Source organism: Synergistaceae bacterium (genome assembly GCA_017450125.1).
Lineage (GTDB): Bacteria > Synergistota > Synergistia > Synergistales > Aminobacteriaceae > JAFUXM01.
This window is the reverse complement of the sequence record JAFSWZ010000010.1, coordinates 114,130-208,360: the sequence shown is the minus strand read 5'-3', so window position 1 is coordinate 208,360 and position 94,231 is coordinate 114,130. Positions and strand designations below refer to the sequence as shown.

At 54.6% G+C, this 94,231-nt stretch carries 84 protein-coding genes, 1 tRNA gene and 1 CRISPR repeat array (1 of these 86 cut by a window edge); of the genes, 48 read left to right on the top strand and 37 right to left on the bottom strand.

The features are described from left to right. From IJT02_01835 to IJT02_01825, 3 genes are all read right to left on the bottom strand, one after another. Positions 1-2,019, bottom strand: a 2,019-nt coding sequence (locus IJT02_01835; GenBank protein MBQ7543665.1) for a flagellin, incomplete at its 3' end; no start/stop codon positions are given. 880 nt (positions 2,020-2,899) lie between these two features. Continuing rightward, the gene (locus IJT02_01830; protein ID MBQ7543664.1) at positions 2,900-5,194 is read right to left on the bottom strand and encodes a response regulator; all 2,295 of its coding nucleotides are present in this window, start codon (positions 5,192-5,194) and stop codon (positions 2,900-2,902) included. Further along, positions 5,187-6,176 (bottom strand): response regulator, encoded by a 990-nt coding sequence (locus IJT02_01825; protein ID MBQ7543663.1) that lies wholly within the window; start codon positions 6,174-6,176, stop codon positions 5,187-5,189. Before IJT02_01825 ends, IJT02_01830 begins: the two co-directional genes overlap by 8 nt. 116 nt (positions 6,177-6,292) lie before the next feature. On the opposite strand from IJT02_01825, the gene IJT02_01820 reads away from it, so the two are divergent. Genes IJT02_01820 through nagA form a run of 3 tightly spaced genes read left to right on the top strand, consistent with a single transcriptional unit; the run spans position 6,293 to position 9,572 of the window. Further along, positions 6,293-7,744 (top strand): PTS transporter subunit EIIC, encoded by a 1,452-nt coding sequence (locus IJT02_01820; GenBank protein MBQ7543662.1) that lies wholly within the window; start codon positions 6,293-6,295, stop codon positions 7,742-7,744. Further along, a complete protein-coding gene (gene nagB, locus IJT02_01815; GenBank protein MBQ7543661.1) occupies positions 7,741-8,475 on the top strand; it encodes a glucosamine-6-phosphate deaminase in 735 nt (244 codons plus the stop codon). The genes IJT02_01820 and nagB overlap by 4 nt, the downstream gene beginning before the upstream one ends. After that, a complete protein-coding gene (gene nagA / locus IJT02_01810; GenBank protein MBQ7543660.1) occupies positions 8,460-9,572 on the top strand; it encodes an N-acetylglucosamine-6-phosphate deacetylase in 1,113 nt (370 codons plus the stop codon). Before nagB ends, nagA begins: the two co-directional genes overlap by 16 nt. 32 nt (positions 9,573-9,604) lie before the next feature. Here nagA and ggt read toward each other — a convergent pair whose 3' ends face one another. The 13 genes from ggt to folK all read right to left on the bottom strand — a co-directional run bounded on the left by ggt (position 9,605) and on the right by folK (position 20,904). After that, positions 9,605-11,296: a gamma-glutamyltransferase gene (gene ggt / locus IJT02_01805; protein ID MBQ7543659.1), complete on the bottom strand. Its 1,692-nt coding sequence runs from the start codon at positions 11,294-11,296 to the stop codon at positions 9,605-9,607. Positions 11,297-11,314: 18 nt separating this feature from the next. Continuing rightward, positions 11,315-12,445 carry a succinylglutamate desuccinylase/aspartoacylase family protein gene (locus tag IJT02_01800; protein ID MBQ7543658.1) on the bottom strand — a complete coding sequence of 377 codons (1,131 nt, stop codon included), beginning with the start codon at positions 12,443-12,445 and terminating at the stop codon, positions 11,315-11,317. Between the two features lie 8 nt (positions 12,446-12,453). Beyond that, a complete protein-coding gene (locus IJT02_01795; protein ID MBQ7543657.1) occupies positions 12,454-12,603 on the bottom strand; it encodes a hypothetical protein in 150 nt (49 codons plus the stop codon). Between the two features lie 11 nt (positions 12,604-12,614). After that, entirely contained in the window at positions 12,615-13,907 is a 1,293-nt protein-coding gene (locus IJT02_01790; protein MBQ7543656.1) for a TRAP transporter large permease subunit, read from the bottom strand. Positions 13,908-13,909: 2 nt separating this feature from the next. Then, positions 13,910-14,455 carry a hypothetical protein gene (locus IJT02_01785; protein MBQ7543655.1) on the bottom strand — a complete coding sequence of 182 codons (546 nt, stop codon included), beginning with the start codon at positions 14,453-14,455 and terminating at the stop codon, positions 13,910-13,912. Positions 14,456-14,510: 55 nt separating this feature from the next. Next, complete coding sequence (pgsW, locus tag IJT02_01780) at positions 14,511-15,482, bottom strand: poly-gamma-glutamate system protein (GenBank protein ID MBQ7543654.1); 972 nt, start codon at positions 15,480-15,482, stop codon at positions 14,511-14,513. Continuing rightward, complete coding sequence (locus IJT02_01775; GenBank protein MBQ7543653.1) at positions 15,479-15,862, bottom strand: capsule biosynthesis protein CapC; 384 nt, start codon at positions 15,860-15,862, stop codon at positions 15,479-15,481. Before IJT02_01775 ends, pgsW begins: the two co-directional genes overlap by 4 nt. Continuing rightward, a complete protein-coding gene (locus IJT02_01770) occupies positions 15,841-16,704 on the bottom strand; it encodes a capsule biosynthesis protein CapB (GenBank protein ID MBQ7543652.1) in 864 nt (287 codons plus the stop codon). The genes IJT02_01775 and IJT02_01770 overlap by 22 nt, the downstream gene beginning before the upstream one ends. 342 nt (positions 16,705-17,046) lie before the next feature. After that, a complete protein-coding gene (gene tatC, locus IJT02_01765) occupies positions 17,047-17,754 on the bottom strand; it encodes a twin-arginine translocase subunit TatC (GenBank protein ID MBQ7543651.1) in 708 nt (235 codons plus the stop codon). A 1-nt stretch (position 17,755) separates the two neighbouring features. Next, the gene (locus IJT02_01760) at positions 17,756-17,920 is read right to left on the bottom strand and encodes a twin-arginine translocase TatA/TatE family subunit (GenBank protein ID MBQ7543650.1); all 165 of its coding nucleotides are present in this window, start codon (positions 17,918-17,920) and stop codon (positions 17,756-17,758) included. 8 nt (positions 17,921-17,928) lie between these two features. After that, on the bottom strand, positions 17,929-18,207 hold the full coding sequence (locus tag IJT02_01755; GenBank protein ID MBQ7543649.1) for a twin-arginine translocase TatA/TatE family subunit: 279 nt from the start codon (positions 18,205-18,207) through the stop codon (positions 17,929-17,931). A gap of 49 nt (positions 18,208-18,256) precedes the next feature. Further along, complete coding sequence (locus IJT02_01750) at positions 18,257-20,383, bottom strand: FAD-binding protein (GenBank protein ID MBQ7543648.1); 2,127 nt, start codon at positions 20,381-20,383, stop codon at positions 18,257-18,259. Between the two features lie 32 nt (positions 20,384-20,415). Next, on the bottom strand, positions 20,416-20,904 hold the full coding sequence (gene folK, locus IJT02_01745) for a 2-amino-4-hydroxy-6-hydroxymethyldihydropteridine diphosphokinase (protein ID MBQ7543647.1): 489 nt from the start codon (positions 20,902-20,904) through the stop codon (positions 20,416-20,418). 68 nt (positions 20,905-20,972) lie between these two features. Here folK and treP point away from each other — a divergent pair, with 68 nt between their 5' ends. Together treP and IJT02_01735 are read left to right on the top strand one after the other, a co-directional pair. Then, positions 20,973-22,892, top strand: a complete 1,920-nt coding sequence (treP, locus tag IJT02_01740; GenBank protein MBQ7543646.1) for a PTS system trehalose-specific EIIBC component — start codon at positions 20,973-20,975, stop codon at positions 22,890-22,892. 106 nt (positions 22,893-22,998) lie between these two features. Beyond that, positions 22,999-24,627 (top strand): alpha,alpha-phosphotrehalase, encoded by a 1,629-nt coding sequence (locus IJT02_01735; protein ID MBQ7543645.1) that lies wholly within the window; start codon positions 22,999-23,001, stop codon positions 24,625-24,627. Between the two features lie 15 nt (positions 24,628-24,642). Here the strand turns inward: IJT02_01735 and IJT02_01730 are convergent, their stop codons facing one another. Next, positions 24,643-25,266, bottom strand: a complete 624-nt coding sequence (locus tag IJT02_01730; GenBank protein MBQ7543644.1) for a sugar transferase — start codon at positions 25,264-25,266, stop codon at positions 24,643-24,645. Continuing rightward, entirely contained in the window at positions 25,259-26,203 is a 945-nt protein-coding gene (locus IJT02_01725; GenBank protein ID MBQ7543643.1) for an SDR family oxidoreductase, read from the bottom strand. Before IJT02_01725 ends, IJT02_01730 begins: the two co-directional genes overlap by 8 nt. Before the next feature lie 108 nt (positions 26,204-26,311). Between IJT02_01725 and IJT02_01720 the strand changes: the two genes are divergently transcribed. Both IJT02_01720 and IJT02_01715 read left to right on the top strand, forming a co-directional pair. Next, a tRNA-Gln gene (locus IJT02_01720) sits at positions 26,312-26,385 on the top strand. Between the two features lie 91 nt (positions 26,386-26,476). Continuing rightward, positions 26,477-27,868 carry a sodium:solute symporter family protein gene (locus IJT02_01715; GenBank protein ID MBQ7543642.1) on the top strand — a complete coding sequence of 464 codons (1,392 nt, stop codon included), beginning with the start codon at positions 26,477-26,479 and terminating at the stop codon, positions 27,866-27,868. A 17-nt stretch (positions 27,869-27,885) separates the two neighbouring features. Here the strand turns inward: IJT02_01715 and IJT02_01710 are convergent, their stop codons facing one another. Then, positions 27,886-30,081 carry an FAD-dependent oxidoreductase gene (locus tag IJT02_01710; GenBank protein ID MBQ7543641.1) on the bottom strand — a complete coding sequence of 732 codons (2,196 nt, stop codon included), beginning with the start codon at positions 30,079-30,081 and terminating at the stop codon, positions 27,886-27,888. A gap of 259 nt (positions 30,082-30,340) precedes the next feature. Between IJT02_01710 and IJT02_01705 the strand changes: the two genes are divergently transcribed. After that, positions 30,341-31,258 carry a DUF1792 domain-containing protein gene (locus IJT02_01705; protein ID MBQ7543640.1) on the top strand — a complete coding sequence of 306 codons (918 nt, stop codon included), beginning with the start codon at positions 30,341-30,343 and terminating at the stop codon, positions 31,256-31,258. On the opposite strand, the gene mtnA is transcribed toward IJT02_01705, so the two are convergent. Continuing rightward, positions 31,255-32,307, bottom strand: a complete 1,053-nt coding sequence (gene mtnA / locus IJT02_01700) for an S-methyl-5-thioribose-1-phosphate isomerase (GenBank protein ID MBQ7543639.1) — start codon at positions 32,305-32,307, stop codon at positions 31,255-31,257. The two genes, IJT02_01705 and mtnA, sit on opposite strands and share 4 nt — an antisense overlap. A gap of 263 nt (positions 32,308-32,570) precedes the next feature. Here mtnA and ribH point away from each other — a divergent pair, with 263 nt between their 5' ends. Genes ribH through IJT02_01685 form a run of 3 tightly spaced genes read left to right on the top strand, consistent with a single transcriptional unit; the run spans position 32,571 to position 35,986 of the window. Further along, the gene (ribH, locus tag IJT02_01695) at positions 32,571-33,047 is read left to right on the top strand and encodes a 6,7-dimethyl-8-ribityllumazine synthase (protein MBQ7543638.1); all 477 of its coding nucleotides are present in this window, start codon (positions 32,571-32,573) and stop codon (positions 33,045-33,047) included. Beyond that, positions 33,040-34,320: a serine--tRNA ligase gene (serS, locus tag IJT02_01690; protein ID MBQ7543637.1), complete on the top strand. Its 1,281-nt coding sequence runs from the start codon at positions 33,040-33,042 to the stop codon at positions 34,318-34,320. The genes ribH and serS overlap by 8 nt, the downstream gene beginning before the upstream one ends. Continuing rightward, entirely contained in the window at positions 34,292-35,986 is a 1,695-nt protein-coding gene (locus tag IJT02_01685; GenBank protein ID MBQ7543636.1) for a WecB/TagA/CpsF family glycosyltransferase, read from the top strand. Before serS ends, IJT02_01685 begins: the two co-directional genes overlap by 29 nt. Positions 35,987-36,023: 37 nt before the next feature. On the opposite strand, the gene IJT02_01680 is transcribed toward IJT02_01685, so the two are convergent. Then, positions 36,024-38,132, bottom strand: a complete 2,109-nt coding sequence (locus tag IJT02_01680) for a putative Ig domain-containing protein (protein MBQ7543635.1) — start codon at positions 38,130-38,132, stop codon at positions 36,024-36,026. Between the two features lie 212 nt (positions 38,133-38,344). Beyond that, on the bottom strand, positions 38,345-39,151 hold the full coding sequence (locus IJT02_01675; protein MBQ7543634.1) for a hypothetical protein: 807 nt from the start codon (positions 39,149-39,151) through the stop codon (positions 38,345-38,347). A gap of 70 nt (positions 39,152-39,221) precedes the next feature. Here IJT02_01675 and hemC point away from each other — a divergent pair, with 70 nt between their 5' ends. From hemC to IJT02_01660, 3 genes are read left to right on the top strand one after another with little or no spacing between them, the layout of a single operon-like run. Continuing rightward, positions 39,222-40,067, top strand: a complete 846-nt coding sequence (hemC, locus tag IJT02_01670; GenBank protein ID MBQ7543633.1) for a hydroxymethylbilane synthase — start codon at positions 39,222-39,224, stop codon at positions 40,065-40,067. Further along, a complete protein-coding gene (gene cobA, locus IJT02_01665; GenBank protein ID MBQ7543632.1) occupies positions 40,064-41,473 on the top strand; it encodes a uroporphyrinogen-III C-methyltransferase in 1,410 nt (469 codons plus the stop codon). Before hemC ends, cobA begins: the two co-directional genes overlap by 4 nt. Positions 41,474-41,500: 27 nt before the next feature. Continuing rightward, positions 41,501-42,469 (top strand): alpha/beta hydrolase, encoded by a 969-nt coding sequence (locus IJT02_01660; protein MBQ7543631.1) that lies wholly within the window; start codon positions 41,501-41,503, stop codon positions 42,467-42,469. 100 nt (positions 42,470-42,569) lie between these two features. Further along, positions 42,570-42,988: a CRISPR direct-repeat array (repeat unit 31 nt; unit sequence GTTTCAATTCCTCTAAGGAAGGTTCGGTAAC). A 253-nt stretch (positions 42,989-43,241) separates the two neighbouring features. Here IJT02_01660 and IJT02_01655 read toward each other — a convergent pair. Genes IJT02_01655 through IJT02_01645 form a run of 3 tightly spaced genes read right to left on the bottom strand, consistent with a single transcriptional unit; the run spans position 43,242 to position 46,388 of the window. Next, the gene (locus tag IJT02_01655; GenBank protein ID MBQ7543630.1) at positions 43,242-44,183 is read right to left on the bottom strand and encodes a hypothetical protein; all 942 of its coding nucleotides are present in this window, start codon (positions 44,181-44,183) and stop codon (positions 43,242-43,244) included. After that, the gene (locus tag IJT02_01650; protein MBQ7543629.1) at positions 44,143-45,420 is read right to left on the bottom strand and encodes a MiaB/RimO family radical SAM methylthiotransferase; all 1,278 of its coding nucleotides are present in this window, start codon (positions 45,418-45,420) and stop codon (positions 44,143-44,145) included. Before IJT02_01650 ends, IJT02_01655 begins: the two co-directional genes overlap by 41 nt. Before the next feature lie 53 nt (positions 45,421-45,473). Next, a complete protein-coding gene (locus IJT02_01645; protein MBQ7543628.1) occupies positions 45,474-46,388 on the bottom strand; it encodes a 50S ribosomal protein L11 methyltransferase in 915 nt (304 codons plus the stop codon). Between the two features lie 59 nt (positions 46,389-46,447). On the opposite strand from IJT02_01645, the gene IJT02_01640 reads away from it, so the two are divergent. From IJT02_01640 to IJT02_01560, 17 genes are all read left to right on the top strand, one after another. Next, positions 46,448-47,608, top strand: coding sequence for a CapA family protein (locus IJT02_01640; protein ID MBQ7543627.1), 1,161 nt, complete (start codon positions 46,448-46,450; stop codon positions 47,606-47,608). 8 nt (positions 47,609-47,616) lie between these two features. Further along, the gene (mazG, locus tag IJT02_01635) at positions 47,617-48,447 is read left to right on the top strand and encodes a nucleoside triphosphate pyrophosphohydrolase (GenBank protein MBQ7543626.1); all 831 of its coding nucleotides are present in this window, start codon (positions 47,617-47,619) and stop codon (positions 48,445-48,447) included. A gap of 49 nt (positions 48,448-48,496) precedes the next feature. Further along, entirely contained in the window at positions 48,497-49,894 is a 1,398-nt protein-coding gene (locus IJT02_01630) for a pyruvate carboxylase subunit B (GenBank protein MBQ7543625.1), read from the top strand. Beyond that, positions 49,895-50,848, top strand: a complete 954-nt coding sequence (locus IJT02_01625) for a PhoH family protein (protein MBQ7543624.1) — start codon at positions 49,895-49,897, stop codon at positions 50,846-50,848. Then, the gene (locus tag IJT02_01620) at positions 50,845-52,956 is read left to right on the top strand and encodes an HDIG domain-containing protein (GenBank protein MBQ7543623.1); all 2,112 of its coding nucleotides are present in this window, start codon (positions 50,845-50,847) and stop codon (positions 52,954-52,956) included. Before IJT02_01625 ends, IJT02_01620 begins: the two co-directional genes overlap by 4 nt. Before the next feature lie 22 nt (positions 52,957-52,978). Continuing rightward, complete coding sequence (ybeY, locus tag IJT02_01615) at positions 52,979-53,479, top strand: rRNA maturation RNase YbeY (GenBank protein MBQ7543622.1); 501 nt, start codon at positions 52,979-52,981, stop codon at positions 53,477-53,479. Beyond that, positions 53,476-54,756: an HlyC/CorC family transporter gene (locus IJT02_01610; protein MBQ7543621.1), complete on the top strand. Its 1,281-nt coding sequence runs from the start codon at positions 53,476-53,478 to the stop codon at positions 54,754-54,756. The genes ybeY and IJT02_01610 overlap by 4 nt, the downstream gene beginning before the upstream one ends. 22 nt (positions 54,757-54,778) lie before the next feature. Then, positions 54,779-55,093, top strand: a complete 315-nt coding sequence (locus IJT02_01605) for an STAS domain-containing protein (GenBank protein ID MBQ7543620.1) — start codon at positions 54,779-54,781, stop codon at positions 55,091-55,093. Continuing rightward, a complete protein-coding gene (locus IJT02_01600) occupies positions 55,090-57,531 on the top strand; it encodes a SpoIIE family protein phosphatase (protein ID MBQ7543619.1) in 2,442 nt (813 codons plus the stop codon). The genes IJT02_01605 and IJT02_01600 overlap by 4 nt, the downstream gene beginning before the upstream one ends. Positions 57,532-57,546: 15 nt before the next feature. After that, positions 57,547-58,614, top strand: coding sequence for a cyclic nucleotide-binding domain-containing protein (locus tag IJT02_01595; GenBank protein ID MBQ7543618.1), 1,068 nt, complete (start codon positions 57,547-57,549; stop codon positions 58,612-58,614). A 319-nt stretch (positions 58,615-58,933) separates the two neighbouring features. Next, positions 58,934-59,998, top strand: coding sequence for a hypothetical protein (locus IJT02_01590; protein MBQ7543617.1), 1,065 nt, complete (start codon positions 58,934-58,936; stop codon positions 59,996-59,998). Continuing rightward, on the top strand, positions 59,995-61,032 hold the full coding sequence (locus tag IJT02_01585) for an NAD-dependent epimerase/dehydratase family protein (GenBank protein MBQ7543616.1): 1,038 nt from the start codon (positions 59,995-59,997) through the stop codon (positions 61,030-61,032). Before IJT02_01590 ends, IJT02_01585 begins: the two co-directional genes overlap by 4 nt. Next, the gene (locus IJT02_01580; GenBank protein ID MBQ7543615.1) at positions 61,029-61,742 is read left to right on the top strand and encodes an NTP transferase domain-containing protein; all 714 of its coding nucleotides are present in this window, start codon (positions 61,029-61,031) and stop codon (positions 61,740-61,742) included. Before IJT02_01585 ends, IJT02_01580 begins: the two co-directional genes overlap by 4 nt. Positions 61,743-61,747: 5 nt before the next feature. Next, entirely contained in the window at positions 61,748-62,617 is an 870-nt protein-coding gene (locus IJT02_01575) for a phosphotransferase (protein MBQ7543614.1), read from the top strand. Beyond that, the gene (locus IJT02_01570) at positions 62,583-63,908 is read left to right on the top strand and encodes an HAD-IA family hydrolase (protein ID MBQ7543613.1); all 1,326 of its coding nucleotides are present in this window, start codon (positions 62,583-62,585) and stop codon (positions 63,906-63,908) included. Before IJT02_01575 ends, IJT02_01570 begins: the two co-directional genes overlap by 35 nt. Positions 63,909-63,936: 28 nt before the next feature. Next, positions 63,937-65,571: a hypothetical protein gene (locus IJT02_01565; GenBank protein MBQ7543612.1), complete on the top strand. Its 1,635-nt coding sequence runs from the start codon at positions 63,937-63,939 to the stop codon at positions 65,569-65,571. 2 nt (positions 65,572-65,573) lie between these two features. Further along, entirely contained in the window at positions 65,574-65,966 is a 393-nt protein-coding gene (locus tag IJT02_01560; protein ID MBQ7543611.1) for a capsular biosynthesis protein, read from the top strand. A 48-nt stretch (positions 65,967-66,014) separates the two neighbouring features. Here IJT02_01560 and dnaK read toward each other — a convergent pair whose 3' ends face one another. From dnaK to hrcA, 3 genes are read right to left on the bottom strand one after another with little or no spacing between them, the layout of a single operon-like run. Continuing rightward, positions 66,015-67,841, bottom strand: a complete 1,827-nt coding sequence (dnaK, locus tag IJT02_01555) for a molecular chaperone DnaK (GenBank protein ID MBQ7543610.1) — start codon at positions 67,839-67,841, stop codon at positions 66,015-66,017. 5 nt (positions 67,842-67,846) lie between these two features. Beyond that, positions 67,847-68,347: a nucleotide exchange factor GrpE gene (locus IJT02_01550; GenBank protein ID MBQ7543609.1), complete on the bottom strand. Its 501-nt coding sequence runs from the start codon at positions 68,345-68,347 to the stop codon at positions 67,847-67,849. Further along, complete coding sequence (gene hrcA, locus IJT02_01545) at positions 68,344-69,378, bottom strand: heat-inducible transcription repressor HrcA (GenBank protein ID MBQ7543608.1); 1,035 nt, start codon at positions 69,376-69,378, stop codon at positions 68,344-68,346. The genes IJT02_01550 and hrcA overlap by 4 nt, the downstream gene beginning before the upstream one ends. 155 nt (positions 69,379-69,533) lie before the next feature. On the opposite strand from hrcA, the gene IJT02_01540 reads away from it, so the two are divergent. After that, a complete protein-coding gene (locus IJT02_01540; protein ID MBQ7543607.1) occupies positions 69,534-70,274 on the top strand; it encodes a glycosyltransferase in 741 nt (246 codons plus the stop codon). 34 nt (positions 70,275-70,308) lie between these two features. Here the strand turns inward: IJT02_01540 and recA are convergent, their stop codons facing one another. Genes recA through IJT02_01515 form a run of 5 tightly spaced genes read right to left on the bottom strand, consistent with a single transcriptional unit; the run spans position 70,309 to position 76,268 of the window. Continuing rightward, on the bottom strand, positions 70,309-71,448 hold the full coding sequence (recA, locus tag IJT02_01535; GenBank protein ID MBQ7543606.1) for a recombinase RecA: 1,140 nt from the start codon (positions 71,446-71,448) through the stop codon (positions 70,309-70,311). 48 nt (positions 71,449-71,496) lie between these two features. Further along, positions 71,497-72,714: a nicotinamide-nucleotide amidohydrolase family protein gene (locus IJT02_01530; GenBank protein MBQ7543605.1), complete on the bottom strand. Its 1,218-nt coding sequence runs from the start codon at positions 72,712-72,714 to the stop codon at positions 71,497-71,499. Continuing rightward, positions 72,714-73,202 (bottom strand): phosphatidylglycerophosphatase A, encoded by a 489-nt coding sequence (locus tag IJT02_01525; GenBank protein ID MBQ7543604.1) that lies wholly within the window; start codon positions 73,200-73,202, stop codon positions 72,714-72,716. Before IJT02_01525 ends, IJT02_01530 begins: the two co-directional genes overlap by 1 nt. Further along, on the bottom strand, positions 73,186-74,484 hold the full coding sequence (gene rimO, locus IJT02_01520; protein ID MBQ7543603.1) for a 30S ribosomal protein S12 methylthiotransferase RimO: 1,299 nt from the start codon (positions 74,482-74,484) through the stop codon (positions 73,186-73,188). The genes IJT02_01525 and rimO overlap by 17 nt, the downstream gene beginning before the upstream one ends. Then, positions 74,481-76,268 (bottom strand): restriction endonuclease, encoded by a 1,788-nt coding sequence (locus tag IJT02_01515; GenBank protein ID MBQ7543602.1) that lies wholly within the window; start codon positions 76,266-76,268, stop codon positions 74,481-74,483. The genes rimO and IJT02_01515 overlap by 4 nt, the downstream gene beginning before the upstream one ends. Positions 76,269-76,384: 116 nt before the next feature. Between IJT02_01515 and IJT02_01510 the strand changes: the two genes are divergently transcribed. The 13 genes from IJT02_01510 (at position 76,385) to IJT02_01450 (ending at position 89,491) form a co-directional block, all read left to right on the top strand. Beyond that, positions 76,385-77,323: a polysaccharide deacetylase family protein gene (locus IJT02_01510; protein ID MBQ7543601.1), complete on the top strand. Its 939-nt coding sequence runs from the start codon at positions 76,385-76,387 to the stop codon at positions 77,321-77,323. 145 nt (positions 77,324-77,468) lie between these two features. Then, the gene (gene rny / locus IJT02_01505) at positions 77,469-78,998 is read left to right on the top strand and encodes a ribonuclease Y (protein ID MBQ7543600.1); all 1,530 of its coding nucleotides are present in this window, start codon (positions 77,469-77,471) and stop codon (positions 78,996-78,998) included. After that, complete coding sequence (locus IJT02_01500) at positions 78,995-79,780, top strand: TIGR00282 family metallophosphoesterase (protein ID MBQ7543599.1); 786 nt, start codon at positions 78,995-78,997, stop codon at positions 79,778-79,780. The genes rny and IJT02_01500 overlap by 4 nt, the downstream gene beginning before the upstream one ends. 108 nt (positions 79,781-79,888) lie before the next feature. Continuing rightward, positions 79,889-80,443: a peptidylprolyl isomerase gene (locus IJT02_01495; protein MBQ7543598.1), complete on the top strand. Its 555-nt coding sequence runs from the start codon at positions 79,889-79,891 to the stop codon at positions 80,441-80,443. A gap of 3 nt (positions 80,444-80,446) precedes the next feature. After that, positions 80,447-81,406, top strand: a complete 960-nt coding sequence (locus IJT02_01490) for a D-glycerate dehydrogenase (protein ID MBQ7543597.1) — start codon at positions 80,447-80,449, stop codon at positions 81,404-81,406. Between the two features lies 1 nt (position 81,407). Continuing rightward, a complete protein-coding gene (locus IJT02_01485; GenBank protein MBQ7543596.1) occupies positions 81,408-82,244 on the top strand; it encodes an NAD(P)H-hydrate dehydratase in 837 nt (278 codons plus the stop codon). Then, positions 82,231-82,485: a hypothetical protein gene (locus tag IJT02_01480; protein MBQ7543595.1), complete on the top strand. Its 255-nt coding sequence runs from the start codon at positions 82,231-82,233 to the stop codon at positions 82,483-82,485. The genes IJT02_01485 and IJT02_01480 overlap by 14 nt, the downstream gene beginning before the upstream one ends. Beyond that, positions 82,475-82,918, top strand: a complete 444-nt coding sequence (tsaE, locus tag IJT02_01475; GenBank protein ID MBQ7543594.1) for a tRNA (adenosine(37)-N6)-threonylcarbamoyltransferase complex ATPase subunit type 1 TsaE — start codon at positions 82,475-82,477, stop codon at positions 82,916-82,918. Before IJT02_01480 ends, tsaE begins: the two co-directional genes overlap by 11 nt. Further along, positions 82,915-83,508, top strand: a complete 594-nt coding sequence (gene tsaB / locus IJT02_01470; GenBank protein ID MBQ7543593.1) for a tRNA (adenosine(37)-N6)-threonylcarbamoyltransferase complex dimerization subunit type 1 TsaB — start codon at positions 82,915-82,917, stop codon at positions 83,506-83,508. The genes tsaE and tsaB overlap by 4 nt, the downstream gene beginning before the upstream one ends. A 15-nt stretch (positions 83,509-83,523) precedes the next feature. Next, on the top strand, positions 83,524-84,066 hold the full coding sequence (locus IJT02_01465; protein ID MBQ7543592.1) for a CvpA family protein: 543 nt from the start codon (positions 83,524-83,526) through the stop codon (positions 84,064-84,066). Continuing rightward, the gene (locus tag IJT02_01460) at positions 84,067-86,424 is read left to right on the top strand and encodes a Smr/MutS family protein (protein ID MBQ7543591.1); all 2,358 of its coding nucleotides are present in this window, start codon (positions 84,067-84,069) and stop codon (positions 86,422-86,424) included. It begins immediately after the preceding gene. A 104-nt stretch (positions 86,425-86,528) separates the two neighbouring features. After that, positions 86,529-87,728, top strand: coding sequence for an RICIN domain-containing protein (locus IJT02_01455; protein ID MBQ7543590.1), 1,200 nt, complete (start codon positions 86,529-86,531; stop codon positions 87,726-87,728). A 233-nt stretch (positions 87,729-87,961) separates the two neighbouring features. Then, positions 87,962-89,491 carry a 2-isopropylmalate synthase gene (locus IJT02_01450; GenBank protein MBQ7543589.1) on the top strand — a complete coding sequence of 510 codons (1,530 nt, stop codon included), beginning with the start codon at positions 87,962-87,964 and terminating at the stop codon, positions 89,489-89,491. Between the two features lie 36 nt (positions 89,492-89,527). On the opposite strand, the gene IJT02_01445 is transcribed toward IJT02_01450, so the two are convergent. Beyond that, complete coding sequence (locus tag IJT02_01445) at positions 89,528-89,938, bottom strand: Rrf2 family transcriptional regulator (protein MBQ7543588.1); 411 nt, start codon at positions 89,936-89,938, stop codon at positions 89,528-89,530. A 2-nt stretch (positions 89,939-89,940) separates the two neighbouring features. After that, positions 89,941-90,570, bottom strand: coding sequence for an NAD(P)-dependent oxidoreductase (locus IJT02_01440; GenBank protein ID MBQ7543587.1), 630 nt, complete (start codon positions 90,568-90,570; stop codon positions 89,941-89,943). 129 nt (positions 90,571-90,699) lie between these two features. Here IJT02_01440 and leuC point away from each other — a divergent pair, with 129 nt between their 5' ends. Next, positions 90,700-91,962, top strand: a complete 1,263-nt coding sequence (gene leuC / locus IJT02_01435) for a 3-isopropylmalate dehydratase large subunit (GenBank protein ID MBQ7543586.1) — start codon at positions 90,700-90,702, stop codon at positions 91,960-91,962. 1 nt (position 91,963) lies between these two features. Continuing rightward, complete coding sequence (leuD, locus tag IJT02_01430) at positions 91,964-92,446, top strand: 3-isopropylmalate dehydratase small subunit (protein MBQ7543585.1); 483 nt, start codon at positions 91,964-91,966, stop codon at positions 92,444-92,446. Positions 92,447-92,476: 30 nt separating this feature from the next. Here the strand turns inward: leuD and IJT02_01425 are convergent, their stop codons facing one another. After that, positions 92,477-93,679: a radical SAM protein gene (locus IJT02_01425; GenBank protein ID MBQ7543584.1), complete on the bottom strand. Its 1,203-nt coding sequence runs from the start codon at positions 93,677-93,679 to the stop codon at positions 92,477-92,479. A gap of 113 nt (positions 93,680-93,792) precedes the next feature. Then, the gene (locus IJT02_01420; protein ID MBQ7543583.1) at positions 93,793-93,939 is read right to left on the bottom strand and encodes a hypothetical protein; all 147 of its coding nucleotides are present in this window, start codon (positions 93,937-93,939) and stop codon (positions 93,793-93,795) included. A gap of 232 nt (positions 93,940-94,171) precedes the next feature. Here IJT02_01420 and leuB point away from each other — a divergent pair, with 232 nt between their 5' ends. After that, positions 94,172-94,231: the start of a 3-isopropylmalate dehydrogenase gene (gene leuB, locus IJT02_01415; protein MBQ7543582.1), read on the top strand. It continues 1,002 nt past the right edge of the window; only the first 60 of its 1,062 coding nucleotides appear in the window; it begins with the start codon at positions 94,172-94,174; its stop codon lies off the right edge, out of view.

Sequence of the window (94,231 nt, the reverse complement as noted above, 5' to 3'; positions counted from 1 at the left end):
GTTGGCGTAGAGCGTTACGCTTGCTTTATTGCCATTGCCCTGATTGAGGGTGATGGTCTTCGGGTCATCGAGCATGAACACGCCCTCAGAGTTCCAGAACTTGTCGAGGTCGCGGAGCTTGGTGTCGCCGGTTGCTACCTTGCCGATGTAGGCCGCGTCGAACTTGGCGAGAGTCTGAGCACCGTCAAGGTCTGCCAGTGCGCCGCCTCTGTCGCTGTTGTTGTTGAACCTCTCGTTGGTCGACATGGTGATGTCGCCCTCAGTTACTGTTCCGGTCTTCTCGTTCAGGTAGAAGTTCTTGAAGTGGACATCCGTGTTGGCGAGCGATTCACCGTTGAGGACGTAGCCGAGAGTGTTGCCGTTGTAGGGGCTGTCGTCCCACTTGTCATCCCACGAGCTGTCAAGATAGCCGGAGACGTTGACCTGAATATCATCCTGATCTGCTCCGTCATCATTTGCGGTAACGAAGTACACGAACTTTGCGCCTTCGGAGATAGTCGAAAGCCTGAAAGGATCCAGCTGGGCATCATCACTGAAAGTGATCGTTACTGAAGGCTCGTCATCAGTGCCGCCAAACAGCTTGTCGAGGTTGACAGGGTTCTCAGGTGCTTCGTTCTTGTCATCACCGCCCAGTGCCAGAACAATGTTGTCCTGCGTAGCGGTTGAGTTCACGCCGTCCTGCGAGAGCTTCGTTGCTGTGGCCTTGAGGGTCAGAGTCTGGTTCACAGAGTCGATATTCGTAACCTCGAACAGAATGCTCGCGTTCTCCAGAAGGTTGTCCCCTATCTCAAGCTGGAACACCTGATCTGCGCCGATCGGCACGGGGTCTTCTGAGGCAGTCTCAGTTGTGGGGTCTACGCCGGAGTCTGTGGTCTCGTAGGTAATCTTGATCCCGGGGGCTGTGCCGTTCTTGGTGATCGTAGTCAGCTCGAGAGAGCCGGTATTTCCGTCCACTTCACCAAAGCCGGTAAGGTTGATACCCTTAGCTGATGCTGCGGCGATGATCTCATCCTTGACTCCCACGAAGGCCGGGCCTTCATCTGCGGTTGCTGACGTGCGTCCCTCGAAGAATGATGACTGATCCGCTGCTGTTGTGCCGGAGGTAGACTCGTTGTACTTGAAGAGGTCTGAGCCGGTCGTTGACCAGATTTCGACACCGTCAGTGGTGGAGACTGTGATCTTCGTTACGGGTGCACCGATGTTGGCATCTCCGAAGGTGATAGTGCTGGTGGTCTGGTTCATCGTGCCGCCGATACCATAAGAACCTGTGAGGATCGGGCCAGTTTCGCCGCCGTTCTCTGCGCCTTCACCGGGTGCTGCTGATTCAGCGAGCTCGAGCTTGTAGCTTCCGGCGGGTACGTTGCTCACAGATACGTCGGTTACGCCGAGATCGGTGTTGGTGGTCTTGTTGATGACGACATCATCATGCTTAATCTTCATGATGTCCGACTTCTGGACTTCGCCCTGTCCAGGATCTGCCTTCACGCGGATCTTGTAGTTGCCCTCGACGGAGACTTTCTGCCCGAACTGGTCTGTCTTGCGGAGACCGCCGTTGATGATGGCCTTCGTCTCGTTGTCATCACTGCTCCACAGAGCCGCCGCGTCGCCGTTCAGGAGCTTCTTCTTGTTGAACTGCGTCGTGTCGCCGATACGGGTAATCTCGTCGTTGAGCTGGTCGATTTCGACTTGGATGTAGCTTCTGTCCTGCTGTGTCAGGGTGTCGTTGGCCGCCTGGACTGAGAGCTCGCGCATTCTCTGAAGGATTGAGTGGGTCTCCTGAAGCGCGCCTTCTGCTGTCTGGATGAGGCTGATGCCGTCCTGAGTGTTGGCTACTGCCTTGTCGAGTCCGCCGACCTGAGAACGCATTTTCTCGCTGATTGCGAGGCCTGCCGCGTCGTCTGCCGCGCTGTTGATGCGGAGTCCGCTTGACAGTTTGGCTATCGACTTCTGCAGGGCATTGCTGGTACCGTTGACGATGTTGTACGTCTGCAGTGCCGGTATGTTGTGCTGAATTACCATTGACATGATAGATAAACCTCCTTGTAGTTTTCTGTCGTGCCTCCCGCCGTCCTTGTGTGGGAGGCGTTAGGTAATGTCCTGCCCTCACGGGTTCTGAGGGTAACTGTGCCTTTGGCCGCTTTATGCTCCGTGCCGGTTATGCCTTCACGGTCTGAACGCTCGCGCCCGTTCAGTGAAGCCCGGGACGTGGAGTTTGTGCGGTGTTCGGCTGTGCGCTTTGGTGCTGTTAGTAAACCTTCTATCCTTATCGCGAAAAGGTTTCCGTGTTCAGGCCTTTGTGAATGGATGGCCTGTATCTCGTTACATTGACATTTTCGGTGAGGGGATTCTGTAACTTTAGCATGAGGGGATATGTGATGGTAAAAAATAAAGCTCGTTAAGACCATTAGCGACCTTACCCGAGCCCTTACGGATCTAATCCGTATTTTCAAAGCGTAATCCCTCATCGTTGGGATGATTCCTGATGTGGGGAAACCAACCCCCCGCTTCAGGTAGTCCTGTTTCACCTGTTCCAGCATTATACACCATCGGCTTTATCAGAATTATCCGCCGGATTAAAGACTTGTGATAGAATACTTTGCGGGAAGCCGCCCTGTGTGCAGTTTGCGGGGCGAGGCTTGCAAGGGGACACCCCGAGTAGCCTATATCAGGTGAAAGGAGGTGGGAACGTGAGGACAATAATAAAGCTCGTAGAGGCCATCACCGACCTTGTACGAGCGATAACGGATTTAATCCGTGAGTTCAAACGTTAATCCTATCCGAAGGGCTTAATGTCTGAGGCTGGGATTCCGCCCCAACTTCAGCGAGCCCGTTTTGCTCCGTCCTCAGCTTCCCGGGACGGAATTAATTATACACCACTAATCTTGCCGGTAACAGCTATTTATGTTTCAGGGAAAAATTCCAGTATTTCATCGTCAGATTCATGCAGGGTTTCAGTGCCCGCAGCATCAGAAGAACGTATCGCGCTGACAGTCTTACCGTACAATTCCAGCATAGCCGGAGTCATCTTCTCTATCGTCTCAATATCGCTGCCGTCAGAAGCCTTCTCAAGCTGTGCACAGAGTTCGGAAAGTTCCGCCGCCCCTATCATCCTTGATGAACTCTTGAGAGCATGAACAACTATGCCGTAGCGTTCAAAGTTTTTGGACGCACTGAATCTCTTTACGGAATCAACACGCTCATCATAGCTCGCAGCATACTCACCCAGAAGAGCACGGTAGAGCGTCTTATCGTTCTGGGAATACCTTAGCCCCGCCGTAACGTTAATTCCGGCTTCCGCAAGCCCGGCAAAATCATCCGCTTCGTCCTCCGTGATTCCTTCGTCTGCTCCCGTAACCTTAATGATTTTCTCTTTAGGCAGGTACTTCAAGAGCATTTTCTCGAGCGCAATGCTGTCGATGGGCTTCGTCAGGTAGTCCGTGAAGCCGTGCGACAAATACCGCGCCCGTGCCCCGAGAATCGCGTCGGCAGTCAGGCAGATTACAGGCGTATTCTGGTCGAACTCCCGTATCTGGTGGAGTGCTTCAGTCCCGTCGATTCCAGGCATACGCTGATCCATCAGAATCAAGTCGTAGGAACGTTCTCCCGCCAGCGCAACAGCGTCCGCACCGTTCGAGGCAGTATCAATCTTGATTTCCGTCTTCTTCAGCAGCCCCATAGCCACAACAAGATTGAAATGTGTATCGTCAACTATCAGGATTCGTGCGGCGGGAGCTTTGAACAGTTCGTGGTAATGCCCCCTGTTGATGATGCTCTGCTCGAACTTTTCGCGGAAATTCCCGACAGGCTCGCACGAGATAACTTTCTGCGGAATCGTCAGCGTGAACACAGAACCTTTCCCGTATTCGCTCTCCAGCTTGATGTCGCCTCCCATTTTGCTGCAAAGAAGCTGAACTATAGCAAGGCCGAGACCTGTACCCTCTATCGTGCTGTTGTGTTCGAGATTTACACGCTCGAAACGTCTGAAGATCTTATCGAGGTCTTCCTTCCTGATGCCTACGCCGGTATCCTTCACTACAATCTTCAGGTGGATAATACTGCCGGGCTGGATGTTCGCGGAATCCGCACTGCTGACCGAGAAATCTACACTTCCGCTGTCGGTGTACTTTACGGCGTTGGTCAGGAGGTTAAGTATTATGAGCCTCATTCGCATTTCATCGCCGAAATAAACATCAGGGATGTTCTCATCAATATCAACGCGGAAATCAACATCTTTTGCTTTTGCCCTGATGGCTGCCATACTGCTTACGTCATTCAGGACAGAGCTTAATTTGTATCTGGTCTCTACGAGCTCGATTTTTCCGGCTTCAACTTTCGAGAAATCAAGAATCTGGTTGATGAGCGAAAGAAGATTGTTCCCGGCGTTCTCAATGTCTCCGGCACTGGACGTTATGCTCTCCAGAATCTTCAGAGCTTCCCAGTTTCCGCTGAGGAGTTTCCTGGCCTGCTGGCAGTCGCGCAGAATTATCGTGTTCATTCCCAGTACGGCGTTCAACGGAGTCCGAATCTCGTGGGACATGCTCGCAAGAAACTCGCTCTTTGCGTGGTTGGCGGCCCGCGCTTCGTCTCTGGCGGCTTCAAGCCTCTTCTCGTACTGCTGCTGGCTCAGGATGTTTACATGATACTCAATCATGATATATGCCGTATTCAGCGAGACAACCAGATAGAGGAAGGGAAAACGGTTCAGGAATACAGGCGGATAAACATCTTCCATTAGAACCCTCAGCGGAGTCCAGTAAATTATCATGTAGAGGAGCGTCATGTAGCTGGAGCTTAAGATTCCCAGACGTACTCCGCAGAGATAGCAGACAACGAGCGGGAAAAGAAGCGTCCAGTGTGCCGCAAAGCCGTTCCTCGCGAACAGTGCTATGTTGGTGCAGACTATGAGTGAAAGAATCGTGCCTATGCTCGCAACCAGCCTGCGGTTCTTCCTGACGGCGGCCAAGTAAAAGATTACTGCGTGGAAAACAGCATAGACCGAGCAGCTGAGCGCGAACTCCCACATAGGAGTGAAGGAGTAAAATATCACGCCGGACAGCGACGGTACTTCAAGAATTGCCGCAATACATGCGAGGGTCTTCAGGTTTCGTTTGCAGCGTTCTTCATCATCATAGATTGATACCCCGAGAAGCCGCCATACTGCCCGGACGCGCTTGATTATCTCAGGCTCACGCAAACGTTATACCTTCGTCGATGATGTCCAGCATTATTTCCGCAAAGACAGGGTCAAACTGCGTGCCTCTGCCTTTCTCGATGGCTTCTCTGACTGCGTCCGGCGGAAGATGTTTTCTGCAGGTCATTGCGTCGTAACTGTCAGCAACAGCTATAATCCGTGCTTGTTCGGGAATCTTGTCGCCCGACAGCCCGCCGGGATAGCCGCTCCCGTCGTATCTCTCGTGATGGTACTTTGCACCCAGCGACAGCGATGGCATCTCGTTTATGCTCGAGAGAATATGAGCACCGATTACAGGATGTTCACGGAATTTTGCGGTTTCATCATCGGTCATGTCGCCCGGCTTCTTGAGTATTGAGTCAGGCACACCGATTTTCCCGACATCATGAAGGAGTCCCATCATGTATATATCATTCTGTTTGCGCTCGCTGCAGCCGTAACGTTTCGCTATTTCCCTCGCACATTTCGCGACGCGTTCGGAATGTCCTGCGGAAATATCCTTTGCGTCAATTGCCGCCGCCAGTACAGAGACGACGTGAAGGAAGAGCTTGTGGTTCTCTTCCGTCTTGAGTTCAACCTCATGCGCAAGATTCCTCTGAAGCCGTACCAAGTCTATAATGTGTCGTGCCCGCAGTACAAGAACTTCCGGCACAAAGGGTTTCTTGATGAAGTCCATAGCTCCGAGTGAAAGCCCTGTAGTTTCGGCCATTTGTGATTCGTCGGCGGTCAGGAAAATAACGGGAAGGTCTTTGCCTTTCTCGGTGTCCCGCAGTGCCTTCAACGTCTCAAAGCCGTTCATGTCCGGCATCTTGATGTCGAGCAGGCAAAGATCCGGCACTTCTTTAGTCTCTATGTATTCGAGCAGGGCTTTCCCGGACTTCAGAGCAGTTACGCGCATTCCGTTCTTGCTCATGACATTTCCGGCCATCATCAGGTTTGCAACATCGTCATCGACAACAACGATCCAGTACTTAATATCAGACATACCGTCATCCTCATTTCCCGCGGCAGTGTTTCGGTGGACAGTTCATTATACTCTACAAAGTGTTATATAATTGCCACATCCATAACATAACTTATCAGGAAGGAAGTTTATTCATCATGATGAAGTATCTCCAGAAAATCGGCAGATCTCTCATGCTCCCTGTGGCTTGTCTTCCCGCAGCGGGAATCCTCTACGGAATAGGCTACTGGATTGACCCCACAGGCTGGGGCGCGAACAGCATCTATTCCGCGTTCTGCATCAAGGCCGCCAGCGCAATCATCGACCAGATTCCGCTTCTGTTCGCCATCGGCGTTGCTATCGGAATGGCTGATGACACAGACGGCACTCCCGCACTTGCAGGTCTCGTGTCGTGGCTGATGATTACGACTCTGCTGTCGCCCGGTGCTGTGGCAATGTACTCGCAGGTTGACGTGTCGCAGGTTCCTGCGGCGTTCGGCAAGATACAGAATGCGTTTATCGGAATCTTGGCCGGACTCATCGGAGCAAGCTGCTACAACAGGTGCAAAGACTACATGCCCCCCGACTGGCTGGCGTTCTTCGCGGGAAGGCGATGCGTCGCAATAGTTACGGCGATACTCTCGGCACTCGCGGCGGTCGTGCTGTACTTTGTGTGGCCGGTGGTCTACAGTGCTCTTGTCGGCTTCGGAATCTCCATCGTCGGGCTCGGACCTATAGGCGCAGGTCTCTATGCCATGCTCAACAGAGCGTTGATTCCTCTCGGGCTTCACCACGCGCTTAATGCCGTCTTCTGGTTTGACACGGCTGGCATCAACGATCTCGGGCTGTTCTGGTCGGGCGGAGAAGGTGCGGTCAAGGGAGTAACCGGAATGTACATGACCGGCTTCTTCCCGGTGATGATGTTCGGTCTCGTTGCAGGAGCGTTCGCGATGTATAGAGCCGCCAGCGACAAGCGCAAGAAGAGTGCCGCAAGCCTTCTTTTGGCCGGAGCAATCGCCTCGTTCTTTACGGGCATCACTGAGCCTATAGAGTTCTCGTTCATGTTCCTCGCGCCGGGACTGTACCTTCTTCACGCACTGCTCACGGGAATTTCCGCCGTCGTGTGCGCGTATCTCCCTGTACGGTGCGGCTTCAACTTCAGCGCAGGAATGGTTGACTGGATACTCAGCTTCAATGCTCCGATGGCCGTAAATCCGTGGATGATTATCCCGATAGGCCTCGTGTTCGCGGTTGTGTACTATGTCGTGTTCAGCTGGGCGATAAAGACCTTCGACCTCAAGACACCCGGCAGGGAAGATGAGAGCCTGCAGGCAGGACTGATTACGCTCAAGAACAACAACTTTACGGACATGGCGCGCGTAATCCTCGAAGGTCTCGGAGGCCCGGCGAACATCAGGGAAGTAACCTACTGCGCAACGAGGCTCAGGACAGAGGTTGAAGATTATCTTCTCGTCGACGAAGCAAAGATGAAGAATGCCGGTGTACCCGGAGTGTTCAGGCCTTCAGAACACAACGTGCAGGTAGTTGTTGGCACAAAAGTACAGTTTGTGTATGACGAGCTGAAGAAGTTAATCGATGCCAGCAAATGAAGATTTACGTAACGAAGAACTACGATGAGATGAGCAGGAAGGCAGCAAACATAATTTCTGCACAGATCATCCTGAAGCCCGACTGCGTTCTCGGCCTTGCTACAGGCTCGACACCAGCCGGGCTTTACCGTCAGCTTGCGGAATGGTACAGGAAGGGAGACCTCGACTTCTCGGAGGTTGTTACGGTGAACCTCGACGAGTACAAGGGGCTGGGTGCTGATGACCCGGAAAGCTACGCGTCATACATGAGGGATAACCTCTTCAGCCTTGTGAACATAAGGCCGGAGAACACGCACCTTCCCAACGGAAAGATAACCGACAGCGCGGAAGCCTGCAGGAAGTACAACGAACTGTTAGAGCGGATAGGACGGCAGGACTTGCAGCTGTTGGGGTTAGGAAGGAACGGGCACATAGGCTTCAACGAGCCGTGCGAATACTTCGTGAAGGACGTGCACTGCGTTGAACTTTCAGGGAGCACTGTTGCGGCGAACAGAAGATTCTTCGAGGCCGGAAAGGACGTACCCAGCCATGCCTACACGATGGGTATACGCTCGATACTGCGGGCACGGAAAATTCTCGTGATTGCGTCGGGAGAAGAGAAGGCGGAAGCTGTAAGACAGGTATTTTTCGGGGAAGTTACGCCGTACGTGCCGGGAAGCATACTGCAGCTTCATAATGACGTGATTCTTGTGTGCGACGAAGGAGCGTTCTCGGAATGCAGAGCTTTGTGATTAAGGACGGGAGTATCTTCTGTGAGAACTGCAGGTTTCGCGCGGGAAGCCTCTACGTCAAAGACGGAATAATAGCCGACACAGAACCTCCTGAGGCAGAGACAATTGATGCTGAAAATCTCTATATCATTCCCGGCCTGACGGATATACACTTTCACGGGTGCGCGGGGCATGACTTCTGCGAAGGAACGCCTGAAGCCTTCAAGGCAATCACCGACTACGAGGCGCACAACGGCATCACGACGCTCTGTCCTGCGACAATGACACTCCCCGAGCACGAGCTTTCACGTATCATGAGAGCCGCAAAGTCCTTCGGGGAGTTCGCGGGGATTAACCTTGAAGGGCCGTTCATCTCTCCGGCAAAAATCGGTGCGCAGAACCCGGCGTATATTGCCCGGCCAAGCGCAGAGATGCTCAGGAGGCTTCAGGAAGAGTCCGGCGGGCTGATACGGATTGCGGTCGTCGCGCCGGAAGTCGACGGGGCTATGACGTTCATTGAGGAAGCCAGCAGGATGGTGAGGGTGTCGGTCGCTCACACTGCATGTGATTACGACACAGCACGTGAAGCGTTCGCACGGGGTGCAAGGCACGTTACGCACCTCTACAACGCAATGAACCCCATCAGCCACAGAGCACCCGGGCCGGTCATCGCGGCGGCCGAAAACGAGAATGTTACGGTTGAGCTTATCTGCGACGGAGTTCACGTTCACCCTGCTGTTGTGAGGAACACTCTGCGGATGTTCGGCGCGGACAGGGTGATATTCATCAGCGACTCAATGGAAGCTACGGGTATGCCCGACGGTGATTACGAGCTCGGAGGCCTCCCCGTCATCAAGCACGGAAACAGAGCAACCCTCGAGGATGGGAAGACGATTGCAGGGAGCGTTACGAACCTCATGGACTGCATGAGGACGGCAGTACGCGAGATGAACGTTCCGCTTGAAGTTGCGGTGAGGTGTTCTGCGGTGAACTCCGCGCGGGCGATAGGGCTTGACGGGAGCATTCACGCGGGAGGCAGGGCAAATCTTGTTGCGCTTGATGCGTCTCTCAATATTGCGTGGGTAATTAAGAACGGCAAAATAATAACCCCCTCATAGCTTCGAGGGGGCTGAACTTTTCACCTTAACGCTTAGAACCCCACAGGCACACCAAGCCTGCGGCTGTCCGCTCCTCCGTCCATGCGGTTATTAGCGTGGTCAAAGAGTATTCCCTGCGCAGTCCCGAAGTAACCCGTGAAGGGCTGTACATCTACTTCATGCCCCATCTCCTGCAGTGCCTTGATGACTTCCTCAGAGATTCCCTGCTCAATCATCAGCTTGTTGGCTTTGCCGTTCGACGCTGAGTTGAAGATACGCGGCTGCTCGATAGCTTCGTCCATCGTCATGCCGAAATCCACAACGTTCATGATTATCTGCGTTACGGCGGTGATTATCCTCATTGCTCCCGCAGCACCTACCGTCATGAACGGCCTGCCCTCCGGGTCAATCACGATTGTAGGGCTCATGCTCGACAGAGGACGTTTGCCCGGTTCGGGTGCGTTGACGCTGTCGGGGTTCTGCGCGAAGTCGTCCATCTCGTCATTCAGGACGAAGCCGTAGCCCGGAACGATTACGCCTGAGCCGAAGAAGTAATTTACGGTGTTTGTCGAAGCTACGATGTTGCCTTCTGCGTCGACGACTGAGAACGAGCTGGTAGAGATTCTCTCCTGAACGTCTCCGCCCTTGTACGAGATGAAGTCTGCAGGTTTGCCGGGCTGTACCTCGTTTGCTGACTTCTCGGTCGAGAGGTTCTCTGCGATACTCTTCGCGTAGGCTTTGCTGGTCAGTCCAGCCAGCGGCACGTCAGGAGCAAACGCTGTGTCTGCCATGTACTTCTGGCGGTCTGCGAATGCCTGCTTCATCGCCTCTGACAGAACGTGAAGGTATTTCGCTGTGTTGTGCCCGAGCTCCTTGACGCTGAAGTTCTCCATGATGTTCAGGAGCTGGACGATGTGAGTACCGCCGCTCGATGCAGGAGGCGTTGAATAGATCGTGTAGCCCCTGTACGTGCCCTTTACCGGCACTCTCTCTTCCATCTTGTAGGCCTTTAGGTCATCAAGCGTCATCTTTCCGCCCGAAGCATTGACCGCATCAACGACTGCCTGTCCGATTTCGCCGCCGTAGAACTCGTCAGGACCTTTCTCCGCAAGAAGCCGGAATGTCTTGGCCAGTTCGGGCTGTTTGAGGACTGCTCCGGCCTCGAGAGGAAGTCCGTCAACGATGAACGCACACTCCTTGTTGTACTTGGTCAGCTTGCCGTATTCGTCGGTGATTATTCCGTTCTGCATAGGCGCAAGCACGAAGCCTTCTTCCGCGAGACGGATTGCGGGCTCTGCGACTTCAGCGAAGGTCATCGTCCCGTACTTCTTGAGTGCCGTGAACATACCCATCACCGCGCCGGGAACTCCAATAGACTTTCCGCCCTCGAAGGACTCGTGTGCCTTCTTGGACTCGTCGGAAGCGTACATGTCCTTTGTTGCCGACGCAGGAGCCATCTCGCGGTAATCCAGCTCCACGACTTCACCTGTCTTGGCCGAACGTATCACCATGAACCCGCCGCCGCCTATGCCCGACGCGTTGAACTCGACGACGTTAAGCGCAAGGTAGGTAGCTATTGCCGCGTCCACAGCGTTGCCGCCCTTCTGCAGAATCTCAACCCCTGCCTTCGAGGCAAGTTCGTGCGCCGAACTCACCATACCTTTTTCCGCGTATACATCGTGAACTTCAGCAAATGCCGCCGTCGCGATGCACACCATCAATACTGCTAACAACACTTTCTTCATTGCGTTACCTCCTTAATATTACGCTTCGGGAGCTAAGTACTTGCTCAGCCCGTCAGCGATAATCTCTTCGTAGCCGGGAATGTTCCCGATCGTTACGCCCTTAGACTCGTCAAGCACCATCTCCAGCTGTTCGATGCAGACCATGACTGCCGTAACATGACGCGCTACCCTCAATTCCAGCGGCTGATCTTCCTCGTAAGGCACGAAGAGGCGGCCAAGTTTCGAGGCTCTGGCGTAGGCTTTGTCGCGTCCTGTCAGAACGAGTGCTTCATCTGTGCGTTCGCGAAGCCTGCCCTGCGAGGGGTTGCCTGCCTCCATCAGAATAGCGAGGGTGTCAGTAGTCGCGTCTCCCCATTCACGGTGGCTGAGGCCGCGAAGGTTCTTCGGCGAGGGTTCGAGCCTCATGGGTATTCCGCTGAACTCAAGCTCCATCGTCGCGGTTGCTGCAAGTTCCATTGCACGTTCATGCGCAACCATAGCATTAACGACGGGATATTCAGGTGAGGCCTCGTGAAGGTCGAACGCTAGCGTAACGTGCTCCTTCTGTATCAGCTCAAGGATAGCCAGTGATGCTGCCTGAGTTATGCCCTCGTTGAGAGTGCCGGGATAGCCTCTGTTGAGGTTGGCACGTGATGAACCGTCCAGCTTCTGCCCTGAAGGGTAGTGAATGTAGATGTCAGGTTCAGGCCACTGGTGAATCGGGTTGCTAGCGCGTGAACCGAACTTGAACGTACGCGTCCCGATGTGGAAGCGTTGAGGGGCTGCGTCCTGCGGAGAATTGTGCGTGAACGCAGAGTGATCCGCGAACGGAATAACGATTAATCTCCCCTTGCTGACCATCGCGCGCTCAAGGTACATTATCGCGGAGATGAAGCCTGCCGGTTCGTTGGGATGAGTTCCGCCGAGAATGAGGACTGTCCCGCCGGGCTCTTCTCCGTTCTGAATGAATACGGGCGTGTCTGCGGGCGTGCCCTTGATGGCGGGCTCCCACTCGGAGAGTTTGTGCTCAGTGAAGCCTTCTGCCGGGTAAACCTTGTCGTCAACCCACATCGACATGAACGACTGAGCAGTGATGTACGCTATGCCTCCTGCGATGGCGAGGAGGAGTATTGCTGTGAGGGCATTGCCCTTGAACTTGTACTCTGTCATGCTATGCCTCACTTAATCATAAGGATTCGCAGTATCATCGGAATCAGCACCATCGCCGCGCCTGCCTGCTTCCAGAAGGATTTTTCGCGGAACATGCAGATAACGATAAGCACCGCCATGAACACCAGTATTCCCCTGTAAATCAACGTCAGCAACATTCATCACCCCTTCAGAACAGCCAGCCCGCGATTGTCGGGCTCATGAAGATTACAGCCAGCCCCCAGAGTGCCAAGCACAGTCCGGGCAACAGGCACAGCTTCAGCACCTTAAAGTAATTCTCTTCACCGACAACCTGAGCCGCGAAGATGCCCGCAAGTGCAGTCGGAGGCATGAGGTCTCCCAGCGACGCAATCAGGCTCAGAGCGGACGCAACAATCACCGAGTTGTAGTTCAGGAGAGCAAGCAGGAACGGTACGCCCAAGACCGAAGCAGACCCGAACGACGAAACTGCTCCGAAGAGCGGCATTGTTACGGCGATTCCGACAAAGAGCGTCCATGACGGCAAACTCAACGCCGACACGACGATAAACCCCTGAACGCCAATCAGCGTCATTATCTGGATGAACATTCCTACTCCCATGAGGATTCCCATTACGGGCAGGGCATCATTGACGGCCTCAATGACTGTGTCATAGACGTTCCAGCTCGTGCCCGAGAGAAGTCCTGAGAGCGCGGAGATGAGGAAGATCAGCGGCATTCCCAGCGACACCTTTCCCGGGAAAAACTGCTCGGCGCAAAGCAGACCCACAAGCACAATCACCGGGAGGAACAGCCGAAGCGTGAGGGAGTTGCGCTCCATCTCGAACAGATGCTTCTCAAGGGCAGCGAGGTCATGGTTTCCTCCTGCTATGCCCGGATAAATCATCGTCAAGGCAAACACAACAGCCAGCGGGAACGTGCAGATTAAGAGGGGAACTGCGAAGCCGACGTAAGGGATGTCCACACCGGCACAGATTATCATCGCGGGGATGCTGACTGGAGGGGCAATCATTCCGAGCAGCGCACCCATCGAGACAACTGCTGCGGCACGAACCTTCGACAGCCCTAACGTAACCAGCACCGGCGACACTAACGCACCTGTCGTGAGCACTGCGGCGGTGGACGAGCCGGTAATCATTCCGGGAAGCATGATGATTATCATTATGCCGACGGAGAGCACTGCGGGGGCATGACGGAACTTCCTTATCACCCACGCCGACAGAGCATCAAGGAGTCCTGTCCTCTGCACAACCTTCATGAAGATCATTGCTGTGCAGATAACCATTATGGTATTGAGGTAGCCGAACTCGCCCTCAACTAGATGACGAAGCGGGAAGCCCGCACCTCCGACAGCCGCGCCGACGATTGCCGCAAAAGCCATAGCAACCGCAATAGGCAGCTTGAACGCGAAAGCTCCGAAGGCGAACACGAAAATCATCACGATCGTGTAGAAGCCTTCAGGCCAGAACCAGTCCCACGACATCGCTAGATGACTCCCCACTCGGCGAGAAATTCTTTCAGCGGAGTGCCTGTGCCCTTGACGTTGGGAGCAGTCTTGACCTGTGCGCCGGAGATTTCCGCAATTTTCGTGAAGATGCCGTCCTGATTCCCGCCGTCAACAACAATCATTCCATCAGCGTAAGGAGCTGCTTCCGTGATGAAGAGGTCAGAGAGCGTGCCCCTCCTGCCTTCTCCTCCGACGTGCATAACCAGAATCTTCTTGCCGGTGTCCTTTGCGGCCTGAAGGAGTGCTTTCGCGCGTGCGGCTTCGTCGTCCTGATTGATGCCTGCCGCTCCGAGCCCCTTCGAGCTTCCGCCGACAACCGCGATGACTACCTTAGCGTCTCCCAGTTCTGCGGGGGACATCAGCGCGTTGAAGAGCGGGTCAATCTTGAGGACATTGCGGAGAACGACGCGAACCATCATTCCGTCGGGGCTCTGGCCTACGGATGTTAGGGCAACGTCGGCAGCGAACACCGAACTTGCGGCCAAAAGTACGATAAACAGCGACAACATGAACTTTCTCGACATGGTATACGCCTCCTGTGTAAGTTTATTGGGAACAAGGGCATTATATCATTGCGGGTTATTCGTACACCCAGCGTTTGTGTGTAATCATGAAGAACGCGAACACTCCGCCAGCCAGCAATCCGCCGAGAATGCTCCTGCCTCTCCTGAAGCCAGAACGCCGGGCCGCGAAGTCTATGCCGCACTTCTCCGATAAACCTTTGAGGTTGAGGACGTGAAGGACAGGGACTCCTGCGCGCAAGGCATTTCCCGCGAGACCGTTTCCGCCGTCGAGATTGTCTGAGGGGTAGACGATGCCAGCCGGAAGATTCAGGCTCATGCTGTCCGTGCCCATGCTAGAAGCGTTGCCGCCGATGTTCACAACGAGCTTGCTGCCGGCAATATAGCCTGACTTCAGCGCAACAAGTTCGTCGAGCGTGAGGCCTTTCACCATCACATCATCACTGACACTGCCCTGAAGAATTCGCTTCGTTTCTTCGTCCATGCCGACAGCGTTCTCGTTTGTGCCGCCTAACGTGCAGAAGACGGGACGTGTCTTGAGGAAACCTCCGCGACGCAAGATGTCCAGCATCGCCGCGAGATTCAGCCCTTCGCGGTTAGCCCCCCACGACGAAGAACCCAGAGACAGCATGAACGTAACCTCAAGCCCCAGCTCCTCGCACGCCGCCAGACACGAATACACCATCGCGGGGAAACTTGACGACGCGGACACGAGCACTTTGTCTCCGCGCGTTAAATTAAGTTCCCTGAACCACCGCGTGAACTGCACTGCCCAGAGCGGGTCTGTACTGCACTGCTTTGCGGGAAGGCTGCCCAGTGTCGTGGTGATTTCGCTGAACTCAACACCGATGAACCCGGAACGGTACGGGTCATGCTCCGTATCAACGCCGACAGAGTTCCAGAGGAATTGCTGTGCGGAAAGTATCTTGCGGAAGAGGCGGGTCTCCTTGCTGCTCAGCGTGCTGTGAAAAAGCAGAAAGATGATGAGGATTATAACTGTAAGGACTATCAGGCGCGTGTAATTGGTCATGGCATCAACCCCGTGAGCATTATTGTCGTGAGAGTACATGATACAGCACCGCACAAGGTCATAACGATGCCCTGACGGTTTATGTCGCAGGCAACAAGTCCCGGCACGACGAACCCTGCAGACGGCAGAACCTCACGCAGCAGTACCGCGAGAATCATTGCACAGCCCGTGCGTTCAGTGCCCCAGAGGTCAAGCCGTCGGGAGAGTGCCTCAATGGCAGGAGCAAGCACAGCCCCTGCAACAAGGCAGAGCGCGATTCGTTCGGGAGGGTACAGCGCGAGTAGGCCGGGAGTGATTATTCCGCCCACACCCCAGCCGGTGCGACGCTTCCAGACCAGACCAAGCAATATTCCGGTGATTAACGTGATTGTTGTGTGCATAGCAGGTAGTCGAGAGGCCAGCCCGCGACGTTTCCGCAGGCGAAGACTTTGCCTCTTCCGCGCCTCCATTCCTCAAAGCTGAAAGACTGTCTGCTGTCCGTGATAACTATATCCCTCCACTTTCTGCCGTCAATCCATCTCCTGAACACCTTGAGCCGCGCTGTCCTGTCGGGCCTGTGGTGGTAGAGCAGAGTAACTTCACGACTCGCCCAGCCCGTGAGCGTGAAGAGCATCTCTGTGCTCTCTGTGTCGTTGGCGGAGAACGCGCAGGCCAGCAAGTCATCACCTTCACCGAGAATCCTGAAGTCAGCGACATCCGGCGGGACAGCCTCGAGGACTTCACGCGCAACGTTCACGCCTGAGAGCCTCAGTGCCTCCAGCGCAAGATTTATGTTGCCGGTGCGGAAGTCTGCGGTGTCTTGGCCAAGAAGAACGGGCGCGTTATAGGGAACTCCCTTCATGATGGCGCGGTACGCGGAGTCTTCTCCGTAGCCCCACGCGTCCTGATGGTCGGGGCGGGTGTTGGTGATGACGGTCAGTGTCGGGCTGAGCCAGTGCGCGGCGGCGGGCTGAAGTTCGGGTGAAACTGCGCTGTTCTCGAGGACGATTGCTTCTGCGTCAGAAGGAAGGCTGCGAAGCCACCAGAGCATTTCGCGGATGTTGACGGGGGAGTCGCGGCGGATGATTCTTTCGCCGGAAGGTGTGAGCGAGCGGGGCAGGACTCCTGTTATGCGGGCGTAGGCGTTGAGGCCGTAAGAGAGCAGGCCTGCGTGAATCAGGCGGACGAGGGAGGATTTGCCCCGTGTGCCGGTTACTAGGATGCGAATAGGACTGTTCAGCAATGTGCCGCCTTCTCTGCGTTATGGTATAATCAAATGCAGGGTCGGAGAAGAGGAATCCGCCCTGCGTTGAAAGAGAAGAATTTTCTCGGTTTGGTTAGCCTACAAATCTATCCCACAGAAGGATAGCGAGGCGAATTACCCAATAAAGAGTTGCGGCGAGGATATCGATACGGAATGGACTCCTCGCCGTTCTCTTTTTCCGAGATTTCGTCTTAGAGGACATATGATGCACCTCCTGACTGCACGGCAAGATTCCCCGTAAGGATGAGGCGTGCCGAGAACCCAAGACTTCAGGCTCTCCTCACCCGAGACCTCTTCGAAGTGAGAGTATTATAGCAGACTTTACCGCCCCACTAACCTGCTGACCTGCACCCCCACTTCATACAGCACCAGCATAGGCATTCCCAGCGCAACCTGCGACAAGACATCCGGCGGAGTAAGTATCGCCGCAACCGTAAATATCGCCAGAATCACATACTTACGCGCTGACGTGAGGCTCTCGTAACTCGTCCATCCCATCCTCGTCGTCAGGTACAGCACCACAGGAAGCTGGAACGCCGCTCCGAACGGCAGAATGAACCCGAACAGAAACCCCACGTACTTATCGAGCGACAACATAGGCACAGCCAGATTGTCCCCAGCAACAAGGAAGAAGTCCACCGCCAGCATATACACCGCCCCGTAACAGAACGTTACCCCCAGCAGAAACAGCGTCAGTGCAATGCCGAACATCAGCTTGAACATTCTTTTCTCGCGCGGGTAAAGGGCAGGCCTGATGAAGCTCCACAGCTCCCAGATTATTATGGGACTGGAGAGTATTACTGCGGCAACAAACGATACCTTGAGCTTGGTGATAAGGGCTTCGGACATCGCGGTGTAGATTATCTCGATGCCTTTGGCCTTTATGGGATTGATGATCCATGCCATCAAGTAATCCACTGCCAGAAGGTACACCAGCACAAATGCAGCCAGCACTGACACGACAGACACGACTACTGCCCTGCGCAGTGCCATAAGGTGGGACAGAAGCGTCCCCTGTTCACCGTCCACGTTATGCCTTCGCGTCCTCTCCTTCGGCGGGCTTGTCCTTGAGCTCGTCCCGGAACTCCTTGATGCTCCGGCCTAAGGCTTTGCCCACTCCTCCCAGCTTGCTGCCTCCGAACAGAACAAGCGCAAGAAAAATCAACAACAATATTTCTGAGATTCCAAGATGCATGATTACGTCTACTCCTCCTGACTTTTTATGGAACTGTCGAGCTGAGCTATTCCCTCGCGGATTTCTGCTGTGCTGTCCTCGAGGGAGAGATCAGACTTCAGCCGGCCAAGTTCCTGATTGATGCTTCCTTCTGTGGTGCTGAGTTCACGTTCAAGGTCATCGAGCTGAAGCTCAGCGCGTACTTCCTTCGCGAGGGAACGGAAACGCCTGACCAGCCTTGCCAGCCATCGCGCGACTTTGGGCAGGTCTTTCGGGCCGACAACAACGAAAGCTATCAGCAGTATCACCAGCAGTTCCGAGAATCCTACACTGAACAGGCGCGTTCCCTCCCCCGAACTATATTCCCTTGACGGCGTTCTCGCCCGCAACCTTGCCGTAGTAGAGTGCCATTGCGTGGCTCAAGCCTTTGAGGCCGATCGGGTACTGAAGCCCGAAGCGTCCTCCCTGCATGTTCCCGGCGACGTACAAGCCCCTGATTATGTCTCCGCAGACCTGACGGCCTTCATCGTCGGTTATCTCTCTGAACGTGTGGCAGTCCTCGTCTGACTCGAGGCCTCCTATGCACGTAAGCATAAGTGCTGTGCTGAACATGTCCGCGTAGAACGGAGCTTTTACGACGGGCACGAGGCGCGATGGTACTTTGTTGAAGTCCTCGTCTAGACCCTGAGTGCACATCTCGTTGTAGCGTTTGATGGAGGCTAAGGCGGTCTGCTGGGCCTTCGGGTCGTTGGGGTACATCTTGGCCACGAGTTCCTCGAGAGTATCGGCCTTGATGCAGCGTCCGTCAGCGACTGCGGCTTCAAGCTGGTAGGGGCTCTTCCAGTTGCGGTAGGTACGGTTGTTCTTGGGTGCCTGCTCAATCGACGTGTAGGGCTCGTAGTAGCATGCTCCTCCGTGTGCGGCGGGCATGTGCGTAACCTGTTCCGGCCAGTCAGAGTCGAAGATCTGCCACGACTTCATGAGACGTACCGCCTCAATCTGGTTCTCCAGCTGCTGTCCCGGCAAATCCTCACACATGAAGCGTCTTCCGTCAACGTCAAGGTTCAGGAAGCCCGCATTCCCCATCACGCCAACGCCCGACAAGTCCGCTCCGCCGCCCATGTGGTGAATCATCGGCGACACAAAACCGCTGACCTTCGCGCCGATCCATGCTCCGAGATGGAGGCCGTCGCCCTGATTCGTGCGCTGTCCGTTCACGTCGATCGAGGTGAATAGCCTGTTGTTCTTATGGGTCTTCATGATGTCGGGCGCGAAGTGGTACATTGCCGCATCGTTTGAGCCGAAATCTCCCGTCGAGAGAATCACTCCCTTAGACGCGGTAACCTTGAGGTACTTGCCCTTTGTCGGCGAGCCCGGCATGTCGTCGAGAGCGTAGACTCCCACGCACCTGCCGTCCGACATGATTAACTTCTTGCCGAAGTGCCCGAAGTATCCTTTGACCTTGCCGGTGTCTAATGCCCTCTGCCAGTTCGCAATAAACGTTTTCTGCTGGCTCGGCAAAAACTCTACGGAGGTCGGGAAGCACGGGAAACGTTCTTCCTTCCAGTTGTAGACGTGCTCCACTCCGTACTTGTCCTTGTAGGATGGAAGAGGCCTGTAGATCGGCACGAGGAAGTCATCAGCGTTTTCGTCCTCGATGGGCTGTCTGGTCTCGTCGGCAATAAACAGATGCTCGTCGCCCTTCATGAACCAGTCGAAGGCTTCTCCGATGTTGTGCGCCCACTTGGCCATGATTGTGCGTTTCGCGCGGTAACCTGACTCGTTGAGGTGCGAGTCTATGATAGTGTTGACCTCCTCAGCATTTAGTGCTCTTTCCGGCCAGCGTGCGTTGAGCGTCGGGCTGTTGATGACCGCGAACTCTCCCGAGCGGCAGTTAGGTGCAGCTCCGCACTCTATGCCTATGACGCTTGCCCCGAGTTCTGCGGCGGCACGAGCGGCACAGACTCCTGCCAGCCCGAGACCCACAACCACGACATCAGCCGTAACTTCCGCGTAAACGTCAGCGTCGTTGATTTCGGGTTCTTTGCCCAGCCAGTCAGTGTTTGGCCCGGCGGCGGCTTCCTCTGCTCCTTCGACGGAGAGACCCATTGCCTGAGCTACACAGTCTGCGGCGGCTTTCTTGGCGGCGTTGGTGGTTACTGTCGCGCCCGAAACTCCGTCAATCTCCGCACCCTGCGCGTTCTTGAGCTGCTCGGCGAGTACTGCTCCGGCAGGCTGTCCGATACCAGGAGTCTCGTCGCTGGTGTCAACGACAACGTCAAGTATGCTCGTCTCGTCGAACGTCATCGTTACCTTCACGTTGCTTTCAAGGCCGCGTGCACTCGCGGTGTAAGTTCCGGGCGTGTAGATCTTCTTGGCTTCCTGTGCTGAAGCTGTACTGCCCAGCATTGCCGACACTGCGACGCTTGCTGCTCCGGCGGCGGAAACTTTCAGGAAGTCGCGGCGTGATACTAATCTGCTCATAGACTTTCCTCCTTAATGTTGTGATTGGGAATTTACAGATTATACTCTATCGCAGAAAGAGATTCTTCATGCGGCAGAGCGTTAAGCATTTCGCTGATGGTCTTTCCGTTCACGGGATGCCTCCAGCCTTCCGGCACAACATCACCCAGAGGCACAAGCACGAACATTCGCTCAGGGATTCTTATGTGCGGAATGTCCAGCTCCTCCGAGTGGTACACCGCATCATCAATCAGCAGTATATCAATGTCAATCTTCCTTTCGCCCCACCGCACGGACGGCACCCGGCCAAGTTCCACCTCGAAGGCTTTGACCCTGTGAAGAAGCTCCAGCGGCGCAAACTCACCTTCAATCTTCACACACGCGTTCAGGTAGTCGGGCTGGGACACTCCTCCCCACGCAGAAGTCTCGTACACTCCGCTGACAGCCTCAAGTTTCCCGAGCGTCCCGAGTTTTGCGAGCGCGTCCCGCAAGTTCTGTAACCTGTCGCCCAAGTTTGAGCCTAAGCCGAAATATATATGCATCGAATAACTATCTCCCTGTATAATTCTCTCACTTCACATTACCCCAAATTTTACAGGAGGCGAATTTCATGGGCAAATTTGCATCAGAAGCAAAGGAACTCCTCGCCGCAATCGGGGGCAAGGAAAACATCGTAGCAGTGTCGCACTGCATCACACGAATGCGCTTCGTTCTCGGCGACCCCAAGAACGCGGACATTAAGCGCATCGAGGCCATCAAGTGCGTAAAGGGAACGTTCACGCAGGCCGGACAGTTTCAGGTGATAATCGGGAATGAGGTTGCTGACTTCTACAACGACTTCACAGAGGTTTCGGGGGTCTCCGGCGTGTCGAAGTCTGAGGTTAAGAGCATGTCGAAGCAGAACCAGAATATCCTTCAGCGGCTGATGACCTCGATTGCCGAGATTTTCGCTCCCCTTATCCCCGCAATCGTCGTCGGCGGTCTTATTCTGGGCTTCAGGAACGTCATCGACAGCATGGAGATTTTCGGCGGACAGACTCTCGTCGCTCAGAGCCAGTTCTGGGCAGGAGTTGACCACTTCCTGTGGCTGTTGGGCGAGGCGGTGTTCCACGTAGGAATCCCAGTCGGAATCTGCTGGACAATCATGAAGAAGATGGGTGGCACTGAAATGCTCGGCATCATTCTGGGTTTGACGCTCGTATCAGGCCAGCTCACGAATGCTTACGCGGTTGCTTCTGCTCTCGCGAACGGGACAATCAACCAGTGGAATTTCGGCTTCATCAAGGTGAACATGATAGGCTATCAGGCTCAGGTTCTCCCCGCAATGCTGGCGGCCTTCACCCTCGCTTACCTCGAGAGGTTCTTCAAGAAGGTAATTCCGCAGATTGTACAAATGATTCTTGTGCCGTTCTGCAGTCTCCTCCTCGCGATAATGGCGGCTCACTTCATACTTGGCCCCATCGGCTGGAAGATAGGCTCGTGGATTTCTGCGGCTGTCTATGCGGGCATCAGCGGCTCGTACCGTGTTGTGTTCGGAGCAGTCTTCGGGTTCTTCTACGCTCCGTTAGTCATCACGGGACTTCACCACATGAGCAACGCAATCGACCTCCAGCTTATCGCTGATTTCGGCGGGACTATGCTCTGGCCGATGATAGCACTCTCCAACATCGCACAGGGAAGCGCAGTTCTCGGAATGATATTTCTGCAGAGGAAGAGCGCAAAGGCTAAGGAGCTCAACATTCCGTCGTGCATCTCCTGCTATCTCGGCGTAACTGAACCCGCAATGTTCGGCGTGAACCTTAAGTACGTTTTCCCGTTCATCTGCGGAATGGCGGGCTCGTGCTGTGCGGCAATAATCAGCACAATGAACGGAGTAGCTGCCTCCGCAATCGGAGTCGGCGGCCTTCCCGGCGTTCTGTCAATCCAGCCCGCACACATCGCAACGTTCACGCTGTGCATGGCGGTAGCAGTTGTTGTGCCGTTCGTGCTGACTTATGCGGCGGGAAAGCGCAAGGGCATCGACAAGGAAGCTGACGAGGAAGCGGCGGCACTTGAGGCGGCAAACGGGCCTGTAGAGTTCCGTGCGTTCCTGTCGGGGAAGACGATACCCATCACCGAAGTACCTGATGCAACGTTTGCGGAGAAAGTTCTCGGCGACGGAATAGCCATCGAGCCGACTGACTATATACTTGTTGCGCCGGTTGATGCTGTAGTTGAGCAGACAATGGAGGGCAGCAACCACGCAATAGGCCTCGTTATGGCGAACGGGCTGGAGATTCTGCTGCACATCGGGCTTGACACTGTAGCAATGAACGGCGACGGGTTCACGATTCACGTTGCGGAAGGCGACAGGGTGAAGGCAGGGCAGGAGCTCATAACGTTTGACCCCGAGAAGATAAAGGCGGCGGGTCATCCCCTGACAACAATAATGGTAATCACGAACGATGCGGATTACGGCCTGACGTTCAACGCGGGGCTTGATGTCAAAGCGGCTGACCACGTCATAGCCAACGGCAAGAAAGCAGAGTAAATTTGCTGGGAAGGGTTAGGGTGCCGGTTGAAGTGTTAAATGTTCGGCAGGCCTTCACATTTAACAACCCGCCCACCCGCCCCCCAAAAACACAGGAGGAATAATCATGCTTGATAAGTATAAGAGCAGTGTTGTCTACCAAATATATATCAAGTCATTCTGCGACTCCAACGGCGACGGAATAGGAGACCTCAACGGCATTTGCTCGAAGCTGAACTACATCGCGAGCTTGGGCGTGAAATACATCTGGATTACACCGTTCTTCCTCTCGCCGATGGTCGACAACGGTTACGATGTCGCGGACTACAGAGCTGTTAATCCCATGTTCGGGACAATGGCTGACTGCGAGGCGTTAATCCGTGAGGCTGACGCTCTGGGTATCGGCTTAATGTTCGACATGGTGTTTAACCACACCTCGAGCCATCACGAGTGGTTCAAGCGCGCATTGGCCGGTGAGAAGGAGTACATGGACTACTACATCTTCCGGGACGGCGACAAGGACACTCCGCCTTCTGAATGGACGGCGGCTTTCGGGACTCCTGCGTGGGATTACGTGCCCTCGCTCGGCAAGTGGTATCTTCACCTTTTCGCGCCTGAACAGCCCGACCTCAACTGGGAGAACCCCAAAGTACGCGAAGAGCTGAAGAACGTTATACGCTTCTGGAAGGATAAAGGCGTAAAGGGCTTCAGGTTCGACGTGCTGAACCTCATCTCCAAGCCCGCAAGCCTCACAGAACCCAGAGACGGAAGCGGCCCGCGTTTCTGCAAGGACGGTCCTCATGTTCACGAATTCATCAGGGAACTGGTAGAGGACACCGGCATTGAGGACATGATTACCGTAGGCGAGATGTCATCGACGACGCTCGAGAACTGCATAAAGTATTCATCGCCCGCAAGCCACGAGCTGTCAATGTGCTTCAACTTCCACCACCTCAAGGTAGATTACAGGGACGGCGACAAGTTCTCGCTGATGCCCCCAGACCTGAAGCTCCTGCGGAATTACTTTGCGGAGTGGCAGGAAGGCATGGCGGCAACTGACGGGTGGAGCGCGGTATTCTGGTGCAACCACGACCAGCCGAGAATCGTCTCTCGCTTCGGCGACGAAGGGCGGTACTGGAAGGAGTCGGCAAAGATGCTGGGGACGTTCGTTCACTTCCTGCGCGGAACGCCGTACATCTATCAGGGAGAGGAACTCGGGATGACCAACGCGCACTACACGGACATTTCGCAGTACGACGATGTCGAGGCCATCAACTACTACAAGATACTTCTTGCGCGCGGAATGAGCGAGGCTGAAGCTCTCAACGTCCTTGCACAGCGTGCCCGCGACAACTCCCGCACACCGATGCAGTGGGATGCTTCACAGAACGCGGGCTTCACGTCGGGGACTTCGTGGCTGGGCATTCCCGAGAACTACACCAGCATAAACGCCGAAGCTGAGGAGTCAGACCCCGACTCAATCCTGAACTACTACCGCGAGCTCGTAAGGTTGAGGCAGGAACACCCCGTAATTGCCGAAGGAAGCATCAAGTTTTTGGAGACAGGCTGTGATGACGTTCTGGCCTATGAGCGCGAAGGCAGAGGCGAACACCTCGTCGTTATCTGCAATTTCAGCGGCGAGGACAGGACGGTGAAGGGCTTGGAGTTTCATGGCGAAATGCTGCTCGGGAACTACAAGGGCTCACACAAGATGCTGAAGCCTTATGAAGCAATGGTGCTGTCGGTCAAGCAGTAAACAGCGCAGAGCCTCTCAGTCTTTGGGGGGCTCTGTATTCTTTGAGAGTTCGCCTGTTCCACCCTCAACGACTCCTTCATGACGCGCCGCACTGAACACCGTACGCCACACGCACATTGCGTCGAACGCAAAACCTTCGCGCTGTACGTATTCCCCGTCAAGCCGTGCCTTCTCGGGAATCTCCAGCTCGTCCCTACCGTTGATCTGCGCCCAGCCCGTTAAGCCCGGACGTATGGCGTTCGCCCCGTACTTGTCGCGTTCGGCGAGAAGGTCATACTGATTCCACAGCGCAGGACGAGGCCCGACTATCGACATGTCGCCCTTGAGGATGTTGATTATCTGCGGGAGCTCGTCAATGCTGTACCTCCGCATCCATTTTCCGCACCTCAGAAGGTACTGCTCGGGGTCAGCTAGCATGTGCGTCGGCACGTCGTGTGGAGTGTCATTCCTCATCGAGCGGAACTTGTACATCATGAAGTGCCTCTTGTCCTTCCCGACTCTCTTCTGCGTGAAAAACGCGCTTCCTTTGTCCTCACGCTTAATCATCACGGCAAAAATCATCATCGGTACGGCCAAGACAACAAGAGCCGCCAGACTTAACACTACATCCAGCAGCCTCTTTCCGAACAGCTTATACATCCAGCGTACTTTTGAAGTACTCTATTGTTTCCTTAAGGCCGTCCTCAAGTTTGATTGTCGGTGTCCAGTCAAGCTCCTTCTTGGCCAGCTCAATCACGGGCTTGCGCTGTGTCGGGTCATCCGCAGGAAGGGGCATGTACACAATCTTTGACTTCGAGCCCGTCAGCCTCAGCACCATTTCCGCAAGCTCGAGCATCGTGAACTCTCCTGGATTGCCCAAGTTCACAGGCCCGGTGAAACCGTCGCGGCTGTTCATCATGCGTATCATTCCCTCGACGAGGTCGCTCACGAAACAGAAGCTCCGTGTCTGCGTTCCGTCGCCGTAAATCGTAATGTCCTCTCCCCTCAGTGCCTGAACGATGAAGTTGCTTACGACTCGGCCGTCATCACTGCGCATACGGGGGCCGTAAGTGTTGAAGATTCTCACGACCTTAATATCTACGTGGTGCTGTCTGTGGTAGTCGAAGAACAGCGTCTCCGCGATTCTTTTGCCCTCGTCGTAGCATGAACGTATGCCGATCGTGTTCACGCATCCCCTATAGCTCTCGGGCTGGGGGTGGACTTCAGGGTCTCCGTAGACTTCGGAGGTAGAAGCCTGCAGGATTCGCGCGTGGCATCTTTTCGCGAGTCCCAGAGTGTTAAGCGCGCCCATGAAACACGCCTTGCTGGTTTTTATCGGGTCGTACTGGTAATGAATAGGCGACGCAGGACACGCGAGGTTGTAGATCTGGTCGCACTCAACGTAAATATTCTCGATTATGTCGTGCCGTATGAACTCGAAATAATCATTGCCCATCAAGTGCCTGATGTTCCGCTTCTGGCCGGTGAACATGTTGTCGACGCATATAACGTCGTTGCCTTGCTCGAGCAGCTTTTCGCAGAGGTGTGAGCCGATGAAGCCCGCTCCTCCTGTAACTAGTATCCGTTTTCCTGACATAGTATCGTCCTTTCTAGGTGATAGCGAGATTATAGCAGTGATTGACTTTTTCGGGGAAACTGATAAAATTTCTCACTGTTCACGAAGAACTAACACAACTAATCACGCTGGGAATTGGTGCAACGGCAGCACACCTGACTCTGGATCAGGCAATTGGGGTTCGAATCCCTGATTCCCAGCCAATTGATTCAAAGACGACGGAAGAAATTACTCCCTGTTTAGAGAATATCTAGGCAGGGAGTTTTTCTATACCCATTCAAGGGGGAAAAGTTCATGTTATCGTTCATCATTCTCTATGCAGTGATTCTTGTTGCGCTCGGAGCATTCATCGGCCGCAGGGCAAAATCCGCATCAGACTTCTTCGTGGCGGGACGCAATTTCGGGAGCGGACTTCTCTTCACGACGTTAATCGCCGCGAATCTCGGAGCAGGTTCGACCGTCGGAGTAACGGCCTTAGCGTACCAGTGGGGGCTGTCGGCGTGGTGGTGGATAGGCAGCGCGGGAATAGGCTCAATGATTCTTGCGTTCCTTGTCGGGCCGAGAATCTGGAGGCTTGCGCGCGAAAAGAATTACTACACGCTGAGCGACTATCTCGACGCACGTTACAGCAAAATGTTTTCAGGGTTAATCTCGGTGATGATGTCCGTCGGAACTCTCGCACTCTTCGCCGGTCAGTTATTGGGCATAGCGTGGATTCTGGAGGTTGTTGCTGACGTGCCCAAAACTCAGGGAGTCATAGCCGGTGCTCTGGTAACTACGCTGTACTTTGCGGCGGGAGGCCTTCTCTCGAGCGCAATCGTCAACATCGTTGAAGTTGCTGTGATTCTGGCGGGTTTCGTCATCGCAGTGCCGTACGTGTGGCAGTTCTCGGGCGGGCTTGAAGGAATACGCGGAGCTGTCAGCAGTGCTACATACTTTGACGCGTTCGGGATGGGAGCAGGTGCTATTGTAGGGTATCTCGTAATGCTCGTTCCGTCGTTCTTCATCTCGCCGGGCTTAATCGGGAAAGTTTTTGCGGCTCGCGACGAGAGGGCTATTCGCTGGGGTACGGCAATGAACGGCCTCGTTCAGCTCGTGTTCGCGGTTATTCCAGTGATAATCGGCATGGCGTGCTTTGCGGTCTTCCCGAACCTCTCCCGCAATGACCTTGCACTTCCGACAGCCATGAAGGAGATGATGCCCTTCGGTGCGGCGTGCCTTGCGCTTGCGGGAATTTTCGCGGCGGAGGTCAGTACTGCGGACACGGTGCTATACATGCTGGCTGGTTCTCTGGTCAATGACCTCTACAGACGCTTCATCAATCCCGAAATCTCTGACCGCAAATTACTTCTATCATCGCGTGTAACATCGCTTGTATGCGGGGTTATCGGCGTGGTTCTTGCGCTGAGGCTCGAGAGCATAATCTCTGCGCTGACTATCTTCTACTCGCTCATGAGCGTGTCTCTGGCCGCCCCGCTGGTTTTCGGGCTGTTCACGCGCAGAGCCTCGAACGCCGGAGCTGTACTGTCCGCCGTGCTGGGAATCGCCCTCACTGTATACATGACGTTTTCGGGAGCGGCACTCACTGTGTGGGGAGTAAGACTGAACGCTTCGACCTGCGGAATAATCCTGTCGTTCGCGGTTATGTGCGTGTCGGTGATGGTTCTTCCCGCCCCCAGAGACTGAGAGCGGGAGATTTTCTGCTACATTCCTGAGGCAGCTACGCAGGCTCTCACCACAACATCAGCTGCCTCGCCTTTAGTTACAGGGCGGCCGTAATAGAACTCGCTCTCTATTCCGTACACATCCAGAACCCCCAGCTTCCCGAGAACTTCCACGTACTCCGAGTTCCTGTGCTTGCCGACCTTGAAGGGTATGTGCGCGTTTCTTGCAGGCTTTATGTCCCTCAGTGCCGGAAAAGCGTCGTACACCGCCTTAGCGAGGTCTCCGCGAGAAAGCAGGTTGTGTCCCTTGCCCTCCAGAACATCACCCTTCGCCGGAATCTTCATCGCTTCCTGCGCCCGCCGAAGAATGCCGTTCATGTCGTAGCGGGTGATTATGTCGTTCACGCCAAAGACTCCTTTGTCCGCTCCCTTGATGAGTGCCATTGCGATGACGGGGTCGTCTATGTCGTCGATCTTGTAGGACGGCGCATGAGGGTATTCGTTGGCAGGAATTAGCCCCCACATGTTGGAGACCTGTACGCTCTTGTTGATGCTGTGTTCCGGCGGAACGTCAGAGTACTTGCACAGCGACAGAGACACTCCAGCCTTCAGAAGCTCCCACTGAACGCGCATCGGGTGAACCTCGCGGGGCTGCTTTCCGTCCTTCACGCATAATGCCGCGAGTGCTCCTGCGGCCTGCCCCGTCATCATTGTTATGGGCTGAAGCCTCAGTGCTCCGGAAGCAAGGCGGGTCATCGACAAGTTCTTCTCTGCCGCAATTAGCCCGTCAACCTTCGCCGGAACAAGAATGTCCATCGGCACCTGAAACGGTCCGCGAGGCCTGTTTATCATCGCAGACTGAGCACGTTCCTCAAGATCCCACTCCATGTCTGCGTCCGTGTTTGCTCCGTGAAGATCGAGAATGTATCCGCCGATTGCTATTGCGTTGTTGAACTCGTGGCTTGTCTGTCCGTCCCTGTAGCTCAAGGAGTTCTGCAGGAGCTCGTGTGATGTCAGAGTGTGCCTGCCGATTACGCGCCTTGATTCTCTGACGTAGGGGATGACGGGTATCCGGCGGACTATCTCCTGCCAGTCCTGAGGAAGGCCGCGTGCTGCTTCGGGAAGGATTCTGTTCTTGTACTCGTCATCAGCAACTGACCATTCTTCGCCGAGTTCGTTTTGTACGTACCAGATGAAGTGCAGTGTCTTGATGAGTGCCTCGCGCTCGACCTGAAGCCGCAAATTCCTGTCCTCAAGGTAGCTTACGGGAAGTCCTCTGCGTCCGTCCGTCCAGCCGTATGTTCCCGGGTAATCGTTGCCCCAGTTCACGCTGGTCTTGGTGATGTAGGGGCGGTTCTCTTTGTCCGCGTCGTAGCTGTAGGGGTTGGAGCTGTCGGGAAGTCCTCTGTAGGCGTTGTGCGTCATGAAGTTTACTGGTGTTGCGACGGGGTACGTGTTCCTGAAGTTGAAGCCGTCGGCACTGACGAAGCTCTCATAGTTGCGTTTCGCCAGCTCGTAGCCCGGAAGAGGCCGCGAAGGCCGCAGGTGCGAGGGAACTCCGCTCGCGTACTTGTGGAGCACTACTGTCCATGTGATGTTCTGAATCATTGCGTCATGGTTGAGGAACTTCGAGACAGAGTTTCCCGCCCTGTACTCAGCTCCTGCGAGAGGCAGAACGTCCCCGTATTCCGTCGCGTCAATAAGAACCTTGCAGGTATAACGCCGCGTAGAGTTGTCGCCGGTTCTGACCGTTACGCCGGTAACAGTGTTCTTGTCCTTCTGCACGCTGATAATCTCCGAGTGCATCAGGAACTCCAGCGTCCCGTGCCTGCGTGCCTCGTTAATCATGCCCACTAATGCTTCCTGCCCGACGTGGGGCTCAAAGGCTGTACTCCGTGAGTCCCAGTAGCATGTACCCATAGACTTGCCCCGCGAGTCGTAATAACTCTTTATGCGGCTGATGAACTCAGCGTATATTCCGCTCTTCTGCCGGCTCATGTCGTCCATGTTGGAGACTCCTGCGGCGGTTGCTTGGCCTCCGATCCACGTGCTGGGCTCGACGACGAGAACGTTTGCTCCCATTCTTGCGGCCTGGATTGCGGCGGAGATTCCTCCTGTGCCTCCTCCGGCAATGATGATCTCGTAGGAACTTCTGGGCTGGCGGGAAGCAGAGAGAGAAGGCGAGGCAGAGGCCAGCAGCATCAATGAGACAGCAAAAACTTTCAAGACATTCAAGATGTGATACTTCCTCCTGAGCAAAATAATCTGTATATGATACACTCAAACAATTTCAGGAGGCACAAAAAATTTTCGCCCGCGCCATGTTACAATGTAGCAGTTCGAAGCTGCGGCAATAGTATTAGTGAAAGGATTGACACTCAATGAAAGGTCGTGTAAAATTCGGCGTTCGGCGTTCGGCGTTGACTCTTTTGCTCTAAAATCACCCTGTCAGGCTCGTGTCCTGTCTGCTTCCGTGAAAGGCAGGGACTGACAGATGGGAATACTCAGCAAGGTACGTACACTTTTCCGCGTCTGGGACACAGAAAGATTCCTCAACAACATTAAGTTTCTCATCAAGAATGACATTCAAGTAACCCTGAAAGACGAGATACTTGAAGACTGCCTGTTTCAGCTGGACGAACTGCGCGAACTGGTTATGCCGCACGTTCCCGAGATTCTGGACATGCACCACAGCTTGAGCCGCCTCGAAGAACAGCCCAAGAGCTTCGCACGGTTCGGAGACGGTGAAGTTGCCATAATGCAGGGTCGTGATATACGGTTCCAGAAGTATGACCCAGCGCTTTCGGAGAAAATGTACCGGGTTCTGCAGGACAAGCGTGATGATATGTACGTGGGAATTAACGGGCTTTATTTCCATTCCGTACGGCTTCAGAACATCACGGAAGAAGGAGTAGCGTTCCATTACAAGATGGATACGCAGCTGCGAAGATTCTTCATGGAGCACGCCAATCCCGAAACAACTTATCTTGATGCTACATGTCTGTGCGGCTTCTTCCGTTTTGCGGATAACGATGCGTATGCTGACTTTGTACGCAGGAAGAAGAAGCTCTTTGAGGGCAGGAAGATAGCCCTTGTTACAGGAAAAAGCGTCCTCGCCAAACTGGATTATGACATCTTCGAGCACGCCGCCAGCAAAGTCATCATCGACGCTCCGTCAAAACATGCATTCGGCGCATACGACTCGATACTGCGGGACATCTCCAGCAACGTCAGCAAGGACACGCTTATATGCCTGATACTCGGACCTACAGCAACTGCAATGGCCGCAGACCTGACCGACATGGGATATATGGCTTGGGACATAGGGCACATAGCGAAAGACTATGATGCCTACATGAAGAATCTCGACAGGACACCCCGAGCTCAGCGCGAATTTTTTGCGCCGGACTAGTTCGCGAAGAGCTCTTTCAGGCTCTCAGTATACGGCGGCCAAGCAATCCCGTGCTCCGTAACGATTCCCGTAATCAGTGCATGGTCTGTTACGTCGAACGCAGGGTTGTAGACCTTCACGCCCTCAGGTGCCATCCTCCGGCTGTACCACATCTCCGTAACCTCTTCAGCCGGACGCTCTTCTATCACGATGTCTGCTCCCGTCGAAATGCTCATGTCGATTGTCGATGTCGGCCCGAGAACGTAGAACGGTATCCCGTAATGTTTCGCGAGAATTGCCACGCCTGACGTGCCGATTTTGTTGCACGCGTCCCCGTTCGCCGCTACTCTGTCGCACCCCACAAACACAGCATCAATCCAGCCGTTCTTCATGACCTGCGAAGCCATGTTGTCGCAGATTAATGTGGTGTCCACGCCGTCAGCCAGAAGCTCGAACGTCGAGAGCCGCGCGCCCTGAAGCAGAGGCCTCGTCTCGTCGCAGTACACACGGAAATTCATTCCTCTTTCACGGCCGAGATGTATCGGGGCTAAAGCTGTCCCGTATTTCGAGGTCGCTAACTGCCCGGCGTTGCAGTGGGTCAGTATTCCGTCGCCGTCGTGAATGAGTGTCAGCCCCCATTCGCCGATCTTCCTGCACATCTCCGTGTCCTCTGCCTTGATTGCGATGGCTTCCCTCCGCAGAAGTTCAACTATCCCTTCAATGCTCCTGCCTTCGTTGTCCGTAACAACCTTCTCCATTCGGTTAAGTGCCCACGAGAGATTTACTGCCGTCGGACGCGCGGAGTTCAGGTACTCCTTTGCCTCGTGGAACTGCACGAAGAACGACATGTAGTCCTCCGCGTGAATGTCCCTCGCCGCAAGGTACACGCCGAATGCCGCCGCTATTCCGATGGCCGGTGCTCCTCTGACCTGGAGGGTACGGATTGCCCGCCAGATTTCCGGCTGTGTCGTGAGGTGAAGTATCTCGATGCTGTTAGGGAGCTTTGTCTGGTCGAGGATAACAAGTGCGTCGTCGTCAAGCGATACTGTTTCGACTGATAATATGTGCATGATTGCCGCCTTCGTTTTTGGGATTCCTTGCCCGCTGATTATAGCATGTGCATTTTGACGGGAGGCCTACATGGAGCGCGGGCTTCTTCCTGTCTGCGTCGGGGGATGTCCTAGAGAGGCATTTTGCAAAGTCCCTAAAGTATCGGTGCAAAGGCCGGTACTTTTTTTGTGTGCTAATATACTCCGCGAAAGGCGGTGTTCTTGGTTTCAATGATTCTTAGGATTGGCAGGTACGTTAATTATTCAGAGAAGGAGGATATATCGTGAGAGTTACAGAAGGCAAGCTGACCGGCACAGGGCTGAACATCGCCGTAATTGCCTCGCGTTCCGGCGAACCCGTCGCCTCAAAGCTCCTTGACGGCGCAAGAGATTCCCTTATGCGTCATGATGTCTCCGGCAGCTCAATAGACATCTTCCGCGTTCCCGGAGTCTTCGAGCTTCCGTTAGTCGCTAAGGAGCTGGCGTTGACCGGCAAGTACGACGCAATCATCGCGTTGGGCGCGGTAATTCCGTGCGACGACATCTTGGCCGCAGAGGTCGCGAGGGGTCTGGCGGGCGTGAGCCTCGAACAGAGAGTACCCGTAGCTTTCGGAGTACTGGTTACGGAAACGCTCGAGCAGGCACTCGCGCAGGCGTACAATAAAGGCGCAGGCTGTGCAGTTACAGCAATAGAGACGGCGAACCTTTTACGGAACATCTGCCGCCAAAACACTACAGAGGAGAGGACACTTAATGCTTGACATCAAATACATTCTAGCCAACACAGACGAATATGCCGCAATGCTCAGGGCTCGTCATCACGACTTTGACCTAAGCATCCTTGCAGGGCTCGACGCACGCAGGCGCAAGATCATCGGCGAGACCGAAGACCTAAAAGCTCGCCGCAACGAAGGTTCCAAGCGCATAGGCCAGGCCAAGAACAACCCTGAACTTGACGTTGAAGCCCTGAAGGCGGAAATCAAGGCGATGGGCGCGAAAATCAGCGAGCTTGACGCGGAACTTGCGCAGGTTGAGGAGGAGCTCACCGGCTACCTTATGACCCTGCCCAACACCTTAAGCCCGACGACTCCAATCGGCAACGACGAGAATGATAACCCCGTCGTACGCACATGGGGAGAGCCCAAGAAGTTCACGTTCGAGCCCAAACCTCACTGGGATGTAGCGGAAGCACTTGGCATCATGGACTTCGAGAAGGGAGTCATGTTAGCGCAGAGCAGGTTCACGGTTCTTCAGGGAATGGGCGCAAGGATGGAGAGGGCATTAGTGAACTTCATGCTTGACCTCCACACGAAGAAGCACGGGTACTTAGAGGTTGAGCCCCCCTTCATGGTGCGTTCGGCAATCCTCGAAGGAACAGGACAGCTCCCGAAGTTCGCGGAAGACCTGTACCGTCTGCAGAACGATGACCTGTGGCTCATTCCGACGGCAGAAGTCCCCCTCACGAACCTTAACCGCGAGAGCATCCTCGAGGAGAGAGACCTCCCCAAGTACTACACGGCCTACACACCGTGCTTCAGGAGAGAGGCTGGAAGCGCAGGAAGGGATGTCAGGGGATTGATGAGACAGCATCAGTTCGACAAGGTAGAGATGGTGAAGGTCTGCACGCCGGAAACCAGCTACGACGAACTCGAGAAGCTCACCGCCGACGCAGAAGATGTCCTGAAAATCTTAGAGCTCCCCTATCACGTCGTGAACCTCTGCTCCGGCGATATAGGCTTCGGCTCATGCAAGACCTACGACCTCGAGGTCTGGCTTCCCTCGCAGAACAAGTACCGCGAGATCAGCTCATGCTCCAACTGCGGGGACTTCCAGGCGCGGAGAATGGGACTGCGTTACCGCCCCGCAGACGGAGGACGGCCGCGTTTCGCGCACACCCTCAACGGTTCGGGAATAGCGGTCGGCAGGACGTTAATCGCGATCATCGAGAACTACCAGAACGAAGACGGGAGCATAACCGTTCCGACTGCTCTCGTGCCTTACATGGATGGCCTTGCTGCAATCACTGCCCGCTAAGCTGCCGCTGATAACCGGCTGTGTCTTGATGTCGGCGTTCTGCATCGGGGTTCAGCGTTTCATCAAGAGACTGCTTGCGCCCCGACAGTACGGCTACTTCAGGGATATAGTTCTGGCTGGTTCGTGGCTTGTACTGTCGCTGTGGTTCGGGAGCGCGGAGGCAAGAATAGTTGTCTGCGGGTCAATGCTCGCATGTTTCGCGGGGCTTGCCGAATACGTTTACGACGACACGCGCTGGCGGCTGCTCTATCCAGTAATAGGGGCGTTGTGCGCGTACTTCGGGCCTGCGGTGCACTTCATACGTTTTCCCGACAACGAATACATCTACCTGTCGCCGATGTTCTCATTCATCGCAGGTACAGCATGGTTTACGTTTTTCCCGTTCATATTCAGGTATCTTGACGAGATTCCCGGACTTGTCGGGCACGTCTTGGCCGTAACTTTCGTGCTGATGCTCTCTGCGTGTGTCGTAACGAGAGCAGGAGACTTCTTCATGGCATGGGCGGGGTTAATGATGGTCGCGGGTTTCTGGTCGCGTTTCGGGAACATGTACCGTCAGGCCGGAAGCGCAATGTCCTCAATGTGGGGCGTTCTTGTTGCGGGGACGGCGATAATCGGACGGAGCAAGGGCATCGTGCTGAGTACTGTGCTGTTCCTGTCGCTGGGACTGTTCGCTATTCCTGCGCTGGAGATATTCTTCTCGTTCGTGCGGAGCATTCTCATCGACAACCCGCCGGAAAAATATTCAGGCGGAAGAATCTACCGGCACATGCTGGACGGCGGAGTCGAGCACCCTGAAGCAGTGCAGAGCGTCGCAGGACTTTGCGCGATAACCAGCATTGCTACGGCGTGGGAACTCTGGGGCATCGCGTTGGTGCTTGCTGTCGTGCTCCTGCTGTTCCGTCCCTCCAAGAAGAAGATGATCCCTCACCCGTCCTTGTGGGGAATAACGTTCGACAACGTTTCGATGAATTATGCTGTGTCGAAGGCGCGCGGCCTCATCCTCAACCCCGAGAGCAATTCCGCGAACCTCATCGTAACCCTCAACGCCATAGGCATGGAGACAGTCATAGATGACCCTGAATTTGCGGAAATCGTTAAGGACTCGGCGATGGTTCTTGCGGACGGTTCGGGCTTGTGCTTGGGCATGAAGATTCTCGGTACGCCGGTTCAGGAACGTGTTGCGGGAATAGATTTCGCCGAGCAGCTTTGCAGGACAGCCAGCGCGGAGAAGTGGCCCGTGTTCTTCTTGGGGGCTGCGGGGGACACGGCGAGGACTTGCGCAGAAGCAATGTCGGCCAAGTTCCCGGGACTGATTGTCGCGGGGGCAAGAGATGGGTACTTCGACGTGAAAGATACGCGTATACCCGACGCGATTGCACGGACGGGCGCGAAGATTCTTCTCGTCGCGATGGGACAGCCCAGACAGGAGAAGTGGGCTGCTCTTCACCGTGAACGTTTGGGCTCGATGCTGTGCGTTGGTGTCGGCGGAGCGTTCGACGTGTTCTCTGGCAAGCTGGAACGTGCTCCGCTGTGGGTGCAGAAGATAGGCTTTGAGTGGCTGTACAGGATGCTTCAGGAGCCGTCGAGGTGGCGGAAGAACCTGCGGCTGATTACGTTCATGCTCAGGATTTTTGCGACGAAGCTCGGCATTCACAAACGGTAAACAAATAACCCCTCCTTCATCGGGAGGGGCTTTTCTTTCAGCGTTTTACGGCAATTGCGGGCTTGTAGGTTACTCCTTTCCGAAGCCACACACTGACGGTTACCTTGCGGTTCTCGGGAACGGCCGCTATCTCTTCTCCGTCCTCGTCCGCGAACTCCGCGATTGTGTCATCCTCCGACGGCTCGGAGCTGCCAGCGAGATACACTAACTCTTCTCCGGGCTGTGCATCGTCGCTCAGGGTTACAGCGAAGTCGTACATTCCAGGCACGTCAGCCGACACTTCCGGCAGGACAGCAACAACAGCGAGGACATCCGCAGTACTTCCTGCCGTTCCTGTGTCCGTGATGGTGGGTGCTTCATGTATAACCAGCTTCATGGTCTTCTTTACGCTCTTGGCATAGTTCGCGGCCGTGATTTTCACGCTGAACCTCCCGTTCTCTCTGGGAACTCCCAAAATCTGCCCGTCCGCAGTTATGCCCAGTCCAGCAGGGAGATTCACCGCGCTCCATGTTATGTCGGGCGTGCCTTCTGCATAGAGTGCCGTGCTGTACTCCGAACCGGCAGTGCCTTCGGGGAGAGCGGTTGTCGTAATCTTCGGGGCAACGGCTTTTATCGTCAGCAGAAAGTCTTTATGCACAGTACTAGACCATCCGTTGTCGGCAGTCAGCGTTATCGTGCGTTTTGTGCAGACTTCGAGCGGAGTACCCTCGATAGTGCCCGTCTCGGAGTTCAGGTACAGTCCTTCAGGCAGATTCTCAGCAGTCAGCGTTATCGGGCCTGAGCCCTTAGTCTTGATTGCTGCTTTGTAGGGTTTCCCGTAAGTCCCGGTCTTGAGGCTCTTTGTCGTGAACGAAGGAGTTACTGCATCAACGTCAAGCGTGAAGGTTTTTGTGGCTTTACCGACGGGGTTCAGCAGGGTAAAGGTCAGAGTGTACGTTCCGCACGCGTCGATAGTTTTCGGCTTGCCTGTGATTTTGGCGTTCTTCGGGTTGAACTTCATTCCTTCCGGCAGACTGCCTTCAAGGGACAGCACTAGCGGAGATGTTCCCCTTTTCTTGATTACTGCGTTATAAGTCTTGCCCACAGTAGCATTCTTGAGGGTGTCTGTGATAATCTGCGGAAGTTCATAGACGGTTATGCTGAGAGTTTTCTTGTCTGAACCGTTTGCGTTCGAGACCGTTACAGTGAATCGCTTCTTGCCCTTCTTTGTGGAAATGCCGCTGATGAGTCCTTCAGTGCTCATTACGAGACCGTCAGGAAGGTTGCCTTTGACCTTCCACGTCATTGGTGAAGCTCCTGAAGCTGAGAGCTGGCAGGAGTACTGCGAGCCTACTGTTGCGCTGTCGAGTGCGTCTGTCCTGATTAACGGAATCTCTCCGCTGTCTGAATCACTTCCTCCGCCGCCTGACGACGCAACAGAAGGGTACACAAATACAGTAAGGTGAGAGTTGGAGGGACGGTAATAGATGTGGTCGAGCGTGTTTGTCGTCTTGGGGAAGAGCAGGACATATCCGCTCGAAGAGGTGTTAAGCGAACTAATGGAATATTTGTTGTAATAGATGGCAGAATAGGTGCTGTAGTACATGTAAACATCGTCATAGTAATTGGGAGTGCCGAGAATGTCGCTGATGCGGTATGCTTCCATGAAGTCCGTCAGCTTGAACTCGTAAGAGCCGTTCACCATGCCTATATTGAAGCCGCAGTACAGATACTTCAAGACGATGTTCTTGCTCAGGTCAACACCGGCCAGATAGTTCCCCGAGCAGTACAGCGTGGTCAAGTTTATGCACATGCCAACGTTCAGCGAGGTCAAACGGTTGCTTGTGCAGTTCAGCGTCGTCAAGGCCGTGTTCCTGCTCAAGTCAAGGGCTGTCAGCTGGTTGTAACTGCAATCGAGCTGCGTCAAGGCCGTGAAGTACTCTATCCCCTTCAGGCTGGTTATAGAGCTGTTCACCACTATGATATTTCTTACCTGCCTTATCTCGTCGTCGTCAAGCACGTTGTTATTGTTGTCGTCAAAGTTCTTGACGTACTGCCTGAAGTTCGCATCGGGGAAGTTCGCCGCGTTGATGGTTACGCTCCCCCAAGCTGTCCCGCACATCGCCAGCAACATTACCGCCAGCACAATCAACCTGAATCTTCTCATGTTCTGCCTCCTGTAAAAGCACAAAAATTTACCCCGCCGTCCGCACATGGCAGACAGCAGGGCATTTATCCTCTCTGTTCAGTTCGTATACTTGGAATGTTAAGGCAAAATTACGGGTTCGTGGTTCGTGGCTCGTATTATACCCGCCTTACGCATTCTTGTACACCTTCTTTTGCTGTATTTATCACCATAAGTATCGGCCAATTATAGCATCACCTGAACAGCATCAGAACCAGAGCAAGCAGGCTCATAACAATTGATGCTCCCGACATCATCATCAACACCTTCAGCGTCTTCGTTACCTGCCCGAACTGCCCTTCACGTTCCTCGTTGAGCCTCCCCAGCATCTCCGCCCCGTACCTGCTGAGCTCCGCCGAAACATTCCCGCTGACCTCGTGCACCAATGCTTTGCCGCTCTGCTCGTGCAACGCCGAAATCTCCCGCGAAAAGTCCTCCAGCTCCTGGCTCTGCGATTTTGCGTTTGCCCTCACGAATCCTTCAAGGCCCGGCAATGACTGGGTGATGAGCTTCTCGAGCTGTGCTTCATTGTACGAGTACGCAGGAGCCTGCGGAACTTCTGAGGCTGTCTGTTCCATCCGTCCGGCGTAGGCTTCCGCAAAACTCTTCAGGCCGTGAATTACCTCCTCAAGCTGCGACGATATGCCATCCAGCTTCTTCATGACTTCCCGAACGCCGGAGTCATCGTTCTTCTGCTGCGGAACTGTCAGGCTCGTCGGCAATTTCTCCGTCGTCCGCTTCAAGGCCGCAATGTCCTCAAGGACGCTGCTGATTGACTGCATGATTATGCTCCGCCCCGCCCTGTTCTCCTCAATGTCCGCGCGTATGACCTTCTCGAGCTGTGCCTTCATGTCCTGCGAGGCTCTGTTTGTGCGCTCGATTACGCCGGACAGGTCAGGGGCAGGAACTGCGGCGGCGAGGGATTTCGTGAGGCTGGGGAGTATTACGGCGGCAAGTTCGGACACAAGCCGTGCGGTAGTCGGGTCTAAATCTTCGGGCATGGTAAAATTCTCAGCTCCAGTTACAATTTGTGATGAAGCTAGTATAGCATTGTAGGAGGTACAAAGAGTTTTGAGGGTAATACGAATCGGTACGCGCGGAAGCATTCTTGCTGTTGCGCAGGCCGAAATAGTTGCTGAGACCGTCAGACGCACTTGGCCTGACATAATGACGGAGCTCGTGAAGATCACGACATCAGGGGACAAGAACATGACTCCTTTCAGTTCTGACCCGTCGGGCATCAAGGGAATGTTCACGCTTGAGCTTGGACGTGCGCTGATGAATCACGAGATAGATTTTGCCGTCCACAGCCTCAAGGACTTACCGGCGAACATCAGCCCGGGACTTCCGGTCGTCGCTTATTCCCGCAGAGGAGACCCGAAAGACGCGCTCGTCGGCAGTGCTGGCGTTATCGGCTCATCCTCACTTCGGAGGAGGCTTCAGCTTGCGAGGCTGTTCCCCAAGAGCAGGATTGTTCCTGTGCGCGGAAACATCACCACGAGGCTACGTCGGCTCGATGAAGGGGAATACAGTGGGTTAGCGTTGTCCGTTGCGGGACTCGAACGTCTCGGTGAAGCAAGAAGAATCGCCCGTGTGTTCAGCGTTGATGAGGTTATGCCCGCGCCGGGACAGGGAATATTGGCGTGTCAGGGCAGAGCAGGAGAGGACTACAGCTATCTTGACTGCGTGAACGACGACGACGCAAGGGACTGCGCGCTTGCTGAACGTTCCTTCTCGCGGGCAATCGGCGGGGGCTGTAATGTACCGTTAGGCGCGTACGCAGAGGCTGACGGCGGCACTCTGACGGTGAAGGGCTTGTACGTTGACGGCGGAAGATTCCGCAAGGGCATGGTTTCGGGCTCACGAAGGGACGCAGAGAGTCTCGGCGAACGTCTTGCAGAAGAGGTGATGTCATGATATGGCTTGTAGGTGCAGGGCCGGGAGACGCAGGGCTTCTCACCCTCAGAGGCCGTGAAGTTCTCGGACGGGCTGACGTTGTGATTTACGACCATCTTGTCGGAGAAGGAATACTCGCGATGATTCCCGAAAGCGCAGAACGAATCGACGCGGCCAAGTACGTAGGCAATCACACGCTCCCTCAGCGCGAGATAGAAGCTCTGATGATTGCGCGGGCACGTGAAGGGAAGAACGTCGTTCGCCTCAAGGGAGGAGACCCGTACGTTTTCGGCAGGGGCGGCGAGGAGGCGGAAGCAATAATCTGTGCGGGCTTGGCCTTCGAGGTAGTGCCGGGAGTGAGTTCGGCCCTGGCTGTTCCGGCTTGCGCGGGCATTCCGGCAACACACAGGGACTACTGCTCTGGTGTCAGCATCTTCACCGCACACGATAAAGACAACCTCCTGCCCGACTTCACCGACACAACGCAAATCTTTCTGATGGGGGTCGGCAACGCTGGGGCACTGCAAGAACGTCTATTGATGACGCTTCCTCCTGACACACCCTGCGCAGTAATTCAGGACGGCACAACCTCACGGCAGCACGTAGTCAGGACGGCTCTCAGCGGACTAGTGCGCACCATCCACGAGAACAGTATCACTCCTCCTGCGGTAATCGTCGTAGGCAGGACTGCCTCACTTAATCTCAACTGGCGGGCAAATCTCCCCCTCAACGGCAGGAGAATCCTCATCACACGCCCGGCGGGAAGAGCAGACAAACTCTCCTCAACGCTCCGGGACTTGGGGGCAGAAGTGATTCACCTTCCGACGATCGAGACGCACACTCTTCACGGCTCTCTTGAGGGAGTAGAGTTAGACGGTTACGACTGGGCAGGTTTCACGAGCGTTACGGGGGTCAATACACTCTTCGGGCTTCTGGCAGAGACCAGGCGGGACATCCGCGAGCTTGGGGGTGCGAAGATTGCGGCTATCGGCCCGGCAACTGCTGGGGCACTGCGTGAGCACGGGCTGAAGGTGAGTTACGTTCCAGAAGTCTATGACGGCGGACACTTGGCCGGAGGACTGGCTGAACTCGGAGGAAGCGTGCTGATGTTCCGTGCCCTCGAAGGCTCGCCGGAGATCGCAGACACTTTCACGAAATACGGAATCCGCAATCAACAGGTTTGTATTTACCGCACCGATTATGTAAAATTGTTTCACGTTCCAGATTTCACAGACACAATAATATTTACATCGGCTTCAACAGTCAGAGGCTTTTGCTGTAGTGTCAGCACAATGCGTGATGTCAAGGCAGTGTGTATCGGCTATCAGACGGCAGAAGAGGCGTTGAGGCAGGGTTTTGCTTGCACGGTGATTGCTGAACAGGCAACAGTTGATGCGCTTGCTGATGCTGTGCTGTCCTGTTCGTGATACATTCTTATCAATGGAGGTATAGTTATGCGCAAAGTTTTACTGGCACTCTTAGTTGTGGCACTGCTTGCGTCTCTTGCGTTTGCTGACGAAGCGGCAAAGTTCGAGAGCAAGATTCTCGACGTAGCACTCGAGAAACCTCAGGTAATGCTCTATGAGGACATCCCGTTCAACTCCGGCAAAGAGCGCGGAAGCCAGATGTTCACCCTTATGATGGACATTCTCCAGCCCGACAGCAAAGAGCCTCTGCCGTTAATCGTGTTCATCACGGGCGGCGGGTTCATGATGGCTCCGAAGAACAACTGGATTCAGCAGAGGATGAGGCTTGCGGAGTCAGGCTACGTCGTCGCAAGCATTGAGTACCGTCATGCTCCGCTGTCGAAATTCCCGCTTCCCATTGAGGACTGCAAGCTGGCCATCAGGTGGCTTCGTGCACACGCGAACCAGTACAACATTGACCCCGCGAGAGTCGGAGTTCTGGGCAACAGTGCGGGCGGTTACCTTTCGGCGTTCATGGGCGTGCTGAACGACAACAGGGAGTTCGACAAGGGAGATTTTCTCGACCAGTCGAGCAACATTCTGTGCGCGGCGGACATATTCGGGATCTCCGAGCTCATGAGCATCGGCGACGATTACCCTGAGGAACAGCGCAAGCTCCACGACTCGCCCGGCATCACTGAGGCTCTGTGGGTTAAGGGGGTTCCCGGCTTCAGCGGCCCTGACGGCGGCGTAAAGGACTTCCCTGAAGAGTCGAAGAAGGCAAGCCCGCTGTACTACGTGAGCGAGAAGACAGTACCGATGCTGTTCATGCACGGCGACAAGGACGTATCAGTTTCACCGAGCCAGACGGACAAGATGTTCCAGGCACTGAGGGCGCAGGGCATCGAGGCAGAGAGGTATGTAGTTCCCGGAGCACCGCACGGAGGGGCGTACTGGATGCAGGAGCCGGTGCTGAAGATTATGGTGGACTTCTTCGACAAGTACATGAAGAAGTAGCAACAGGAAGAGAAAAACAATCCCCTTGAGGCTTAAGGCTTCAGGGGGAATTTTTTTGCGTGTCTGCGTGAGGGCAAGAAAAAGAAGCCGTTATGGCTTCCTGCGTAATCCTCAAAGGAAGGTTCGGTAACTGATGGGGGCTGACGGCTGTGTGTACGCACAAGAGTTTCAATTCCTCTAAGGAAGGTTCGGTAACCAGCTGCTCATCATCCCCATGAAAGGGATGAAGTTTCAATTCCTCTAAGGAAGGTTCGGTAACTTTCAAGTTTCCTTCGGGATTGGAGAAATGGAAGAGTTTCAATTCCTCTAAGGAAGGTTCGGTAACACACTGACGGTAGCTATATGTACGACAAGGATGGTTTCAATTCCTCTAAGGAAGGTTCGGTAACGAATTCATCGTAAACTGGGAATACAGCGAAGCGAGTGTTTCAATTCCTCTAAGGAAGGTTCGGTAACGGGCTGAGTGATTTTATAGCCAGTGCTCTACAGTTTCAATTCCTCTAAGGAAGGTTCGGTAACTCTTCACACACCGCCCCGTTACTATGTTCGTGATTTTAGCACTCTTGCACGAATTACGCAATCTCTTCATCGCCAAATCCATAAACCAGCACCATTCCCGCAAACCTCTTCCGGCACACCGTGAGTCGCTCTCGAGAAAAACTCAATTCTTCGCTCAGCAGTTCTGCGCATTGGTCAATACGTAGTCCCCAAACACCACCTAAACCCTCACCACTTCAACACCGTAAATTTGACTTTTGAGGAGTCGACCTCCTCACGCACTCCTTATCTCGCGAATCAGCTTCTCCATCAGCGCAATAATTCCCGCATCGTTTATCCCCTCAGCCTGCCGGAACATAGCATATAGCCGGTCTTTCTGCCGCCGCGTCAGCTTGTCTTCGAGGCTGATTACCCCCGCACGAAGTTCGCGGAGACGCGATGATGTGTCGGCCTTCTGCGTCTGCCTGCCCCCCTTCTGCTGCTCACGCGCCCTGAATGCCGCCCCCTCAGCAATGACGTTCCCCCTGTACTCGGGGAGAAAGCCCAGAACCTCAGCGAGAGTCCTCATCACGCACGGAATCTTGACGCTCCCGCCAGTAACTATGACGGTGTCAGGGCTGTGAACCTTCGCCATGCGGTGCAGGATTCTTGCCGTCCTCTTCACGGGGAAGTGAATCAGCCTCTCGAGTTCCTCGCGCAGTATTCTCACCTCGTGCCACGTCGTGCCTTCTCGTTCGGAGAGTTCGTGCTTTATCCGCCGGGCTTCGCTCACGTCAACAGCCTCAACCCTGAAGCGTTCGGCCAAGTATTCCGCGAACCGGCGGTCGAACTCATTGCCGGAAACGTCGTCAACAGCATCACTCTCGATGAGTGCTCCGTCCGCCAGCATGAACATCCTGCAGCCCGACGCGCCCAAGTCGTACACGAGAGCCTTGCCCTTCACCACGAGGCACAGTGCCTCAGACGCGGTTATCGTCTCTACGTCGTTGAAGCCTGACGCACCGGCACTTACCCTTCTTCCGCCGTGAAGAGCAACGACGCACGAGAACACCGGCTCGTCGAAGAACGCTTCCGCCTCCTCGCGAAGAGCGTTCATGTCGAAGCCCGGAAGCCGCGCGATTATCCGTGTGCTTAGGCTGTCGGAATAAGCCAGCTTCGACTCGTAACTTCCTGCGTCAATCCCTGCGCACACATTCAAGCTGTCCATCTCTCTCACCTTTCACAATTGCTCTCACTATCTCGTTGTCCCTGCCCTCACACAATGCCTCGACGTAGTGCCGCGTGTGCCCTTTGCCGCCCGTCTCGATGAGGATTTCCGCGTCTTGACCGATGAACTGCCTCACGTAATCAGCGTAGAGCTCACGTCCGAGCGAGATTGCCCGAGCAGTCCTGGCTGTCTTCACATCATGAGAGACTTTGCCCTGCAGTCCGGCCGCAATCGTGCCCTGCCTCTCGGAGTACGGGAACACGTGAACCCTCCCGAACTTGGCCGCCCGCATAACGTTAAGCGTGTTCGTGAAGGCTTCCTCACTTTCGCCGGGAAATCCGACAAGAATATCACTAGAGATGTGGAGGTCAGAGCCGAGAACTTTTCTTGCGTGTTCACACACCCTCACGAAATCACCCGAAGTGTAGCCGCGACGCATCGCCGAAAGCACTTCGTCATCACCGCTCTGCAAGGGCAGGTGAAGGTGAGGGCAGAAGGCCTTGCAGTCTCCCAGCGCGTCAAGAAGTTCGCCAGTCAGGCAGAAGGGTTCGAGCGAGCCCAAGCGCAGACGTTCAAGCCCGCCAATCGCTGAGACTTCACGGATTAATGCGGCTAGCGATGTGCCGTTGTCTTGGCCGAAGATTCCGAGATGTATGCCGGTGAACACAACTTCCTTACAGCCGTTGTCGATGAGCCTGCGAATCTCATCAAGTATGCTGGGGAGCGGTCGGCTTACGGGTCTGCCTCTGAGGTAGGGGATTATGCAGTATGTGCAGAAGTGGTTGCACCCGTCCTGAATCTTCATGAATGCCCGCGAGTGCAGAAGAGGCGCGTCTACCGCGAGTTCCTCCCACTCCGAATTATCCTGCTTCCGTGCGTCGGTGAAGCTCCGGCCTTCCTTGAGCATGTTCATCACGATAGAGGGGAGAGAGCTTTTGCCCCTGCTTCCTGCGAGAATGTCTATCCCGAGCTCGCGTGCAGTGTCCTCGTCGAGTGCCTGAGACCAGCACCCGCACACAGCAAGCACGCCCTCAGAGCCGAGCACTCTGCGTACACGGCGGACTAACTGTCGGCACTTGCGGTCTGCTTCCTGCGTTACGGAACACGTTACGATTACGGCGGCGGCCAAGTCTCCGCTGAGGTCTTCGGTGATTGCCGCTCCGAGCGAGGACAGTGCTCCGGCGATGTATTCCCCCTCACAGAGGCTGGATCTGCACCCGAAAACGTGAACATACACGCGACACATGCCCGCACAACGACGCATGCCCGTGTCCAATAAACGACACATGCCCGTGTCGTTTATCCCCATGCCTTTACCGCCCGACATCCCCACCAGTCCCCGAAACGTGCTTCACGCTCGATTATCAGCCCAGAAGAGTTCAGCACGGGAATGAATGTGTAGCTCTCTATGTGCGTCATTCCCGAAAAAATCGCAAATCCCTTCGGCTTCAGCACCCTCTTCACGTCAGGAAGCATCGTGAGGTTCGGGTTCAGCAGGATGTTCGCTGTAAGGATGTTCACCTGCCCCGTAAATCCTTTCAGCAGGTCGCCTTCCGAGAGCTCGCAGACCTTCGGGTTGATGCCGTTAAGGTTCATGTTGCGGCGTGCCTCGCTCAGCGTGTTGGGGTCAATGTCCCGCGCTATGGCTTTGCCCGCCCCGAGCTTCAACGCCGTGATGAAGAGTATTCCCGTCCCAGTACCTATGTCTAGGATCGTGTCGTCCTTCCGAACTATCTCCTCCATAAGTTCGAGGGCTATTCTCGTGCTCTCGTGATAACCCGTCCCGAACGCGCTAGCCGGAAAAATGTATATCGGCATCCTGCCTTCAGGTATCTCCTCCTCCTCGTGCCACGGGGCCATCACGATTAAGCCTTTGCCCACAGGAAGCGGCGGAAATGCGTCGTAATGCTGTGTGTCCCACGCCTGATTCTCGATCTTGCTGCATCGTGAAATCTCTATGCCGCTGAATGCAGGCTTGCTCAGGTAAAAGTCCAGCGAGTAGATTACGTCGTCAATCTCACGCGAGGCCTCGTAGTCCGTCCTCAGGTAGAGCCTGTCGTTGCCGAAAAAGTCCGGCTCGGTAAAAATCTCTGAGCCTATTGAGTCCGTCAATGCTGCTATTGTGCTGAGGCGTTCTTCCTTCTCGTCCCTGTCCGCGCGCGAAACCGGCACGCTGAGTTCCACTGTCCACCAGCAGCCGTTGTTATTGTTCATGCTAATTCCTCTGTGATATAAATTTGGACTGAGTGATTATATTACAAGGAGCGGTGAGAATGAGAAAACTTTTCGTGCTGTTTATGCTGGTGATGCTGTGCGGGAATGCTTGCGCTGAGACACGGGCACGCTTTCTGTTCATCGGGGACATAATGGTTCACGACCAGCAGCTGGACGCGGCAAGGAGCGGCGACACGTACAACTTTGCGCCGTCGTTCAGGCGGATAAAGCCTCTGCTTGAGGACGCGTTCCTCGTCGGAAATCTCGAGACGGTCTTTGCGGGTACAGTCTCGCCTGCGGGCAAGAAGATGAAGTACGCAGGATTTCCGTTCTTCAACACGCCTGATGTGTTCACGGAGATTTTGAGGGAGTGGAAGATAGACCTGCTGACCCTCGCGAACAACCACATCTTCGACAGAGGAGCGGCGGGCGCGCGCAGGACAGTTCAGGTTCTCGACAGCGCGGACTTGTCGTGGGTAGGTCTCGGCCTCGACGACGTGCCCTCCAACGACGCGGTAGTCCTCGAGAACGGCGGGATACGTGCGGCGTTCATCAATCACACTTACGGGAGCAACGAGTGGCCGAAGAGCTCTGACGTTCACCTCAACGTAATATCCTCCTCCGACATCACGGCAAGCATGGCACGCGCAAAAGCCCTCAGCCCCGACGTAATCATTGCGCTGTTCCACTGGGGCAACGAGTACCACTTCACCCCGAACATTCACCAGAAGCGCGCGGCAGATACTGCGTTTGAGGAGGGGGCAACGCTGATTGTCGGGACACACCCGCACGTCCTCCAGCCCGTAGAAGTGAGGGTGAGCAGCAACGACGTTAAGGCTGTGGCGTGGTCTCTGGGTAATTTCGTGTCGTTCCAGAGGACACTACCGCGAGAACGGAGCATGATACTTTCCGCAGAGTTCGTGAAGGACGACGAGGGCAGGACGAGGCTTGCGGCACTGGGATGCGTTCCGCTGTATGTTGTCGCGCCGGGCAGCAAGAGGACGGAGGTAACTTACTCGGGCACGGACGAGGGAGTGATTGCGAGCCTGGACTTTTCCGGACTGAGCAAGAACCAGCTCGCAACGACACGGAGCACCGGCCGCAACGTTCTAGAGTTTCTCGGGGCACAAAAGACAGTGGACGCTTACGGCTTCAACGTCCTGTGGCGGGAAGAGAGCGCGGATGTCCTCCCCATTAGCCGCAGGAAGTCTCCGAAGTAATGTGTGTTATGATTACTTCATCCGCAAAGGAGGAATCACACATTAACAGCTCACATTATTTTGACGAGATAGTCAGCATCCTCGCACGTCTCCGCGCACCCGGCGGCTGTCCTTGGGACAGAAAACAGACCCTCGAGACCCTCCGCACTCCCATCACTGAGGAAGCCTACGAGCTCGCCGACGCAATCACCAAGAACGACATTGCCGCAATCCGCGAAGAAGCCGGAGACCTTCTGCTTCAGGTTGTGTTCGTGGCACAGATAGCCAGCGAGTCAGGAGCATTCGACATGAAGGACGTTGTCCGCACAATCTGCGACAAGCTCATCCGCAGACATCCTCACGTTTTCGGCGACGCTTCTGCGAAAGACAGCGACGAAGTCCTCCGCAACTGGGAGCGAATCAAGGCAGAAGAACGCGCAGAGAAGCATGAGAGCACCTCAATACTCGCAGGAGTCCCCGACGGCCTTCCTCCTCTCCTCAAGGCGAACAGGATTCAGGCGAAGGCAAAACACGTCGGTTTCGACTGGCCAGCTGGAGACCCCGCACCCCTCTTCGCGAAACTCGACGAGGAAGTCTCAGAGCTCAAGGAAGCCGCCCGTGAGAATGACCCCGCACACATGGCGGATGAGTTAGGGGATGTGCTGTTCATGACCGTCAACATCGCACGGAGGCTCGGCGTTGACCCTGATGCCGCACTGAACGGAGTTTGCGAGAAGTTCAGGAGACGCTTCCAGTTCATGGAGGAATGCGCACGCAGCGAGGGCAGAAACATCGCTGACTATACATTACAGGAACTTGACACATTCTGGGACAAAGCTAAGGCAGCTTTGGAGAATTAAAGTATAATACTCTGCAAATCCCAATCACATTACAGGAGGAATATATTTTATGGCAGGAGAAAAGAGAGTACGCATTACCGAAACCGGCCTGCGTGATGCTCATCAGTCATTGATTGCAACGCGCATGAGAACCGACGACATGCTTCCCGTCCTCGAGTACATGGACAATGCAGGTTACTGGGCGTTAGAGATGTGGGGCGGAGCAACGTTCGACTCCGCAATGCGCTTCCTCGATGAAGACCCTTGGGAGAGACTGCGCCTTATCCGTGCGCGCGTAAAGAACGCCAAGCTGCAGATGCTCCTTCGCGGACAGAACCTCGTGGGCTACAGGCATTACGCAGATGATGTTGTGCGTGAGTTCGTCAAACGTGCAGTCGGCAACGGAATAGACATCGTGCGCTGCTTCGACGCACTTAACGACCTCCGCAACGTCGAGGTTGCCGCCGACCAGGTCAAGAAGGAAGGCGCGCACCTTCAGCTGTGCATGAGCTTCACGCTGTCGCCCGTACACACGCTGGATTCTTTCGCTGGAATGGCCAAGAGAATGCAGGAGATGGGCGCGGACTCGATCGCCATCAAGGACATGGCAGGGTTAATCGGCCCTAAAGACTGCACAGACCTCGTCAAGGCCATCAAAGCGAAGGTAGACATCCCTATAGAGCTTCACAGCCACTACACGACGGGACTCGCGAGCATGGCATACTTGGCCGGCATCGAGGCAGGAGCAGAAATCGTTGACACGGCAATTTCACCCTTCGCGCTCGGCACAAGCCAGCCCCCGACTGAATCAATCGTCGCCGCACTTGAGGGCACAGAGTACGACACGGGCATAAAGATTGCTGACCTGCTCCCGATAACAATGCACTTCAAGAAGCTCCGCGAGAAGTACAAGGACCTTCTTCCCGAGATTGCGGGAGTTGATATCAACATTCTGCGCTACCAGATTCCCGGCGGAATGTACTCGAACATGGTCAACCAGCTCCGCGAGATGGGAGCTCTCGACAAGCTCGAGGCAGTGCTTAATGAAGTACCTGTCGTGCGCAAGGCAATGGGCTATCCTCCGCTCGTAACTCCTTCAAGCCAGATGGTCGGAACTCAGGCGACAGTGAACGTTCTGCGCGGACGCTGGAAGAGTTTCCCGAAAGAAATCAAGCAGTACTTCTTGGGGTATTACGGCCAGCCTCCAGCACCGATGGACCCTGAAGTCCAGAAGATGGCAATCGGCAGCGAAGAGCCCATCACGTGCCGCCCGGGCGAGAAGATAGCTCCCGAAATGGAGCAGGCGCGCAAGGACTGCCAGCCTTGGGCAACACAGCCGGAAGACGCTCTGACGTGGATAATGTTCCCGCAGGTCGCAAAAGACTTCCTGCCCAAAAAGTACGCGAAGCTCCACAAGCGCGACACCGGCCTTCAGGCTCAGGCTTCACCGGAGGCATATCCGGCATAAATGGACATTCCGTTATCGGGGGACGGGTTCACTCAGGCGCGCCTTCTCGGCCCTAACGACGAGAACTTCAAGGCCATCGAAGCCCGTTACCCTGTTACGCTGTCGGTCAAGGACGGGGCTGTTCGCGTGAGCGGCCCTGACCCTGAACCCGTGAGGCTTGCGGCACACATTATCCGTGAACTCGCAGAAGTCGCGGAGAAGGGGCACGAGATTCACGAGGCGGACGTTCGCTCTGCAATGGATGCCCTCGCGGAAGGACGTGAACTCAACCTCTCTTCGCTGTACTCGGAGATTATCTGCACGACGGCACGCGGCAAGCCCATTCGCGCGAAGACTCCCGGGCAGAGAGAGTATATCCGCGCGATAAGGGACAACTTCATTCTTTTTGCGACGGGCCCGGCAGGAACAGGCAAGACGTACCTTGCTGTGTGTGAAGCCGTCTCGATGCTCAAAGCCGGAAAGGTGAACAGAGTCGTTCTCGTGCGTCCTGCTGTTGAGGCGGGAGAAAGTCTCGGGTATCTGCCCGGAGATCTGCGCGAGAAGGTAGAGCCGTACGTCAGGCCTCTCTATGATGCATTCTACGACCTTCTGTCGCCGGAAAGATTCCTGCGTTACGCCGACAAAGGAGTCATTGAGATTGTCCCGCTCGCCTACATGAGAGGAAGAACCCTCAACGAGAGCTTCATCATCCTTGATGAGGCACAGAACACTACCCCGAAGCAGATGAAAATGTTTCTTACGCGTCTGGGCTTCGGCTCGAAAGCTGTTGTTACGGGGGATATCACGCAGGTAGACCTTCCGGGACATTCGCAGTCGGGCTTGAGGAGCGTGCGCGAGATTCTTGGCGGCATAAAGGGCATAGGGTTCATTGACCTCAGTGATGCTGACGTTGTGAGGCACGAGATAGTGCAGAAGATCGTGCAGGCCTACGCAAAATACGAGCAATCATCATGAAGTACAAACCGAAGATACTAATCTCCGCAGAACTCAGCTTCTGGCAGCGCATAAATTTCCGTTTCCTCAAAGCATACGCAGCACCTGTAGCCTTCCTGCTCGTCGCGGGAGTGCTTATCGTCCTCGCACAATGGGCAGTCCTCAGCCGCAGGGGAGACAGTTTCGCTGTGGGAGAGCCTTCGCCGGAAACCTACAGGGTCATCACGCACATGCGCTACGACGACCAGGCTTCCGCGAACTCACTGCGCAACATGATAAGCGAAAGTGTCGTGGGCGTAACTGTCCGCGACGTTTCGGCCAAGTCAAGGCTTCAGAGGAGGCTTGAGGCGGTAAGAGACTCCGACGCGCCCGAATCCAAGTCCTATCTCGCGTACATGCCAGCACCTCTCATCAAGGCTATATCCTCACTAGCGGCTGCCGACAAAGCACGGATACTCTCCGCCTCGTACACAATCGGTAGCGCGTACATTGACCGCCTCGAGTCCGAGAAAGTTTACCGCGAGAACACGACGCTGATGACCTCGATACTCTGGGAGGAGATAAGCAAAGCAGGAGTCTCGCAGACTGATGCGAACTTCATCTACCAGATACTTGCGGGCTTGGGCAATCTCAATTTCAGCGTTGACGACGACCTTACGGCACTTGCACGGCGTGCGGCGGCTGATGATGTCCCTGTCCTCGACAGAAGGCTTGAGCCCGGAGACGTTATTGTTGCGCGCGGAGACGTTGTTACGAGCCAGATAGCTTTTCTGCTCAGGATGCAGGGTTACACGGAAGATGTTTTCCCGTTCGTACAGCTCTGGGCGGTAGTGCTCGCAGTGTTTGCCCTGCCGCTGTGGCTCGACATTCTCGGAAGGGGCGCGGGCAACAGCAAACCTACGTGGTGGTGTGTGGTGTTCGTGGTTCTGACGGCGTGGATCTGCGAGACAGTCGCGGCACGTCTGGGCATCACCGGCGCGGGGGTTCTCCCTGCCGTAACAGTCGCTTACTTGGCCGTCCCGGACTATCTCGGGTTCTGCATCTCGTTCGTCGCGTCAGTGTCTGGAGTGTTCGTCATCACGGGACAGTCTGTGTCCGGGTTCGTAATGCTGTCGATGATGGGGGTAACTGCCTCAACGCTAGGCTTCTACCTGTTCCGCAATCTCGAATCAAGAATGCAGGTCTACAGGAGAATCTTAATCATGACTGCTGTTCTGGCAGCTGCGCGGACGGCGATGCACTACCTTCAAGGCATCCCGATGACACGCGACGACTTCCGGCTGTTCATTCCGCTCGGTAGCTTCTGGGCAGATACGGGGCTGTACTTCTTCTTTGAGCTGGTAATCTCGCACATCATGACGTTCGTTCTGCAGTACGTGGAAGAAGCGTTAGGCATCCTCTCGGTTCTGACGCTGAGGGAGATAAGCCACCCTTCAAGCCCGCTGCTGAGAGACCTTCAGCGCACAGCTCCCGGAACATACCAGCACTGCCTCACGATAGCGACGCTGATTGAGGCTGTGGGAATAGAGCTCGGAATGGACACGAACCTTCTGCGTGCCGGAGCGTACTATCACGACATCGGCAAGATCCGCAGGCCTCATTACTTCGTGGAGAATCAGGGCGGAGGCCTCAACAAAAACGACAACATCTCCCCGATGCTGAGTTCCATCACGATACGTGCGCACGTAAAAGACGGCCTCGAGCTCGCGTGGGAGGCCAAGCTCCCAAAACGTATCCGCGACTTCATAGCCGAACATCACGGCACAACCTGCACGTTCTACTTCTACAGGAAGGCTCTTGCTATGGGAGAGCAGGTCAGCAGGGACGACTTCACTTATCCCGGCCCGAAGCCCCAGACACGTGAAACCGCACTGCTCATGATTGTGGATTCCGTTGAAGCGGCAGTCAGGGCAGCAGATGTCGGCCGCGCAGGCGACAAAGACCAGACAGCCGAAGCCGTCGAGAAGATAATCACTCAGGTAGTGCAGAGCAAGCTGAATGAGAACCAGTTTGACGAAGTAGACCTCACACAGAAGGATTTAGCCACCATAAAGCAGACGCTTATCTCTGTCCTGACCTCAATGTACCACACCCGCAAGGTCAAGAAGATAGAGAGCAGGAAATCATAACAACGAAAGAGGTAATCTATTCTTGAAGTTATCATTATGCATTAATACCCCCGAAGATTCATCGGGTACTAATGACAGCGATACCGCACCCGAACACCCAGACACACAGCGAATCATCAATGAGGCAGACAGCATATCAGCGATTCTCGAAGAAGAGTTAGCTGTGTTGTGCCCTGCCTCAGCAAGTTACGACGAAGCGGAGATCTCCCTGTCGTTCGTTTCGCCGGAGGAAATACGCGAGCTCAACAGGGATTATCGCGACACGGACGAGGCTACTGACGTGCTGTCGTTCCCGATGATGGATGACGAGCCCGAAGGCCTGCCGGTTCTCGAGCTGGGAGACATCGTTATCTGCCCGGAAGAAACCGCGCGGCTTCACCCGGAACTTGGCCTGCACGACGCATTGTGCCTGATGATTGCGCACTCGTTCCTGCACCTGCTGGGCTACGACCACGACACAGAGGAGAAGCAGGCTGAAATGTGGGCACTGCAGGACAGGATAGCAGGGAGGCTGGCTGTATGAGCGGGGTAATTATGGGGTTCGTTGTGCTGTTCCTGCTGTCGGCGTTCTTCAGCGGTGCGGAAACCTCAATCACTGCGACAGGCACGGGGAAGCTCCGCACACTTCAGGAGCAGGGAAAGTACAAGTTCTTGAACTCAACGTTTCAGTGGCTGATTGACGACACGCAGGAGGCTTTGACGGTGTGCCTCATCTCCAACAACGTGGTGAACATTTCCGCGAGCGCACTGGCTTCGAGCGTCGCACTCGGACTGTTCGGGCCGGGAGCTCTGGTGTTCGTAGTGCCGGTAATGACGGTGCTGATTGTGATTCTCGGAGAAATTCTGCCCAAGAGCGCGGCTATGGTCTACTCGGAAAACGTGCTCATCTTTGCTGCGCCTATCCTGCGTGTGCTTGCGTTCCTGATTTCGCCGGTTGCGTGGGCAATGAAGAAGTGTGTTACGGCTATAGGCTTCCTGCTTCATATCGATTTGGGGACACAGCAGGTTTTCGTAACGCGCGACGAGATTGAACAGGTCGTGAAGATAGGCGAGGAGTCAGGTGCTCTTGAGGCATCAGAACGCAGGATGATTGACGGGATAATAGACTTCGACGAGACGAGAGTCCACGAGATTATGATTCCGCGCACGGACATGATAGCCCTCGAAGCCAGCGATACTCTAGCTGAGGCCGTAAAGCTGTTCATCGACGAGGGGCATTCGCGCATCCCCGTCTACGAGGAGAGCCCTGATAACATCGTCGGCATCCTCTACGTCAAGGACACGCTGAAGAACTTAATGGAGAGCAATTTATCCTGCGAGGTCAGAACGTTGTTGCGGAAGCCCATTTTTGTGCCGGAGACGATAAAGACCGCTGAAGTCCTCGAGGCGATGAGGCATGAGCACATTCACATAGCGATAATCGTTGACGAGTACGGCGGAGTTGCCGGCATCGTAACGATGGAGGACATTCTGGAGCAGATTGTGGGAGAGATTCAGGACGAGTACGACGAGGAATCGCCCGAAGTCCAGAAGCAGGAGGACGGTTCATACCTTGTACAGGGGAGCATCAGCCTCGAGAATCTCAGCGAGGCTCTGGGGAGTGAGTTCACGAGCGACGACGCAGAGACGCTGGGCGGACTTGTGCTCACGATGTCGGGCGGCTTCCCGGAGGAGGGCGAGACGTTCAACTACGGAGGCTGGCGCATAAAGGTAATGGAGCTCGAGGAACACAGAATCACCTTGCTGAACCTGTCGAAGATTCCCGACGACGAACAGGGCAGTTACAGCGAGGACGAATAACAGTCTAAGGAGGCTTATAGTTATGAACGCAACAACACTGAACATCAGCAAGGTTTCTGACGGAGATTCGCTCACGGTTTCGCTTGAAGGAAGGCTGGACACGACTTCAGCACCCCAGCTTGAAGCGGAAGTGAAGGGCTGGCTTGCAGGAGTGAAGTCGCTGGTGTTCGATATGTCGGCACTGGAATTTGTGTCTTCAGCAGGCCTCCGCGTTTTTCTGCTGGCACAGAAAGCTATGAGCAAGCAGGGCACTATGACTATCAGGAATCTCAGGCCCGACGTTCTCAAAGTGTTTGAGGTAACAGGTTTCAGCCGTATCCTGAAAATCGAGAAATGACAGGCAGGAAGCCCATCGACAAGAAGATTAGAAGCCTTGTCGTAAACGTAGCCTTTGCTGCCCTGTTGGTTACTGCTCTAATCTCGGCTGTGAGCATATTCGGCATCAGGGAGAAGAACAAGGAAGTTCTCATAACCCAGATGGAGACGAACCTCTACAACACCATCAAGGACAAAGCCAGATTCGCGGACTCCGAGCTGGGCAAGTACGTGAATTATGCGAATACGCTTGCGGATTACATTAATGTTCTTTACCGCAATCCGTCAAAGTTCCTGCCTAATGAGGTTCTCCCTCCGAAGGCAGAGAACGCCGGACGCTTCGTGATGCTCAGGACACTCATCAACGAAGAGACGACCTATGAGTCCATCAAAGAGGAGTGCGGCCTTCTGGGGAATGTTGAGCAGTTGTGGGCACCGTTCGTGAAGGAAAACAGCAAGGTGTTGCTGTACCTTGCGACAAAGTCAGGCGTATTGATGACGTACGATGCGCATTCCGACCTGTTAGCCCCGCGCGAAGGACAAACTGAAGTGTATTACGACTTCAGGGGCTCTGCATGGTACTCGCAGTGCGCAAAGATTCAGCGTGCAGGCTTCACTGATGTCTACAACGACCATTGGGGACGCGGACAGATGATAACGCTCTATGCTCCATTCTACGATGGAGAGGGCGAATTTGCCGGCGTTCTGGGAATGGACATACTCATAGATGACATGCACCGCGAGATTGTCTCCATCGACATGGGGCGCGGAGCACATGCCTTCATCGTTGACCGAACAGGAAAAGTCATCAGCAACGGCAATCCCAACGCAGAAGCAGCGATGCTCTCCGACGACCCGGATATAACCCAGCACATCGTCAGGGAGATACTTGCGGGGCGGACGGGAGTTGCCCTCTCGGACAAAGAGATGTATTACGCGTACACTCCCATAAGGTCAACGAACTGGAAGCTGTGCATAAAGATACCCAGAAGCCTCGTGCTTTCTCCGTTGTCGTTCATCTATGAGAACATGGATTGGGCTATGGTTCTTCTCCTGATGTCGTTCGTGATAATTCAGGTAATCGTCAGGATGGCGGGGCACAAGTTCTCAGAAAGACTCGTCGCACCGATACGCAGGCTCGGCCATGACGTGGACGAAATCAGCGGCGGAAACCTCGAGCACGCTGCTGAAATCACGAGCAACGACGAGATAGGCGACCTCGCACGGAACTTCAACACCATGACGGCTTCACTGAGAGAATACATCTCCAACTTGGCCGACGTTACGGCGGAGAAGGAACGCATCGGCGCGGAGCTGAACATAGCGACGCAGATTCAGGCGGACATGCTCCCGAAGATAATTCCGCCGTTCCTGAACCACGAAGCATTTGACATCAGCGCAACAATGTACCCGGCTAAGGAGGTAGGAGGAGACTTCTACGACTTCTTCATGATTGACGAGGATCATCTCGGGCTGGTTATGGCTGATGTTTCGGGGAAGGGAGTACCTGCCGCGCTGTTCATGGTGATTGCGAAAACGCTCATCAAGAACCGCGCAATGATGGGAGGAACTCCGGGCGAGATACTCTTTGACGTGAACAACCAGCTGTGCGAGGGTAACGACTCTTCGCTGTTCGTAACGGTGTGGCTCGGCATTCTGGAACTCTCGACGGGGCACGTTATCGCCTCCAGCGCAGGCCATGAGCCTCCTGCAGTCAGAAGGGCGGGCGGGATTTACGAGCTGTTAGAGACTGAGCCGAATCCTGCACTTGCGGTAATGGACGGTATGGAGTTCACGGACAATGAATTTCAGCTGGAACACCTCGATACGCTATACTTATACACTGACGGCGTAACGGAAGCCACGAACATTAACCGCGAGCTTTACGGCCAAGAGAGGATGCTCGAGGAGCTGAACAGTACGACGGGCGCGCCTGCAAAAGAAGTCCTCGCCATAATGAACAAGTCAGTGATGGACTTCACCGGCGAAGCTCCGCAGTTCGACGACCTCACTATGCTGTGCCTTCAGTTCTTCGGCAAACCCAGCAAACTTACTGTTGAGGCCGATACGGACAAACTCCACGAGGTTATAGCCTTCGTTGATGAGGACCTCGAGAAGTGGGGCTGTCCTGCGTCGGTCATAATGCAGATAGAGTTAGCCGTCGAAGAAATTTTTGTGAACATCGCGAATTACGCCTACCCTAACACAGACGGAGGCACTGCGACAATCAGCATCCGCCATCTGGGCAAGGACGTAGAGATTATCTTCACGGACAGCGGAACGCCGTATAATCCGCTCGAACGCTCTGACCCTGATATTACGCTGAGTGCGGACGAACGGGACATAGGCGGGCTGGGAATCTACATCGTGAAGCAGAGCATGAACTCAGTATCATATGAGTACATCGACGAGAATAACGTACTCAAGATGCGCAAAGACATCCAAGACGCGGAAGAATAAAGGAGTGAATCACTTATGCTTATGGGGCAGCAGAAGATTCTGGCTGAACGGCAGAGACTGCAGGCCGAACGCCAGAGAGAACTTGCCGGGCGCAAGAAGGAGCTTGAAGAGCGCAGGAAGATGCTAGCGGGCTACCAGGACGAGCTGGGAGAACTTGAGCAGGCATACCAGCGCGGGAGCTTCCAGCTTTTCGTGGTCTGCGGGCATGAAGAGTCAGTGAGCACTATACTCATCAAGGAGTTCTGCAACTGGAAACGGAGAATATTCTTCAGGGCTTCCGGGAAGGACACAGAAACCCTTACGAGTTTTGTTGAAACGGTGCTGAAACACTACGAGAAGCCGCGCACCGAACAATTCACTGTGTGGGATAAAGCCTTCAAGTACATAGCGGACAACGAGCAGAGCAAGAGCCGGACAGCCCAGCGTCTTGTGCTCGTACTGCACGAGTTTCCTGACCCCGTAAGGCGTGATGACCAGTTCATGAGGATGTTCAAGAACGCAATAGAGCAATACTTGAGCCAGACAAAAATCTTCCTGATAATCAGCACCAGTGATACGGAGTTCGTGAAGAAGTATTTTCTCGACGAGAATGCGCTGCTTCATGAGAACATGAACGGCTGTATACACATTGAGACTGCTGCACTTGACGACGACGAGGCGGAGAAGCTGGCGGACGAGGCGGCGAGAACCGCGAAGGGTATCAGCGATGCGCGCGCGAAGATACAGAAGATTTCTGCGGACGAGGTTATTCTTCGTGAGGGAGAGACCAACGACGCAATCTACAAGATTATCACGGGCTCTGCGGTGTGCTGGTTCAAGTACGGCACGGATGATGAGTATGTTCTTGGGAGCATGTCGGACGGCGAATGTTTCGGGGAGTACTCCGTTCTGACGGGCGAACCGAGCATTTATACGGTGGTGGCGTTCACTGATATGCTGGTCATGAAGATAACGCGTGATGACCTCGTCAGCTTCGTGGAGATGAACGCGAAGAATGCCATTGACATTATGGGCAACACGGCGAAGATGCTTAACGTTATGGCGATGAACATTGACATGATACGGAGCGAGTACGGCCGTTAAGAGCCCTGCAGACATGGATGCCCCCTGTCTTCTGTGGACGGGGGTTAATGGTTATCATCCGTATGTGTGATATAATTTCACAAATCCTAGAAAGTTGATGAAAGGAGCTTGACGTGTAAGCTATGAGCTTGTATGATTCCTCACAGCACAGCACAGCACAGCACAGCCTGAGACTCGCCTAAATTCTACCGCAAAATCCCGCAAACCGAAAGTAGTTATTACATCACTCGGCAGAGTAAATTACTTCGAGTGGTTTCTGCTGGGGCTCTATCAGCTTCAAGAAGCCGGAGAAATATCGCTTGGATTTGATATGCCTCTGATGAACAGGCTTCTGTTCTCAATTCCTGTAAGAGGCATAAACAAGCTGCGCAAGATATTTATACCTGACAGCTACAACATGGACGGGTACATCCTCTTTGAGGACGGCAGCAGAAAAACTTTCAGCGTTGACAGTGCTGACGCGCCTTACCTGTTTGATGAAGAGAAGCTGAATACGTGCGATGCATACTTCAAGGTCAACTGCCCTTCCATCCTTGATGAAGACTCCTTCGCATTAACCGACAGCATAAGGATTCCGTGGTCAGATCATAAACACGTTGACAATTCCCTGAAGAGACTTACAGACAGAGGCGAAAGATGCTTTATAGCAGATTTAGGGCAGTACATCCGCAAGATATTCCCGCTGATGCAGGGGCCGCGCTCTCTTTCGCGGGGAATGAGCTATGCTCTCCTCAAAGGAGGTTACAGCAATTACCTGCAAGGCCGGAATCTCAGAAAGTCCAAAAAGTTCATGTGCTACTTCGGCAACGCGCAGGGGCCTGCTCCAGAAAAGAATGTAACTCATCCTGATTATGATTGGGAGCGCGACATAATGGGTTATTACGCGGAACAGGTCTCGCACCCTAACGAGAAGCGCGCAAGAATTGCAGAATACCTCTCCGGCATAGGAGCTGAAGCTGACGCAAGAATCATCAGCACTTCGAACGCAGACAGCGGAATTAGGACAAACGCAGAACTCATCGTGCCTCTAAAGGATTTCTGCCGTTACATCTCCAGCTTCCAGTACAACTTCAACGTCTCCGGCTACAGGATGAGCATCCCCAGCAGGTTCATAGAGAGCTTCATGGTCGGCACAGCGATAGTTACCGACAAGCTCGTCGTGAGGTGGTATCTGCCCTTCGACGAGTGCGAGGTCTTCGAGACTGTCAAGATGGGCTACGAACGGATGGAGGATGTAGACTGGGCACAGTTCGAACGCGACGTGATGTCCCTTCCCGAGACTGACCCGGCAAAAATCGTCGACTGCTTCAACAGAAAGTGGGCACCTGAAGTCGTCGCAAGGTACATCATCGACACGGTGAGGCAGGCAGGTGAGACAGCATGAAGGCTCTCATAACCGGCGCGGCCGGCTTCATCGGTTCACAGCTGGCGTACAAACTCTGGAAGACCGGCATCAGTCTGGTGCTTGTCGACAACTTCTCCTACGGCAAACCTGACAATCTGATTTTCCCAGATCACGATTTCACGCCGGAGATCATCAGGATGGATATTCGCGACAAAGAAGGCATAGCGTCGATTTTCCGCGACAACGACATCGATTACGCCTACAACATCGCAGGGATTGCCCCGCTTCCTGACTGCCAGGCAGACCCTGCCGAAGCGATAAGCGTAAATGTCTCCGGCTTCGTGAACATCTGCGAGGCAGCCCGCAAATACGGTGTCAGGACAATCATTCAGGCAAGCACCAATGCCATCTACGAGAACGAAACCAGATTCCCCGTAACAGAAGCAGGCTTCTCTGTGCTCCCTACATTGATTTACCCGAACACAAAATATTGTGCCGAACGTTTTGCGCAGTCCTTCTGCGACACCTATGGGATGAATATAGTGTGCCTGCGCTTCTCGAACGTATACGGCCCGCACATCGACTGCCTGAGAACCCAGCCTCCCTTTGTCGCCTACATGATACGCGAGCTGTACTACAACCGTACGCCGGTGTTTCACAGCGACGGCAACCAGCGCAGGGATTACGTGTATGTTGATGACCTCACGGATTTAGCTTGGGCTGTGCGTGAATGCAGGGGCTTCGACTGCGTAAACGCGTCTTCCGGCGTGAATTACTCCGTTAATGAGATGTTCAGCATCGCCTACAGACTTGTGCGTAAAACTGCGTACGGGGGGGGGGGCATAACTTATGCAGATGACAGGCACTATTGGGAGAAGTACCCCGCTCTCTATGAGGGCAGATACAGGATCAAGGATGAGATACTGCACCACGAAATCAACAAGTATTCGCTCTGCGACAACACTCATGCCCGCGAAAAATACGGCTGGAGTCCTCGCGTATCGATGGAGGAGGGGCTGGCAGCAGTGATTGAGTACACATGCAGTCTTTTGTCGGGGATGGAGCAAAGATGAGCAGACTTCACCTGATTATGCCTATGGCCGGAGCAGGCTCGCGCTTCAGCGAATCCGGCTTCACCGTCCCTAAGCCGTTAATCCCCCTTCACGGAAAGCCCTTCTTCTGGTGGGCCGCAATGTCCGTCATGGATTATGCGGCTGATGTCAGGTTCGTGGTGCTTAAGGAACACGCGGAGAAGTTCGCCATCATTGACGAGATACGCAAATATTTCCCCGATGCAGGAATCACCGTCATTCCCGAAGTCCTGCCCGGCCCGGTCTTCACCTGCCTCGAAGGCGCAAAGGACATTGATGATGACATGCCCGTACTCTTCAACGACTGCGACCACATGTTCACCTGCCCTGAGCTTGCACAAGCAGGTGAGTATGACGGAGCTCTGCTGACGTTCACGTCCTCAGACCCGAGATTCAGCTACGTCATGTACGATGCGGAAGGCAGGGTAACCGGCACAGTCGAGAAGCAGGCAGTAAGCACCAGCGCGATCTGCGGAGCATACATATTCAGGAGTGCAGGGCTGTTCCGGGACTTGGCCGCAGAGTACGTGAACAGCTGCCCGTACAACGAATGCTTCATGAGCGGCCTCTACAACATCATGTGCCGCAGGGGGCTGAACGTCGGAGTCTTCAAAGCAGAACACCATATAGACTTCGGGACTCCTGAGGGCTACAGGCTCGCTCTGGACTCCGAACTTTTCACGGAGGCTTAGGGTAAATGCACTTCAGGGAGCTTGAGGGACATTCCGGGTGCAGGATAATTCTTGCGGAAGACAACGGCCGGGTGTTCGTCAGGAAAGTTTCGCGGAGCACGGGCTACAACGCACGGCTTGAGGCTCAGGCTCGGAAGCAGTCTGCTTTCAGAAGCGAATATCTTTCTGCACCGGCGGTGTACTCTGCGGGATTCACGTCCGAAGGGCTGTACTATTTCGACATGGAATACATCAGCGGCATCACTCTGGCAGAATACATGAAGACTATACAGGCCTGCAGCATCCGCAGCATAGTCAGAGCCCTTATGCTCAGCATGAACACCGGCACGGCAGAAACCAGCGGCGACCCCCAGCAGGTATTCTCGCGCAAGATACGTTCTCTCGAAGAAGAACTTGCAGGCTCAGGAAGCCCGGCAGTCTCAGAAGCATTTGCTGTATTGTCGGGGCACAAGTGGAACAAGTTCACGCCCGGCTTCTGTCATGGAGATTTGACCCTCGAGAACATCATCGTAAAGGACGGCAGGCTGTACCTCATCGACTTTCTGGACTCGTTCTACGACTGCTGGATAATGGATGCCGCGACGCTCCTTCAGGACGTTTACGCAATGTGGTCATACCGCAGGCAGGTTCAGGACATCAACACGGTGATACACCTGATGATTTTCCGGGACATAATGACGGACATCATCGCGGAGACCGCAGGAGATGACGTTGTCGTCGAGGTGTATTACGCGCTGCTCCTGAAGCTCCTGAGGATATACCCCTACACTGACGACAAGCCTACGCTGGATTTTCTGGACGCAAAGACTGCCACAGTTACGGGCATGATAGCACGCACTCATGAAGACGCTGATAATTCCCTGTGCAGGCGGTGAACGCATTGACGGCCTGCCTCTGATCCTGAACAGGCATCCTGAGGACGGAACGATTCTTGCCGCAAAGTTGCTGTCAGGGATATTCCCGGAAAGCTACGGCCGGATAATCTACGCTGTTACTGCGGACATGGAGGAGAAATTCTCTGTTTCCAGCGCAATAGCACAGAGCGTACCCAGCGCAGAAGTTGTTGTGCTTTCGGAGAAGACTTCAGGGGCGGCGGATACAGTGTGCAGGACGATACGTTATGCCGGAATCTCAGGCGGGATCGCCGTCAAAGACTCCCACAGCAGAATAGCCCTGAGCTCTCCTATCGAGGGCAACGCAATAGCCGGGCTCGACCTCATGCAGACGGATATTCCCGTCGCCAACCTCAGGAGCAAGAGCTTCATTGTCCTCAATGAGCAGGACAACGTGTGCGACATCGCCGAGAAACGCCTTCGTTCTGACGTAATCTCTGCGGGAATGTACAGCTTCAGGGACGCAGAAGATTTTGTGAGTGCATTCGTCAGGCTGTCAGACCCGGATTATCCCGCAGGAAGGCTCTACGTCAGCCACATAATCTCCTACCTTGTCGGGCGCAGGGATTTCGTGTTCAGCTGCAGCAAAGCAGAGGCCTTCGAGGAATGGGCAGACCAGACAGCGTGGCAGAAATTACGGCGGGGACATCTCCCTGCTTCCGTCAGGCTCATCATTGCAGACCTTGACGGTACTCTCTTCGACACAGCAGGAGTCAACTGCGCGGCATACAGCGAGGCTCTTGAACGCGGGCTGGACTATGAGTATTTCCGTGCGCACTGCAACGGCAGGCACTACACGGATTTTCTCCCGGAAATCGTACCCGGCATCAGCAGCGAGGCCATGAAGATGATTCACAGCAGAAAGAAAGCTCTGTACAGGAAATATCTCACGCTGGCCAAGCCAAACACCGGGCTTCTGGCTCTTCTGGGAATGTGCAGAGGAGAGTGCAGTCTCGCGCTGGTTACGACAGCTTCACGCGAGAACACGCAGGACATTCTGCGGGCTTTCGGGCTGGAGAACTTCTTTGACCTTGTGCTGGCTCATGAGGATATTGCGCACTCAAAGCCTGACCCTGAAGGCTACCTCAAGGCCATGCAGTATTTTGGTGCTTCGCCGGAAGAGTGCATAATCTTCGAGGACTCGGAGACGGGGCTTGAGGCCGCAAGAAGAAGCGGAGCGCAGTATTTCACTGTAAATATGACGGAAGAAGTTGACGCAATGAGAGAAAAAATGTATAATTTCACATCACATCACATCACATCACATCCATAACTCATGACAATTTGCAGGAGTGTGCGGCATGACTGCTTGTACGCTCCTTGTTCCTTCTGCAAAGATTGTTCCCGAACCGCTTCAGACTCTCGGCAAAATCCCTGCGGTAATTTACCCCGTCAGCCAGCGCATAGTGTTCGACTACCTTTACGAGAAATACGCAGGCATCTGCGGAAGCATCAAGGTGATGTGCTGCGAGAACGCCGGAGAGGTCATCAAGGCTCTTGCGCCGTACGGAGACAGGGTAACCGTAGAGACTCTGCCGGAGCTCAGGGATCTGGGCTGGACGGTGTACAAGTCTCTTGAAGGCGTGAACGGCACTGCGATAATCAACTTTGCGGATACCATTCTGGCGGACGAAGTAAGCGGCGGCGGAGAGGACTGCTTCTGGTACAGCGAAGACTACCTGTCCGAAGCGTGGACGTTCTTCACGATGTCGGAAGGGGAGAACGGACTCTTCACGAGCATAACCGACAAGAAGCCCGGAACTTCCGCCGCAAAAGGCAGGCTGTTCGTGGGAGTCTTCCGCATAACGAGGCCTGACGTTCTGAGGACGTGCCTTGAACGCGCATTCGTCGAGCCCGATGCGTCAGTCAGCACGTTCTATCAGGCACTGAGGGACTACAACGCTTCCTGCCCGATGAGAGCGGTGAAGGCTTCCAGCTGGTTCGACATAGGCCACGCCGACAAGTACTTCAGCTCGCGTCTAGAGGTGAGTGCGCGTGAGTTCAACCATATAGCTATGGACAGGACGAGAGGCATCCTCACCAAGACCAGCGAGAACAGGGAGAAATTCATTCAGGAGATAAAGTGGTATCTCAAGCTGCCGTCCGATCTGGAATACACGCACCCGCGAATCTTCAGCTTCTCGACGCACTACACAAGGCCTTATGCCTCGATGGAGTATTACGCGTACCACACTGTTCATGAACTGTTCCTGTACGGAGAGATGGGCTTCAGGCAGTGGAAGGACATATTCAGCCGGATACGCTCGGTGATTGACGACTTCAAGCGTTACACGGCAAGAGGAGACGACATACGCTCATCGCTCGAGGATATGTACTTGGCCAAGACTCTGCAGAGGATTGACGCACTGCGCAAGAACGAGAACTTCTCCGCCTTCTTCACGAAGAATATCACGGTGAACGGACAAAGATACCTTCCGCTTGACGGGATATGCGATGCCCTGAGGAAGTGCGTCCCTGAGGTTCTTTACGGAATCGATGAGTTCACGATAATTCACGGGGACTTGTGCTTCACCAACATAATGATTGACCCTAACCTGCAGTTCATCAAGCTGATAGACCCGAGAGGCAGCTTCGGGAGCTACGACATATACGGCGACCCGGATTATGACCTCGCAAAAATACTTCACAGCATAGACGGGAAATACGACTTCATCATCAAGGACATGTTCAGCGCAGAATACGACCTCGCGAATGCTTCTGTGAATTACGAGGTTCACGGAAGGGCAAGAGATTTCGACATGCTGGAGCTGTTCAAGGAAGTCTTCTCGCCGGACATGAAGAGAGTAAAGCTGATAGAGGCTCTGCTGTTCCTGAGCATGATACCGCTTCACGGTGAGAGCCTAAGGCATCAGGCGGCGATGCTCGGAACAGGCATAGAGCTTCTGGCCTGCACAACAGACATAAGGAGTGATTAATCTTGTACAGCGAATACACTTTTGTGTTCGACATTGACGGGACATTATGCCCGATAAAGACTAAGGATGAACGTTACGAAGACTTAGTACCGTATCCCGACATGCTGGAGAAACTGAGGTACTACAAGGCCAACGGAGCACGGATTATCCTTCTGACCTCGAGGAACATGAACACCTACAAGGGAGACATGGGGTTAATCAACAAGCACACGGCCAAGATACTGCTGGAGTGGCTGGACAAGTGGCAGATACCCTATGACGGGATAATATACGGCAAAGTCTGGCCGGGACACAAAGGGTTCTACGTTGACGACAGGACTATACGGCCTGACGAGTTCCTGAAGCATTCGCCCGAAGAACTCGAGGCTATATGCGCGCAGTCCAGACAGCACTAAAAATCCCCCTCCGCCGTCTCTGGCAAAGGGGGAAATAATTTTCTCTGCTTACTGCTCGTCGGTGAAATGCGCCTCCACCGTGCCGTCATCTTCGCGCGGTCCATGGTGAGGAGCTGACTTGCCGTCCTCCGGCTGCTCTCCCGGCCCGGCCTGCTGGTACAACCTCGTCCCGAACTCCTGCATTGTGCGCTGAAGGTCTTCCTTGCCGCTCTTCATTCCAGCAACATCGCCGGTCTCTATAGCCTTCTTGAGCGCGTCAAGTTTCGCGTTCACGCGTCCCTTCTCCTCAGCTGTCATCTTGTCGCCCAAGTCAGCCATGAGCTTCTCTGCTCCGAACACCGCCGCATCTGCCTCGTTGCGCGCCTCTGCATCACTGCGCTTCTTCTCGTCCTCGTCAGCGTGTGCTTCCGCGTCCCGCCTCATGCGCTCAATATCGTCCTTGCTCAGGTTAGATGACTGTATCGTTATCTTCTGCTCCTTGCCCGTGCCCTTGTCCTTCGCCGAGACGTTCAGGATGCCGTTCGTGTCGATGTTGAACGTTACCTCAATCTGAGGGATGCCGCGCGGTGCGGGTGCAATTCCGTCGAGCGTGAAGCGTCCGAGCTCTACGTTGTCCTGTGCCATCTTGCGCTCGCCCTGATACACTGCGATTTCCACCTGAGGCTGATTGTCCGCCGCAGTCGTGAAGACCTGGCTCTGCTGGGCGGGAATTGCAGTGTTGCGCTCTATCATCGTCGTCATTACTCCGCCGAGCGTCTCGATGCCCAGCGTCAACGGCGTAACGTCAACGAGCACTATATCTTTGTGGTCGCCCTTCAGGATTGCTCCCTGAATTGCCGCACCAGCCGCTACGCACTCGTCGGGGTTGATGCCCTTCGTGGGTTCTTTGCCCAGCAGTGCAACTATCTTCTTCTGCACCATCGGCATACGCGTTGAACCGCCCACAAGAAGAATCTTGTCCACTTCGCTGGCTTTCAGGCCTGAATCCTCAAGTGCTCTCTGTGTCGGCCTTATTGTGCGATCTAAGAGGTCTGCCGTCATCTCCTCGAACTTTGCGCGCGTGAGCCTCATCTCGAGGTGCTTCGGGCCGGTCTGGTTAGCCGTGATGAAGGGAAGGGAGATTGTGGTCTCTGTCATGTTGGAGAGCTCTATCTTGGCCTTCTCTGCCGCCTCACGAAGCCTCTGCATTGCCATGCTGTCATTCTTCAGGTCAATGCCCTCTGCCTTCTTGAACTCAGCAACTATCCACTCAACGATTCTGTTGTCCCAGTCGTCTCCGCCAAGCCTGTTATCGCCCGCTGTGGCCAAGACCTCGAAGACTCCTTCTCCGACATCCAGAATCGACACGTCGAACGTTCCGCCGCCCAAGTCGAACACCAGAATCTTGTGCTCCTCCGTCTTGTTTTCGCCGTACGCAAGGCACGCCGCCGTAGGCTCGTTGATGATTCTCAACACTTCAAGCCCAGCGATTGTTCCCGCGTCCTTCGTGGCCTGACGCTGTGCATCAGTGAAGTATGCCGGCACTGTGATTACTGCCTGAGTTACGGGCTCGCCGAGATAATCTTCTGCATCTCTCTTGAGCTTCTGCAGAATCATTGCGCTGATTTCCTGCGGTGTGTACTTCTTGCCGTCGATGTTCACGCGGTAATCAGTTCCCATCTCGCGCTTGATTGACATTATCGTGCGGTCGGCGTTGACGATCGCCTGACGCTTCGCGAGCTGTCCGACGAGCCTTTCGCCGTCCTTCGTGAAAGCCACAACTGACGGGGTAGTACGTGCTCCCTCGTTGTTGGCAATTATCGTCGTCTGGTCGCCCTCCTGCACTGCTATGCATGAATTTGTCGTCCCTAAATCTATTCCTACTACCTTAGCCATTGTTATTATGCCTCCTTGATTTTCCCTACTGTTACCTGTGCGGGCCTCAATACCCGTTCTTTCGTCCTGTAGCCCTTCAGCCTCTCGGTTATCACTTTGCCGTCAAGCTCCGGGCTGTCTACCTGTTCTGTTCCTGCCGCGTCATGAAGCAACGGGTCAAACTTCTCGCCTTCCGTCTTGATGATGCTCACTCCGAGACCGTCAAGCACCCCCACAAACTGCCTCTGTACCATCTCAACGCCCTTAAGGATACTTGCTGCATCCTCAGAACCGGCGGCCTCAAGTGCCCTGTCGAGATTGTCCAGCACTGGCAGCATCGCGAGGATCACTTCTTCTGTCGCACGCTTTCGTGTCTCGAGGCGTTCTTTGGTGGTGCGCTGGCGGAAGTTGTAGAAGTCCGCTGTCGTCGCTTTTAGCTGTCGCGTGAGGCTCTCTATCTGTTCGTCCTTAGGGTCGGGAGCTGCTGCTTCCTCCTGTCTGGCTTCGTCGTCATTCATGCCGTTCACCTTCCTGAATCCTCCTCTAATGCTTCTGCTACGCTCTCAAGTACATGTATTGACCGTTCATAGTCCATCCTCATCGGCCCTATAAGCCCGAGCACTGCCTTCTGCTGTCTTGGCCGGGCGGGTATGAGAATCATTGCGTTGTCCTCCATGCCCTTCATGCCTTCGGCTTCGTTCTCTGCCCCGAGCGTAACCTCGATTTCTCTGTTGTGGCGGCATTTCTCGATCATTCGTGCCAACGGCTTCTCCTGCTCGAGGAGATTAAGCACCGCCTGAAGCCTCGAGAGCTCCTGAAACTGCGGAACTTCGAGCAGATGCCTCGCGCCGGAGCTGAAGAACTTGTAGTTCTGCTCGGTCAGGAACTTGTCCAGAGCGTTTATCGCATCCCTACAGGAGTCCCGTGCTTCGTTCAGGCCGTCGGCAACGTACTTGTAGAGGCCGTCGCGGACTTCGTTCCAGGAGTGCCCGCAGGCGAACATGCTGATTCTGCTTGAGAGTTCCTCGAGGCTCGAAGGCTCAACGTCGTACGGCAGGGTGAACTGCGAGTGATGCACAAGCCCTCCCTCAAGGATAATCAGCGTGAGAACGTTGCGTCCTCCGACAGGCACAAGGTCTATGTGTTGTATTTTTGTCCCGTCGAGAGCAGGCACAGCCGCAACCGCCACACAGTTGGTGAGCCTTGCCATGAGGTGAGTAACTTGGCTGAGCAGATCCTCAATGCCGCTGCGGCTTCCGAGAATTTCGCGGCGTATCGCGTCCTCTCCGTGAGAGCGATTCCGTGCACGTGCTGTTACCGAGTTGACATAGATCCTGTACGCTAATGCTGTCGGAAGCCTGCCGGACGAACTGTGAGGCTGGGAAAAGTAACCCATCTCCTCGAGGTCTGCCATCTCGTTGCGGATCGTCGCGGCACTCAGTCCACGAATGTACTTGCGGACAATCGTTTGGCTTCCGGCGGGCTCTCCCGTCTTGATGTACTCGTAGACAACAGAAAGAACTATGCTCAGCTGACGTTCTGTCAGACCGTCTCTCATTGTTATCACCTCCTGAATGATTTTGTCTTAGCACTATATCTCGTTGAGTGCCATTAATTTTTTAGAACGGCGATAAGATTAGCAGAGGGTCTCCGAATTGTCAATGAGAGCGAATGCTATAATGTGCGAAAAATTCCTGAAGAGGTAAATAGTTCATGAGCGTACCTGTAACAGTTCTCACGGTCTCGTTCAACGCAGAGGCAACAATTGCGCGGACGATAGAGAGCGTGATTAACCAGACATACCGGGACATAGAATACATAGTGATTGACGGGGCATCGAGAGATGACACAGCTTCTGTTACGCGGTCGTACGTCGAGAGGTTCAACGCGATGGAAGGCCGGAGCATGACGGTGATTTCCGAGCCGGACAAGGGCATGTATGACGCACTCAACAAGGGAGCACGCCTCGCACACGGAGAGATCGTCGGGCAGATAAACGCTGACGACTGGTATGAGCCTGACGCTGTGCAGACGATGGCGGAACTCTACGAGCGCGAAGGCTACGACCTAGCGTGGGGAAGCCTGAACGTCATCACGAAGTCCGGCAGCATCATCAAGCACGCAAAGAAGGGCATGTTCTGGACGACCTCGCACTGGTGCCACCCCGCGGCGTTCTCGCGGAGAGAAATTCTGCTGGAGTACCCGTACCCGCTGATAAACTCTCACGATGACTTCGACTTCGCAACTCACCTGTACGTTGACGGCAAAAAATTAATTCCCCTCGACAAAGTGATAAGCAACTTCACTTTCGGGGGAATGAGTACGCAGAAGAGTTTTCGTGAGGCCAAGAAGAGGCTTGATGAGATTTACGGCATTCACAGGAAGTACGGGATGAGCAGGCTTTATTATCCTTACAGGCTGATGTTTGAGACGGTGAAGTACTTCCTGACATGATACAAAAATTCCTCCGAAAGCCGGAGGATTGTTGTTATTCTGCGTCCGAGTCAGTGTCCGCAATCTCGAGCATTCCTTCTTCATCGTCAGGAATCTCGTCGACTTCGGGGAGTTCGGGAGCGTCTTCCTGCATCGGTTCGGCCTCCGGCATGTAGCCCAGACCTTCGCCGACCTTCTGCATTATGCCTTTCACGATCTCTTCCTGTAAGTCCTTGTGTTCGGCCAAGAACTGCGCGACAGATTCCCTGCCCTGCCCGAGAGTCTCGCCCTTGTACGCGAGCCATGAACCTTTCTTCACGATGATGCCGTAGTCTATCGCCATGTCCACGACCACGACATCACGCGGAATGCCTTTGCCGTAAATCAGGCTGGTGTGTCCTACACGGAAAGGCGGAGCGAGCTTGTTCTTCACGACTTTCAGGTAGAGTTCGTGGCCTATGGTTACGTCGCCCTTGTCGATCTTCTTGCCGCGCCTGACCTCAAGCCTTATCGACGAGTAGAACTTCAGCGCACGGCCTCCTGTCGTGGTCTCCGTAGGCCCTTGCCCGTAGCCGGTGGAGATTAAGGCTCTGAGCTGGTTGATGAATATCACGATGCAGTTGGTCTTGGAGATTATTGACGCGAGCCTGCGCAGTGAGTAGGACATCAAGCGCGCCTGAAGCCCCATCTGGCTTTCGCCTATGCGTCCATCTATCTCGGACTGCGGAGTCAGAGCAGCAACAGAGTCCAGCACAACAATGTCAACCGCTCCCGTCCTGACCATCTGGTCAAGAATGTACAGAGCCTGTTCGCCGCTGTCGGGCTGGGACAGGTAGAGGTTGGGAACGTCAACCCCGAGCGTCGCCGCGAGACGCGGGTCAAGAGCGTGTTCCGTGTCGATGAATGCCGCGATGCCTCCTGCCTTCTGTGCCTCAGCGATTGCGCACAAGGCTATTGTGGTCTTGCCGCTGCCTTCAGGGCCGTAGATCTCGACGATCCTGCCTTTCGGGTAACCGCCTATGCCCAAAGCAACGTCAAGGGGAAGAACTCCGCTCGACAGAACGTCAACGTTCTTTCTGGCGGTGTCGCCGAGCTTCATTATTGCGCCGTCGCCGAACTTGCTCCTGATGTCGCTTAAGGCTTCTTCGAGGATTTCTTCGCGGGACTGCGGAGCTTTCTTTGCCGCTTTAGCCAGAGTAATCACCTTCCTGTAAATTTTCTGTGTGAGCTTGTAAGTATACCATCACGCGCCGTGAATCATCCGCCACAGTTCCGACAGCGCGAAGCGTACCGTCCGTGTCCTCACTTCCTCGCGTCCGCCCGGAAGCCTGCGTGTTATCGTTATCGTCCCTCTGTCCGACGCAAACCCGAAGCACACCGTCCCTACAGGCTTGCTCTCGCTGCCTCCGTCTGGCCCGGCAATACCCGTAACGCTCACCGTAAAATCCGCGTCGTAGATTCTCAGCGCACCTTCCGCCATCTCACGCGCACATTCCTCGCTGACTGCTCCGTGCTCACGCAGAGTTGCGGCCTTCACGCCCAGAATGTTGCTCTTGGCCTCGTTGCTGTAGGTTACCGCCGAGCCGTTGAACACGTCGGAGCTCCCCGCAATCTCGGTCAGTGCCGCGCCGATAAGCCCGCCCGTGCACGACTCCGCACACGCAATCCTTGCGCCCCTGAAACGTGCCTCGTACAGCACTGCCTCAGCGATGGACGCACAGCCTTGCGGCAGAACGTCATCACGGAAACGCGAGCGCACAGCTCTTTCTGCCTCAGAGACCGCCTTAGCCTCGCCCCTGATTATCAGCTCAACCTGCGGGAAAGCAGGAAGTATCGACACGTGAAGCGCGGAATTGCCGATGACTTCGGGGATGCGTTCGGCAATAGTCATCTCGGGAATGTTCAGGATTATCACCGACGCACTGCAATGCTCGGAGTCCGGCGCGAAAACTTCAGGGAGCTCTTGTCGGGTCATCGCCTGATACTCCATCGGAACGCCGGGCAGGGCTATCACCGTTGTGCCTTCTGACTCGAAGCGAATCCCCAGCGCGAAGCCTGCAGGGTTGAAGACAGCCTGTGCCTTCTCGGGAATCATCGCCTGAGGGTCTCTGCACCTCTCCGTGTAGGAGAGACGGTGAGGGTCATTGCGCACCCTGTCGACGACGCGGTCATACATCGCGTTCTCCGCCCTCAGCCCGCACCCCAAGTACGAAGCGATTGCGTGCCTCGTTCTGTCGTCGTGGGTCGGGCCAAGACCTCCCGAAAGAATCAGCAAGTCAGTGTGCCCTATCCACCGTGCAAGAAGCCCGTGAATCGCTTCATCAGTGTCGGGAAGAACCTCGATGCGCAGAACCTCGATGCCCTTGCTGTGAAGGTGATGCGCCATGAAGGACGCGTTCTTCTCGAGTCGCGCGCCGCTTAGGAGTTCGTCGCCGACCGCCGCAAGTACCGCGTTCCTCATCACAGCACCCCCGCAAGCAGAGGATACATCCAGCCCGCGTGGTAGAAGTACGCGTTGAGTGCCTGAAGGATTACGTTGCTCATTATGCCGCCGAGAATGTCGTCAGCCATTATGCCCCAGCCGCCGGGTAGCTTCTCCATCGTGCAGACGGGGAAGGGCTTAAGAATGTCAATCAGCCTGAACAGGAAGAAGCCGGGAATGATGAATCCTTTCGGCAGAAGGTACAGCGTCAGCCACATTCCTGGAACTTCATCGATGTTGAGGAAGCTCGGGTCTTTCTGGCCGAAGTATGCCTCAGACTTGCCGGTAACGTACACTCCTACGGCCGACACAAGAACTATTGCCCACATCGGCACGTCAACGAACGCGCTGACCACACAGGCCGCCGCAGAACTCACAGTGCCGGGCATTCCCGAAGGCAGGAAGCCCAGTCCGAATACGCTCGCAATCCACACGTAATAGGGATAGCGTTTACTTTCGCTCATCATTAATCACCTCTCCAAACAAATCGTTTTCGTTGCAGTCGTTAATCTTCGCCAGCACAACATCGCCGGGTCTCATTGATGCTGCTCCCTCAACGCACACGAGCCCGTCAACTTCCGGCGCGTCGCGGTAACTTCTTCCCCACGCTTCGTCCGCCTCTGCGTCAATCTCCTCGACGAGCACGTCAACTTCACGTTCAACGAAGAGTTCGCTTCTCTCCTGCGCAATCTCTGCCTGAAGCTCCATCAGCTTAGAGCACCGTGCTTCTGCTGTCTTGCGCGAGACCCTGCCGCTTAACTTGGCCGCTTTAGTGCCCTCCTCAGGCGAATACACGAACGCTCCCAGCCTGTCGAACTCAACATCACTCACGAAGTCTAGCACTCTGCTGAAGCTCTTATCCGTCTCGCCGGGAAATCCCGTCATTATCGTTGTGCGCAGGGTAAACAGAGGGTCAAGCTCGCGGATGTACGCGAAGATTCTGCGCATGTGTTCGGGCGGACATGGGCGATTCATTCGCGCGAGAATGTCGGGGTCTGCGTGCTGTATGGGGATGTCAAGGTAGCGGAGGACTTTCTCCTGCGTCATCAGGAAGTCAATTAATGCTTCGTTGACGCGGTTAGGATGAAGGTAGAGAAGCCGTAACCATGTCCCTGCCGGAAGCTCAGAGTTGAGGGCGCGGATGAGCTCCTGAAGACTAGTGCCGATGTCAGAGCCGTAAACTGTTAGGTCTTGGCCGACTAAGCACAGCTCCTTTGCTCCGGCAGCACACAGCATCCTTGCTTCAGACAGAAGCTGCTTGACGGGAATGCTCCTGAGACGGCCGCGTATGAGGGGAATTGCGCAGTACGAACACAGGGTGTTGCAGCCTTCGGAGACCTTGAGGTAGCGCGTCCAGAATGTGTGAGTGAGTGAGTGCGAGACTGACTGACAGTTTGCGTTGTACGTGCCTCCAAGAAACGTTATGACCTTCTCCCAATCCTCAGACCGTGCGAACAAATCAACCGTCGGAAGTTCGGCGCGTAATTCCTTCTCGTAGCGGTTCACGAGGCATCCGGCGACAACGATTCTCTTGACGGCTCCGTCCTCCTTGAGCTTCTCGAGGTCAAGAATCGCGTCGATGTTCTCCTTCACTGCGTCCTGAATGAAGCCGCATGTGTTGATGATTGCCGTGTCCGCACCGTCGGTAGTGTCAGTGATGACGTGGCCAAGTGCTTCGAGCTGTGCAGTGAGGTGCTCGCTGTCTGCGGTGTTCTTGGCACAGCCCATAGAGACAAAGTATATCCTCATTCGTACTCGGAGAAACTGTCATCGTCCAGTTCTTTGACCTCAAAGACTCTCTCTACGTTCACGCAGAAGTTGTGGTTAATCATGAGCGTCGCCAGCTTTTGGCCGTCAATGAGCATGATGCGTTCATCCTGAGCACAGACTGCGGCCTGCTCGGAGAACTCGCCGGTTGTCGCGAAGATTCCTGTTCCGCCGAGCTCCGCAAGTTCGCTGGCGAAGTCCTTGACATCAGCGCGTCCGACCGTCCTGCCGGGAGAGAGCTTGCTGGTATGAATGTAGATGTTGCTCTTGGTCTTGAGGTCGAGGATTACACCCTGAATGAGGCTGTTGCCAGAGGCATCGGACGTGTAGCGTGCGTTCTGGTAGGCGTTGTAGCCCATCTTTGAGAGCAGGTCGATCACGAAGATGGAGAACATTTCCGGCGAGAGGCCTGCGGCGCGCATCAGGGCATTGTCGGCAAGTTCGGAGTTGTGGCGTTCGAGAACGTCATCAATGCTCAGGGACTGTGTTACTGCGTGTGAATAGTCTTCAAGTTCTTCTGTACTCATGTCTGAATTTTCCTCGTAATCGTAAGTTTGTGGTTCGTCGGTCAAGTCAATGTTGTCGGGGAAGAGTTCCTGAGTGTCGGCGGGTGCGATATCTTCATCGTCGTTGGCGGGCGTGAACTCTTGCTCTGCAGGCTCTGCCTCGTCCGACGTTGCTTCAACGTCTGACGGTTGCTCTTCTGCTTCGTAGTCAACAGGTTCAGTGTCTGCGGCGGTTTCTTCCGCTTCGTCAACGACCTCAACGTCTGCGGCTTCTTCTTCTGCGTCATCGTCAACAGCCTCAACGTCTGCGGCTTCTTCTTCCGCTTCGTAGTCGACGGCCTCAATGTCTGCGGCTTCTTCCTCTATAGCGACAGCATCACTCTCTGCAGGCTCTGCCTCTTCTTCTATGTCGACAGCCTCAACATCTGCTGGCTCTGCCTCTTCCTCTACAGCAACGGCCTCAACGTCTGCTGGCTGCTCTTCTGCTGCTTCTTCGACGACTTCAACATCTGCAGGCTCTGCCTCTTCCTCTACAGCAACGACTTCAACGTCTGCGGCCTGTTCTTCTGCGTCATCGTCAATAGTCTCAACGTCTGCGGCTTGTTGTTCTTCTTCGTCGTCAACAGCCTCAATGTCTGCGGCTTCTTCCGCTACAGCTACAGCCTCAGTCTCTGCAGGCTCTGCCTCTTCTACGGCGACAGCCTCAACGTCTGGGGTCTCTTCCTCTGCTTCGTAGTCGACAGCCTCAACATCTGCGGCTTCTTCCTCTATGGCGACAGCTTCAACATTTGCTGGCTGCTCTTCTGGTGCTTCTTCGACGACTTCAACATCTGCAGGCTCTGCCTCTTCCTCTACAGCAACGGCCTCAACATCTGGGGTCTCTTCCTCTTCGGCAACGACCTCAACATCAGGCGGCGGAAGCTCCTCCTCTGCTTTCACTGAAGCTGGCTCTGCAACAGTAAACACTTCGTCCTCAATAATCCCTGTCGTCGTCTCCAAAATTTCCGTCCCTCGTCTGGTTATCATGTATGTCTGCTTTAATGGGTTCGAGATGAGTTTGTTCGTCATCAAATATGCTTGGGCATCGTTTATCCTGCTCTTAAGGGCTCTCCTCTCATAGGGCGACATCGAATCTATGTGCGTCCCTAACTTCTCCGCTATCAGGCTCATCAGTTCCTTGATGCGGAAATAATGGGGAGAATCTCCCTTGTATGCCTCAAGCAATGGCCTGCGTATTTCCTCAGTGCTGGGAACAGGCATAATTGACCTTCACCTCTGAACAAATTATGAATGATGGGAAAAATTATACTTCAATTTTCAGGGCGGGCAACATAACAGGCTATAATAGCACTCACACCGCAAAGGAGACGTTCATCATGAAGACCATCAGAATCATAGTGCTGTTATGCGTATTGTCCGCGCCCGTTTATGCCTCGCCATCGTGGGAGCTAACTTCCCTCGACCGCCGCAAAGCTATCCCCAACGACACTACCCCTCCGTCCCGAACAATTCCCCTCAATGCCCTGCCTCCGCTCTCCGATGACGAAGGAGTCATCCGGCGCGTAAAGCTCTCCGGCGACGTTAAGGCTGTTGCCCTCACGTTCGACATGTGCGAGCTCGACACAAACACGACCGGCTGTGATATGGACGTGATTAGCTTCTTGAGGGAGAAGCAGATCCCCGCAACGCTCTTCATGGGCGGAAAATGGATGCGCACTCACGCCGAACGCGTCAAGCAGATAATGACCTCACCGCTCTTTGAGCTCGCCAACCACAACTGGAGTCATGGCAACTGTGCATTGTTGAGCGACGAAGGTCTGAGGGCGCAAATCCTCTGGACACAGGCCGAGTACGAGTTATTGCGCGAAGAAGCGGAGGCCTTTGACGCTCCTGAAAGCATGACGCTATTCCGCCTGCCTTACGGGAGGAACAACCAGCGTGCACTGAAGACCATCGCGGAGCTGGGGATGCGTGTTGTTCAGTGGGACGTGGCCGCAGAAGCCGGAGACAACTCAAGGCTCGAGCGCGCGAAACGTTCCGCCAGGCTCGTTGCGTCAATGACTAAGCCCGGAAGCATCCTCCTATTCCACGCAAACCTTGTGCCGAAGGGTACGGTCAACCTTCTCCGTGAAGTCGTGAACATCCTCAGCGATGACGGCTACGTGTTCGTTGCCGCAGGAGAACTTCTCGGGATGGGCGAGCCTGAGACAGTGAGGGACGGATATTTCTCACGGCCGAAGGACAATTACGCGCTCGACAAGAAGTTTGGTGCAGACGGAACAGGAAGACGCAGACCCTTTACCGGGAAACCATAGAAATTTTTGCTTGTTAAAGACTGCGTAAAACTGTAGAATTTATCACATCCACCCAAATTTTTCGGGATTAGTATCTATATGATTCAGCACCCCTTCATTTTTTGGGACATATATATTTCAGCAGAACAGGAAAGGATAAACAGTTATGCAGTACGTGTTAGCAGTATTGTTCTTCATGGCCGGGTCAGGCTTGAGTTATGCCGGGCTCAGGGCGTGGGACAATTCACGCATCAACGGCACAAAGAAGCAGATCGCCGCAATGCTCAAGGAAGCCGAAGAGTCCGCCGAACGACTCCGTCAGGCCAAGATAGCCGAAGCCCGCGAGGAAGTTACCCGTCTCCGTCAGGAAGCTCAGAAGGACATCAAGGAACGACGTGCAGAGATTCAGCGGACAGAACGCAAGCTCGAGCAGAAAGAAGACAACCTCGACAAGAAGATTGACCGTGTTACCCGCAAAGAAGACGAACTCAAGACGCGCCAGGAAGAGCTGGAGAAACGCAGAGCCGCCCTTGAGGAGACGATACAGAGGCAGGAGGCACGTCTTCAGGAGATCGCCGAGATGACCAAAGAAGAAGCCCAAGAACTCCTCCTCCGAAAGACCGAAGCCGACGCGAGGCACATGCTGGGTCTGAAGCTCAAGGAGCTCGAGGAACAGGCAATGCGTGAGGCCGACCGCAGAGCACGGGACATCATCATCGGAGCAATGCAGAGGTGTGCAGTGGAGGCGGCAGGCGAAAGCACTGTGAGCGTCGTACCTCTCCCGAGCGAAGAGATGAAGGGGCGCATAATCGGCAGGGAAGGCCGCAACATCAGAGCCTTCGAGAGCCTCACAGGAGTAGACCTCATTATCGACGACACACCAGAAGCAGTAACACTTTCCAGCTTTGACCCAATCCGACGAGAAATCGCCCGCCGCGCAATGGAACGCCTTGTAGTTGACGGTAGGATTCACCCCGCAAGAATCGAGGAGCTCATAGAGAAGGCTGCCCGCGACATAGACGAAGAGATGATAACCGAAGGCGAGAACGCGATACTTGAGCTCGGCATAAAGAACATGAACAATGAACTTATCCGCACGATAGGACAGCTTAAGTTCCGCTTTAGCTACGGACAGAACGTTCTTGCGCACAGCCTCGAAGTCGCAGAGATCGCCGGAATCATCGCCGCAGAACTTGGCCTCGACGAAGAGACAGCACGTCGCGGAGGGCTTCTTCACGACATCGGCAAGGCAATCGACCACCAGATAGAGGGGCCTCACGCGGCAATCGGTGCGGAACTGGCCAAGAGGCTCGGCGAGCGTCCCGAAGTCGTGAACTGCATAGCCAGCCACCACGACAATCTCGAGGTCGGTTCGGTGTACGAAGTCGTCGTAGCGATGGCAGACGCAATCAGTGCCGCACGTCCAGGAGCACGCAGAGAGAGCATCGACGCATACATCAAGAGGCTGAAGCAGCTCGAGGAACTTGCGCAGGGCTTCGAGGGAGTTACGAGAGCCTACGCGATACAGGCAGGCCGCGAGGTCAGAGTTATCCTCAACGCCGGCAAGACGGACGACGGGACAGTCCACAAAATGGCGTATGACATTGCGCGCAAAATCGAAGCAGAGATGAAGTATCCCGGACAGATAAAGGTCAACGTAGCCCGCGAGACCAGAGCATCGGAGTTCGCAAAATGAGGGTGCTTTTCTCCGGCGATGTAGCTTGGAGCACGGGCAGGGAAGTTCTGGCACTCGCACTGCCTATCCTGCGCAGGGACTTCGGGCCGATAGACTTTACCGTCATCAACTGCGAGAACGCTGCTCACGGCAAAGGCATGACCGCAAAGATACTTGACGAGTTCGTCGCGCTTGGTGTCGACGCAATGACCAGCGGAAATCACATCTGGGACAAAGCTCCGTTCTTCCCCGTGCTCGACGCAGACACGAGAGTCTTCCGTCCGGCGAATTACCCGTTCTCCTGTCCGGGCAGAGGACACGGGATAATTGAGCGCAAGGGCAAACGTCTCGGCATCCTCAACCTTCAGGGACAGGTCTTCATGCCTCCAATAGAGAATCCGTTTCTTGTTGCTGATGCGTGTCTCGGGGAACTTGGCCGCGTACCCGTGCTAGTGGACTTCCACGCCGAAGCAACCTCAGAAAAACTGGGGCTGGGGCACTACCTTGACGGGCGGGTCAGCGCAGTTGTCGGGACACACACTCACGTTCAGACGGCCGACGAACGAATCCTCCCGAAAGGCACGGCGTACATCACCGACGCAGGAATGACTGGAGCTCACGGCGGAATGCTGGGCGTAACGTACGATTCAGCAATCCAGAAGTTCCTCACAGGACTGCCCGTGAAGTTTGAGCCATGCGAGTCAGAAGCTGCCTTCAACGGAGTAGTGATAGACATCAATGAGGAGACAGGGCACGCAGAGGGCATCATAAGGGTAACTTTGCCGTCAGAGACGTTGACGTAGAGAGCCGTAGGGGTGCTGCAGATTATTCCTTCTCTGCTGACAGCGGGGGAGGAATTTTTTTGTGCTATCATTGCTCAATCCATACACATTTTAGGAGGAATAAACACAATGCTTAAACTTATGGGAGTACTTGCACTCGGTGCGGCTATGCTTCCGCTTCTGACATCACCTGCTTCTGCTGACGAGGAAGCTCCGGCCAAGAGACCGATAGCGGCCTTCACCACATCAATGGGAAACTTCAGGATAGAGCTATACTCTGACCTTGCGCCCAAGACGGTCGACAATTTCGTGAGCCTCGCAAAGAAGGGTTTTTACGACGGAGTAATCTTCCACAGGGTGATCGACGGCTTCATGATTCAGGGCGGAGACCCGACGGGCACAGGAATGGGAGGACCGGGCTACACGATTGATGACGAGTTCGGCAAAGGCCTCAAGCACAACGCGAAGGGTATTCTGTCGATGGCTAACGCAGGCCCTAACACAGGCGGTTCGCAGTTCTTCATCACGCTCGTACCTACCCCGTGGCTCGACGGGCATCACGCAATCTTCGGGCACGTAATCGAGGGGATGGAGGTTGTCGAGGCAATTGGGCACACGAAGACCAGCCGTCAGGACAGACCCGTAAAAGAAGTAGTAATCCAGACCATAACGATTGAGGAATAATCGATGACGAAACAGGTATACGTATCGCGCAGGCTTCCTCCGCTGGCGATGGAGGAGCTGGGCAGAATCTGCAGCTACGACGTGAACTCTGAGGCTAGAGGCGCGACGTGTGAGGAGCTGCTTTATGCGCTGAAGAATTATGCGGCTGTAGTTACGATGCTCAGCGACAACATAGACGCAGAACTAATCGCACAGGCAGGAGAGAATCTCAAGCTCATCGCGAATTATGCAGTGGGCTTCAACAACATTGACGTGAAGGCAGCGAACGCACGGGGAATCTACGTCAGCAACACTCCTGACGTTCTCACGGATGCGACGGCGGATTTGGGCTGGGCACTGCTTTTTGCGGCGGCACGGAGAGTCATCGAAGGAGACAGCATCGTTCGCACGTCAAAGATGGGCGGAGGGCCTGAGTACATGCTGGGTTCTGACATTACGGGCAAGACGCTCGGGATTGTCGGAGCAGGACGAATCGGGAGCAACTTTGCGCGTAAGGGAGCATTAGGCTTCAGAATGAAGGTGCTGTATTTCGGACGGCATAACACCTCCGAACTCGACGAAATCGGAGGGAAGCGCGTAACCCTTGACGAACTTCTTGCGGAGTCGGATTACGTTTCGCTTCATTGTCCTCTTACGCCGGAGACACGGCATCTCATCGGTGCAGAACAGCTTGCAAAAATGAAGCCCTCAGCAATCCTCATCAACACAGCCAGAGGCCCGGTAGTTGACGAGAAGGCGTTAGCCTCTGCCCTCGCGAACCACACCATCGCCGCCGCAGGCCTCGATGTCTACGAGCATGAACCCGACGTTGAGCCTGAGCTTAAGGCTCTCCCGAACGTTGTGCTGATGCCGCACGTTGGCTCTGCGACGCTGGGGACTCGCACGAACATGGGCTTGATGGTCGTCCGCAACGTCGAAGCAGTGTTAGCGGGGAACACTCCCCCGAATGAGGTGAAGCTGTAGCATGAACGTCAAGGATTTGCTGCCCGCCCGTTCGCCCGAAATGCACAAGGGGCACAGAGGCAGGCTGTTAATCGTCGGAGGTTCGGAGCGTTACACGGGAGCTCCTGCGCTTAGTGCTCTCGGTGCGCTGAGATCCGGCGCGGGAGTCGTAACCCTGCTTTCTCTGCAGAACGTCTGCGATGTATGCGCCGCCCGTCTTCCCGAAGTGGTTTACTGCCCCGAAGATGACCGTTTCAGGTGGAAAGAACTTGCGCTCGCGCAGAAGAACATTGATGCGCTGGTGATAGGGCCGGGACTGGACAGGACGATAGCCGCCGAGATTTTCACGTCCCGAATGTGGAAGGAGTGGCCGAAGAAGATTCTTGTTGACGGCGACGGACTTAACGCGCTCTCCGTAACGAAGGACGATTTGCGGGCACGTGCTGACTCCGTTCTGACTCCTCACGAGGGCGAGGCCGGAAGATTGCTGGGGATTCCTCCTGCGGCGGTTCACGCGGACAGGCCGGGAGCAGTACGCGAGCTCTCCGAACGCTGGGGCTGTGTCGTGCTCAAAGGACATAACACCCTCGTAGCTTCTGGGGAAAAGTACGCGGAAATCAAGCACGGCGGACCTGAACTCTCCGTGCCCGGCTCAGGAGATGTACTGTCTGGGTGTATCGGTGCGTTCTTGGCGATGGGGCTTGAGGCGTTCGATGCGGCGGTTCTCGGAGCAACGATTCACGGAATGGCCGGAGACCTGCTGGCACGGAGCGGAGTTGACGGGGTTCTTGCGTCGGAGATTGCACACACACTGCGCAAAGTCATCGGAGACTTGAGGAGCGGAAATGCAAAGGCGTGAACCCCGCAAACGCGTGGACTGGGACGCGGAGATTCAGAAGACGGAGAAGATTCGGCGCAGAGGGTTATTCATGAGCATTCTGAGTTTCGGGATGGCTGTAGCGTTCATCTTCGGAATGAGCCGCTTCACGGGGGCAAGCGTAGAGATCCCGCGCTCGGTGCTTTTTGCGGTGCTGTTCTGCGTCTCGTGCGTTGTCCTCCGAATAATCATGAAGAAGCGTTCCCGCAGACATGACAAGTGAATTTGTCTCGCACTCTGAGGAGGAAACCCGTGCACTTGGCCGCCGTCTGGGTGAAGCTCTAACAGGCGGGCTGTGCGTACTGCTCTGCGGGGATTTGGGCGCGGGGAAAACCGTACTTGTTCGCGGAGTCGGCGAGGCACTGGGGATTTCCGGCGTGAGGAGTCCGTCCTTCACCCTCATCAACGAGTACGAGGCGGAATCGGGGCTGTTCGTGATTCACGCGGACTTGTACAGGCTCGATGATGCTGCTTCATTGGGGCTCGAAGAGTACGGTGAAGACGCTGTGCTGTTCGTCGAGTGGCCGGAACGTTGGAAGAACCCTCCGGCGGACGACGTGCTGAAAGTGTCTTTCTCCGCGCCGGACGAGTCGGAGAGGCGAATAACGATTGACGCGCAGGGGCAGAAGGCGGAAGGAGTGCTGATGAAGCTGTGAAGATGTTAGCGGTTGATTGCTGTCTGCGCTTGACGGGAGTCGCATTGATGGTGGACGGTGAAATTGTCGCCTCAGAGCAGGAGGACTTAGGCCGCCGTCAGTCCTCAGAACTTCCGCAAATGTCTGAACGCGTAATGCGCGGGCATGCGTGGGAGTCTCTGGACTACGTTGCTCTGACCAACGGACCCGGCTACTTCACGGGAATCCGCGTCGGTGCGGCGTATGCATCGGGCGTTGCGTATGCTTCGGGCGCAAAGATTGTTCCTGTGTCGTCGCTTGATGTCCTGTCTTTCGGGCAGAAGGGGAAAGTTCTTGCTGTGGTTTATGCAGGGCACGGGTACGTGTACGCGGGCTGTGAAGGCTTCCTTGATGCGGGAGAATACACACTCGAAGAAGTTGCTGAATGGCGAAAAGCTAACCCTGACGCACTGGCTGTCTCCGATGACCCGGAACGTGCAGGGCTCGAAGCCGTGAAGGTCAGGCCAAGCATAGAAGCTCTCTGCGAACTTGCGGGGAAAAGAATTGATTGTGCGGCAAGCCCTCTGGAGCTGAAGATTAACTACTTCCGTGCTCCTCAGGGCGCAAACTGATAAGGAGTGATAAACATGAATGCTATGGCTATGGGAATGGCTATAGGAACGATCATAGATACAGTGATGTTTCTGGTGTTCGCGTACTTCCTCTACAAAGGAGTTATGCGCGGATTTTCCGGCGAGGTAATAGGACTTGTGGGGATAGGCACGGCTACTTTCTGTGCGTTCCACTTCAACGAGGCGGCTACGGAGCTCGCGATACATATGCTGTTCAACGACAGCCTGAGCATCGACAGGGGAATAGTCTCGATAATCTGCATGGTGCTGATATTCTTCATTGTCGAGATGCTGTTTGCGGGTGTCGGAGCAATCCTCACCTACATGGTCAAGGTTACAGATCTCACCGTTACTGACAGGATGATGGGCGTTGTTATCGCGGTCCTGAAGACGTGCTTCATCATTGTTGCGGTTTTCGCGGCGGCATCTCCATTCCTCTCTGATGACTGGTACGAAGGAAGCTACACGATGACTTTTGCGTCCAAAGTATGGCCTTACGTTAGAGACATACTCGAGAAATACGGCCTGCTTGACTTGGGAAAGCTGACGGGCAAATAGATGCATCTTTCACAGAACGTTGCGGAAGTCTTAGAGCTGAGCAAAAACCTGCTCCCATACCGTGAGAACCTGCGCGGTGAACTCGGGGAGCAGGTATTATTGTCGCTCAAGCCCGCAGAGACTCTCGAAGCCCTCCGTGAACGTGAAGCCCTCTTGCGTGAGTGGCTTGACCTGACTGACCACAACGGAGAGTTTCGCTTCAGCGCGGGGCTGGAGTCTGTCAGCGGAATGTTCACGCAGGCACGGAGGAGCGGGATTCTGTCGGGTGAAGAGCTGGTGAAGGTCAGGGCAGTCCTGCAGTGTGCGCGCCACATCCGCGAAGAGTTAGCGAGTTTCTCGGAGAAACACGAGCACATTGACGCACTGCGCAGAGGAATCCGGGATTTTTCGCCGGAACTTGAGAGCCTTAACGTTATCGAGGACTCCGGGCGGTTAATGGACACCGCATCACCGAAGCTCTACGATTTGCGCTCGGAGATTGAGGCACAGAAGCGCACGGGCAGACGAATTGCAGAGAAGCTCCTCTCCGACTCCGACATCACGAACATGCTGCAGGAACGTTCGCTGTCGTGGCGTGAAGGAAGGTTTCTGCTTCTGGTACGGCAGGAATACATCAACAGGTTTCCCGGCTTGGCGGTTGAACGTTCAGCGTCGGGAAATTCCGTGTACATGGAACCTAAAGCCTTGTCGCACGTCAACAACACGCTGATAGTGAAATCTCGGGACGAGCACGACGAGGAGAGGAACATACTTCTTGGCCTGACGCGGACGATACTTTCACGCGAGACCGCAATCACCAGCGCAGAACGTGTAATCGGTACGCTTGACCTTCTGTGCGCGTGTGATGTGCTTATACGCTCCAAGCACTGGGTGATTCCCGAACTCACTGAGCGCAAATTCTTCCGGCTTTCCGGCGCGCGTCATCCTATGCTCCGTGAGAAGGCAGTCCCAATTGACGCGGAATGCGGGGACTCGTTCAGCACGCTCGTGATAACCGGCTCGAACACCGGCGGAAAAACCGTAACCCTCAAGACTGCGGGCGTGTTAATCGCGCTGTCGTGGCTCGGCCTGCCGATACCTGCGCGGGACGGGACGGTGATAGGGACGTTCGACGCAATATTTGCGGACATAGGCGACGAACAGAGCATAGAGCAGAACCTATCGACATTCAGTTCTCACCTGAAGAAGATAATCAGCATCCTCAAAGATTCTACTGACTCATCACTTGTTCTTCTCGACGAGTTAGGAGCTGGCACAGACCCTCACGAGGGCGCGGCGTTGGGAGTTGCGATTCTGGAGACGCTGAAGGAGAAGGGCTGTACGGTTCTTGCGACGACTCACCACAACCCGATAAAGCAATACGCATTGATGACGCAGGGAGTCGAGACGGCGAGCATGGAGTTCGACATAGAGAAGCTCGAACCGACTTACCGGCTGCTGATGGGAATACCGGGCCGGAGCAGTGCCCTTCTCATCGCGAAACGTTACGGAATGCCGGAAAGTGTGTTGAAGCTGGCGCAGGGCGAGCTGGATTCGCGGGAAGTTACGGCGGAAGACATAATGAGCGAGCTCAACGAACGCAAGGCAGCCCTTGACCGTGCAGAGCGTGAATTTCAGGCGACTATGCGCGAGGCAGAGGAGCTGAGGGACGCTTACCGTGCACGTGTAACGGAGATAGACATTCAGCGGGACAAGATAATGCAGGCGGCAGACAGGCGTGCGGAGAAGTTCATTGCACGGGCGGAAGAAACCTCGAAGGAGATTATCCGTGAGCTTGAGGAGACTGCGAAGGTTTCAGCAAGGAAGGGCTATGATGTTCGGCGGAGGGAGCTGGAGAAACTGAGGGGAATAATCGACAAGAGACACAAGAAACGCACGGAACGCGAGATAGAGAGCAGCCCGAAAACGTTCGAGCCCGCACCTGGAGTTACAGCGCAGGTTGCCGGGAGCGGGATTGTGGGGATAATCAACGAGATTCGGAACGGACGGGCATACATGACTGCCGGGCCGATGACGATTGATGTGCCTGTCGGGCAGCTCATAGCGACGGACAAGAAGGCGAAAGTTGCAGCACCGCTTGCGGACACGACGAAGATTCCTGCGGCTGACAGCGTTCCGCCGTCAATCATGGTGAGAGGGATGCTCGTTGCTGAGGCGATGCCGCTGGTTGAAGGGTATCTTGACCGCGCTTACAGGTCTAATCACTCCGTTGTAACGGTGATTCACGGACGCGGAGAAGGGATTTTGCGGCGGGAGGTTCACGCGTTGTGCGCAAGATTGAAGTACGTTAAGAGCTACCGTCTCGGAATGGAGGGAGAAGGCGGGTACGGAGTAACTATTGTGGAGTTCAGGAAGTGAGGGGGTGAGGCCTTGATATTTCATTGTGCATGTGAAATACTTTGCCCAATATTTTCATGCAAGTGGTGATCAGCTGATGTAGATTTATCGGTTGTGGTCTTCTGTTGCTTGTGTTTGCTGTACTTGTTCCTGTTGCTGCACTTGCGATTCCTGTTGTATATCCGAACAATGGAGATTATTACATTGTCCCCCGTGCAAACAACAATTTTACTATTGATGTCAAAGGTGGCGGCAATGCAGCGCAAACCCCTATCTGGCTCTACGAGAAGAACAATTCGGCGGCACAGATTTTCACGCTCCGTAGAGTAAACGGAGACTGGTACACCATCACTCACAAAGCTTCCGGACATGTCATCAACGTTCAGGGCGGTAACTCGAACAACGATGCTCGTCTGTGGCTGTATCCCAACGATAAAACGGACAGTTGTTACTGGAGGTTCGGGAATCTCGGGAATGGTTATTACTTGATTCAGAGCAAGTTGAGAGGAAACAGGATTATAGACCTCGACAACAACAGGGCATTCAACGGTGCAATTGTGCATTTGTGGGATACTCACAGTGGGGCATCTGCAAGCTGGAAACTTGTTCCTGTCAGCGGAGGCGGTGGTGGCCAGACCAAGCGTCAGGCTTTGCAAACCGTTCCCGCGTATACGGACTCTGCATTGAGCAAACGCAACGGCAATGAGCGCGTCGATAAGGGCGACATGGTTACAGTTCTGCAGGAGACGAGCAATGCGTATTACGTACGCTATCCTGTAAGCAACGGCACGAAGGATCGCTGGGTCAGCAAGACAGTTTTCACGTCCTCTAATCCTAGTTCTGGATATGCAAACCCTATTTCTGTAGCAGGAGCATATTGGGGCAACTACAATCTTGCAGGCAACGGAGGTTTTAAACACGATATTCTTGCAAGCGGCATAAACGGCAAACCAGTGTATGCTATTCAGGACGGTACGATTCAATGCAGACAAATAATAGGGACTAAGGGTAACTATAACGGGAAGCTAGTATCGTATGGTAACGTAATTTATTTTACGTCAAGTGATGGGAAGACTAAGGCACGATATGCTCACCTGAGTGGCTTTACAAAGTGCAAGCCTGTCGTAACAGTGTCAGCAGGTTCTGGCAGTACGTATACTGTTGCCGGTACAAGGTATCAGGAGTTAGGCTCATACACAGTCAAAAAGGGCGAAATTATAGGTTATGTAGGGACGACAGGGAATTCCTCAGGGCCTCATTTGCATTTTGAACTTAGGATCAATGACAAGCAAGTTGCTCCTGAGAAATATATCGGCATCAATTAGAGCTGTTGTGTTTTGACAGGTACTGTTTTTGCCTGTACAATATCCCGCATCAATACTAGAAAGGAGAATCGCATAATGTTCACAACTGCCCTCGCACTACTCTTATGCACTGCGGATTCTCCGGGAGTGCAGTAACTTTCAGTGCACACAGCAGAACATGATAATCATACGGGGAATCTGAGACAATCACACAAAATCTCAGACCCCGTTTTTTATGGGAGGAATAACAGTTAATGCATCAGGTTAAGATTTTCGACACAACATTACGCGACGGCGAACAGTCCCCGGGCTGCAGCATGAACCTCAGCGAGAAGATAGTCATGGCCCGACAGCTTGAGAAGCTCGGAGTTGACATCATCGAGGCAGGTTTCGCGATAGCCTCGCCGATGGACTTCAAGAGCATACAGGCCATAGCAAGTGCCGCCCCGAACTGCACGATAGCCAGCCTTGCCCGCGCGAACAAGAAGGACATTGACACCGCGTGGGATGCAGTCAAGGACGCGAAGAAGCCCCGCATTCACGTATTCATAGCGACAAGTGATGTTCACATGCAGTACAAGCTGAGGATGACGCGTGAGCAGGTTCTCTCGACAATCACCGAGATGGTCTCTTACGCAAAGGCCAAGTGCGACGATATAGAGTTCTCCGCAGAGGATGCCTCGCGTTCGGAGCGTGAGTTCCTCGCACAGGCTTTCAGCACCGCAATAGCCGCCGGAGCAACCACAATCAACGTCCCTGACACTGTGGGCTACTCAACTCCGCACGAGATGGCTGACCTCATCGAGTACCTGAAGGCACACGTTGAAGGTATTGACGGGGTAGATATTTCCGTGCACTGCCATAATGATTTGGGAATGGGAGTCGCGAACTCTTTAGCCTGCGTTAAGGCCGGAGCAACTCAGGTTGAATGCACCGTCAACGGCATCGGCGAGCGCGCGGGCAACGCGAGCCTTGAAGAAATCGTGATGGCGATACGTACCCGCAGGGACTTCTACGACGCGGACACGAACATTAACACGCGGGAAATCTACAAGTCGAGCCGTCTTCTCAGCAACATTACAGGAGTCCCGATCGCGCCGACAAAGCCCATCGTCGGAGCAAACGCCTTCGCGCATGAGGCAGGAATCCACCAGCACGGCGTGATAACGAACTCGCAGACCTACGAGATAATGAACCCTGACGAAATCGGCGTTCCGCACAGGGCGTTAGTTCTCGGGAAGCACTCGGGCAAGCACGCGATACGTGAGAGGCTCGAAGCGATGGGCTACGAGATTCCTGACGAGGAGCTTGAAGATATTTTCGTGAGGTTCAAGAAGCTGGCCGACCAGAAGAAGACCATCACGAGCTCAGACCTTGAGGCACTGACTCTTCACCGTTCGCGGATAGTGAGGCCGGAGGAAGGTACAGCGTCAACCTGCCAGCTCCTGAGCCACTCGATAACCAGCGGGAGCGACATTCCGAAGATCTCCTACGTGAAGCTGAGGAAGGACGGCAGCGTGATGGAGGGAGTAGAGTACGGAGCAGGTCCTCTTGATGCGGCGTTCAAGGCAGTGAACAAGATGCTGGGGGTTGATGCGCGTCTCGAAGATTTCAGCGTTAGGGCAGTAACCGAAGGCGAAGACAGCATAGGCGAGGCAGTGGTGAAGATTTCGAGCGTTTCGACGGGAGAGATGTACACCGGCTCGGGGATTTCGACGGATATAGTTGAAGCGTCTCTGCAGGCATACATCAGCGGCATCAACAAGATGTTCGAGGCAGAGTAAATTTTTGCCGACCTATACTGCATAGGTCGGCAATCTTTACCTTAACGCTATATCCTTCATGGTGATAGACTTCATTTTACCTTCAAGGACTTCCTGAATCTCATCGAGGCTCTCATCAAGTGCGGCGTGTATGTTTTTCCCGACGGGACAATCAGGGTTGGGGTTCTCGTGGAAACGGAACAGCTTTCCCTTCACGCTCTCGACAGCTTCATAGACATCGTAGAGTGTTATGCTCTCAAGAGGACGGGCTAAAAGTATTCCGCCTTTTCCGCGCACAACCTCAACCAGTCCCGCCGTTTTGAGCTGGGAGATTATCTGCCGGATTATCACGGGATTCACCCCCACGCTCCCGGCCAAGAAGTCGCTCGTTATTGTGCACTCTTCATGAAAGTAGTCTATACACGTCAGAATGTGAACTGCGATTGTGAACCTGCTGGAAATCTGCACAGTTATTCTCTGACTACAGAAATTCTCTGCTTGATGTGATTTCCTTTCACTGCCTCGTCAACCATCGCTATAGCGTAGTCCGCATAGCTGATGATGCTCTCGCCCTTCGCGTTGAGGGTCAGCTCTTCGCCAGCAAGAATGTACTTGCCTGTTCTCCCGCCGTCCGCCTGAAAGTCCCCCGCAGGACTCACGAACGTCCAGCGCACGTCATCACGCTTGCGGAGTTCGTCGAGTGCCTTTGCCTGAGCCGTCGCAAGAGGCTTGAACGCGTCGGGAAATTCTGGGGTCTGGTAGAGCTGCACTGTGTGTTCAGGGTTGACGTAGAGGCTTCCTGCTCCTCCGACGACGAGAAGGCGAGTTTCGCTTCCCGAGAGAGCGTCGCACAGAACCTTAAGGCTCTTGCTGTGCAGAGGCAGTGTGTCGGGTGTCCATGCCCCGAACGCATCAACCACAACGTCAAAGCCCTTGAGGTCTTCCGCCTTGAGGTCAAGAATGTCCTTGATGACTGCGTGCTGTGCTTTGGTCTTGTTCTGTCCGCGAACAATTGCCGTAACGTCGAGGCCTCTGCTCACTGCCTCGTCGACTATGAGGCTTCCTGCTTTGCCGTTTGCGCATACAACTGCGAGTTTCATTAGCTGTCTTCCTCCTGTAGGGATTATTGTTACAACGCTGAAGATTTTACACTGTCATTCTGTAATGTCAATAGTTACAATCTTAAATCTGGTACAATACAGAAACTTTCACACAGAGGGGGTAACTCAATGGGTATGACAATGACTCAGAAGATACTCGCGAAACACGCGGGGCTTCCTGAGGTTCACGCAGGCCAGCTCATTCAGGCTAGGTTAGACCTTGTGCTCGGCAACGACATCACAACTCCCGTAGCTATAAACGAGTTCGAGGCGGCAGGTTTCGACAGCGTATTTGACACGGGAAAAATCGTTATGGTTATGGATCACTTCGTCCCCAACAAGGACATCAAGTCAGCAACGCAGTGCAAGCAGTGCCGTATGTTCGCGCATCGTTTCGGCATTGAGCACTATTACGACGTGGGAACGATGGGCATCGAGCACGCCTTGCTTCCTGAACAGGGACTCGTAGCTCCCGGCGAAGCGGTTATCGGCGCGGACTCGCACACGTGCACTTACGGAGCGTTAGGGGCATTCTCGACGGGGGTCGGCTCGACGGACATGGGCGCGGCAATGAAGGCGGGTAGTACGTGGTTCAAAGTCCCGGCGGCAATCAGAGTGAACGTTACCGGCCACAAGAAGCCCTACGTCTCAGGGAAGGACGTAATCCTGACGCTCATCGGCAGAATCGGCGTTGATGGTGCACTCTATAAGTCGCTGGAGTTTTCGGGCGAGGGCTTGAGCGAGCTGACGATGGCAGACCGTCTCACAATCTCGAACATGGCGATAGAGGCCGGCGGCAAAAATGGCATCTTCCCCGTCGACGACATCACGCGCGATTTCCTGAAGGGACGCGTGAATCGTGAATGGACTGCGTACTACCCTGACCCTGATGCAGAGTATGAATCCGTCGTTGAGCTCAACCTTGACGAGATAGACTGCACCGTCGCTTACCCTCACCTTCCCGAAAACGCACACCCCGCGCGCGAGGGGAAGGACATTGCAATTGATCAGATAGTTATCGGCTCGTGCACAAACGGCAAGATTGAGGACATGGAGGCCGCCGCGAATGTTCTTAGGGGCAAGCACTTGGCCGCAGGGGTCAGGGGAATAGTGATTCCTGCGACGATGGCGATTTACCGCGAATGCATGAAGAGGGGTTACACGGACATCTTCCTTGACGCAGGATGCGTTGTGAGCACTCCGACGTGCGGGCCGTGTCTCGGCGGGTACATGGGCATTCTCGCGGAAGGTGAACGCTGCGTTTCTACGACCAACCGCAACTTTGTCGGCAGGATGGGGCACACAAAGAGCGAGGTCTATCTTGCGTCCCCTGCTGTTGCCGCCGCGTCGGGAATCACCGGGCACATCTCTCACCCAGAGGAGGTAATGTAGAATGTCAACTGCACACAAATACGGCGACCACGTAGATACTGACGTAATTATCCCTGCGCGCTACCTCAACAGCCAGAACGAGAAAGAGTTAGCCTCGCACTGCATGGAGGACATCGACAAGGATTTCACGAAGAAGGCGAAGGCTGGAGATATTATCGTCGCGGGCTTGAACTTCGGGTGCGGGTCATCGAGGGAACATGCTCCTGTGGCCATCAAGGCATCGGGGATTTCCTGCGTAATCGCGAAGAGTTTTGCGCGAATCTTCTACCGCAACGCAATCAACATAGGGCTTGCGATTCTGGAGTGCCCTGAAGCGGCGGAGGACATTGCGGACGGCGACAGTGTGAGCGTGAATTTCGACACAGGAATAATCACGAACGAGACGAAGCACAAGACCTACAAGGCTGAGCCGTTCCCGGAGTTCATCAAGCAGATGATAGAGGACGGCGGACTGATGGCATCCCTCAAGAAGGCCAAGAACTAGCACACAACAAAAACTCCCCCGAAGGTTTCTTCAGGGGAGCTGCTCTCTCAAGAAATTCTCCTCGTCCTGCCATTGTCCCAGCAGGGGAAGATAAGTACAGTACCAAGCCTTTGCATGAAGGTTTCTTCCGCCGGAGTCTGGGCGGCAGTCGTGGCAGCAGTACCTGAACTCACATTCACTGCACTCGTGGATTCTGTCCTTGTTCAGTGAAAGTATGTCCTCATTGATTATGTCGGGAAGGTGTGAGCCGCGCAGGTTTCCGTGAGAGATTCGGCGTTCCATGACGCAGGGGTAGACGGTCAAATCTGCGGCAAAGTATAATCTCCGCGAGAAGCAGTTATGCCCGCTTAAGCATCTTTGCACGAAGCCTTTGCTGAGGCGGCGGCGGAAGCTCCTCTTCGTGATTAATCGTTTGCGCGCCAGCTCCATCGTAAGCAGAGAGGCGGAAGCACGGCCTGTGAGGCGCACAACATCTTTCTTGGGGTTCAGCGTGTAAAGGTCAGTGTTCTTGTCGCCGAGAGCAACACCCTTCATCAGGACATTCTTGACTGCGTAAGGTATGCCGTTCTCGCGCAATCTCCGTATGGTTTCGTTCGTCCTTGCCCATGAGCCGGGCAGACGTGTAACTTTGTCGTGTTCGTCAGGGCTGTACGAGTACAGGGAGAGGGCAACTCTGATTCCGTGTGCCTTGAGGTAAGTGATGAGGCTGTCGGTCATCAGCGTGCCGTTCGTGAAAATCTCCACGTAGTCGAACTTCCCGGCCAAGTAGTCAAGATAGCGCGTAAGATTGTCGCCGAGAGTGAGGGGTTCTCCGCCGATGAGCTGTACCTTCCTGACCCCGAAAGCAACAAGCTCGTCGATGACGTGGCAGAAGTCCTCGTAAGGCATGACTTTTCCGCATGAGCTTTCTGCTTCGTTGTAGCAGTGCAGGCACTTCAGGTTGCAGAAGGTCGTAACCTCTATCCACACGAAATCTATAACGGGCTTCCCGCAAAGTTCGCTGATGTCGTGCGGCTCAGTGAATTTGTCGGTGAGCAGTCCCAGGGACGTTAGGCTGTTGAGATAAGCGCGTTCTTCGCTGGTGAGTTCTGCATCTTGGCCGAGAACCCTGCGCAGTAGATTCTTGCCCGCCGTACTGACATGAACAAGCCTTCCATGATTGAAGTCATAGAAGGCCGCGTTTACTTTTCCGTCAACAAGGTAGACGTTGTGCTCCAGATAGTACACTACCACCTGTCAGGCCTGCAAAAGTAATCGGGGTTGCAGTCGTCAGGCTCGCACCATTCTATGCGGGTGTATTCGTCATCGTTCGTGAGAATTTCGTGGCTCAACACGATTATTCCTCCTTACTCTTCGAACGGGCAACAGTCAAAGCCGTCCTCAGTGGGCGAGCAGTCCGGCATACAGTCAGAGTCATAATCCGGGCCGCAAGGGTCAGGGTTGCAGTCGGCAGACATACTTCCGTAATTCGAGAACTCTTCGTAACTCAGCATAGTTATCACTTAATTCCTTTCGTCAAAAATTTTGTTGATGATGCTTTCCGATTTTCTGTGAGCCGCGATAGTGCGCACATACTCCCTGCCGCAATCCTCAGCCACAGCATCCGCAATCACCTTCATAATAAGTATAAAAAAAAACGCAACTGTCATCAGCTATTCTGCGTATATAGCTCTGTGCTAATATTACGTCGTACACAAAGTTTCTGCTTCACAAGGAGGAATATCCATGAAGAATGTAGCAGTAATTCCCGGCGACGGCATCGGCCCGGAAGTCATCGGCGCAACC

Excerpts from the sequence above, each read along its gene's own strand:
- IJT02_01495 (MBQ7543598.1), top strand. The coding sequence starts at position 79,889 with ATGCTTAAACTTATGGGAGTACTTGCACTCGGTGCGGCTATGCTTCCG.
- IJT02_01630 (MBQ7543625.1), top strand. The coding sequence starts at position 48,497 with ATGGCAGGAGAAAAGAGAGTACGCATTACCGAAACCGGCCTGCGTGAT.
- IJT02_01790 (MBQ7543656.1), bottom strand. The coding sequence starts at position 13,907 with ATGTCGTGGGACTGGTTCTGGCCTGAAGGCTTCTACACGATCGTGATG.
- IJT02_01660 (MBQ7543631.1), top strand. The coding sequence starts at position 41,501 with ATGCGCAAAGTTTTACTGGCACTCTTAGTTGTGGCACTGCTTGCGTCT.
- IJT02_01645 (MBQ7543628.1), bottom strand. The coding sequence starts at position 46,388 with ATGAACAATAACAACGGCTGCTGGTGGACAGTGGAACTCAGCGTGCCG.
- IJT02_01750 (MBQ7543648.1), bottom strand. The coding sequence starts at position 20,383 with ATGAGCAGATTAGTATCACGCCGCGACTTCCTGAAAGTTTCCGCCGCC.
- IJT02_01625 (MBQ7543624.1), top strand. The coding sequence starts at position 49,895 with ATGGACATTCCGTTATCGGGGGACGGGTTCACTCAGGCGCGCCTTCTC.
- IJT02_01785 (MBQ7543655.1), bottom strand. The coding sequence starts at position 14,455 with ATGTCGAGAAAGTTCATGTTGTCGCTGTTTATCGTACTTTTGGCCGCA.
- IJT02_01500 (MBQ7543599.1), top strand. The coding sequence starts at position 78,995 with ATGAGGGTGCTTTTCTCCGGCGATGTAGCTTGGAGCACGGGCAGGGAA.
- IJT02_01800 (MBQ7543658.1), bottom strand. The coding sequence starts at position 12,445 with ATGACAGAGTACAAGTTCAAGGGCAATGCCCTCACAGCAATACTCCTC.
- treP (MBQ7543646.1), top strand. The coding sequence starts at position 20,973 with ATGGGCAAATTTGCATCAGAAGCAAAGGAACTCCTCGCCGCAATCGGG.
- ggt (MBQ7543659.1), bottom strand. The coding sequence starts at position 11,296 with ATGAAGAAAGTGTTGTTAGCAGTATTGATGGTGTGCATCGCGACGGCG.
- IJT02_01650 (MBQ7543629.1), bottom strand. The coding sequence starts at position 45,420 with ATGTGTCGCGTGTATGTTCACGTTTTCGGGTGCAGATCCAGCCTCTGT.
- IJT02_01565 (MBQ7543612.1), top strand. The coding sequence starts at position 63,937 with ATGACTGCTTGTACGCTCCTTGTTCCTTCTGCAAAGATTGTTCCCGAA.
- IJT02_01590 (MBQ7543617.1), top strand. The coding sequence starts at position 58,934 with ATGAACAGGCTTCTGTTCTCAATTCCTGTAAGAGGCATAAACAAGCTG.
- IJT02_01460 (MBQ7543591.1), top strand. The coding sequence starts at position 84,067 with ATGCATCTTTCACAGAACGTTGCGGAAGTCTTAGAGCTGAGCAAAAAC.
- IJT02_01795 (MBQ7543657.1), bottom strand. The coding sequence starts at position 12,603 with ATGTTGCTGACGTTGATTTACAGGGGAATACTGGTGTTCATGGCGGTG.
- IJT02_01515 (MBQ7543602.1), bottom strand. The coding sequence starts at position 76,268 with ATGCCTGTTCCCAGCACTGAGGAAATACGCAGGCCATTGCTTGAGGCA.
- IJT02_01730 (MBQ7543644.1), bottom strand. The coding sequence starts at position 25,266 with ATGTATAAGCTGTTCGGAAAGAGGCTGCTGGATGTAGTGTTAAGTCTG.
- IJT02_01610 (MBQ7543621.1), top strand. The coding sequence starts at position 53,476 with ATGAGCGGGGTAATTATGGGGTTCGTTGTGCTGTTCCTGCTGTCGGCG.
- IJT02_01440 (MBQ7543587.1), bottom strand. The coding sequence starts at position 90,570 with ATGAAACTCGCAGTTGTATGCGCAAACGGCAAAGCAGGAAGCCTCATA.
- IJT02_01595 (MBQ7543618.1), top strand. The coding sequence starts at position 57,547 with ATGCTTATGGGGCAGCAGAAGATTCTGGCTGAACGGCAGAGACTGCAG.
- IJT02_01480 (MBQ7543595.1), top strand. The coding sequence starts at position 82,231 with ATGCAAAGGCGTGAACCCCGCAAACGCGTGGACTGGGACGCGGAGATT.
- IJT02_01605 (MBQ7543620.1), top strand. The coding sequence starts at position 54,779 with ATGAACGCAACAACACTGAACATCAGCAAGGTTTCTGACGGAGATTCG.
- IJT02_01775 (MBQ7543653.1), bottom strand. The coding sequence starts at position 15,862 with ATGCACACAACAATCACGTTAATCACCGGAATATTGCTTGGTCTGGTC.
- IJT02_01465 (MBQ7543592.1), top strand. The coding sequence starts at position 83,524 with ATGAATGCTATGGCTATGGGAATGGCTATAGGAACGATCATAGATACA.
- IJT02_01760 (MBQ7543650.1), bottom strand. The coding sequence starts at position 17,920 with ATGCATCTTGGAATCTCAGAAATATTGTTGTTGATTTTTCTTGCGCTT.
- IJT02_01450 (MBQ7543589.1), top strand. The coding sequence starts at position 87,962 with ATGCATCAGGTTAAGATTTTCGACACAACATTACGCGACGGCGAACAG.
- IJT02_01640 (MBQ7543627.1), top strand. The coding sequence starts at position 46,448 with ATGAGAAAACTTTTCGTGCTGTTTATGCTGGTGATGCTGTGCGGGAAT.
- IJT02_01490 (MBQ7543597.1), top strand. The coding sequence starts at position 80,447 with ATGACGAAACAGGTATACGTATCGCGCAGGCTTCCTCCGCTGGCGATG.
- IJT02_01570 (MBQ7543613.1), top strand. The coding sequence starts at position 62,583 with ATGAAGACGCTGATAATTCCCTGTGCAGGCGGTGAACGCATTGACGGC.
- IJT02_01705 (MBQ7543640.1), top strand. The coding sequence starts at position 30,341 with ATGGGAATACTCAGCAAGGTACGTACACTTTTCCGCGTCTGGGACACA.
- IJT02_01525 (MBQ7543604.1), bottom strand. The coding sequence starts at position 73,202 with ATGATGAGCGAAAGTAAACGCTATCCCTATTACGTGTGGATTGCGAGC.
- cobA (MBQ7543632.1), top strand. The coding sequence starts at position 40,064 with ATGATATGGCTTGTAGGTGCAGGGCCGGGAGACGCAGGGCTTCTCACC.
- IJT02_01585 (MBQ7543616.1), top strand. The coding sequence starts at position 59,995 with ATGAAGGCTCTCATAACCGGCGCGGCCGGCTTCATCGGTTCACAGCTG.
- IJT02_01715 (MBQ7543642.1), top strand. The coding sequence starts at position 26,477 with ATGTTATCGTTCATCATTCTCTATGCAGTGATTCTTGTTGCGCTCGGA.
- IJT02_01540 (MBQ7543607.1), top strand. The coding sequence starts at position 69,534 with ATGAGCGTACCTGTAACAGTTCTCACGGTCTCGTTCAACGCAGAGGCA.
- rimO (MBQ7543603.1), bottom strand. The coding sequence starts at position 74,484 with ATGAGGATATACTTTGTCTCTATGGGCTGTGCCAAGAACACCGCAGAC.
- IJT02_01530 (MBQ7543605.1), bottom strand. The coding sequence starts at position 72,714 with ATGAGGAACGCGGTACTTGCGGCGGTCGGCGACGAACTCCTAAGCGGC.
- IJT02_01825 (MBQ7543663.1), bottom strand. The coding sequence starts at position 6,176 with ATGTCTGATATTAAGTACTGGATCGTTGTTGTCGATGACGATGTTGCA.
- dnaK (MBQ7543610.1), bottom strand. The coding sequence starts at position 67,841 with ATGGCTAAGGTAGTAGGAATAGATTTAGGGACGACAAATTCATGCATA.
- nagA (MBQ7543660.1), top strand. The coding sequence starts at position 8,460 with ATGCAGAGCTTTGTGATTAAGGACGGGAGTATCTTCTGTGAGAACTGC.
- IJT02_01685 (MBQ7543636.1), top strand. The coding sequence starts at position 34,292 with ATGGCCTTGCTGCAATCACTGCCCGCTAAGCTGCCGCTGATAACCGGC.
- hrcA (MBQ7543608.1), bottom strand. The coding sequence starts at position 69,378 with ATGAGAGACGGTCTGACAGAACGTCAGCTGAGCATAGTTCTTTCTGTT.
- mtnA (MBQ7543639.1), bottom strand. The coding sequence starts at position 32,307 with ATGCACATATTATCAGTCGAAACAGTATCGCTTGACGACGACGCACTT.
- IJT02_01820 (MBQ7543662.1), top strand. The coding sequence starts at position 6,293 with ATGATGAAGTATCTCCAGAAAATCGGCAGATCTCTCATGCTCCCTGTG.
- leuC (MBQ7543586.1), top strand. The coding sequence starts at position 90,700 with ATGGGTATGACAATGACTCAGAAGATACTCGCGAAACACGCGGGGCTT.
- serS (MBQ7543637.1), top strand. The coding sequence starts at position 33,040 with ATGCTTGACATCAAATACATTCTAGCCAACACAGACGAATATGCCGCA.
- IJT02_01485 (MBQ7543596.1), top strand. The coding sequence starts at position 81,408 with ATGAACGTCAAGGATTTGCTGCCCGCCCGTTCGCCCGAAATGCACAAG.
- IJT02_01510 (MBQ7543601.1), top strand. The coding sequence starts at position 76,385 with ATGAAGACCATCAGAATCATAGTGCTGTTATGCGTATTGTCCGCGCCC.
- nagB (MBQ7543661.1), top strand. The coding sequence starts at position 7,741 with ATGAAGATTTACGTAACGAAGAACTACGATGAGATGAGCAGGAAGGCA.
- IJT02_01675 (MBQ7543634.1), bottom strand. The coding sequence starts at position 39,151 with ATGCCCGAAGATTTAGACCCGACTACCGCACGGCTTGTGTCCGAACTT.
- IJT02_01600 (MBQ7543619.1), top strand. The coding sequence starts at position 55,090 with ATGACAGGCAGGAAGCCCATCGACAAGAAGATTAGAAGCCTTGTCGTA.
- IJT02_01580 (MBQ7543615.1), top strand. The coding sequence starts at position 61,029 with ATGAGCAGACTTCACCTGATTATGCCTATGGCCGGAGCAGGCTCGCGC.
- IJT02_01620 (MBQ7543623.1), top strand. The coding sequence starts at position 50,845 with ATGAAGTACAAACCGAAGATACTAATCTCCGCAGAACTCAGCTTCTGG.
- IJT02_01420 (MBQ7543583.1), bottom strand. The coding sequence starts at position 93,939 with ATGCTGAGTTACGAAGAGTTCTCGAATTACGGAAGTATGTCTGCCGAC.
- IJT02_01735 (MBQ7543645.1), top strand. The coding sequence starts at position 22,999 with ATGCTTGATAAGTATAAGAGCAGTGTTGTCTACCAAATATATATCAAG.
- leuD (MBQ7543585.1), top strand. The coding sequence starts at position 91,964 with ATGTCAACTGCACACAAATACGGCGACCACGTAGATACTGACGTAATT.
- IJT02_01575 (MBQ7543614.1), top strand. The coding sequence starts at position 61,748 with ATGCACTTCAGGGAGCTTGAGGGACATTCCGGGTGCAGGATAATTCTT.
- pgsW (MBQ7543654.1), bottom strand. The coding sequence starts at position 15,482 with ATGACCAATTACACGCGCCTGATAGTCCTTACAGTTATAATCCTCATC.
- rny (MBQ7543600.1), top strand. The coding sequence starts at position 77,469 with ATGCAGTACGTGTTAGCAGTATTGTTCTTCATGGCCGGGTCAGGCTTG.
- tsaE (MBQ7543594.1), top strand. The coding sequence starts at position 82,475 with ATGACAAGTGAATTTGTCTCGCACTCTGAGGAGGAAACCCGTGCACTT.
- IJT02_01725 (MBQ7543643.1), bottom strand. The coding sequence starts at position 26,203 with ATGTCAGGAAAACGGATACTAGTTACAGGAGGAGCGGGCTTCATCGGC.
- IJT02_01680 (MBQ7543635.1), bottom strand. The coding sequence starts at position 38,132 with ATGAGAAGATTCAGGTTGATTGTGCTGGCGGTAATGTTGCTGGCGATG.
- mazG (MBQ7543626.1), top strand. The coding sequence starts at position 47,617 with ATGATTACTTCATCCGCAAAGGAGGAATCACACATTAACAGCTCACAT.
- folK (MBQ7543647.1), bottom strand. The coding sequence starts at position 20,904 with ATGCATATATATTTCGGCTTAGGCTCAAACTTGGGCGACAGGTTACAG.